The sequence below is a fragment of the Plantibacter sp. CFBP 8798 genome (assembly GCF_014841195.1).
Taxonomy (GTDB): Bacteria; Actinomycetota; Actinomycetes; order Actinomycetales; family Microbacteriaceae; genus Plantibacter; species Plantibacter auratus.
On sequence record NZ_JACYTS010000001.1, the window covers coordinates 1,009,702 to 1,121,755 of the forward strand.

The following is a 112,054-nucleotide window of genomic DNA, read 5'->3' on the forward strand; positions in this document are numbered from 1 at the left end:
GTGTGCAATATCGATGTCGGCGGATGCGGCGAGCTCTCAGCGAGGGCTGCCAGCTTCCTCCCACGCCAGGGCATGGGAACGGAGCTATGGTTGAACGATGACCGGTGAGAATCTGATGGCAACCCCTCCGACACTGCTGCCGGACGACAGCGCCACCGATGCCGAGTTCCACGCGGCCGTCGGTTCGATCGAGGCGCTGGCGGACCTCCTCGCGGCCCACCCCCGCTCCTCGCTCGGCTGGGCACTCCTCGCCGACGCGGTCCACGACCCCCAGTCGCCGATCCCCGGCTACGCGGCCGCTCGGGTCGGGTACCACCGCGGCCTGGACTCGCTCCGTGCCGCGGGCTGGCGCGGTCAGGGCCCGATCCCGTGGTCGCACGCGCCGAACCGCGGGGTGCTGCGCTCGCTCTACGCGCTCCGCCGCTCCGCGAAGGCGATCGGCGAGACCGAAGAGGTCGAGCGTCTCGACACCTTCCTGCGTGAGGCCGACCCCACCGCGTCCGAGGAGATCGAGTACCTCGTCGCGGCGGCGGCCCCGCCGACCTCCGCGATCGTCATCCTCGGCTCCGACTAGCCCTTCCACGGCTCCTGAGCCTGTCGAGGGGCAGGCCGCGTCCCCGGTCCCTGAGCCCCATCCCCGGTCCCTGAGCCTGTCGAAGGGTCGAACCGACGCCCTACAGGCCGAGCGACTCCAGGTAGGCCGCGGTGTCCTGCCAGCCGTGCACGGCCACCGACGGCACCCCGAGCGCGAGGACCGGGTAGTCGTTGCCGCCCTCGTCGAGACGGTCGCCGACGAAGACCATCTCCTCCAGGGGGATGCCCGTGTGCTCGGCGAGCCGTGTCATGCCGAACGCCTTGTCGACGCCCGCCATGGTGATGTCGACGGAGGTCGAGCCGCCGGAGCGGACCTCGAGGTCGGGAAGCAGCGCCTGCACGGCGGCGCGCAGCGACTCCTTCTTCGCGCCGTCGGGGTCCCAGGCGGTCTTCTCGGCGACCGGCGCGGCCTGCCCGAGGGCGGAGAAGGTGATCTGCGAGCCGCGGTCCTCGAGGATCGGGCCCCAGGTCTCGTCGGCCCAGAGACCGAGTCGCTTGGCCTCGGTCTCGAGCGCGCCCATGGCGCGGGCCTTCTGATCGTCGGTGAGGTCGTGCTTGTAGACGGTGACCCACGCGGTGCCGTCGAAGCGGTCGTACCGGGTGCCGCAGGTGGGCATGAGGTGCAGTCGGCCGAGGGCCTCGGGCGACGCCGCTCCGAGCCGGTCGAGCACCTGGTTCTGGAACTGCACGATCTGGCCGCCCGAGATGATGCACACCGAGGTGCGTTCGAGGAGCGCGACGAACAGTTCGGCCATGCGAGGGTCGAGCGCGGACTTCGACGGGGCGAGGGTGTCGTCGAGATCGAAGGCGACGAGGCGCGGCAGGGAGGTCATGGGTTCCGTTCGGTCGGTCGAGAGGACGGTCGTCGAGGGCGATCGGCAGGCAGGACGGCCGCCCGAGGCCTGAACATCCCCTCATGGTATCGAGCGCAGCCTGGGACTCGGTGCCCGTGAGCCTCCTCCGGTACGATGGAGGGGTGCGTGCACGAGACGCCCGCCCGCAGAGGGTGGGCGTCCGGCCTGTCAGGGCGAGGTTCCCCAGCGGATCCGCCGGGCACACGAGAATCCGGAAGGGGCGGCATCCAGATGCCAGCAATCGTGATCGTCGGCGCCCAGTGGGGCGACGAAGGCAAGGGGAAGGCCACCGACCTGCTCGGTGACCGCATCGACTACGTCGTGAAGTTCAACGGCGGCAACAACGCGGGGCACACGGTCGTCATCGGTGACGAGAAGTACGCGCTCCACCTCTTGCCGTCCGGCATCCTGACGAGCGGCGTCGTCCCCGTCATCTCCAACGGTGTCGTCATCGACATCGAGGTGCTGTTCCACGAGCTCGAGGCACTTCAGGCCCGCGGCATCGACGTCTCGCGCCTCCTCGTGAGCGCCAACGCGCACGTCATCACCCAGTACCACCGCACCATCGACAAGGTGACGGAGCGCTTCCTCGGCAAGCGCCAGATCGGCACCACCGGCCGTGGCATCGGCCCGGCCTACGCCGACAAGATCAACCGCGTCGGTATCCGCATCCAGGACCTCTTCGACGAGAACATCCTGCGCCAGAAGGTCGAGGGCGCCCTCGACCAGAAGAACCACCTGCTGGTCAAGGTCTTCAACCGCCGCGCCATCACGGTCGACGAGATCGTGGCCGACCTCCTCGCCTACGCCGAGCGACTCCGCCCGATGGTGGCCGACACCGCGCTCGTGCTGAACGAGGCGCTCGACGATGGCAAGATCGTCCTCTTCGAGGGTGGCCAAGCCACGATGCTCGACGTCGACCACGGCACCTACCCCTTCGTCACCTCCTCCAACGCGACCTCGGGTGGTGCGGCCACCGGCTCCGGTGTCGCCCCGAACCGTCTCGACCGCGTCATCGGCATCGTCAAGGCCTACACGACCCGCGTCGGCGCCGGCCCGTTCCCGACCGAGCTGTTCGACGAGTCCGGCGACTACCTCCGCTCGAAGGGCTTCGAGTTCGGCACGACGACCGGCCGCCCGCGTCGCGTCGGCTGGTACGACGCCCCGATCGCCCGGTACGCGGCGCGCATCAACGGTGTCACCGACTTCGTCCTGACGAAGCTCGACATCCTCGACGACCTCGCCACCATCCCGGTGTGCGTCGCCTACGAGGTCGACGGCGTCCGGGTCGACGAGGTGCCGGTCTCGCAGACCGACTTCCACCACGCCGTCCCGATCTACGAGGAGTTCCCCGGCTGGCAGGAGGACATCACCGGTGTCCGCCGCTTCGAGGACCTGCCGAAGAACGCCCAGGACTACGTGCTGGCGCTCGAGGCGATGAGCGGTTCGCGCATCTCCGCGATCGGCGTGGGTCCCGGCCGCGACGCGATCGTCGTGCGTCACGACCTCGTCGACTGACCCGAGCAGCGAACGACGAGGGTCGAACGCGCCATGGTGGACGAATCCAGTCAGCCGTCCCTGCCCGGGCTGCCACCGGTCGAGGAGCTCACGAGCGGTGAGGTCAGGCCTCGCCCGGCGGTGCGTGCCCAGCGCGACGCCGGTGCGCTCGACCCACGGGTCCGGCGCGCTCTGGCGACCCTCGACGACGACCCCGACCTCTCGTTGGTCACCCTCGCGAACGCGCTCGGCATCACCCGCGCGACGCTCATCCGGATCGTGCGTGAGGCGATCGGCATGACCCCGAAGGAGTACGCGGCCGGCGTCCGCGCCCGCCGCATCTCCTGAGCGGGCGCCGATGTCAGACGGCGCAGGTGGGAGACTGTGGGGGTGAGCGACGACAACCCCTACCTCCTGCTCGGTTCCTACACCTCGGAGGCCGACGGCACCGGTGCCGGCATCAGCCTGCTGCGCCAGGACGAGGCGGGCACCCTCCGCCTCGTGCAGTCGTCGGAGGCGCAGTCGCCGTCCTTCCTCACCCTGCACCCGACGCTGCCGATCGTCTACGCGGCGAGCGAGTCGACCGGCGCCGTCGAAGCGTTCAAACGCTCGGGTGAGTTCGGGCTCGCGCCGTTCGGCAAACCCATCGAAGCCGGCGACTCGGTGTGCCACGTCGCGACGGTCACCGGTGCCGACGTCCTCATCGCGAGTTGCTACGGCGACGGTCGGGTCGTCACGGTGCCGCTCGCGGAGAACGCGGCGTTCGCAGGCGACCCGCGTCTCGGCGAGGCGTCCGTCGACCCCTGGGCGTCGCCCACCGCGCTCGCGGCGGAGTCCGCGGACGCCGGCGAGGACGCGCTCACGCTCCTCGCGCTGGAGGCCGCTGTCGGCGAGGCGCTGCCGTCCCGACCGTCGCGGGCGCACGCCTCAGCGCTCCTCCCGGACGGCCGCATCGCGACCACCGACCTCGGCCACGACACGGTCCGCATCTGGCAGCTCCGTGGGTCGCGGTTGGTGCTCGACCACACCGTCGTGTTCCCGCGCGGCACGGGTCCGCGACACCTCGTCGTCCACCCGAGCGGCCACCTCCACGTCATCACCGAGTACTCGGTCGAGGTCTTCACGCTCGGTGTCGACGGCACCGACGGGCATTGGCACATCCTCGCGGCGACCGTCGCCACCTCGGAGGGCGTGTCCGAGGGGGACACGGGTGCTGAGATCAGTCTCGCCGCCTCGCGCGAGCAGCTGCACGTCGGCGTCCGCGGGAGCGACCGCATCGCCACGTTGCGGGTCACCGGCGACGGTTCGCGGGTCGAGGCCGTGGCCGACGTCGAGTGTGGCGGGACGATGCCGCGCCACCACCGGGAGTCGGGTCGCTTCCTGCACGTCGCGAACCAGCTGTCGAACTCCATCGCGAGCTTCCGGCTCGACGAGCGCACGGGGGTCCCGACGACGCTCCTCGGGACGCTCGACGCCGGTTCGCCCACCTGCCTCATCCTCGCCTGACCGCGAGACCGGTCCTCGCGCGACGCCCGTCACCGGATACGGTGGAACGGTGACCGCACGACGCCCTGAGCCCCGCCCCATCGACGGCCGGACCATCCGCCTCGAACCGCTGGACCGCGCGCACTATCCGGAGCTGTTCACGGCGATCGCGCACCCGGAGGTCTTCGCCGGCGGCTACGGCGGCGGGCCGGCGGGATTGCCGACGACGCAGGCCGAATTCGACGCCTTCGCCGACGGCTACTTCACGACCGGCGTGCGCAACACCTACGTCATCCGGCTCGTCGGCGGTGAGCACGACGGACTCCTCGTCGGCACGTCCACGCTCGGTGACTTCGACGAGCCGGGGGAGGCCGCCCACCTCGGCTGGACGGCGTACGACCCGCGCGTCTGGGGCACCGCCGTCAACGCCGAGACGAAGCTGCTGCTCCTCGGGCTCGCCTTCGACGCGGGCTTCGGCCGGGTGAAGATCCAGGCCGACGAGCGCAATGAACGCTCACGGACCGCGATCCTGCGCCTCGGGGCCACGTTCGAGGGGCTCATCCGCCGCGACAAGCAGCGGGCCGACGGCACGTGGCGGACCACCGCGCTGTTCTCCGTGCTCGCCGAGGAGTGGCCGGAGGTCCGGTCCGGTCTCGAGGAGCGCCTCGCCAGGAGCCCCGGCCCCGTCGCCCTCCGCGGCTGACGCCCCGCCCGGTCCCTGAGCTTGTCGAAGGGCGGTCCCTCAGCCCCCCCGGCCCGGTCCCTGAGCTTGTCGAAGGGCACTGTTCACCTGCGCGACACCGGCAGGCCCCGATCGCGCTACGTCGCGACCCTAGCTTGTCCTCCAGACGACGGACGCGGTATCCGACGGCCCGACAGCACGGGCGGCCGCCGACGTCACTGGAGGAACCGTGAACACCAGGCGTATGACCGCCCTCGCCATCGTTGCGCTCGCAGCGACCGCGCTCACCGCATGCTCCGCCGGAGCGGACACCGGAGCCGGCTCCGACGTCGACGCCAAGCAGGCGACCTCCGCCGAGGACTTCGGCGGGATGGACGCGCTCGTCGAGGCGGCGAAGGCCGAGGGCCAGCTGAACGTCATCGCCCTTCCCGACACCTGGGCGAACTACGGGAAGATCATCTCCGCGTTCGAGGACAAGTACGACATCACGGTCAACTCGGCCGACCCCGACGTCTCGAGCGCCGAGGAGATCACGGCCGCGAAGAACCAGCAGGGCCAGGACACCGCTCCCGACGTCTTCGACCTCGGCTCCGCCGTCGCCCTCGACAACCTCGACCAGTTCGCGCCGTACCAGGTCGCCAACTGGGACGACATCCCGGAGGGCTCGAAGGAGAAGACCGGCCTGTGGGTCTACGACTACACCGGCCTCGTCTCCATCGGTTACGACGCGGACGCCGTCCCGGCACCGAAGTCGCTCGACGACCTCCTCGGCTCCGAGTTCGCGGGCAAGGTCGCGCTGAACGGCGACCCGACCCAGGCCGGTGCCGCCGCAGCCGGCGTCTACCTTGCCGCCCTGCAGTCCGGTGGTTCGGCCGACGACATCCAGCCCGGTGTCGACTTCTTCCAGAAGCTCAACCAGGCGGGCAACTTCCTGCCCCTCGACCCGACCCCCGCGACCATCGCCTCGGGTGAGACCCCCGTCGTGATCGACTGGAGCTACAACAACCTCGCCGCGGCGACCGAGAACGAGGGCCAGCGCAACTGGAAGACCACCGTCCTCCCGGGTTCGGCCGTCGGCAGCTACTACAACCAGGCCATCAACGTGGACGCCCCGCACCCCGCGGCCGCGCGACTCTGGCAGGAGTTCATCTTCAGCCCCGAGGCGCAGAACCTGTACCTCGCCGCCGGCGCGTACCCGTCGACCCTCGCCGCGATGGTCGAGGCCGACACCGTCGACCAGAAGGCCCTCGACGCCGTGGGCGAGATGCCCGCCGACCTCGTGCAGTTCACGCCCGAGCAGACCGAGCAGGCCACCTCGCTGCTCGCCGAGAAGTGGGCGGCAGCGATCTCCTGATGAGTGCCTCCGCCACCCGGCGGAGTGAGGCGGGGTCGGCACACGCCGGCCCCGCCGTCTCGCTCCCGCCGACCGACGCATCGGACGCCTCGGCCGAACCCGCCGCGGCGCGCCCCCGCCGCCGTCCGCGCTGGGCGCTCCTCGGCCTGACGCCGTTCGCGCTGTACACTCTGCTCTTCCTCGCGGTCCCGACGTTCCTCGCCCTCGCCACCGGCTTCTTCGACGGCGACGGCGCGTTCACGCTCGACAACCTCACGGCGCTCGGCGAGCCGGCGGTCCTCGGGGCCTTCGCCAGCTCGTTCTGGGTCTCCGCCGTCACCGCGGTCGCCGGAGCCGTCATCGGAGCCCTCGTCTGCTACGCGCTCCTCGCGGTCCGACCCGACGGGCTCATCCGTACCTTCGTCGACGCGGCCTCGAGCGTCCTCGCCCAGTTCGGTGGTGTCATGCTCGCCTTCGCCTTCATCGCGACCATCGGCATCCAGGGCCTCGTGACCGTGTTCCTCAAGGACCGCCTCGGGGTCGACCTCTTCGCCGACGGCGTCTGGCTCTACCAGGTCCCGGGCCTCCTCCTGCCGTACCTGTACTTCCAGGTGCCGCTCATGGTCATCACCTTCGTGCCCGCGATGGAGGGCTTGAAGCGCACCTGGTCCGAGGCGAACGCGACCCTCGGCGGCACGCGCTTCACCTACTGGACCCGCATCGCGATGCCGATCCTCGCCCCCTCCTTCCTCGGGTCGCTCCTGCTGCTGTTCGCGAACGCGTTCTCGAGCTATGCGACCGCCGCCGCGCTCATCAGCCAGGGTGCGCAGATCGTGCCGCTGCAGATCCGCGGAGCGCTCATCAGCGAGACCGTCCTCGGCCGCGAGAACCTCGCCGGTTCGCTCGCGATCGGCATGATCGTCGTGATGGTCGTCATGATGACGGCCTACTCCGCCCTGCAGGCGCGGACGGAACGGTGGCAGCGATGAGCGCCGTCCGCGACTCGGCCACGCCGTCGAAGCTCACGAGCCGGATCATCCTCGTCGTCGTCGCGGGGGTGTTCGCCGTCCCGATCCTGTCGATGGTCGAGTTCACCCTGCGCGCCGGGATCGACGGCGGCCACGACCTCGGGCACTGGGCCGCGATCCTTGACCCGGAGAACTCGCGGAAGTACCGGGTGCTCTTCCAGGGCATCGGCAACTCCGTCGTGCTCGCCGCGGTGACGGTCCTGATCGTCGTGGTGCTCCTGCTGCCGACGATGATCCTCGTCAAGCTCCGCTTCCCGAAGCTGCAGCGCGTCCTCGAGTTCGTCTGCATCATCCCGATCACCGTCCCGGCCATCGTGCTCGTCGTCGGACTCGCACCGGTCTACTCCGTCGTGGCCAGGCTCCTCGGCAGTGCGCCGTGGACGCTCGCGTTCGCCTACGGGATCACGGTGCTGCCGTACGCCTATCGGGCGATCGCCGCGAACCTGCAGTCGGTCGACGTCGGCACTCTCGCCGAGGCCGCGCGCACGCTCGGCGCCGGCTGGGGGACCGTCCTCGTCCGCGTCCTGCTGCCCAACCTGCGTCGTGGCGTGCTGACAGCGTCGGTCATCTCGGTGGCCGTCGTCCTCGGTGAGTACACGATCGCCTCGCTCCTCGGACGCAACACGCTGCAGACCTCGCTCGTGCAGGTGTCGAAGAGCGACCCCTTCGTCGCGGTGGCCTTCGCTCTGCTGGCGCTCGCCTTCGCATTCGTCCTGCTGTTCATCATCGGCCGCGTCGGATCGATCCGACGCATCAGGGAGACACCATGACCACCATCGACCAGTCGGCACCGGCAGCGACGCCCGGAGACGGACGCCCGGCCGGTGCAGCGGTGCGGTTCGATCGCGTCGTGAAGGACTACGGCTCGGGTGCCCGCGCCCTCGACGGCGTGAGCCTCGACCTCGCGCCCGGCGAGTTCGTCGCGCTGCTGGGGCCGTCGGGGTGCGGGAAGACGACCGCGCTCCGCAGCCTGGCGGGACTCGAGGACATCACCTCGGGGAGCGTGCTCATCGACGGCGTCGACGTCGTGTCCGTGCCCACCAACCGGCGCGACCTCGGCATGGTGTTCCAGTCCTACTCGCTGTTCCCACACCTCACGGTGCTCGAGAACGTCGAGTTCGGCCTGCGCATGCGGAAGGTGCCCGCGGCCGAGCGACGGACGCGTGCCGCCGAGAGCCTCGACCTCGTCGGCCTCGGCCACCTCGCCGCCCGCTACGCCCACCAGCTCTCGGGCGGGCAGCAGCAGCGCGTCGCCCTCGCCCGGGCGTTGGTCACGCGGCCTCGGGTCCTCCTCCTCGACGAGCCGCTCAGCGCCCTCGACGCCAAGGTGCGCGTCCAGCTGCGCGACGAGATCCGTCGGATCCAGTCGGAGCTGCAGATCACGACCCTCTTCGTGACCCATGACCAGGAGGAGGCGCTCGCCGTCGCCGACCGGGTCGCCGTCATGCGCGCCGGTGTCATCGAGCAGATCGGCACGCCGGAGGAGCTCTACTCGCGGCCGTCGTCGCCGTTCGTCGCGGAGTTCATCGGCCTGAGCAACCGGATCGCTGGTGTGCTCGTGCCCGGTGGCGTCGAGGTGCTCGGGCAGGTGCTGCCGGTGATCGGCGAGCAGCGGGGGGACGGGGCCGTCGTCGCGCTCGTCCGGCCGGAGGACGTCGTGTTCACCGACGCGACGGCGCCCGCGGTCGGGTCCGCTGCGGTCGTGCTCACGTCCAGCTTCCTCGGGCCGGTGCGTCGCACGACCGTCGAGCTGCCGGACGGCACGCTGGTCGCGGTGCAGCACGGTGCGACGGAACGACTGGAGGCGGGGGAGTCCGTCCGCGTCCGCTTCGCCGGTCGTCCCGTCCCGGTGCAGGCGGCCTGAGCACCGGTTCCCGAGCCCACCACCGGTCCCTTGAGCCCACCACCGGTCCCTGAGCTTGTCGAAGGGCTACGCCTTCGCGTTCTGCCGTGGCACGACGACCTGCTTGATGATCAGCAGGATCGACGCCGTCACGGGGATGGAGACGAGGGCGCCGAGCAGCCCGATGAGCGAACCGCCGACCATCGCGCCGATGACGACGAGGGCGCCGGGTACCGCGACCGCCTTGTTCATGACCCGCGGCGTCAGCACGTACGACTCGATCTGCATGTAGACCAGGTAGTAGACGATGACGATGAGTGCCGTCGTCGGTGAGTCGAACAGCCCGACGGTCGCGACGACGACGGTCGCGATGATCGAGCCGACGAGCGGGATGAGCGTCACGAAGAAGATGACGACGGCGAGGATCCCGGCGTACGGCACCCCGACGATGAGCATCATGATGAGCCCGAGGACGGCGTTGATCCCGGCCAGCACCACCATGCCGCTCACGTATCCGCCGATCGAGGCGGTGATCTGGTCGGTGATCGACACGACGCGCGGCCGGGAGCGACGGGGCACCAAGGAGTAGAAGGCGTTCTTCATCGCCTGCATGGACGCGAGGAAGTAGAGCGCGAGGACGAGGGCGATGAAGCCGCCGAAGAAGCCGTTCGCGATGCCGACGCCGAGGTTGAGGGCGCCGCCGGCCAGGACGACCCACGTCTTCGGGTCGGCGGCCACCCCGTAGAGCCAGTCGAGCGCGCCCTGGAGGTCGACGCCCGGACCGAGGTAGTCGCTCAGGGACCGGAACCACTCCTGGTCCTGGATGCCGGTCAGGAAGGTCGGGGCGTTGCTCACGAGCTCGACGGCCTGCCGGGTGACGACGGGGATGACGAGGGCCAGGAGGAGCGCGAGCAGGACGGCGAAGACGGCGAAGACGATCGCGATCGCGAACGGGCGCTTGATGCCGCGTGCCTCGAGCCGCACGACGACCGGGTCGAGGCCGAGCGCGATGAAGAGGCCGACCGCGATGGAGACGAGGATGGTCGACAGTGAGCCGAGGGTGAGGGCGAGCAGGATGGCCGCCAGGGCCCCGAGCGCTCCGACGAAGCCGATCGCGAAGGGGCGCTGGAGCGTCGTCCTGACGGTGGTCGTCACCTCGGCCGGGCGATGGGCGCGGAACCGGACCCGCTGCTGACGTGCCGCCGGGCGCAGCGGCTGGTGGCGATGGGGTGCACTCGTCATGCCGCAAGCGTATTGCCCACCGCCCGTTTGCCCGACAGCTGTCGTGGTACCGGAGGATGAGACCGGGCCCCGGAGGATCACCCGGCTGCGGGATGTGCCGGGTGCTCGGGTTCAGGACGATGGGAACATGTCATCGATCACCCGCTCGCACGCCGTCCACACCCGGGTCACCGCACCGCTGCGGGCGGTCCCGCTGACGGAGGCGATGCCGAGTCGGCGCGACGAGGCCGCGGAGCAGGGAGTGGTCGCCGAGCGCGTCAGTGCTACGGCGCACGTCGCCGCGGGCGCTGCCGGGGTCGACCTCACCGCCTCGGTCGAGCCGGCGCAGGCGCCCGCGGCCCCAGCCGACGGGACCGACGCCGGAACAGGCCTCCGGTTCCTCGGCGCGGGCTGGGCGGCCGACGCGGCGGTCTTCGCCCAGTACCGCCGCCGCGGCAACTGACCGCGAGGTCCACGCCGGGTCCACCTCGCGGATGACCCGCATGGCTGAGCTTGCATCGCCCGGCCGACGCGAAGGGCGACACCCGCCGCCGACGATGGGAGCATGAACACTTCGATCCTCTCCGCTCGCGGACTCACGAAACAGTACGGGCCGACCGTCGCCCTCGCCGGCGTCGACCTCGACATCCTCCCCGGTGAGTCGGTCGCCATCATGGGTGCCTCCGGCTCCGGCAAGACCACGCTCATGCATGCGCTCGCCGGGATCGTCACCCCCGACACCGGCTCGATCGCCTTCAACACTCCGACGGGCGTCGTCCGCGTCGACCAGCTCGACGAACGGCACCGCTCGCAGCTGCGGCGCGAGTCCTTCGGCTTCGTCTTCCAGCAGGGCCTGCTCATCCCCGAGCTGACCGCCGTCGAGAACGTCGCGATCGCGCTGATGCTCGGCGGGACACCGCGCATCGCCGCTGAAACGAGCGCGGCGGCGTGGCTCGCCGCCCTCGGACTGGCCGGCATGGAGACCCGACGGATCGGCGAACTGAGCGGTGGTCAGGCGCAGCGCGTCGCGATCGCCCGCGCCCAGGTGACCGGCGCCCCCATCGTCTTCGCCGACGAGCCGACCGGCGCGCTCGACTCCCGGACCTCGGCCGACGTCATGGGAGCCCTGCTCCACGCGACGACCGGGCAGGGACGCACGCTCGTCCTCGTGACGCACGACGAGACGGTCGCCGCGCGGTGCTCGCGGACCATCCGCCTGGCCGACGGTCGGATCGTCGGGCAGCCGGGCGGCGTCGGCGCGCCGACCCCGCCGCAGCAGTTCGCGACCGGGCAGGCACCCGTGCCGCAGCAGGTGCAGCAGCCGTACGCGCCGCAGCAGCTCCCGTACCAGCAGCAGCCCGCCGGGCAGCCGTTCCCGCAGCAGCCGTACGCCCAGCCCGCTGCGCAGCCGTACCCGCCGCAGGCCCACCCGGGTCAGGCGACCGGCGTCGTCCCGAACGGAGCCCGACCGTGACCGCCGCAGTCGGGGTCGCACCGACCCGGATCCCGGTCCCCGCAGGCAGCGGTCGCAGTCCCGTCGTCCGTCTCACCTGGATGCTCGCCCGCCCGGGCGCGCAGAGCCCTGCGACGATCGTGCTCCCGGCGGTCGCATTCGCCGTGACCACGGCACTCGTGCTCACCGTGCTGGGTGGCACCCTGATGTTCTGGCGGTGGACCGGCGAGACGGCCTTCATCTACCAGGTGCTCAGCGTGCTGGCGCTGGCCCTGCTGCTCGTCCCGCTCGGCTCGCTCGGCGGGGCGGCCGCGCGGCTCTCCGCCCGGCGCCGCGACGACCGACTCGCCACCCTCCGACTCCTCGGCGCGACACCCGGCACGGTCACGGCGATGACCGTCCTCGAGTCGGCCGGGGTCGCCCTCCTCGGTGCGTTCGCCGGGATCCTGCTGTATCTCGGCATGCTGCCGCTCGTCGGGCTCATCCCGTTCGGCGGTTCCCCGATCGGGGTCGAGGGCGTCTGGGTCGGTGTCCCGATCATCGCCGCGGTGGTCCTCGGTGTCGTGCTGCTCGCAGCAGCGAGTGCCGCGATCGGTCTCCGCGCGGTGAACGTGAGCCCGCTCGGCGTCCGCACGAAGCAGCAGGCGCCGACCGTGCACTGGCTGCGCATCGTCGTCGGGGTCGTCGTCGTGATCGTCGCCTACGGCATGCTCTCCGTCGTGACGGGGTTGCAGGAGGTCGCCGTCATGATCGCCGTCCTGGGTGTGGGGTTCGCCGCCGGCGTCGGGGTGCTCGGGTTGATCGGCCCCTGGGTCGTCGGGGTGATCGGCCGTGGGTCGGCCAAGCGTGCCAAGACACCGGAGCGGCTCCTCGCTGCCCGAACGATCCTGGAGTCGCCGAAGGCGGCGTGGCGTCAGGTCAGTGGCGTGGCGATGACGAGCTTCGTCGCCGTCGTCGCCGGGACCGGGGTGGCGCTCATGGACGCCGCCGGAGGTTCCGACCTCGACCGCGAGAGCGCCATCCTCATCGACGACATCCGCACCGGCGTGATCATCACGCTCGTCGCGTCGTTCCTCATGGTCGCGTGCTCCGTCGGGGTGAACCAGGCGTCGGCGGTCCTCGACCGGCGAGACCTGTACGTCAGCCTCGACCGCCTGGGGGTGCCGCGGGACGTCATGGAACGGGCTCGCGGTCGCGCGGTCATGCTGCCCCTGCGGGTGGTCGCGCTGGGCTCGGCCGGACTGGGCGTCCTGCTCGTCCTGCCGATGGCCGGCATCAGTGTCATCCTCGCCCCGCTGTCGGTCCTCGTCATCGTCGGGTGCTTCGCCGGTGGCATCGGGCTCGTGTGGGCGGCCCTTCGCGCGACCCGTCCGGTCGTCTCCGGGGTGCTCCGAGCGCCCGAGCGCGTCTGACCGCCCGGCCCGCACGACGAGAGCGCCCGTTCCGTCCCCTGCATGACGCGGGGAGGACGGAACGGGCGCTCTCGGGGAGGTCGGGTCAGCCCGTGACGACCGCGATCTCGTTCGGGACGCCGGGCAGTTCACCCGTCGTGATGTCGCCCGACGCGAGATCCACAGCGTGGATCGACTTCGTCGCCGGGTCGGTCACGTAGGCGACACCGTCCTGGACGACGAGCGCCGGGTGGGCGTCCTGCCACTCGGCCGGCGGCTCCCAGGCGTCGATGACCTCGATGGTGTCGGTGACGGCACCCGTCTGCTCGTCGAGGATGTGCAGCGAACCGTCGTTGCCGAGCACGATGACCTCGTCGCTCGGCCCTCGGGCGACGTCGCGCCAGGTGTAGCCGACGCCCTCCGGCAGGTCGACGATCTTCGTCGTCTTCGCGACCGTGTCGGTGAACGCGAGCTGGCGGAGGTCGTAGCCCTCGGCGTCGGGGTCGCTGTTGTAGTCACCGACCGCGATGGAGGACGTCTCGCTGACGTACTGGTTGCCCGTGCGCCCGTAGGCGTCCGGCGCCTGGATCTTCGTGAAGACGCCACTGTCGTAGACGAGCACGCCGTCGCTGCAGCCGAACACGACGACCTCGTCCTTGACGGTGCCTTCACCGTGCACCGACGGGCACTGCTCGTTGCGGGCGATCTCGGTGCGCGAGTCGTCGAGCACCCGGACACCGGTCCGGGCGTCCGGGGTGCCGATCGTGGACAGCACGGTGCCGTCCTCGAGCTCGATGGCGACACCGTGGTGCGCGGCCTCCGACGGGATGGTCTCGGTCTCGGGCAGCTCGTCGGTGGCTTCGAGGAGGTCAGCGCTGTCGAAGATCGTCGTGTCGCCGGAGCCGTCGGCGAACAGGATGGTCTTGTCGGCGTGACGGACGACGTGGCCTGCGGTGTCGGCGGGGAAGACGAGGTCGGTCAGGACCGGGTCGGCCTGCTTCGAGGTGCCGTCCTCGTCCGTCCACGTCCCGGTGTCGAGGACCTGGAAGCCCTTCGTCGTGGTGACGAGCACGTGCCGCCCGTCGCCGGCGGCGTTCACCCGGTTGAACCCGTCGAGGGGGAGGTCGCCGACCACCTCGAGGGATGCGGCGTCGAGGACGAGGAGGCCGCCGTCGTAGGTCAGGGTGATCCGACGCTGCGGGTCGGCGGAGGTCGACGCACTCGGGTCGGGCGCGGAGCCGCTCGCGGTCGAGCATCCGGTGAGGAGGAGGGCCGCGGCGGTGCCGACGGCGAGGAACGGGACCCGGCCGCGCTTCAGGCGCGATGCCAGGGGACTGCGGTGGTGCTGCTGCATGGTTTCCTATCGGTTCGTGGACGCCCGCTCAGGGCGAGAGTCCGGTGGCGATGCGCTCGGTGTTCGCGCGCATCATGGTGAGGTAGGTGGGGGCGTCGCCCGACTCGGCGGTCAACGACTCGGTGAACAACGGGACGACGGCGACGTCGACGTCCGCCTCGTCGGCGAGCACCTGCACGAGCCGGTCGGGTTGCGAGGAGTCGGCGAAGATCGTCCGGACGCCGGCCTCCTCGATCGCGGTCGACAGTTCGTCGAGGTCCGAGGCGCTGGGGGCCGCGAGCGTGGTGCCGCTCGGGATGACGGCGCCGATGACCTGGAAGTCGTAGCGGGCGGCGAGGTACCCGAACACGTGATGGTTGGTGACGAGCTTCCGCTGCTCGGCCGGGATGGCGGCGAACGCCTCGGCCATCTCGGCGTCGAGCGCCTCGAGCTCGGCCGTGTACGTGGCGGCGTTCGCCTGCAGCTCGGCCGCGTCGAGCGTGGGGATCTCCTCGAGCAACGCCTCGGTGACCCCGTCCACGACCGACGTCATCTGCGTCGGGTCGGTCCAGAAGTGCGGATCGGTCGCGCCGGACGCGGTCTCGAGGACGTCGACGAGCGAGCCGGCCTCGACGATCGGCACCCCCTCGTCGGCCGCGGTCTCCAGGTGCTGGGTGAGTCCCTCCTCGAGTCCCAGGCCGTTCGACACGAGCAGCTGCGCACCGGTGATGCGCGCCGCCTGCCGCGCGGAGATTTCGAAAGAATGCGGATCGGCGTCGGGCGGCATGAGGGTCAGGACCTCGGCCTGGTCACCGACGAGTTCACCGACGACGTCGCCGAGGATGTTCGTGGTCACGACGACGAGCGGGCGGTCGTCGGCGCTCGCCGCACAGCTCGTCAGGCCGGTGCCCAGCACGAGGCCGGCCGCGAGGACGGCGGTCGTGCGCAGGAGGGCGGTCGTCCGGGGGATGGTCGCTCGCATGGTCAGCGTCCCGTCTCGGCGAGGAACGCCGGTGCCGTGTCGAAGGTGAAGGTGCGGGCGATCCGCGCGGCGTCGCCGTAGTCGATCTCGGAGACGGTGCGCGTGCCAGGGGTGTTCAGGTAGGCGCGGTTCTGATCGACTTCCAGCTGGACGCCCGTGGCGAGGTCGGCTGCACCGACGAGCGCGGCCGCGGTCCCCGTCACGGCGCCGGTGGCACCGTCGATGACGAGGAGGTCGCCGGTCGTCGTGAGGCCGACGACGTGCTGGTCGCGGTCGTCGACGGCGGTGACGAGCTGGAGCGGCGTGGGGGTCGGCAGCAGGGCCCAGCTGCGCTCGCGGGTGTCGAGCAGCCAGGCGCCGGAGGTGCCGGCGACGGCGGCGACCGTCGGACGGCCGGGACGCGCGTGGAAGGACGTCGCGCGGTCGACGGCGGCGACAGCCTGCGGATAGGGGATCGCCTCGAACGTGGGGACCGGGTCGGCGTCGCTCGAACTGCGGTCGACGACGGCGAGGACCGCGCCCTCCGCGCAGCCGATGACGACGCCGACGTTGGTCGTGATGCTGCCGGCCGGATCGGTGCACCCGGCGAGCACAGCGTCGGCAGCGGTCACGGACGCCGACGAGGGGTCGAGGAGGTCGCCGTCGATGCCGTGGAGATGCAGCTTGCCGGTCCCGTCGGTCGCGACGACCGTCTCGCCGATCGGCACAGTGATCCCGGGAGCACCGGGCGAGGTCCGGATCCGACCGGACTGCGTGATGTCGCCCGTGCCGAGTGCGGCGGTGTCGAGGAGGAGTGTCTCGCCCGAACCGGCGAACCGCACGGCGGTGGTCGTCGAACCGGCGGTGATCGTCGCTGGTCCGTCGCCCTCGATCTCGCCGACGACCCGCGCCTCGGCGCGGTAGTAGTGCTGGTGGTCCTCGTGGTCGACCGTCCACACACCGGTGTCGATGATCGTCACGGTGCCGGCGGGCTCGGACTGCGCGGCGACGAACCGGCCGTCGCCCGTGAGCGCCGAGATCGGGCCGAGCTCGGCGAGCGTCGTGCGCTCCTCGCTGAGCAGGTCGGTCAGCTCGACGGTGCCGTCGACATCGGCGGTCGCGAGGTGCAGTTGCGGCTCGGGGAGCTCGCTCGCGCCCTCGACGTAGCCGTGTCCGCGCGGTTCGTCCGAGGCCGTCGCGGTGGGTGATGCCGACCCCTGCGGCGCGCAGGCGGTCAGGGTCAGTGCGAGGGCGCCGAGAGCGAGCGCGGTGCGTGTGGCGCGGGGGAGCCGGTCGTCGGTCGGGCGGGTGCCGCCTGGTCGGATGGTCGGTCGGAGGAGTCGGTGCACGGTGCGCTTTCCAGATGGGTCGGTTCGGTGAGGTGGTCGTCGGGGTGGTCGAGGTGGCGGTCGGTGGGCCGCCGGAGCCGTCCGACGAGCGCCCGCGCGCCCCACGACACCGTGGCGAGCAGGATCGAGCAGGCGGCGATGGACGCTCCGGCCGCGGTGTCGCCGTACCAGGAGAGGAGCAGGCCGAGCAGCACGGCCAGGCCGCCGAAACCCGTGGCGAGCAGCATGATGAGCGGGATGCGACGCGCCCAGTGGGCCGCGGCGACGGCCGGCCCGAGGAGGAGCGCCACGACGAGCAGGGTGCCGACGGCGCTGTACGAGGCGACGACTGCGAGGGTCACGAGGCCGACGAGCATCGCGTGGGCGAGTCGCGGCCGGAGGCCCATGGTCTGAGCGACCCGGCGGTCGAAGGCGAGCGCGACGAACGGGCGGTGGAAGGCGACCGCGACGCCCACGGTGACGACGAGGGCGATGGCGAGGCCCACCAGGTCCGCGGGCCGGATGGCGAGGATGTCGCCGAAGAGGATCGCCGTGAGGTCGGTGGCGAACGATCTGCTCGACGACACGATGATGACCCCGAGGGCCAGCATGCCGACGAAGAGGAGACCGATCGAGGTGTCGTGGGACAGCCTGCCGCGCCGCGAGACGAGACTGACGCCGACGGTCATGACGACCGCGCTGACGGCCGCGCCGGCGACCGGCGGCAGGCCGAGGAGTGCCGCGGTGGCGACGCCGGGCAGCATGCCGTGGGCCATCGCCTCCCCGAGGAACGCGAGGCCGCGGAGGACGACCCAGGTGCCGACGACACCGCAGACGGCCGCCACCAGCAGACCGCCGATGAGGGCGCGCAGGAGGAAGGCCGCGGTGAACGGCTCGGTGATCCAGGTCATGGTCGAGCACTCTACATGAAAATGATTCTCAGTATTGATAGGGTGATGACATGCGATCCGCGACGAGCACCCCTCGCCCTCCGATGGCGGGACGGTCCGTCGTGTCCGGCATCCGACTCCACGACGTGTCGGCCGAGTACGACGGCGCGCGCGTCCTGCACGGGATCTCAGCCGAGGTCGGGGCGGCGGCCATCACCGTCGTCACCGGGGCGAACGGCGCGGGGAAGTCGACGCTGCTCGCGGTGATCGCGGGCCTCCACCGACCGACCTCGGGCGGCGTCGACGGCCTCGACGGTCGGTCGGCCGCCTACGTCCCGCAACGCAGCGCCGTGCCTGAGCGCTTCCCGGTCACGGTGCGCGACGTCGCGTCGATGGGACGCTGGCCGACGCTGCGTCGCTGGTGGGGTCGACTCGGGGCTCGGGACCGACGCATCGTCGACGAGAGCCTCGCCCGCCTCGACGTCCTGCACCTCGCCGGGCGCTCCTTCGGCGAGCTGTCGGGCGGGCAGCGCCAGCGGGTCCTCGTCGCGCAGGCGCTCGCGCGTGAGGCCGACCTCCTGCTGCTCGACGAGCCGACCGTCGGCCTCGACCGTGCTGCTGGGCTGGCGATCCGCGAGGTGCTCCGGGCGGAGGCCGACCGTGGCGCGACGGTGGTGGAGGTGACGCATGATCCGGTCGCGGTCGCGGAGGCCGACGCGCGGGTGCACCTCGAGGCGGGATGTCTCGTCGAGGATCCGCGGTGAACCGGCTGGGGATCGCCCGGCGACCCGTCTCCGGCCCCCGGCGCGTTGCTAGAGTTTTCGCATGAGCCAGGCCGAGCAGCAACCCGAACCCACGACCGGCGCCGCTGCGGCGGACGCCCAGGCGGCCACCGAGCGATTGGGCCGCCTGCGGAGCAGCATCGACAACATCGACGCGGCACTCGTCCACCTGCTGGCCGAGCGGTTCAAGTGCACGCAGGAGGTCGGTCGCCTGAAGGCCGAGCACGACATGCCTGCGAGCGACCCGGCGCGCGAACAGCGGCAGATCACCCGTCTCCGGGCGCTCGCCGAGGAGTCGCACCTCGATCCGGCCTTCGCCGAGAAGTGGTTCAACTTCGTCGTCGCCGAGGTCATCCATCACCACGAGCGTCTCGCCAACCAGCACTGATCCCGCGTGTTCCGTTCCGCCAGCGCGGTGCGCTGACGCGAGCGCGGGTCTGTGGCGTGAGCGCGGGTCTCCGGAGGGTCGCGCCCACGCGTGTGGCCCGCGGTCACGCCCGTTCGTGTGCGGTCAGGCCCGTTCGTCCGCGCTCGGCCCGATTCGCGCGCGGTCACGTCGGCGCACCGCGCTGACACCTCGGGTGAACCAGGGCAAGGGGTGACGCTTCTTCGGGCGGTGTCCAGCGTCCTGCGCCATCATGAGTCCATGACCTGGAACGCCGACTCCCTGCCCGATCAGACCGGACGCGTCGTCCTCGTCACCGGAGCGAACGCCGGCCTCGGCTTCTGGACGAGCCTCGGGCTCGCGCGAGCCGGTGCGGAAGTCATTCTCGCGTCACGGAGTGCGACCAAGACCCAGGCGGCGATGCGGGCGATGCGGGTGAAGGTGCCCGATGCCCGACTCAGCCACCTCCCCTTCGACACCTCCTCGCTCGACTCGGTGCGCGCGGCGGGCGAGCGACTCGCGGACCTCGACCGTCTCGACGCCCTCGTCGCGAACGCCGGCATGGTGCACATGCCGAAGGAGCGGCAGGAGACGTCCGACGGCATCGAGCTGGTCTTCGCGACGAACGTCGTCGGCCACGCCGCCCTGCTCGCCGAGGCCCTGCCGGTGTTGCAGCGCACGGCGGATGCGCACGATTGCGCGCCGCGCGTCGTGCTCCTCGGAAGCCTCTCCACCCTGCTCGTCCGGTTCCACGGCGACGACCTGCAGCTCCGCGACGGGTACAGCGGCTGGCAGGCGTACGCCCAGTCGAAGATCGCCCTCTCATCGCTCGGCTTCGAGCTCGACCGTCGGCTCGCGGCGTCGCACAGCACCGTCCGGGCCCTCGTCGCGCACCCCGGCTACTCGGTCAACGGACTCGACCGTCGCGTCCCCGGCGTCAACGAGCCGACCCGCGGGCGCCGTTTCTCCGACACCCTGCAGTCCGTCTACGCGCAGAGCAAACAGCGGGGTGCCGAGCCGACGCTCCGAGCGGTCACCGACGAGGCGGCCGACGGTGGTTGGTTCTACGGTCCCCGGTGGTTGACGAAGGGTGACGCCGTCCGACAGACCCCGGCAGCGATCACGACCGATCGAGACGTCGCGTCGGCGCTCTGGACCGACCTCGAGCGGCTCATCGGCACGCCCATCTTCCCGACCTCCTGAGCACAGACGTCAGCGCACCGCGCCGGCACGAGCGCGGGGGAATCGGCCCCAGCGCGGTGCGCTCGCGTGACTGCGCCTCAACCGGCGTGACTGCGGGGCATGGCGCTGAGCGCACCCCTCCGGAGGCCCGCGCTCGCGCCACAGACCCGCGCTGACGTCAGCGCACCGCGCTGGCGCAACCAGACCTCAGTCGGCGGGGGTCGCCGGCGGCTGCAGGACCCGCAACCACTCCTCGGTCTGCGCGACGTGCGCTGACGCCGCCCCGGCCGCGCCGACGGGGTCGCGCGAGAGGATCGCCTCGGTCATCGCCCGGTGGCCGCGGTTGCTGACGCGACGCAGCTCGTCGCCGGCGGGGAGGCTGAAGACGTCGTAGGCACGTGAGCGCGACCGGAAGACCTGGAGCAGGGCCGTCAACGTTGCGTTCCCGGCCGTCCGCGCGATGAGTTCGTGGAACCGGTGGTCCAGCTCGCTCGACTCGGCGGGGTCGGTCGTCCGCTCCATCGCCTCCACGAGTTCGGCGAGTTCGGCGCGCACCTCGTCGCTCGCGCGAGCAGCCGCCTGCGAAGTGGCATGGGTCTCGAGCACCCGCCGCAGCTCGTACATCTGCAGGAGACCGTCGAGGGGGAGGAGGTCGACCGTGAGCGACAGACTGCCGATGATCTCCTCGGGCCGGAGCATCGACACGTAGGTGCCCGAACCGTGCCGCGACTCGATGATCCCGAGGGCGGCCAGCATGCGGACGGCCTCACGCAGGGACCCACGGGACACGCCGAGTTCGTCGCAGAGCTCGTTCTCGGCCGGGAACCGCTGCCCCGCCACGAGCCGTCCCGACGCGATCATGTGTCGCAGGCCGTGGAACGCGGTGTCGACTGCGGACATGCGGCTCCTCCTCAGGGGTCGTCCCGCCATCGTAGCGGCCTCTCACCGGTGATCCGCGAGCCGCCGCGGACCATGAGACATCCGATGACTCCACCCTCAAAGACCAAGTCATCCGATGAATCGATCCCGAAACGACCTGAGTGATCACTTGTAACACGACAGAAACCCAAGTCATCAAACGTTGCCCCTATGGTTATCGGACAATCCACTGCATAATCGACTCGGAGGAACGTCACTGTGGACACTCGCACCATCGCACGGCCAGCGCCGCTCACGCTCGGCGACGGCCGACCGGCAACGGCCGGGTGGACGCTGGATCCGACCAAGCGTCACATCAACCACGGATCCTTCGGGGCTGTCCCGATCGTCGCGCAGGAGCATCAGCAGGCCCTCCGCCGTGAAATGGAGGCGGCGCCCCTCACCTGGTTCCCGGCCCTCCCGGCCAAGGTCGGCGCGGCCCGTGTCGGGATCGCCGACTTCCTCGGGGCCTCGGTCGACCAGCTCGCCATGGTTCCGAACGCGAGCGCCGGCGCGAGCGTCGTCTTCTCCAGCCTCCCCGTGCAGCCTGGCCTCGAGATCATCGTCACCGACCACGGCTACGGCGCCGTCACGATGGGGGCCGAGCGGCTCGCGCGTCGCTGGGGCGGCACCGTCCGGACCGCCCGCATCCCGCTCGACGCCGACGCGCAGACCGCCCACGACGCCGTCGTCGCCGAGTTCAGCGACCGCACGGCCCTCATCGTGATGGACCAGATCACCTCGCCGACCGCCAGACTCCTGCCGGTCCAGCAGATCGCCGCCACGGCCCGTGCCGCCGGCATCCCCACGCTTGTCGACGCCGCCCACGTCCCCGGCCTCTACGCCGACCCCATGCGCGACCTCGACTGCGACTTCTGGGTCGGCAACCTGCACAAGTTCGGGTGCGCCCCTCGCGGTGCCGCCGTCCTCGTCGCCCGCAGCCCGCTCGCGCAGGAGCTCTACCCGCTCATCGACTCCTGGGGTTCGCCGTACCCGTTCCCGCAGCGATTCGACACCCAGGGCACGGTCGACGTCACGAGCTACCTCGCCGCGGCGACCTCGCTCGGGTTCATCGAGGACATGTGGGGCTGGTCGGCCGCCCGGGACTACATGACCGAGCTCGCCGACTACGCCGTCGAGGTGGTCGCCGACGCCGTGACCGCCATCACCGGCGAGGACAGCCACGTCGACGTGGGCATGCCGGTCAACGCCCTCCGGCTCGTCAAGCTCCCGACCGGCCTCGCGACGACCCACGCGACCGCCGACGGTCTCCGCGACCGCGTCTCCGCCGAGCTCGGTGTCGAGGGCGCGTTCACGAGCCTCGACGGGATCGGCTACGTCCGACTCTCCACCCACGTCTACAACACCCCCGAGGACTTCGAACACTTCGCCGAGCACGCCGTCCCGGTCCTCGCGCGATGGGCCGAGGAGGAGCGCGCGGCCACGAGCTGAGCGCGGAACCGCCCGACCCGACATCACCACACCCGTATCACCGCACTGCACCGGCACCACAGCACCCACCCCCGCAGCACCCCCACCAGCACCACTCAAAGGAGAAGCGAGCATGAGGAAGTCACGCGCAACGGCAGCCATCGGCCTGTCCGTCGTCACCGGCCTCGCCCTGTCGGCCTGTGCCGGCGGCGCGAGCGACGGCACCGTCACCCTGCAGATGGTCGAGAGCCTGACCAACCCCGCCCGGACCGAGGTCTTGAAGTCGCTCATCGCGGACTTCGAGGCCGACAACCCGAAGATCAAGGTCGAGCTCATCTCGCCGCCGACCGACCAGGCGGACCAGAAGATCACCCAGATGCTGCAGTCCGGCTCCGGCGTCGACGTGCTCGAGGTCCGCGACATCACCGTCGGCCCCTTCTCCACCAACGGCTGGCTCGACGACATGAGTGGCGAGCTCGAGGACTGGAAGGGCTGGGACGACCTCACCGACAACGCGACGAAGTACGCGAAGGGCGAGGACGGCAAGGTCTACTACGTGCCCTACGGCTTCTACGGGCTGAGCCTGTTCTACCGCACCGACCTCATCAAGGAGGCCGGTTTCGACGGGCCCCCGAAGAGCTGGGACGACCTCCTCGAGCAGGCCTCCGCGATCCAGGACCCCGCGAAGAACCAGTTCGGCTACGCCTTCCGGGGCGGCACCAACGCGAACAGCAACGTCGTCGCGGCCATCGAGGCCTACGTCGCCGACGACCTCGACACCGAGAACGCGTTCAAGCTGACGAACGGCGACACGATCTTCTCCGCACCGGAGGCGCTCGACGCCGTCAACACCTACTTCGACCTCTTCAAGGAGGCCTCGCCGCCGTCGTCCGTCGCGTGGGGCTACCCCGAGATGGTCGAAGGCTTCTCGAACGGTTCGACCGCGTTCCTCCTGCAGGACCCGGAGGTCATCGCGACCGTCGAGCAGTCCGAGGCGATCACGGCCGAGCAGTGGAGCACCGCTCCGCTGTTGACCGGCCCGACCGGCAAGGCCGCGCAGCCCATGGCGACTGCGGGCTGGGGCACGGCGGCGTCGAGCGAGCACAAGGCCGAGGCCGCGAAGCTCATCGAGTTCCTCTCCGAGGACAAGCAGGCCACCACCTTCGCCCAGGAGAACAGCCTCGTCCCGATCGTCAAGAGTGCGGCGGACAGCGACTTCTACAAGACCGGCCCGTGGGCCAGCTACGTCACGATGAACGAGAACCCGGACACCTACCTGAGCGTTACGCAGCCGCGCGGCTCCTCCTGGTGGACCGAGTGGATCCAGAAGTCCGACTCGGAGATCCAGCAGGTCCTCATCGGCCAGCTCACGCCGGAGAAGCTCCTTGCGGGCTGGGACGAGTACTGGACCGAGAAGTGGAAGAGCGAGTAACCGTCCATGACGACCACCACTGACGAAGCGGGTCGCACGCAGCAGCGGGCGACCCCGACACCCCCGGCCGGTCCCTCGCGGACCGCCGGCGGGCGTCGGGGGGGGACCCTCCCGGGGCGCNTCTACTACCCGATGATCGCCGGCTCGCAGATGGCGTTCCGCAACTGGAACCTCGCCAACCTCACCGACACCTCGTGGGTGGGCTTCGCCAACTTCCTGGCCGTCTTCGCCGACCCCGCCTTCGGCAAGGTCGTCGCGAACACCGTGCTCTGGGTGGTGGCCTCGATCGTCCCGCAGTTCGTCATCGGCTTCGGCATCGCCCTGTGGCTGCGCCGGAAGTTCCGGTTCCGCGGCCTCTACCAGGCGATGATCTTCTTCCCGTGGGCCATCTCGGGCTTCCTCATCGGCATCCTGTTCCGCTGGATGTTCAACAGCGAGTTCGGCGTGATCAACGACCTGCTCCAGAAGGTGGGGCTGATCGACACCCCGATCCCGTGGCTGGCTGACCCGAACACCGCGATGTTCGCCGTCATCGTCGCGAACGTCTGGTACGGCGTCACGTTCTTCGCGATCATGATCCTCGCCGCCCTGCAGTCGGTGCCGGAGGACCTCTTCGAGGCCGCAGCGCTCGATGGCGCGGGCAAGGCGCGCATGCTCTTCCAGATCACGATCCCGTACATCCGCACGACGCTCGCCCTCACGGTGCTGCTCCGGGTCATCTGGATCTTCAACTTCCCCGACATCATCTACGGCATGACGGGCGGTGGTCCGGCGAACCAGACCCACATCCTGACGACCTGGATGATCGCGACCACCCAGCGCGGCGACTACGGCCGGGCCTCCGCGATCGGCCTCATCGTCGTCGCGATCCTGCTGGTGTTCACCGCGTTCTACCTGCTGTCCATGCGTGAGAAGAAGGTGAAGGCATGATCGACCAGGAGACCCGGACGGCGAAGGTCGTCAAGTTCCTCTTCCTCGGGCTCTGGCTCGTCATCACGGTGTTCCCGCTGTACTGGATCGTCGTCACCTCGTTCAAGAAGCCGGGCGCGATCTTCTCCTACCCGCTGACGTACTGGCCGGAGGTGTTCTCGGTCGAGAACTACCTCGGCCTGTTCAGCAAGGCGCAGTTCGGCACCTACGTCGTCAACAGCCTCATCGTGGCGACGATCGCAGCCGTCGTGGCGACCTTCATCTCGATGCTGTCGGCGTACGTGTTGGCGCGGTTCGAGTTCCGGAGCAAGGGGGCGATCCTGCTGGCGTTCCTCGCCACGCAGATGATCCCGTCGTTCATCGCGCTCGGCCCGCTCTACCTGCTAATGACGCAGCTCAAGCTCGTCGACAACCGGTTCGGGCTCATCCTCATCTACATCGCGGTGTGCATCCCGTTCTGCACCGTCATGCTCCGTGGATTCTTCGAGAACATCCCCGACGCCCTCGAGGAGGCGGCCATGATCGACGGCTGCTCGCGGTTCGGCGCGCTCTTCCGGGTGCTCGTCCCGGTGCTGAAGCCCGGGATCGTGGCGGCGTTCATCTTCAACTTCGTGAACTGTTGGAACGAGCTGTTCCTCTCGGTGACGCTCATCAACAGCGATGCGAACAAGACGATCCCGACGGCGCTCAACGGCTTCATCACGAGCTACAACATCGACTGGGGCTCCATGTCGGCGGCCGCCGTGCTGACGATCATCCCGACGATGGTGCTGTTCGCGTTCGCGAGCCGGTACATCGTGCAGGGCCTGACCGCGGGAGCGGTGAAGGGCTGAGCCCTCTCATTCGCCCAAAAATGGGCGAGCCGACGCCCGTTCGCCCATTCCTGGGCGAGCGGGCGTCGTCATGAGCAGCCGTCCGGTGAACCTGTAAGCCAGCTGATAGTTCGATCGGCTAGCGACCGACAGGTGGAAGATGAACCATGTTCGGTTCGAAGCAGACGACGAGGTCACTCCGCTACGCCCGCTACGGCGGGCCCGACGTACTCGAGTTCATCGAGTCCGAGATGCCGCATCCCAGATGGGGCGAGGTCGTGGTCGACGTCCTCGCGAGCGGCATCAACCACATCGAGGCGTTCGTCCGCGAGGGGCACCTCGCCGAGACGGTGCCGATCGAGCTGCCGACGGGGCAGGGGAGCGACTTCGCCGGATTGGTCCGCGAGGTCGGAACCGGGGTCGAGGGCTGGAAACGGGGCGACGAGGTGATCGGTCACGCCGTCCGCGGCGCGCACGCCACCCAGGTCGTCGTCCCGGCGTCATCCCTCGTCCGCAAGCCGAAGCGCGTGAGCTGGGAGGAGGCCGGCGGGCTCTACCTCGCTGGACTGACGGCGCTCGACACGCTCGACGGGCTGCACCTCAAGCAGGGCGACACCCTCGTCATCTCGGCGGCGGCCGGTGGCGTCGGGAACATCGAGGCGCAGTTGGCGAAGTTCGCGGGGGTCCGGGTCATCGGCACGTGTGGTGAGCGCAATCACGACTTCCTCCGTGAACAGGGCGTCAAGCCGGTCGTCTACGGCGAGGGCATGGCGGATCGGATCCGCAAGCTCGCGCCAGAGGGCGTGACGGCGTTCATCGACAACTTCGGTCAGAACGGCCAAGAGCTCGCCTTCGAACTCGGCGTCCCGCCGGAGAAGTACCGGCCGAGCGAGGATCGGAAGGCCATCGAGCTCGCCGCACTCGAGCCGGACGAGGAGTTCGCCGCGCACGCCACGAAGCAGCTGCAACGTCTCGCGGAGTACGCCGCCGACCACGCGTTGAAGGTCGTCGTCTCGGCGTTCTACCCGTTCGACCTGATCATCGACGCGTTCGAGGATCTTGAGCGGCTGCACGCGCGGGGCAAGATCATCGTCGGTATGCGTCCGGCGAACCCGGAGCGCATCGTCAAGCAGCGGGACCTGCACGACGCCCGACCCTGACGACGGTCAGCGCGGTGCGCTGGCCCGAGACGTCGGGTTCCGGCGCCAGCGCGGTGCGCTGACCCGAGATGCTCGGTCCCGGCGCGGGCGCGGGTCCAGGGCGTGAGCGCGACCCTCCGGAGACCCGCGCTCGCGCGTGTGGGGCGCGCTCGCGTCAGCGCACCGCGCTGGCGATCGGGCAGGGAGGGCGGGGCTAGTTGAAGATGAAGCCGAGGACGGTCGCGCCGCCTCCACCGAGGACGAGTGCGACGACGAGGACCCAGGCGATGAGTCGCTGACGACGCTTGCGCTGCTCGCCCCATTCGGCCAGCTCCCGGTCTTCGCTGCTGCTCATCACCCCAGCCTACCGGCGAGGTTCTCGCCGGGCATCAGGCGACGGCCGGGACGAGCGCCTTCACCGAGGTGGTCCTCGCACGGGCGATCGCGAACGTCGTCGCGGCGAGCGATCCGAAAAGCCAGAGGACGAGGCCGACGACGCCGGCCGCTGCTCCCGCGTCGCCGATCGCGATCGCCTGCAGGCCACCGAGCGCCGGTGCGATCGGCAGGAAGGTGAGGATCTGGTCGAGCACCTGGGGAACCGTCGCGATGATCCCGGTCGCCAGGCCGATGATGGCGACGATCATCGAGATGAACCGTCCCGCACCGCCGAAGAGGGCGTTCAGTGCTTGGTTGGCGGCGGCGAACACGAGGCCCGCGAGCACGGCGACCCCGGCGAAGGCGAGCCAGCCACCCGCGTCGAGATCGAGCAGCGGTGCGGTGATGACGGCGACGAGCAGGCCCTGCAGCATTCCGATCGCCCCCGCCGGCACGAAGGCACCGAGTGCGAGCCGCAACGAGGACCGCGTGGACCCGAACGCTCGCGAGGGGACCGGCCGCAGCACGAGGAAGCTCGCGAGCGCACCCAGCCAGAGGGCGAGGACGGCGTAGAAGGGAGCGCTGTTCGTGCCGAAGGACACCGTCGCCGAATCGCCGGCCGAGACCGGGTCGGCGACGACGTCCGCGAGCGTCTGCCGGTCGGAGCTCGTGTAGGTCGGCAGGCTGTCGACCGCGCTCTGCAGCCCGGACGCGAGCGAGGTGATCCCGCCGGACAGGGTCCCGGCCCCCGACGCGAGCTGGTTCGACGCGTCGGCGAGCTGGGTCGTGCCGGCGGGCGCCTGGCCTGCACCGTCGGGGAGGGCGGATGCACCCGTCTGCAACTGCGCCGTCCCGGAGGCGGCCTTGGAAGCGCCGTCGGCAAGGCCTGCTGCGCCCGCCGCGATCTGTGCCGCCGCGGTGTTGATCTTCGCGATGCCGTCGACGAGCGCGGGCATCTGGCCGGAGAACTGCTTGGTCTTCGTCGCCAGGGAGGTGGTGCCGGGGTATCCGGTCGAGATGTCGCCGTCGGTGAGGGCGGTGGCGGTGCCGAAGGTCGTGAGGATGTCCTTGCACAGCGTCGGGTCGATCGCCGTCAGCGCTGCCGCCTTCACCGGGTCCAGGCAGCGAGCCGCCACGGACGTGGCCGCAGCCTTCGTCGCGTCGGCGACGCGGGAGGTTCCGATCGCCGCCTCGGCGAGCCCGTTGGCTCCGCCGACCAGCCCCGGGTTCTCCGCGCTCCCGTCACCCTGCGTCCCGGCGTACAGCGTCGCGGCTCCGCTCGCGAGCGGGGCCGCCCCGTCGCTCAGCTGCGTCGCACCGGAGGATAGCTGCGTCGCGCCGTCGGCCAGCGCATCCACCCCGTCACTCAGCTGCGTCGCACCCGACGACAACTGCGTCGCGCCCGCGGCCAGCTGCGTGGTGCCGTTCGCGAGTTGCTGTGCACCCTGCGCGAGCGAGAGTCCGCCCGTCGAGAGCTGCTTCGCACCGTCGGCGGCCTCACCGAGCTGGTCGTGGAGGGTGTTGAACCCGACGTAGACGTTCTCGAGGTAGGTGGTGGTGAGCTGTCGACCGAGGAGCGAGGCCGCGGTCTGCGTGATCGTCTGGGAGATGGCGTCGTCGACGAGCTTGCTGCGGTCGCTCGTCGTGACGTCGAGGCGGGCGCGCTCGGCGTCGGCGGCGTCGCCGGAGAACGAGGTCGCCGCCTTCGAGAAGTTCTCGGGGATCGTCACGACGGCCGTGTACGAACCGTCGGCGAGGCCCGCCTTCGCGTCGGACGCGTCGGTGATCACCCAGGCGTAGTTGGTCTTCTGGTCGCCGTCGACGAGGCCCGCGGAGAGCTGGCGTCCGAGCGGCACGGTCTGGCCGTTGACGGTCACCGGCTTGTCGTCGTTCACGATGGCGGCGGTCACCTGACCGAGTCGTTCCGCCGGGTTCCACAGCGCCCAGACGAGTCCGCCGGCGATGACGAGCGGCACAAGGATGAGGCCGATGATCGAGACGACCGTGATGCCCTTGCCGGAGCGGGCCCGTTCGAGGCGGTTCAGGATGGTGCTCATGCGTCGACCTTCGATTCAGCGATGACGGTGGGAGTTGAGGAGGAGGCGGCGCGGTCGAGGTCGAGTACCTCCGGCGCCGTGGTCGGCAGGACGTCGGCGAGCGAGGACGCGTCCGCGGTGCCGACGACGATCGTGAGCGGCCGACGCGAGCGTTCCGCGGCTCTGGTCGCCGTCAGGAGGTGCTCGTACAGTCCGCGTCTCGTGTCGTCGTCCGGCACGGTGTCGACCCCGTCGAGGACGATGACGGCCGGGCGTTCGGCCAGCGCCGAAGCGAGCGTCCCGACGGGTTCGCCGTGGTCGAGACGGACGTACGCGACGCGGGACCGGACGGCCCCGGCGCGGACCGGCAGGACCAGACCGGCGACCTTGAGTCGACCGTGGTCGGGTTCGAGGCGACCGGCCAGCGTCAGCAGGAGGGCGGTGACCGAAACCGGGCGCGCGCCCTGCACCGCGAGCACGCCACCGACCGCGACCGTCGTGTCGACGTCCTCGTACAGCGGGCCGTCCGCACCGGCCAGGGTGACCCCGGCGGCGGCGATGGCGACCTCGTCACCGTTGCGCCACTCGCGCAGCTCGAGTTCGCGCTGCAGGCCCTCGCCCTCGACGTCGAAGGACGGCAGGATGCGGTCGAGCCACTTCGGCAGGTACCAGGCGTGGTCGCCGAGGAGCGCGAGCACCGCCGGCACGAGGGTCATGCGCACGATGAACGCGTCGACGAAGACGCCGACCGCGAGCCCGAGGGCGATGGGTTTGATGTTCGTGTCGCCCTCCGGCACGAAGGCGGCGAAGACCGCGAACATGATGACGGCGGCGGCGGTGACGACCTTCGCCGAGCCGAGGAAGCCGGTCTCGACGGATCGCCTCGCGAGTCCCGAATGGACGAAGTCCTCGCGCATCCGGGAGACGAGGAAGACCTCGTAGTCCATCGCGAGTCCGAACAGGACACCCATGAGGATGATCGGCATGAAGCTGATCACCGGACCGGTCCTCGCGACGTGGAGGGCCTCGGCGAACACGCCGTGCTCGAAGACGAGGGCCACGACGCCGAACGACGCGGCGACCGACAGCAGGTAGCCGAGGGTCGCCTTGATCGGTACCCAGATGGAGCGGAAGACCATCGTCAGGAGCACGAGCGACAGGCCGACGACGATCAGACCGAAGGGGAGGAGGGCGCCGCCGAGGCGGTCGGAGATGTCGATGCCGATGGCCGTGAACCCGGTGACCTGGAGGTCGACGTCGTACTCGTCCTGGAAGTACTGGTGCAGTCCTCGGATCTCGGCGACGAGGTCCTTCGTCGCCTGGGAGTCGGGACTGCCGCTCGGGATGACCTGGATGATCCCGGTGTCGGCCGTCGCGTTGGGGGTGGCGAGCGGGACGGCGGCGACGCCGTCGAGTCCCTCGATCTCCTGCTTGAGGTCGGCCATGAGTCCGAGCGGGTCGGTACTGCCGACGATGCCGCCGGTGACGATGAGTGGCCCGTTGAAGCCCTCACCGAAGTGCTCGGAGACGAGGTCGTACGTCGTGCGGGCTCCGTCGCCCTCCGGCAGGGAACCGGCGTCGGGGAGCGCGAGTCGGAGTGACAGGGCGGGGATGGCGAGGGCGCCCAGGACGGCGACGACGGCGACGATCGTGACGATGGGGAGTCGCGTCACGCCGCGCACCCAGCCGAGGAAGAAGCGGTTGGGGTGCCCTTCGACAGGCTCAGGGACCGCGTTGTGGGGCTCAGGGACCGCGTTGTGGGGCTCAGGGACCGCGTTGTGGTGCTTAGGGGCCGCGGTACGGGGCTCAGGGACCGGGCTGTGGTGCTCAGGGACCGCGTCCTGTGGGCCGTCGACCGGCTCGGCAGCGCCCCGGGTCGCCGCGCGCTTCCTGGCCCGCTTCGCCTTGGGCCGGAGGCGTTCGCCGGCGAAGCCGAGCATGGCCGGGATGAGGGTGAGCGAGATGACGACCGCGATCGCGACGCCGACCGCCGCGGCGACACCCATCGTCGTGAGGAACGGGATGTTCGCGACCGCGAGCCCGAGGAGGGCGATGATGACCGTGAGGCCCGCGAAGATGACGGCGGAACCGGCCGTCGCGGTCGCACGGGCGGCTGATTCGGCCGGGTCGAGCCCGCTGCGCAGGCCGTCCTGGTGTCTCGAGATGATGAACAGCGCGTAGTCGATGCCGACGGCCAGGCCGAGCATGAGCGCGAGCATCGGCGTCGTGGAGGAGATCGGCCCGAAGACCGTCGCCACGAAGATGAGCGCCATCGAGATGCCGACCCCGAGCAGTGCGGTGACGAGCGGCATGCCCGCGGCGAGGAAGGAGCCGAATGTGAGGATGAGGACGACGAGCGCGACGACCACGCCGACGAGCTCGATGATGCTCAGCGTCGGCAGGCTGTTGCTGAAGAGCTGCCCGCCGAGGGACGACTCGGCACCGGCCGGGAGGGCCTTCGCGAGGCTCGCCTCCGCGTCCTCGACGTCGCTGATCGTCGCGGCGGTGATGTCGGTCTGCGCGCTGTCGAACTGGATCGAGATGAGCGCCGCCCGCTGATCCTCCGAGACCGCCCCCGTCACGTTCTCGTCGAAGGGTGAGACCGCCTGCTCGACCTGCCCGATGTCGCCCAGGGCGGTGACGGCGTCGTCGATCGCCGACCGGACCCCGGCGTCCTCGACGGTGTCGCCCTTCGGCGCGACGACGATGATCTGCGCCGAGGCGCCGGCCACCTGCGGGAAGGTGTGGTCGAGCGAGTCGAGCGCCTCCTGCGACTCCGTGCCGGGGATGGAGAAGGCGTTGTCGGTTCCCTGGTTGAAGAGCAGCGCGCCTCCACCCGCGAGGGCGAGCACGGCGATCCAGAGGATCAGCACGAGCTTGCGGGCGCCGAACGCCCAGCGGCCGAGGGTGTAGAGCAGTGAGGACACGCGTCGCTCCTAGGGAGGTCGGCGCTGCTTGCAGGCGAGCCGACGGAGAAATTCGAACAGGATCGATACATCGGTGTATCCGATACACGACTGTATTGGATACAGTGGTGTATCGGCAAGAAGTCGGTCGAGCTGTCAGTAAGGTGTCAGGATGCGCGTGCACGAAGCGGTCGAGTCCCCGAGCGACGAGGCACCCGTCGAGTCCGCGCGTCGGCAGCGGACGCGCGAGCGGCTCGTCGACGCCGCCTACGAGGTCTTCGCCGAGTTCGGCGTCCACGCGGCGTCCGTCGAGCAGATCAGTGAGCGCGCGGGCTTCACCCGTGGCGCCTTCTACTCCAACTTCGATTCGAAGGAGGAGTTGTTCTTCGCTCTCGAGTCACGAGAGAACCAGCTCCGACTCGATCGCCTGGAGGCCGGACTGCAGGCGGTCAGTCCGTCGCTCCTCGACGCAGCGGGCCGCTACACCGAGGGTTCGCTCGAGGCCCTGATCCGTGCCTTCCTCGAACTCCAGCCCGATGACCGCCGCTGGTGCCTCGTGCAGTCGGAGTTCCGGATGCTGGCGATGCGCGACGCCGACGTCGCAGCCCGCTACCTGCAGCACCAGGAGAGCGCTGGCCGCCAGCTCGCCGCGTGGCTCGACCAAGCGGCCGGACTCGCACACGTCCGGTTCACGATCCCGACGCCCGACATCGCGAACATCGTCGTCGCCCTCTACGAGTCGGCCATCCAGACGGCCGTGCTCATGGACCCGGACGGCGATGAGGGCTCACCGCGCGAGCTCGCGATGCGCACGCTCCCGGCCATCGTCCGCGCCCTGACCGAGTCGGTCACCGACTGACGTCAGGCGGACTCGCCGGATCGATCCGGCTGCAGCGCCTGGGCCAGCATGACGATGATGCCGCTCGGCCCGCGCACGTAGCTGAGCTTGTAGACGCCCTGATAATCCGCGACCCCGCGGAGCGGGTGGCAGCCGTGTCTGGCGGCGATCGCGAGCGCCTCGTCGATGTCGTCGACGGCGAACGCGACGCGGTGCATGCCGATCTCGTTCGGCAGCGTGGGTTCGGTCTCGATCGCGTCCGGGTGGAGGTACTCGAAGAGTTCGAGGCGTCCGTGACCGTCCGGCGTCTGCAACATCGCGATCCTGGCGTGGTTACCGTCGAGGCCCACGGCCGTGTCGGCCCACTCGCCGCTCACCGTGTCGCGGCCGAGTACGGTGAGGCCGAGGTCGGTGAAGAAGGCGATCGTCGCCTCGAGGTCGCGGACCGCGATCCCGACGTTCTCGAGTCTGATGTCCATGGGCTGCACGCTACCCGGCGGCGCGGGCCCGATCCAGGGTCTCCTGGAGCGGGCCCGCGTCGGAGCAGTCCGGCGGCGGCTCCGACTCAGCCGCTGAGGGCCGAGGTCGGTGGTGTCCTGGCGGCTCGGATCGCCGGGTAGAGGCCGGCGATCGCCCCGATCACCAGGGTCGCGCCGACGCCCGCGAGCAGCACCTCCGCCGGTACGGCGGTCGGCCAGTCGTTCACCGCGGCGACGACGCTCGTGACGCCGGTACCGATCGCGGCGCCCGCGACCCCGCCGAGCGCGGAGAGGAGGAGTGCCTCGGTGAGGAACTGGGACCGGATGTGGCCCCGCGTGGCCCCGAGGGCGCGACGGAGGCCGATCTCGCGTCGGCGTTCCAGGACCGAGATGACCATCGTGTTCGCCACCCCGATGCCGCCGACGAGCAGCGCGACCGAGCCGAGGCCGAGGAGGAGACCGGTGAAGGCTTGATCGGCAGCCTGCTTGGCGGCGAGGGCGTCCGACGGCCTGGAGACCTCGACCTCCTCGGGTGCAGCAGGGTTCACGGTGCGGGGGAGGAGCTCGCGGACGGCCTCGACGCGTTCGTCGGAGGACCGTTCGTAGACCGTGGTCGGTTTGCCGTCGTACCCGAAGCGTTCGGCGGCGACGGTCTCACCGATCATCACCGTGGTGTCGAGTTCCGGGGCGAGGTCGAGCGGATCCAGGATGCCCACCACCGTGAAGTACTGGTCGCCGAGCTGGATCATCGAGCCGACCGTAGCGATACCCAGCCGTTCCGCGGCTTTCGACCCCAGGACGACCGTGGGGTAGCTCGCCGTCGCCCGGTTCAGCCACTCACCGGTGGCGAGGGTACCGCCCACGACGTCCAACAGGCTCTCCGTCACCGCCGCTGCGCCGAGGCCCCCACTCGACGCCCGGTCGATGAGGCTGCTGCGGTAGACGAGGACGCCGTTCAGCACTGCGGCGGAGCCGGCCCGTTCCACACCGTCGACCAGTCCCACCTTGCCGACGGTGTTCGTGGGCAGGGTCGCTGCCTCACCGAAGAGGTTCTGGCCCGGTTGGACGGTCAGCAGGTTCGTCCCGAGAGCGGAGAGCTGCGCCTGCAGTTTGGCCTGACTGGATGAGGAGATGCCGACGACCGCGATCATCGCCGCGATGCCGATCGCGATCCCGAGGGCGGACAGGACAGCGCGCGTCGGCCGTGCCCGCAGACCCGTCGTCCCGAGCCGGAGGACGTCGCGACCGAGGAGCCGCGACCGTCGATCGTGGTCGGGGTTCATGTGCTCCTCGTTCATGCGGCCAGCCCCGAATCGTTCACGATCCGGCCGTCGCGGATCGCCACCTGGCGGGGGAGTCGCGCAGCGAGTTCGGCGTCGTGCGTGATCACGACGATGGTCGTGCCGGCCTCGTGGAGTTCGTGCAGCAGCTCGACGATGCTCGCTCCGGACACGGAGTCCAGGTTGCCGGTGGGTTCGTCGGCGAGGAGCAACGGCGGGTCACCGACCACGGCGCGTGCGATCGCGACCCGCTGGCGCTCACCGCCGGAGAGCTGGGTCGGGCGGTGGCCGAGACGGTGGCCGAGGCCGACGCGTTCGAGGGCGACGACCGCGCGACGACGGCGCTCGGCCCGGGGGACCCCGGCGTAGATGAGGCCGTCGGCGACGTTGTCGACCGTGGTCGAGCCGTCGGCGAGGTGGAACTGCTGGAAGACGAAGCCGATGCGGTACGCGCGGAGGGCCGAGAGCTTCGCGTCGGAGAGGCGTCCGACGTCCGAACCCGCGATGCGGGCGGTCCCACCGGTCGGTCGGTCGAGGGTCCCGATGAGGTTGAGCATCGTCGACTTCCCGGAGCCGCTCGGTCCGACGATGGCGACGAACTCGCCCTCCTCGACCGTGAGGTCGACACCCGCGAGGGCGAGCGTGGGTGGCTCGCCGTACTCCCGGGTGACCCCGTCGAGGTGGATGATCGGTGGTCCGGCCGGCTGCGTGAGTGCGGCTGCCGATGCCGTCGTGGTGTCCGTCATGAGACCGGCACCACGACGTCGAGACCTTCGCGGATGCCGTCGCCTGAGACCTCGACCCGACCATCGGCGAACAGACCGGTCGTGACCGGGACCTGACGGCGCTTCCCGTTCCCCTCGACGACCTCGACGCCGAACGTCGTGTCATCGATCGCGATGAGCCCTTCCACCGGGACGGAGAGGACGTTCTCACGTCGTTCCGTCGGGAAGCCGACCGTCACGGTCGCGCGCTGCAGATCGGCTGCGGCCGCCGGATCGTCGAGCGTGATGCCGACCGGGATCGTGACCTTCTTCTGTCCGTCCGCATCCGACTCGGTGGGGACGCCGACATCGGTGACCGTGCCGGTCGTCCGCTGTCCGCCGGGGAGGTTGACGTCGACCTTCGTCCCGACGACGCCGAGCCGCTGATCGGCGAGCTTCAGCGGGACGTCGATGCGCTTCACGAGGGACGAGACGGTGACGATCTTGTCCGAGGCGGTGGTGCCGACCGCGGCGTCGACCGATGCGATCCGCACGTCGCCCGTCATGAAGACGACCGATCCGAGCTCCAGGCGTCCGGTCTCCTCGACGCCGAGGGCTTTCTGCCACCGCTCGATGGCACGCACGGTCGACGCGGCGAACTCGTCGTCCGGTTCACGGTCGAAGTAGCCGAGGGCCGCGAGGCTCATCTCGAGTTGCCGGACGTCCGGTCCGTCGGTCATACCGGACTCGAACGCCCGCCAGGTCGGGAGCGGTCCGTGGAGGAGCATGACCGGGACGTTGTCGAGGGCGTAGAGGGTGCCGCCGAGCGAGACCGTGCTGCCGGGAACGGGCACCGCCGTGACGATCCCGGCTCCACCGCCGATGGTGCGCTGGTCCGCGTAGTCGAGGGTGCCGCTCGCCTGCGTCGTGCCCGCGAGGTCGCCGGCGGTGATCGGTGCGGTGCCGGTGCGGATGCTGCTGACCGGCTCTTCCTGGTTCGGCCCCTGCGTCGGTGCCAGCGTGACCGCCGCGGCGGCGCCGCCTGCAAGCAGGACGGCGCCGACGCAGACGGCCACGACGACCCCTCGTCGTCGGTTGCTCATCGGTCGGTGGAGCCGAGCGGCGCGCTCGAGTCGGACGAGAGACCGCAGGCTTCCATCACCTCTTCCGTGACGTCGGAGGGGATCTGCATGGCCTGCCCTTCCACCGGGTCGGCCATCTCGTATCCCTGTTCGCGGAAGCACTCGGCCATCTCGAGCTGCTGCTCGAAGGCGTCGGCGACCGCGGGGTTTCCTCCGGCGGGTACCGGAGGCGTCCCGAGACGGTCGATGCAGGTCGCGGAGGCGTCCTGGAAGGCATCCTGGTCTCCGTCGCCGAGGGTCACGGACGCACCGCCAGAGCCGTTCTGCTCGGGGTCGGGCATGTCGACCCCCTCATCGCGCATGCAGGAGGCGAAGGCGACCTGCCAGTCGTCGAACGATTGCACCGCCTTCGGGGTCTGGCTGCTCGAGTCGGGCGAGCCCGAGCTGCAGGCCGCCAACGATCCGATGAGGAACGGGATCGCGATGAATGCGGCGAGTCTGCCGGCCGGACGGCGGACGGAACGGGTGATGGTGATGTCGGACATCTGCTCTCCTCAGTGGGTGGGGCTGACTGGTGACGACCAGTCCACTCGGCGGCGCGTTGTCGGGGCGTCAAGGAAAACGTTGACGTTCTCTGAACGTCTCGAACGGCACGGTAGATAACCGACACTCGGGGGTTGCTCGATCAGCGTCCGTACGATCCCGGAGTCCCCACACCCTTTCGAGAGGAACATCATGCGCGTCCTGGTTGCCGAGGACGAGGTCTACCTCGCCGAGGCGGTCCGAGCCGGTCTGCGGCAGGCGGCGATCGCCGCGGACGTCGTGCACGACGGCGACGCAGCGCTCGAGGCGCTCACGATCAACGACTACGACGTCCTGCTCCTCGACCGGGACCTGCCTGGCACCCACGGCGACGAGGTGTGCCGAACGGTGGTCGCCGAGCATCCCGGTGTCCGCGTCATGATGCTGACGGCGGCACGCCGACTCGACGACACCGTGTCCGGCCTCGGCCTCGGGGCCGACGACTACCTGGTGAAGCCGTTCGAGTTCCCGGAGCTCGTGGCCAGGCTCCGCGCGCTCGCCCGGCGCACGGCGGAGTCGCGCCCTCCGGTCCTCGAGCGTGCCGGAGTGCGAGTCGACCCGTTCCGGCGGGAGGTCTTCCGCGACGGCGTGTACGTGAAGCTGGCACGCAAGGAGTTCGCGGTCCTCGAGCAGCTGCTGCTCGCCGACGGAGGGGTCGTGAGCGCCGAGACCCTCCTCGAGAAGGCCTGGGACGAGAACGTCGACCCGTTCACGAACACCATCCGCGTGACCATCTCGAACCTCCGCCGACGCCTCGGCTCACCGTGGGTGATCACGACCGTCCCGGGGGCGGGCTACCGGATCGAGGGCGACTGATGCCGCGTTCCGGCGCAGCGGGGTTGCTCAGCCGCCACCGCTTGACGGTGCGTCTGCGCTTGACGCTGACGTACGCGCTGCTGTTCACCGTCGCCGGCTCGAGCATGCTCGCGCTCATCTACGCCTTCATGCGGTACGTCCCGACGTACGCGATCACCGCGGTGCGGGCCGACGAGGCCATGGACGGCGCGACCCGTTGGCGGTCGACCGCGCCGACCGAGGTCGCCGGGGCGGCCACCTATCAGCCGGCCGAGGGGCTGACCTCGGCGAACGGTACTGCGGCCCTCGTCGTCTCGGACCAGAGCGACATCCTGAACACGCTCCTCGTCTGGTCGCTCATCGTGCTCGTCGTCCTCGCGGCGGCGAGCGCGTGGGGTGGCTGGATCCTGTCGGGCCGGCTGCTGCGCCCGCTGCACGCGATCAACGTGGCCGCGCAGCGGGCGGCGACGGGATCCTTCGACCATCGGGTCGCCCTCGCCGGCCCGCGGGACGAGATCACCGACCTCTCCGACACCTTCGACCACATGCTCGAGCGGCTCGACCGGTCGTTCCGCGCCCACCAACGGTTCGCGGCGAACGCCTCGCACGAGCTGCGCACCCCGCTCGCGACGACCCAGGCGATGCTCGACGTCGCCGCGACCAGCGACGACCTCGACGACGACACCGTCAGGGGACTCATCGCCCGGCTCCGTGAGACGAACACGCGCAGCATCCAGACCGTCGAGGCCGTGCTCGACCTCGCCGACCTCGAGCACTCGGAGCTGCGGGGTGAGAACGTGGCACTCGGAGAGCTGGCTTCCGAGGCATGCGTCGCCGCAGCCTCCGCGGCTCGAGCGCGCGGGATCGACTGCACGGCCGAGGTGCAGGACCTCGCGGTCTGGGGCGACGAGGCCATGCTGCACCAGCTGTGCGGGAACCTCCTGCAGAACGCCGTCCGGCACAACGTCGACGGTGGTTTCGTGCGGGTCTCGCTGCGCCGGTCGGGCGGTCCGGCGGGCGGCGCGGTGGTCCTCCGGGTCGAGAACTCCGGGGAGTCGATCCCGGTGGACGTGGTCGCGAGGCTCACCGAACCGTTCTACCGCGCCGGCGGCCGGGTCGCGCGGGGTCCGGAGCGGTCACGCGGGCTCGGACTCGCCATCGTGGAGAGCATCGCTGAGGTGCACGGGGCTGCGCTCGAGCTCACCGCGCGGTCGGAGGGTGGGCTGGTGGTGACCGTCACGTTCCCGCCGAGCGGCCCGGACGCCGGCACCGAGGCGTCAGCTCAGCGCGACGTGGCGACGCGCTCGCCGCGAGCCCACACGAAGAAGCCGGCCAGGGTGAACGCCCCGTAGAACAGGTACATCGAGGCCGAGACCCAGTACCCGGCGCCGAACAGGAGCGGCACGCCGACGAGGTCGACCGCGACCCAGATGAGCCAGAACTCCACCCAGCGTTTCGCCATCCCCCAGGTCGCGAGCAGGGAGCCCATGAAGATCCACGCGTCGGCCCAGACCGGCTCGTAGGAGCCGAGTGCCCGGAACACGGGGATCAGGAGCAGCGTGCCGCCGAGCAGGAGGCCGACGAGGACGAGCCGCACCCGCCAGCCGGCCCAGCGGGGCCGGATCACGGCGACCGGACCGGTCGTCGCTTCGACCCGCTCGACCCGACGCCACTGCACCCAGCCGTAGATCGACACGACGATGAACATGAGCTGGCGGCCCGCCTGCCCCAGGAGGTTGGTCGGGTTCGGCGTGTGGAAGACCGCGCCGAGGAAGACGGTCAGGAGGAGCGCGTTCCCGATGATGCCGACGGGCCAGGCCCAGGCGCGGCGACGCATGCCGCCGAGGGCGCTCGCCAGGCCGAACAGGTTGCCGACGACCTCCCGCCAGAGGACCACCTGGTCGCCGACCCTGAACGTCGCGTCGAAGAGCCAGAGGAGGATCCCCACTGCAGTGCTCCGATCGGGTCCGTGGCCAGATGATGCGCGGTCACGCGACCGACGGTCCACCGTACAACGTGCAGAGCCGCCTCCCGATCGGGAGGCGGCTCTGTGACGATCTGCGGCTCGATGGCGCTGTTCGCCGGCTAGCTCGCGGCGGGCAGTCCTCCACCGGCGGCGATGACCTGCTCGAGGAAGGCGTCGGTGGCCTCGGCCTGCTTGCGCATGACGCGCTCGGCCTCCTCGGCGCTACGTGCCTCGGCGGCCGCGACCAGCCCGGTGACGTACGCGGCGAAGATGTCCCACTGGAAGAAGTCGATCGTCGGCAGCGAGGTGTAGGTCACCCGGGTGTTCATCTGACGGGCGACCTGCTGCAGCAGCGAGTTGCCCGAACGCTCGACCATGAAGTCGGCGAAGGCGGAGGACGACCGGAGGACGTGCTTGTCACGCGCTTCGATGTCCGCGAGCACGGCGTCGCCGAGTTCGCGGAACGCCGCGACGTCCTCGTCGGTGAACTGCGGGATGCTCCACCGCGCGCTGAGCTCGTGGAAGCCGTTCAGGAGGCGCAGTGCTTCGGCGTACTGCTCGGCGGTGGGCTTCGCGACGCGGGTGTACCGCTGCGGTGCGGTCTCGACCAGTCCGATGTCGGCGAGCTTGCTGATCGCTTCGCGGATCGGGGTCCTCGAGACGCCGAGCCACTTCTCGAGCTCTTCGTCGTTGAGGCGCTCGCCGGGCTCGAGGGTGCCGTCCTCGATGGCGGTCAGGAGCTGCTCGAAGACGATGTCGCGCAGGAGCTTCCGAGGGCTCGTCTCGACGGTTTTGGGAACAGGCATGGGACTCCGATCGTCGAGCTGGGATATGACCAGTTCAGAATACCGATATCCAAGGTGTGTTGGATAGTTTTGTGCCTCATGTGTTGGTGAACATGCCGGATGCACAGGTGCAGCCGGGTGCGCCGAGCCTTGCTATCCTGGCGCGCACGGCGTACCTCGGAGCGGCAGTAAGGTGAGACCCATGTCGACGGACTCGACGGCCAGCAGGCCCCGCCATCGGCGGATCCATCTCTTCCAGACGCTCGGGGCGCTGCTGGGCGGCGTGACGCGGGTGACCGTGCCCGTCCTCGAGGATGCCGACCGAGCGGCGCTCGTCGCCGAGCTGGGCGAGGTGTCGCGAGTGATCGGCTTGCAGGACCCGGTCGCCTACGCCGAGCTCTCGTGGCCGCTCATGGACCATCTCGTCGCCCTCTGTCCGAATCGCATCTTGGTCACGACCGCTCGCGACGCACTCGCGCTGCTCTCGCCGCAACTCGAGGTCACCGCCGACACCGACTGGCTCGATTGGCCGTCACTCGCGGTGGACTTCCCGATCCTCCGGGATGCGGTCGCGGAGGGGGACGCGATCGCTGCGGAACTGGCCGTGGAACGACTGTGGGGGATGGCCGCGACGCTTCCGTGAAGCATTCCAAATGCTGATATGCTGAAGTCGTCGCTTGCGACACCACTGCCGGAGACGCCGGTCAGGACATTCGGGTTCCTGGCTTGAGCGCCCGGTGGTGAGTCGGGTGGGTGGGTTTCGGGTATCCGCCCACCCGGCGATCTGATCCTCTGGCGACGGAGCGGCCACCTCGATGCAGCTCACGCGTCGGCGCCGCGCTGGCCGCTCCTGACACAGCACAGCCCCCACACCGTCGGGCGCAGGGGCTGTGTGCAGGCGGGTCGCTCAGCCGATGACCGGACCGAACCGCTCCGGGAGGACGCTTTTGGAGACGCGGCGCAGTTCGGAGACCGGGATGGTCAGGACGTCCTGGATCTCGAGGGCGGGCTCCGTCGCGTCGCCCACGGCGGAGGCGTCGGTCACGCCGATGCGCAGCACCGGGTAGCCGCGGCCCTCGCACAGGCCCTGGAACTTGACGTCGTCCTCGCGCGGCACGGACACGATGACGCGACCGGTCGACTCGGAGAAGAGCGCGGTCGTGAGGTCGACGCCGTCGCGGCTGAGCAGCTCACCGAGGAAGACCCGGGCACCGACACCGAAGCGCATGACGCTCTCCGCGAGCGCCTGAGCGAGACCACCGTCGGAGAGGTCGTGGGCGGAGGACACGAGGCCCTCCTTGGCAGCGGCGTGCAGCAGCTCGGCCAGCGTCTTCTCGCCGGCGAGGTCGACCTTCGGCGGCAGGCCACCGAGGTGGTCGTGGATCGTCCCGGCCCAGGCGGAGCCGTCGAGCTCGAGTGACGTGGTGCCGAGGAGGTAGAGGTTGTCGCCCTCGTCCTGCCATCCGCTCGGGATGCGGCGCGCGACGTCGTCGATCACGCCGAGGACGCCGACGACGGGCGTCGGGAAGATCGGGACGTCGCCCGTCTGGTTGTAGAACGACACGTTGCCGCCGGTGACCGGCACGCCGAGCTCGAGGCAGGCGTCCGACAGGCCGGCGACCGCCTCCGAGAACTGCCACATGACCTCGGGGTTCTCCGGCGAGCCGAAGTTCAGGCAGTCGGTGACGGCGGCCGGGACGGCACCGGTGACGGCGACGTTGCGGTAGGCCTCCGCGAGCGCGAGCTGCGCGCCCTGGCGCGGGTCGAGCTGGCAGTAGCGGCCGTTCGCGTCGGTCGCGATGGCGAAGCCGAGGCCGGACTCCTCGTCGACGCGGATCATGCCGCCGTCGTCAGGGAAGGACAGCGCCGTGTTGCCCATGACGTAGTAGTCGTACTGGTTGGTGATCCAGCTCTTGTCGGCGAGGTTCGCCGAGCCGAGGAGTGAGCGGAACTGCTGCTCCAGCTCGGCAGGGGCGTCGGTGCGGGGGAGGGCCGACGCGGAGTCGGCCTGCAGGGCGTCGATCCAGGTGGGGTAGGCGACCGGGCGCTCGTAGACCGGGCCGTCGACCGCGACGGTCGAGGGGTCGACGTTGACGATCTCCTCGCCGTGCCAGTTGATGACGAGGCGACCGGTGTCGGTGACCTCGCCGAGCACGGAGGTCTCGACGTCCCACTTGTCGGTGACCGCGAGGAATGCGTCGAGCTTGCCCGGCTCGACGACGGCCATCATGCGCTCCTGCGACTCCGACATGAGGATCTCCTCGGGCGTGAGCGAGGGATCGCGCAGCAGCACGTGCGAGAGCTCGACGAACATGCCGCCGTCGCCGTTCGCTGCGAGCTCGCTCGTGGCGCAGGAGATGCCGGCGGCACCGAGGTCCTGGATGCCCTCGACGAGACTGTCGCGGTAGAGCTCCAGGCAGCACTCGATGAGCACCTTCTCGGCGAACGGGTCGCCGACCTGGACGGCCGGACGCTTCGTCGGGCCGTTCGCGTCGAAGGAGTCGGACGCGAGGATGGAGGCGCCGCCGATGCCGTCGCCACCGGTGCGGGCACCGAAGAGGACGATCTTGTTGCCGACGCCCGAGGCGTTGGCGAGGCGGAGGTCCTCGTGACGCAGGACACCGACCGACAGGGCGTTGACCAGCGGGTTGCCCTGGTACACCTTGTCGAAGTAGGTCTCGCCGCCGATGTTCGGCAGGCCCAGGCAGTTGCCGTAGGAGGAGATGCCGGCGGTGACACCGTGCACGACGCGCGCGGTGTCGGGGTGGTCGATGTCGCCGAAGCGGAGCTGGTCCATGACGGCGACCGGTCGGGCGCCCATCGAGATGATGTCGCGGACGATGCCGCCGACGCCAGTGGCCGCACCCTGGAAGGGCTCGATGTAGGAGGGGTGGTTGTGGCTCTCGACCTTGAAGGTCACGGCCCAGCCCTCGCCGACGTCGATGACGCCGGCGTTCTCGCCCATGCCGACCATGAGGTTCTTCTTCATGTCGTCGGTGACCTTCTGGCCGAACTGGCGCAGGTAGATCTTGCTGGACTTGTAGGAGCAGTGCTCGCTCCACATGACCGAGTACATGGCGAGCTCGCCGCTCGTGGGACGACGGCCGAGGATCTCGCGGATCTTCGCGTACTCGTCGGCCTTCAGGCCGAGGGCGCCGTAGGGCTGCTCGCGGTCCGGTGTCGCGACGGCGTTCTCGACGGTGTCGGCGACGGCGGAGCTGGTGGGGGTGGTGGTCGTCACGAGGGCAGGACTCCAAAGGAAGTGGTGGGATGCCGGACCCACCAATCTTAGCGGCGCGCGGCGACGAACAGATCCTCGGATGGGCGTCGGAGGTCGACGCCGATTCGTCACGGTGCGGTGCCTGATTCGCGGTCTCTTCACGAGCTTCGAGATCGACCGTGACGATCGGTGCGATGGTTGCGTCCTATCACTAACGAAGCGATCAACCGCTCGCTCGAGACGAACCAGGAAGGGCAACACCATGTCGAACACCACCAACTCCCCGAAGCCCACCGTCACGAAGGGTGTCGTCGGCGAGAACAACGCCGCCACGCAGACGAACACCCACGGCAAGACGGTCATCGACAACGGCGTGGTCGCGAAGATCGCCGGCATCGCAGCCCGCGAGGTCCGCGGCGTGCACGCCCTCGGTGGTGGCGCAGCCCGTGCCTTCGGTGCCATCCGCGACGCCATCGGCTCCTCCGACCTGTCGCAGGGCATCCGCGTCGAGGTCGGCGAGACCCAGGTCGCCGTCGACGTCGTGATCGTCGCCGACTACCCGGTCGACCTGCAGGCCGTCGCGAGCGAGGTCCGCGCCTCCATCATCCGCGCGATCGAGCAGTTCGTCGGCATGGAGGTCACCGAGGTCAACGTGACCGTCAGCGACGTCTTCATCCCGTCCGACGACGAGGACCAGAACGCCGAGGCGCGAGTCCAGTGACCGCCACCAACACCGGCATCCTGATCGGTGCCGTCCTCGCACTCAGCTGGGTGGCCTTCGGGTTCTGGGCGTTCGTGTTCGTCGCGGTCGCGATGGGGATCGGCGCCCTCGTGGCCCGCATCGTCACCGGCCAGACCGACCTGAACGCGATCGTCGACGCCGTCCGCGGGAAGCGCGTCTCGTCATGACCACCGCCGTCCTCGACCGGGGTGTCCCCTCGGTCGCCGAAGCTCCCGGCGTGCACCCGCACGGCGGGCCGGGCCGGACGCGGATCACCGCGAAGGCCCTCGAGCACGTCGCCGTGAACATCGCGGCCGAATCGCTCGGGGTCCCGGCGGGACGCGTGAAGGTCGAGCTGGCCGACGACCGGGGCGCACTCGCGCTCATCGTCACCTCGCCGATGCGTGCGATCCCGCTGGCGCGCGTCTCGGCCACCCCCGACGCGCTCCAGCGCTCCGGGGGCTCCATCGTCGAGCGCGTCTCGGCCGCCACCGGTGCCATCGCCGCTCGCGTCGAGCAGTTGTCCGGTTCGAGCGTCTCGCGCGTCTCCATCCGCGTGAGCGGACTCGAGATCGACCAGGAAGGACGCGTCTCATGACCGCCACAGCAGCCACGACCCCGGTCACCGGCCCGACGCGGGTGCTCCGGCGCCTGGCTCGCCGCGAACTGCACTCGCCGCGCTCGACCGCCGCGATCCTCCTCGCGGTCCTGCTCGTGCTCGTCGCGCTCTGGATCGCCGTGGAGACGGTGCTCGCCCTCATCGGCGTCCGCCCGCTCCTCGTCGCCCCGGGTGAGATCCCGGGAGCCGCGGCCAGCCTGCCGACGACGCAGCCCGTCATCCTCGCCGTCGCGGGCGCACTCGTGCTCCTGCTCGGGGTGGTCCTCATCGGGATCGCGCTCGGACCGGGGCGTCGTCACCGCCATCTGTTGTCGACCGGGCGCGTACTCGCGGTCGTCGATGACGAGGTCATCGCGTCGGCCCTCGCACAGCGCGCTTCGACGACGGCTGCCACGCATCCTGACGGCACCTCCGTGGCCGTCGGCCGGCGGAGCGCCGCGATCCGGATCACCCCCGCCAGCGGCATGCCCGTCGACCGGTCCGAGGTCGACCGCGCCGTCGCCGCCGACCTCGACGCGTTCGGCCTGCAGCCGTCGCTCCGGGCGACCACCTCCATCTCGTCGAACGGGAAGGTCGGACAGTGAACTCCACCAACCGCGGATTGAACCGTCTGCTCATCCTCCTCATCGGACTCGTGTTCGTCGTGATCGGGGCGGCGGCGCTCGCCGTCGTCACCGTGCCCGTCGTCGCCGACTGGTGGCGCGACAACCGTGACGCGGTGCTCGACACGATCGACGGCTGGTTCGCCTGGAACCCGTTCGCCGCTGCGCCCGGCGCGGACGCCGGACAGACGGCCCCGGTCCTCGTCCCAATCGTCGGGATCGTGCTACTCGTGATCGTCGCCGCCCTGCTCATCCCGTTCGTCCTGCGTCAGGGTCGTGGCCGTTCCGGCGTCGTGCATCGCGCGACCGTCGAGCACGGCGACATCGTGCTCGAGACGGACGTCCCGGCCAACGCGCTCGGCGATGCGCTCGACGACACCGAAGCGTTCTCATCCGTCCGCGTCTCCGCCTGGGACGTGAACCGGGCGCAGGCGCTCAAGGTCGCCGTCACCTGCCGGCGCGGCGTCTCACCCCGCACGGCGGTGGAAACCGTCAGCACGGCGGTGGAGTCGCTCGACCGCCTGCTCGGCGTCGAGCTCCCCGTCCTCGTCGAGGTCGGCGGCGGCTTCCGCGCCGCCAAGCCGAAGCGCGTCCTCCAGTGACCGTCACTGATCCGGACGTGCCGGCGCAATTGCAAGCCCCCGTCCGAATCGGCTGATCCGCAGCCGCGCGTCGCAGAATGCCAGTGTCGCGGGAAGAACCATCGGGACACATCAACGCCCCACGGCGATCCGTGGGAGAGGGAGCAACATCATGGGTAAGAAGATCCTCCTCATCATCGTCGGCCTCATCGCCTTCGGTGCCTACACGCTCGGCGCGAAGGCCGGACGCACCCGGTACCGCGAGATCAAGCACGCCGCAGAAGAGTTCTGGAACGACCCTCGCGTCGAGAAGGCGCGCAAGAAGGCCGTGAAGAACGCGAAGAAGGCCACGGCGAAGGCCCAGAAGGAAGTCCAGAAGAAGCTCCACTGAGCCCCTTCGCCCGCCCGTCCTCGGGTGGAACGCCGCCCGCTCACCCAGGTCTGGGAGAGCGGGCGGCGTTCGTGCTCACAACACCTTCGACAGGAACGCGCGCGTCCTGGCGTGCTGCGGATTGGCGAGTACCTCGCGGGGCGCTCCCGTCTCCACGACGACGCCGCCGTCCATGAACACGAGCGAGTCGGCCACCTCCCGGGCGAACCCCATCTCGTGCGTGACGACGATCATCGTCATGCCGTCCTTCGCGAGTCCCTTCATGACGTCGAGGACCTCGCCGACCAGCTCCGGGTCGAGTGCCGAGGTCGGCTCGTCGAACAGCATGAGCTTCGGGTCCATCGCGAGGGCCCGCGCGATCGCGACCCGCTGCTGCTGACCGCCTGACAGGTGGCCGGGGTACGCCGCCGCCTTGTCGCTCAGACCGACCCGGTCCAGGAGTTCCCGGCCGCGCTGCTCGGCGACCGCGCGCCGTTGGCCTTTCACCTGCATGGGTGCCTCGATGATGTTCTCGAGCGCCGTCATGTGGGGGAACAGATTGAACCGCTGGAACACCATGCCGATGTCGCGCCGCTGCTTCGCCGCCTCCTTGGGCTTCAACTCGTAGAGCTTGTCGCCCCGCTCGCGGTAGCCGATGAGGTCACCCTCGACGAGCAACCGTCCGCCGTCGACCCGCTCCAGGTGGTTGATGCAGCGCAGGAAGGTCGACTTGCCGGAGCCCGACGGCCCGACCAGGCACATCACCTCGCCGCGTCGTACCGTGAGCGAGATGTCCTTGAGGACCGTGTTCGAGCCGAAGGACTTCACCACGCCCTCCGCGCGGACCATGTCGGTCGTGTCCGTGATCGTCATCGTCGTTCTCCGCTCTCGCCGTCGGCAGGACTCTGCTTGGCGCGCGCCTCGGCCTCCTGGACCTGGATGGCCTCGGTCGTGACCGGTGCCCCCGCGTCGATCCTGGTGAGCCCGCGCGCGAACCGCTTCTCCAGGAAGTACTGACCCACCATCAGGATCGAGGTGAACAGCAGGTACCAGAGCGACGCGACGATGAGCAGCGGGATCGGGTTGAACGTCTCGGACGAGATGTCCCGCGACCTCGTGTAGAGCTCCTGCGTGAACGGGACGGCCGTCACGAGCGAGGTGGTCTTGAGCATCGAGATCACCTCGTTGCCCGTCGGCGGGATGATGATCCGCATCGACTGCGGCAGGATGACCCGCCGCATCGTCTGCGCCCAACTCATCCCGAGCGCCGTCGACGCCTCCTCCTGTCCGCGGTCCACCGACAGCAGACCGGCGCGCACGATCTCCGACATGTAGGCGGCCTCGTTGAGCGCCAGCCCGATGACGGCGATCCAGAAGGTGTTCAGCGCGGCGTCCGTCGGCAGCTGCGCGATCGGCGGGAGGAACGGCAGGCCGATGTTGAGCGTCGGATAGATCGTCGCGAGCAGGCCCCAGAAGACCAGCTGCACGTAGACCGGCGTCCCGCGGAACAGCCAGACGAAGCCCCATGCGATGGCCTTGAGCACCGGGTTCGGCGACAGTCGCATGATCGCGAGCACGACGCCGAGGACGATGGCGCCGATCATCGAGTACACCGTCAGCTGCAGTGTGATGAGCGCTGCCATGGTGATCCGCCGGTCGAAGACGTACTTGCCGACGGCCGGCCAGTCGTACGCCGGCCGCGTCGCCGCGTCGACCACGAAGGCGACGAGCAACAGCACGATGATGACGGCGAACACGTTCCGCCAGGGATGGCGGAGCTTGACGACCTTCAACGGCACCGGGGGCGCGGACGCCGTTCCGGTGGTTCTGGAGTCGCTCATGGTCAGCTCGTCGCGCCGTTGATGTCGATCTTGTCGATGGCGCCGGACTCGACGCCCCACTTGCTCAGGATCGAGCCGTAGGTGCCGTCCTCCATGAGGGACTGCAGGGCGGCCTGGAGGGCCTTGCCGAGGTCGCCACGGTCCTTCGCGATCGGCATGCCGTAGAGGAACGTGGAGTAGACGTCACCGGAGAGTTCGAGCTTCCCGTCGCTCTGCTGGACGGCGTACTGCACGACCGGGGAGTCGGCGGTCATCGCATCGGCGCGGCCGAGCGTGACCGCTGCCGTCGCCTCGTCCTGCGTGTCGTAGCCGAGGGCCTCGATCGCGGGCTTGCCGGCGTCCGTGCAGGCCTGTGACTTGGCGGGGACGTCGTCGAGGGCCTCCGTCGTGCCGTTCTGGACGGCGACCTTCAGCCCACAGGCGTTGTCGGGGTCGACGGACTTGCCCGCGAGGGTCGCCCACTGGATCCCGGCCGTGAAGTAGTCGACCATGTCGACCTGCTGCTGACGCTCCTTGGTGTCGAAGAAGGACGACAGCCCGACGTCGTACTTGCCACCGGTGATGCTCGGGATGATGTTGTCGAACTTCGCCACCTGGTAGTCGGTGGTGAGGCCGAGCTTGCCGGCCATCGCGTCGGCGAGCTCGATCTCCCAACCGATCGGGTCGCCGTTCGCGTCCTTGAACTCGTTGGGCGCGTAGGTCGCGTCGGTGCCGAGGATGAGCTTGCCGGCCTGACGGATGTCGTCGGGGAGCAGGGCCTCGGCGGCCTTGTCGACGGTCACCGCGGCAGCTGAGCCGGTGGCGTCGGGTGTGGCGACCTCGTTGTTGACGCAGCCGGTGAGCAGCAGCGCGGCGGCGGCCGTGAGTGCGGCCGGGAGCAGGTATCGGTTCTTCATGTCAGGTTCCTTGCTCGGTTGATGTGGTGGTGGAGGTGAAGACGCGGCGTCCGGCGATCCAGGTCCCGACGGTCCTGGTGTGCGCGATCTCGGTGGTGGGGCCGGCGAACGGGTCGCGATCGACGAGGACGAGGTCTGCGACGGCGCCGACCTCGATCACTCCGGTGTCGTCGCGGTGGTCGATCCGGTTGGACCCGTGCGTGTACGCGGCGATCGCCGCCCCGAGCGTCAGCGACTGTCCCGGGTTGAGCGGTTCGGGGTGGTGGTCGGGATCGTCGGCCGGCAGCGTCCGGTTGACGGCCACATGCAGGGCCTGCCACGGGTCGGGAGTCGTGACGGGCCAGTCCGATCCGGCGCAGAGCAGGGTGCCGAGTCGTGCCGCATCGCCGAACGGATACTGCCAGGAGGCGCGTTCCTCGCCGAGCAGGGGCAGGTTCAGCTCGACCATCTGGGGCTCCCACGTGGCCCAGAGCGCCTGCATGTTCATCGTGACGCCGAGTCGGGCGAACCGCGGCAGGTCGTCGGGGTGGACGATCTGCACGTGCGCGATGTGGTGCCGGTTGTCGCTCTCGCCGTTGCGCTCCCGCGCGGCCTCGAGGGCGTCGAGGCACTCGCGGACCGCCCGGTCGCCGATCGCGTGGAAGTGGACCTGGAATCCGGCGGCGTCGAGCCTCGTGACCGCCTCGACGAGGGTCGCGGGCTCCAGGAAGGAGATGCCGCGCTCGGGCGCGGTGTCGCCACAGTGGCAGGTGCGGAGGTAGGGGTCGATCATCGCGGCGGTCCGGTTCTCGGGGATGCCGTCCTGCATGATCTTGACGGTGCCCGCCGTGAATCGCCCGGTCGTCGTCCCGAGGGCTGCGGCGCGGCGTGCGATCGCGTCGCGGCGTGCGATGAGTTCGTCGATCTGCTCGAGTCCACGATCCCGGTCCCACCAGAGCGCCCCCACGACGTCGCTGGTGAGTGACCCGTCCGCCATCGCCTGCAGGTAGGCGTCGCTCGTGTCGGTGTGACTGCCGTAGTCGCCGACGATCGCATCCTGCCAGCCGGTGACGCCGAAGCCGTGGAGGGTCTGCTGGGCTGCGACGAGGGCTGCCGCGACGTCCTCGTCGGTGTCGACGGGGACGAACCGGGACACGAGCGAGCGGGCACCCTCGTGGAGCATGCCGTTCGGGGTGCCGTCCGCGTCCCGCTCGATCCGGCCGTCAGCGGGGTCCGGTGTGGTGTGGTCGATGCCGGCGAGACGGAGTGCCGCGGTGTTCACCCAGGCGCCGTGGTGGTCGCGGTTCTGGAGGAAGACGGGGCGGTCCGGCACCACCCGGTCGAGGTCCGCGGCGAGCGGGGTGCCGCCGGGGAAGGCGGCCTGTTGCCAGCCGCCGCCGACGATCCACGGGCGCTCGGGGTGGGCCTCGGCGTAGGCGGCGATCGTGGCGAGATACTCCTCGGGGGTGCGCTCGGCCGACAGGTCGCACGCGAGCTGTTCGAGTCCGGCCTCGACGGGGTGGACGTGCGCATCGACGAAGCCGGGGAGCAGCAGACCGCCTCGGAGGTCCACGATCTCGGTGTCGGGACCGATCGCCGCGCGCGCGTCGGCGTCGAGGGCGACGATCCGGCCGTCGGAGACGGCGACGGCACCGGTCTGCGGCGTGAGCAGGGCGTTCCGGAAGACGGTGCCTCCGGTGAAGACCGTGTCCGCGTTGCTCGTCATATCACCTGCTCGAAGCGTCGGTGGTGCCGTCTGGCCGGCGCGTCATCCTCGGCGCGCTAGCGGTATCGAGAGCATAACCCGGATCGAGGTGACGGATTCGTGCGTCGGATCGCGTTTCTGCAACGGATTCCTCCAGCCGTGGCGTCAGCGCACGCGAACGGGCCCGGAGCATGTGCTCCGGGCCCGGCTGATTGCAGGAGGTGTGGACGCGGCTCAGGCGACGAGCGTGCGCAGTCCTTCGATCAGGGGCGTGGTCGGACGCCCGATCAGCCGACCGAGGTCGCCGCTCGTGTCGGCGAGGAGCCCGTCACGGGTGTTGCCGTCGAGGGCGACGACGAATCCCGCGGTGCCCTCATCGAGACCGGCGGCCAGCAGGGCCGTCAGGTGGTCCTCGGGAGAGAGGTCCTGGTACGCGACCTCGCGGCCGATGACCTCGCCGATCGCCTGCGCCAGCTCGTTGTGCGACCACGCGACGTCGCCGGCGAGCTCGTAGGCCTTGCCCTCGTGGCCGTCGGTCGTGAGGACGACGGCGGCCGCCTCCGCGTAGTCGGTACGCGACGCGCTCGACACGAGACCGTCGCCGACGCTCCCGACGAACGATCCGGTCGCCTTGGCCTGGTCGACGGACTGGCCGTAGTTCTCGGTGTACCAGCCGTTGCGGAGGATGGTGAAGGGGAGGCCGGACGCGTGGATGAGCTCCTCGGTCGCCTTGTGCTCGGGGGCGAGGATCAGTGGGGAGGTGTCGGCCCGGAGCGCGCTCGTGTAGACGAGGCGGGCGACGCCGGCGCGCTTGGCGGCGTCGATGACCGCGGCGTGCTGGGCGACGCGCTGGCCGACCTCGCTGCTGGAGACGAGCAGGACCGTGTCACCGGCCTCGAGGGCGGCGTCGAGGGTGGCCGGGTCGGCGAAGTCTACCTTCGCGGTACGGACGCCCTGCGCGGCGAGATCGGCGAGCGCCTCGGTCCGGCGGCCGGTGGCGACGATGGTGGCGGGGTCGGTGCCGCGGGCGAGCAGGTGCTCGACGACGAGGTGGCCGAGCTGGCCGGTGGCTCCGGTGACGACGAGAGACATGTGAGGTCCTTTCGATGGGGTTCGCTGAGGAGGAACCCGCTTCCGATCACATTACTTCCCGATCTGCAGTACCCACTTTGAGGTAAGCTACTGTCCGACAAGTAAGGAATGAGTCATGACGAGCGTAGACACGCAGCTGGGAAGACGCCCCGGATTCACCGACGGCATCCTGCCTGCCGCCTGCCCCTCGCGCACGGTGCTCGACCACGTGACCAGCAAGTGGGGCGTCCTCGTCCTCCTGGCGCTGTCCGACGGCACCCATCGCTGGGGTGAGCTGCGACGGGTGGTCCAGGGCATCAGCGAGAAGATGCTGGCCCAGACACTCCGCACGCTCGAGGAGGACGGCCTCGTCGTCCGCGTCGCACACCCCGAGATCCCGCCCCGTGTCGAGTACAGCCTGAGCGACCGCGGTCGCGACCTCAACGAGCACCTGATGCCCTTGATGGCGTGGATCGACCACAACGCGTCGGAGATCCTCGGACGCTAGGCGGTCCGGCCGAGTGCCGCAAGGACGTCCACGAGCGTCGATGGGTCGCCGACGTTCCCCGGGACGACCACGTAGAGCTTCTCCTCGTCCTCGGGTGTCACCACGCTCCACACCGAGACCCCGGGCAGTACCTGTCCGAGGACGCGCGCCCGCCTGGCGCCGAGGCCGACCCGGGCGACCTCGGCGGAGGTGATGCCGCCCTTCGACACGACGACCTCCACCGATCCTCGGAGCGCAGCGGTCGCCGACGTCAGTGCGGTCATCACCCGCTCGCCGTGGTCGAGCGTGTTGTGCGAGGCGTCCCGTTCCCGCTCGGACGAGATCGCGGCGAACCCCGTCGCGGCGAGTCTCGCTCGAGCGGCCTCCGCCACTGCCCGTCCGGTGGCGACGGCATCCTGGAGGGCGTCGCTCGTGGGGACGATCTCGGCGGGCCCGAACGCCGCCTCGACGGGCGCGAGCTGTCGCGTCGCACCGATGGTGTGGGAGCCGCAGACGAGGAGCGCGGCGACCGGCTCCGCGACGAGCGGCGAGGGGAGGAGGCCGTCGCTCTCGACACCCGCGATGGCTGCAGCGAGGGGGGACGCGGACCGGACGACCACGTCGGCTCCGTCGGCCCAGGCCGCCGTGATGGCCTGCGCGATGATCCGGACGTCGTCTCCCGTCTCCGCGTCCGGAAGGAGCACCGTTCCGGGAGCGGCGTCACGGAGAGCTGCACGGAACTCGGCGGCGCCGTCGCGAAGACCCGCCAGACCGAAGTGGGCGGTCTCCCGCCCGGACTGCTCGCGCACGTAGTCCGGCAGGTGTCCCGAGCGGAACGGGAACACGGGGTCCTGGGCGTACTCCGTCTCGTGGGCCGGCAGTGTCTCGTCACCGATCCGGACGTAGTGGGTGCCGTCGATGGTCGTGCGCCCGCCCTCCGGGAAGGCCGGGACGAACACGATGACGCTGCGGTCCCCGGTGAAGACGGCGGTCTCGGGGAACACATGCCCGCGCAGGGTCGAGTCGCCTCGGAGGACGATGTGGATGCGTTCTCCGAGACGACGGCCGGCCTCCGCCGCCTGCTCGCGGGTGCGTTCCAGGAGCGCGACGGCCTCGTCCTCCGGGACGGCGCGGGTGTTGGTGAGCAGGTAGACCGCGTCGGCTCCGCCGAGGGCCTGCTCGATGAGGTCGGCGTCCCACTCCAGCAGGACGTCGACGCCGGAGGCCGACTGCGTGCCGGTGGGGTCGTCGTCGAGGATGAGGGTCTTCATGCGTCGGGCTCCTGGTAGGTCTCGATCACTCGGGAGTCGTCGCGTGCGCCGAGGCCGGACGCCGCAGCGGCGAGGAAGCGTTCGCGCGCTGCGTCGAGGACGGGGGTCGCGGCTCCGGCGGCGCTCGCCGCATCGGCGACGAGGCCGGTGTCCTTGACGAAGATGTCGACGCGGCTCATCACCGGGGCATCGGTGTCCTGCAGCATGCGGGGTCCGCGGTCCGACAGCATCCAGGACGCGGCTGCACCGGACTCGACGAGGGGGAGGACGGCCGCCGGGTCGAGTCCGAGCGAGGATGCGAGGGCGAGGGCTTCGGCGGCAGCGGCGATGTGCACGGCGCAGAGGTGCTGGTTGACGACCTTGATCGCCTGGCCGTCGCCGATGGCTTCGCCGACGATCCTGGCGGTGCCGAGGGCGGCGAGCGGCTCCGCTGCGGCCGCGGTGGCGGCGGGGGATCCGGATACGAACATGGTGAGCTCGCCGGTGCTGGCGCGTGCCACGCCGCCGGTGACCGGTGCGTCGACGACCGCTGCGCCCGCGGCTTCGAGACGGGCGGCCTGCTCGACGACGGAGGCGGGGCCGACGGTGCTCATGATGATCCAGGTCTGGCCGGCGGGATCGGTGTCGGCGAGGGCGAGGGTGACGAGTTCGGCGAGCTGGTCGGGCGTCGCGACCATGACCACGACGGTGTCGGCTTGCGATGCCTCGGTGATGGATCCGACCGCGCTGATGCCGGCGCCGGCCGCGCGTTCCCGTGCGGCGGGGAAGGGGTCGACGCCCGTGACCCGGTGGCCGGCCGCGGCGAGCTGGGTGGCCATCGGCAGGCCGATCGCGCCGATGCCGACGAAGGTGATGGTGTGTGCGGGCTGTGGCGTCGATGCCATGGCGTCCTCCGGTGGATTGGTTGGACCAATCGTAGCTGCCGGTGTCGACGCGGGCAAGCGCCCGGTGGTGGGCGCCCGGCTGTCCGTCGACACGGGGTACGCGGCTCCTTCCGGTCATTGAGCTTGTCGAAATGCCCCCGAGGACCCTTCGACACGTCTATGGGCCCCGTGCGCGCAGCTCAGCGATCGAGCGTGATTTCGGGGGGGGGGGGGGGGTGACCGAGGTGGCGCGGCTCGACTGCCCTTCGACAGGCTCAGGGACCGAAAGCGTGCGAGCACAGGCCAGCCCGGTCGCTGAGCTTGTCGAAGTGCCCACGAGGACCCCGTCGACAGGCTCGGGTACCGAATCGGTTCTGGGTACACCTCTCCCGGTCACTGAGCCTGTCGAAGTGCCCACGGGGAACCCTTCGACGGGCTCAGGGACCGGCGGAGGTCAGAACGGGGCGGGGTCCGGTTCCGTTCGATGGTTTTTCCCGTCGGGTGTCGTCCAGTCGAGGACGCCACCGGGTCCGTGGTCGAGGTTCCATCCGGGGAGGTGCTTCATCCGGTGGTGATGTCGGCAGAGACAGGCGAGATTCCCGACATCTGTTGCGCCGCCGTCCTCCCATGCTATGGAGTGGTCGAGGTCGCAGGCTCTGGCTCGTCGCCCGCAGCCCGGTGCCCGACAGGTGCCGTCCCGCAGGCGGACCGCGCGTTGCAGGTCGGCCGGAACCCGGTACTGGTTCCGCCCGACCGACAAGACCGCGCCGGTTTCCGGTTGGACGAGGATCCTGGTGAAGCTTGGTGCGTTCACCGCGATACGTGCAGCGGTTTCCGGATCGATCGGACCGTACCCGTCGAGCGTGGCCGGGGCGTCGCTGGCACCTGCCATGCTGAGCGCCGGGACGGTGATCTGCACGGTGGGCTTGATATGCTCCTGGACCTCGATCGGGTGGGGTAGGACCGGGCTCGACATCACGTCGTCCGGGGTCACGCCGGTGAGCGCGAGCGCCGCAAGGGCATCGGCCTGAAGCTGAGCGCACGTGCGGGTGTCCCCGGCCTGGCGCGATTCGGCGGCGGCTGCTTCGACGCGCTCGACGATGCCCTGCGCGATGGGCGCCGTGGTGAACAAGTGCACCCACGCCATGCCGTCGGCCGCGGGCTCGAACTCGACCCGGCGGTCGGCTTCGGAGCGGACCGCTCGGGCGGTGATCGATTCGGGGTGGAGGCGCTCCCGCAGGACACGAGCGCGCCTGCGAAGATTCGCGTTGGTCGTCTCCTCCGCGACCTGTAGTACCTCAGCGAGGAACACCGCCCGTCCTGCGGTCGGCACGTCACTGAGTTGGTCGATGATCGTCTGCGCGTGCCGGGCCGAGATGCGACCGGCCTCGAGCGACGCCAGCACGGCCGGAGCATCATTCACGAGGCGCTCGGCGTCGTTCGTCGCCCGCTGCACCGTCTGCTCAGGCGTTCGGGTCGCCATCGCGAGGGCTGCGCACGTGGAGCGGCGCGACAGGGCCAGTCGCTCGGCCGGCGGGAACACGGCCGGAACGACCGAGTCGGCGAGCGCGTCGGCGTAGGCCGCGGAACGGGCCAGCAACCGAGCCTCCTCGGCGTCCAGACCAGCACGCCGACGCTGGATGTCCGCGTAGTGATCCGAGAACTCCGCAAGCTGCGCGGCGTGCTCGTCGCTCGCGCGGATCGCTGTGAGGGCGGTTTCGGTCATGAAACAAGTCCATCATGAACCACTGACATTCCAGATGCTGAGTCGGCCCGGTTGTGGAAGTGTCCTCGAGTGCCCTTCGACAGGCTCAGGGAGCGGAGGAGGCATGCCGGATTCGCGGGGTTCTCCCGTGTGCCCTTCGACAAGCTCAGGGACCGGAGGAGGCATGTCGGATTCGCGGGGTTCTCCCGTGTGCCCTTCGACAGGCTCAGGGACCGGAGGAGGCATGCCGGATTCGCGGGGTTCTCCCGTGGGCCCTTCGACAGGCTCAGGGAGCGGAGGAGGCATGCCGGATTCGCGGGGTTCTCCCGTGTGCCCTTCGACAAGCTCAGGGACCGGAGAGGGTTGCTCTGGGTCCGGAAGGAATCCGCGTGCACCTCTTCCGGTCACTGAGCGTGTCGAAGTGCCGACGAGTGCCCTTCGACAGGCTCAGGGACCGAAGGGGCGTTGCCGGGTTCGGCGGGTGTTCCGTGGGCCCGTTGACAGGCTCAGGGAGCGGAGGAGGTTGCCCGGACCGGGTCGGGGCCGCGACGCATCAGCTCGCGCTGTCGTCGGTTTCGAGCTGCAACCAGTCCTCGAAATGCTGGCGCATCGCGCGTCGGGCGGCCTCGGCATCTCGAGCGGCCAGGGCGTCGACGACGGCGTAGTGCACGCTGTCGGTCCGCCGGACGCCGCGCTCGTCCGGCTGCTCCACCTCGATCGCGCGGAGTCGACGCTGCCGGATCGTCTCGCGGAGCACGTGACTGAAGCCCTCGTGCATGAGTCGGAAGATCGGGTCGTCGACGATGGCGTTCAGTCGGCTGTGGAAGTCGACGTCGGCCTCGAGCGCCGCATCGTGATCCCCGGCGAGCGTCGCGGCGATCATGCGGTCGACGTCGGCGCGCAGCACCGCGACCGCCTCGTCGGTGACGAGCCCGGCCGCCGCCTCGGCGACGGTCTCCTCCAGCATCATGCGCGAGCGGGCGAACTGATCGTCGGACAGGTAGCCCAGCTGACGGGAGATGGTGAACCAACTGCGGACGAAGTCGTCGCCCGGAGCGTCGATGGAGGTGCCCCGACCCTGGGTGCGGTGGAGGAAGCCGAGCCGTTCGAGGACTGCGAGCTGTTCGCGAAGGGCGCCGCGGCTCATCTGCAGTGCCTCGCCGAGCTCGCGTTCCGGAGGCAGGCGCCGCGCGGTGGTGCCGGGCTCCGGCGTGGCCAGTTCGACGAGCCTCGCCACGAGCGCCTCGAGCGGCTCCGCCATGCTGCCCCCTCGATTGGTCCGACCAGTGTCGATGGTAGCCGGTGGTGCGGGCCGCCCTTCGACAAGCTCAGGGACCGGATTGGGGCTCGGGGACCGGATTGGGGCTCGGGGACCGGGGTGGTAGGGATCAGGGACCGGGGTGGGGCTCAGGGACCGGGGCGGCACTCAGGGACCTGGGCGGCGCTTCGGGATCCCTCCACCGACGCAACACGCCCGCCCCGACGGATCGGGACGGGCGTGGAGGCGACGTGTGTTTGCTAGACCGCCTGGAGGGCCTGCACGGCGCTCGTGAAGAAGGCGAGACCGTCGACACCGGAGCGCATGGCGAGCGGGGTGTCGGGACCGAAGCCCGGCTCGATCGCGTGCTCGGGGTGCGGCATGAGCCCGACGACGTTGCCGGCCGGGTTCGTGAGGCCGGCGATGTCGTCGAGGGAACCGTTCGGGTTCACGCCCGCGTAGCGGAACGCGACCAGGCCCTCGCCCTCGACGCGTGCCAGGGTCTCGGCGTCGGCGATGTAGCCGCCGTCGGCGTTCTTGAGCGGGATGGTGATCTCCTGCCCCTTCGAGAACTGGTGGGTCCAGGCGGTGTCGGCGTTCTCGACCGTGAGCAGCTGGTCGCGACGGATGAACTGCTGGTGGGCGTTCCGGATGAGGCCGCCGGGCAGCAGGTGCGCCTCGACGAGCATCTGGAAGCCGTTGCAGATCCCGAGGATCGGCATGCCCTTGCCGGCGGCGTCCTTCAGCTCGGTCATGATCGGCGAGACTGCGGCGATCGCGCCGGCGCGGAGGTAGTCGCCGTAGCTGAAGCCACCCGGAAGGATGACGGCGTCGACACCCTGGAGGTCGTGGTCGCCGTGCCAGAGCGCGACGGGCTCGGCACCCGCCATGCGGACCGCGCGCTGGGCGTCGCGGTCGTCGAGCGAACCGGGGAAGGTGATGACACCGATACGGGTTGTCATGCCTCGGAGCCCTCGGGGTAGTGGATGGCCACGACGTCCTCGATCACGGCGTTCGAGAGGATGTCGTCGGCGATCTGCTGCACCGTGGCGCGCGTGGCGTCGGTGATGGGGCCGTCGACCGTGAGCTCGAAGCGCTTGCCGATGCGGACATCGGTGAACTCGCTCTTGCCGAGACGCGCGAGGGCGCCGGCGACGGCCTTGCCCTGGGGGTCCAGCAGTTCGGCTTTCGGCATGACTTCTACGACGATGGTCGGCACGGAGGTCTCTTTCGTTGCGACGCGGCGGGGATGCGAACAGTCTAGCGCCGAGCGCACGACGCCCGTCCGACGAGGTGCGTCGGACGGGCGTCGTGGTCAGCGGGTCATTCCGGGAGGGCGGCGTCCGCTTCGTTCGCGTCGCCGGCGATGCCGCGGGCGAGCGTCTTGTTGCGGAAGAAGTCCGGTCGGAGCTTCGCCTGGATGAGCATGATGACGATGCCCGCCACGATGATGATCATGCCGAGGATGAACACGAGTCCGACACCGCCGATGTTCGACCCGCTGCCGTAGTCGGGGTCGGCGCTCTCGATGATCGTGGTGAAGAAGAGCACGCCCAGGATGAGACCGCCGACGAGCGGGGAGAAGAACTGGAAGAAGAAGTTCCGTGCGCTCGAGAACCACTGCTTCCGGAAGTACCAGACGCACGCGAACGCCGTCAGGCCGTAGTAGAAGCAGATCATCATGCCGAGGGTCGTGATCGTGTCCCAGAGCACGTCCTCGGAGATGAAGCGCATGACCGCGTAGAACACCGACGCGACGACACTCGAGACGATCGTCGCGTAGCCGGGCGTGAAGAACTTCGGGTGCACCTTCGAGAACTTCGGCGACAGCGCGCCGTAGTGCCCCATCGCGAGCAGGGTCCGCGCGGGGGAGACGAACGTCGACTGCAGCGAGGCGGCCGAGGACGACAGCACCGCGATCGACACGAGGATCGCGAGCGGACCGAGGATGGGCCCCGCGAGCGAGAAGAACACGTTGCCCTGGATGTCCTCGTTGCCGAGCCCGAACTCGCCGTCGCCGACGCCCGCGTAGTTGATGAGCGCGACCGACAGGAACAGGTAAAGGACGACGATGATGACGACCGTGGCCGTGGCGGCCTTGCCTGGCGTCGAGCTCGACCCCTTCGTCTCCTCGCTCATCGTCAGCGTGACGTCCCAACCCCAGAAGATGAAGATGGAGAGCGAGAGGCCGGCGGCGAATGCGCTGAACGACCCGACGGCGAACGGGTTGAACCAGTCGAGCGAGATCGGGAGGGCGTCGAACGCGTCCCCGCCCGCGACGTGCGCGAAGGCGACGATGCCGAACAGCACCATCACGAGCAACTGGAAGCCCACGAGCACGTACTGCAGCTTCTGCGTCGTCTGCATGTCGCGATAGGAGATGAGCGTCGCCCCGAGCATGAACGCCAGACAGGTGATGACGTTGATGAACGGGTTCGACGTGAGGCCGGCGATGTCGGGGTTCTGGAAGATCTGCGACAGCATCAGGTAGAAGAAGTCGACCGCGATGCCCGCGAGGTTCGAGAGCACGACGATGGTCGCGGCGATGAGGCCCCAACCGGCCATCCAACCGACCCACGGGCCGAACGCGCGCGTCGCCCAGGTGAACGAGGTGCCGGAGTCCGGCATGCGGCTGTTGAGCTCCCGGTAGCCGAAGGCGACGAGCAGCATCGGGATGAAGCCGACGAGGAAGATGGCCGGCACGTGGGTGCCGACCTCCGCGACGGTCGGACCGAGGGCACCGGTCAGCGTGTACGCCGGGGCGATGCACGAGATGCCGATGACGATCGCGCCGACGAGGCCGACGGTGCCGGCGCCGAGGCCCTTCTTGGAGAGGGCGCCCGTCGCGGTCGTCTCGGGGTGGGCGACGTCGCGCGGCGGGGTGGTTTCGGGAGGAGTCATGTCGGGTCTCCGAGGGTCAGCACGGAGTCGCGGGGCACGACCACCATGGGTACGGGGAGCTCACGCAGCATCTTCGCTGCCGTGGAGCCGAGGAAGAGGTGCTTGGGGGTGGCGAGTCGGCTGGAACCGACGAGCACGATCTCCGCGGGCTTCCACTCGAGGTGCGAGACGGCGTCCTCGATGCGGGTGCCCGAGGCGATCTCGGTGGTCACGTCGATGTCCTTCGGCAGGTGCTCGGTCGCGTAGGCGAGGACTTCCGCCGCGTGAGACTCGGCCCGGGCGGTCGCCTCGGGGTGCTCGGCGCCCTCCGGCTGGTCGAGTGCGACGAGCGAGACCAGGCGGAGCGGGATGACCGCGTTCTTGGCGACGACGATGGCCGCGTCGAGCAGCTGGTGCGCGCCGGCCCGGGTGCCGATCGCGCAGGTGATCCGGCTGACCGTGCCGCCGGTGGGCTGCGCGTCGAGGAGGTCGCGGCTGCCGACCGGAGCGAGGGCGACCGGGACGACCGCCGAGTGCAGGAGCGTGTTCGCGACGCTGCCGAGCGTGAACCGGCCGAGGAGTCCGCCGCGCGCCGCACCGATGATGATGAGCCCGCCCTCGAGGATGCGGGAGGCCTCCAAGAGGCCCTCCGCGAACGACTCGTCGTACACGAGGTGCGTCTTGGCCGTGATGTCGGCTGGGACCGCGTCGAGCGCCTCGGCGAGCCAGCGTTCGGCCGTCTCACGGAGGAACCGTTCGTAGCCGGGATCGGCCGGGGTGATCGTCGGGCGCTCCTCGTTCGCGAGCACGAGGACGATGTCGAGCCGGGCTCCGGTTGTCCGAGCGATCCGGATGCCGAGCGCGAGCGCGTCGCGTCCCGCCGGCGTATCGGTGTAGCCAACGATGTATCTCATCTGGTGTTCGCTTTCGATCGGGTGCGAGCGTGTGATGGCGGTTCCTGCCCTTCGACAAGCTCAGGAACCGCCGGTTAAGGAACCGGGACCAGGATGCACGGCGGTGTGCGGGTGTTTCGTTGGTGCAGGGTATCGACGGGGGTGGCCCTTCGACAAGCTCAGGGACCGGAAGTGATGCTCAGGGACCGGAAGTGGTGCTCAGGGACCGGAGGCGGTGGGCGGGGAGCGGAGCGCCCTTCGACACGCGGTTCCTGAGCTTGTCGAAGGGCAGGGACCGAGGCCCTTCGACAGGCTCAGGAACCGGGAGACGCTTACGCCTGGTGGCGGGCGATGATCGCCTCCGCGGTGTCGGCGCCCTTGCGGATCGCGCCGTCGACGTGCTGGTAGCCCTCGGCGGCGAGGTCGCTCGTCGACCAGTAGATCGGGCCCACCGGCGTCGACTGCATGGCGCCGTAGCGCGACAGCCCGCCGAGGTCGAAGCTCGCCGCGTACGCGCCTCGCGTCCACTCCTCGCTGCCCCAGTCGCTCTCGTAGTAGACGACGGGGGAGAGGGCCTGCTCGCCGTAGTAGTGGGACAGCGAGGTGAGGATCCGCTCGCGGCGCTCCTCGGCGCTCAGCTTGAAGACCTCGTCGGCGCGCTCATCCGAGACGAACCCGACGAGCGTGCCGCGCGGGTCCTCGTGGTTCGTGTTGTCGTAGGCCTCGTGGACGAGCTCGTACGGGCTGAACGCGGTCGCCGACAGGCCGTCTTCGCGCCAGAACGGCGTCTCGTACACGGCGTGGACCTTGATGACGAGCCCGAGCGACATGTGCTGGTGCATCTGGTGGCTGAGGCGCGGCAGCGGCGGCTGGAAGTCGATGCGGGAGTAGAGGTTCGGCGGGACGGCGACGATCGCGTACCGCGCGTTGACCGTCACGCTGTCCGCCTCGGCCGAGACGCCGGCGTCGGACCACTCGAGGCGACGCACGGGCGAGGACAGGTGGACATCGTCGCCGAGGGCCTCGGCGAGCTTGATCGGGACCTGCTGCAGGCCGCCGACGACGCGCTTGTCGAGGATGAAGTCGGCCTCGACGAGGTGGGTGAAGCTGCCGGCGGACGCCGCCATGAGCAGCGCCTGCAGGAGCGAGAAGGAGTGGGAGGGCTTCGTGAGCATCGCGGCGGCGATGAAGAGGGCGATGTTGTCGCGTGCCTCGACGTCGTCCGTCTGCTCGGCGAGCCAGGCGCTCCACGAGATGCGGTCGTACTCCTTCGCCCGGGCGTGCGCCCACGGCTCGGTGACGCCGACCTCCTCCACGAGCTCGTCGAGCAGGGTGATGAGTCGCTCCATCTCGGCCGCGGTCGACTCGGCGACGGGGAAGATGTCGCCAGTGAAGCGGGTGCGCACGCCCTCGGCATTGACGTAGACGCTGTCGCCCTCGCGGTAGCGGGAGTAGGTGTCGAGCCCGAGCTCCTCGAGCGTGGCGAGCAGCGCGGTCTGGTCGGGGGAGACCCACTGGCCGCCCAGCTCGAGCATGGCTCCGTCGATGTGGTTCGTCCAGAGGCGACCACCGACGCGGTCGCGCGCCTCGAGGACGGCGACGGACAGGCCCGCCGCGCGGAGCTTGGTGGCGGCCGTGAGCCCGGAGGCCCCGGCGCCGATGATGACGACGTCGCGTTCGATAGCGCTCATGAGGTGTCTTCCTGTTCGTGGCCCTTCGACAAGCTCAGGGACCGGGGTGGTGCTCGGGTGACCGGGTGGTGCTCGGGGCCGGGTGGTGCTCGGGACTGGGGTGATGCGCTGGTGTCGGGTGGTGCTCGGGACCGGCGCCGATAGTCGAGTATGGCGGATCCGGCGGTCGGATGGAACCGAGGATGGCGAGGTCGCCGGTCGGATCGGCGATCGGCGACGGTTTCCGTTGTGCCGACGGAGGCGGGTCAGCCGATGGGCGTCATGGTGTACTTCGTGTACAGGTACTCGTGGATGCCCTCGAGCCCGCCTTCGCGACCGATACCCGACTGCTTGATGCCACCGAACGGTGCAGCGGCGTTCGAGATGACGCCGACGTTGAGGCCCATCATGCCGGTCTGCAGGCGGCCGATCATGCGCTGTCCGCGGGCGAGGTCGGTGGTGAACACGTAGGAGACGAGCCCGTACTCGGTGTCGTTCGCGAGCCGCACGGCCTCGTCCTCGTCGTCGAACGGCACGATCGCGAGGACCGGGCCGAAGATCTCCTCGCGGAGGATGTCGGACCCCGGCACGACCCCGGTGACGACCGTCGGCTGGAAGAAGGTGCCCGGTCCGTCGACGGCCTCGCCGCCGGTGAGGACCTCGGCGCCGCGCTCGACGGCGTCGCCCACGAGGGTCTTCGCCTTCGTGACCGCGCGGTCGTCGATGAGCGGGCCGATCGTCACGCCGTCCTCGGTGCCACGACCGATGCGGAACGCGTTGACCTTGTCCGTGACGCGCTTCGCGAACTCGTCCGCGACGTCGCGGTGGACGATGAAGCGGTTCGCAGCGGTGCACGCCTGTCCGATGTTGCGGAACTTGGCGGCCATCGCGCCCTCCACGGCCTTGTCGAGGTCGGCATCCTCGAACACGACGAACGGGGCGTTGCCGCCGAGCTCCATCGAGGTGCGGAGGACGTTCTTCGCGGACTGCTCGATGAGCTTCTGACCGACGGCCGTCGAACCCGTGAAGCTCAGCTTGCGGAGCCGCGGGTCGGCGATGATCGGGCCGGACACCGCGGAGGAGCTGGAGGTGGTGATGACGTTCACGACGCCGGCGGGGAGCCCGGCGTCCTCGAGCAGCTTCACGAAGTACAGGGTCGTGAGCGGCGTGAGCTCGGCGGGCTTGACGACGACCGTGCAGCCGGCGGCGAGCGCCGGGGCGATCTTGCGGGTCGCCATCGCGAGGGGGAAGTTCCACGGGGTGATGAGGAAGCACGGGCCGACGGGGTGCTGCGAGACGGTCATCATGCCGGTGCCCTCGGGGTTCGACCCGTAGCGTCCGGAGATGCGGACGGCCTCCTCGGAGAACCAGCGGAGGAACTCACCACCGTAGGTGACCTCGCCGTTCGCCTCGGCGAGCGGCTTGCCCATCTCGAGCGTCATGAGGAGGGCGAACTCCTCGCGACGCTCCTGGAGGAGGTCGAAGGCCTTCCGGAGGATGTTGGAGCGGGTGCGGGGAGCGGTCGCCGCCCACTCGTCCTGTGCTGCGACCGCGGCGTCGAGGGCCGCCGTGCCGTCGGCGACCGAGGCGTCCGCGATCGTCTTGATGACGTCGCCTGTGGACGGGTCGCTCACGTCGAGCGTCCCGCCGTCCGTTGCGTCGCGCCAGACGCCTCCGATGAACAGGCCGTTCGGGACCTTGGCGAGCAGATCGGTTTCACGTGCGTCGGTCATGGGTGGAGCTCCTTGGTGGTGTCGGTGCCGTCGGTCACAGTGTTTCAGCGTGCATGCCCCTCGACAAGCTCGGGGACGACTACATCGGTCCCTGAGCTTGTCGAAGGGCGTGGCGTCAGTTCGCGGCGAGCGCCTCGAGGACGACGTCGAGTCCCTCGTCGAGCAGCTCGAGGGGGATGGTCAGCGGCGGGAGGAAGCGGACCACGTTGCCGTAGGTGCCGCAGGTGAGGACGATGACGCCGGCCTGGTGGGCGGCCTTGGCGACGCGTGCCGTGAGGGCGGCGTCGGGCTCGCCGGTCGCTGGGTCGACGAACTCGACCGCCATCATGGCGCCGCGCCCGCGGATGTCGCCGATGCGGGGGTCGGAGGCCTGCGCCGCGGTGAAGCGGTCGACGATGCGGGTTTCGATCGCCCGGGCCGAGGCTGCGAGGTCCTCCTCCTCGTACGCTTCGATCGCCGCAAGGGCAGCGACACAGGCGAGTGGGTTGCCGCCGTAGGTGCCGCCGAGGCCGCCGGCGTGCGGGGCGTCCATGATGTCCGCGCGTCCGGTGACGGCGGAGAGCGGCAGGCCGCCCGCGATGCCCTTGGCGGTGATGATGAGGTCGGGCACGATGTCGAAGTGCTCGGACGCGAACATCGCACCCGTACGGGCGAAGCCGGTCTGCACCTCGTCGGCGATGAAGACGACGTCGTTCGCGCGGGCCCAGTCGAGCAGTGTCGGCAGGAAGCCGTCCGCCGGGACGATGAAGCCGCCCTCGCCCTGGATGGGTTCGATGATGATCGCCGCGAGGTTGTCTGCGCCGATCTGCTTCTCGATCTGGGTGATCGCGCGTTGTGCCGCTTCGGGGCCGGTCAGTCCTCCGTCGCGGAAGGGATAGGACAACGGAGCGCGGTACACCTCGGAGGCGAAGGGGCCGAAACCGCTCTTGTAGGGCATGGACTTGGCGGTCAGGGCCATCGTCAGGTTCGTGCGGCCGTGGTACGCGTGGTCGAAGGCGACGACCGCCTGCTTCTTCGTGTGGCTGCGGGCGATCTTCACCGCGTTCTCGACCGCTTCGGCGCCCGAGTTGAACAGTGCCGTCCGCTTGGCGTTGTCGCCCGGGGTGAGGCGGTTGAGCGCCTCGGCGACCTCGACGTAGGAGTCGTAGGGGGTGATGGTGAAGCAGGTGTGGGTGAACTCCTGCAGCTGCCGGGTGACGGCCTCGACGACGCGCGGGTTGCTGTTGCCCACGCCGGTCACGGCGATGCCGGATCCGAGGTCGATCAGGGAGTTGCCGTCGACGTCGACGAGAACGCCACCGCCCGCGCCGGCCGCGAACACCGGCATCGTCGTGCCGACGCCGGACGCGACCGCGGCGTGCTTCCGGGCCATGAGTTCCTCGGAGATCGGTCCGGGGATGGCGGTGACCAGGCGACGTTCCTGAGGGAGCGAGGGTCCGCCGAGGATGGAGGGCGCGGGGGCTGCGGTGCTGCTCGTCATCGGTACTCCTTCGGCTGCCGCGTCCGGCGGGGGCGCCGAGGTCGTCCGCGAGCAGTGCACCCAGGCTAGGCAGCGGTCCGCGTCGAGGCAGTCGACAGTCTGTCCATTCGAAGTGCATTGGTTGGACGATCCGGCATCCGTGCGTAGACTCACGCCATGGCACCGACGCTGCAGGACCTCCTCGACCACCGTGCGCTCGGCCTGAAGCTCGTGGTGGCCGGGACCGAGGGCGCGCTCGACCGGCAGGTCGCCTGGGTCTCCGGATCCGACCTCCCGGACCCCACGCCGTTCCTCCTCGCCGACCAGGTGCTGCTCACGACGGGCACGCAGTTCGGGACCGCGGTGTCGACGACGCAGGTCGAGGCGTACGTCGCCCGCCTCGCCGACGCCGGTGTCGCCGGACTGGGGTTCGGCACCGAGGTGATCGCGGCAGGGACGCCGCCGGAACTCGCCGAGGCCTGCGCGGCGCACGGGATGCCGCTCATCGAGGTCCCGTACCGTACGCCGTTCATCGCCGTCATCCGGTACGCGGCCGACCTCCTCACCGAGGCGGCGCGGGCGAGGGACGCCTGGGCCCTCGGAGCCCAGCGCGCCATCGCGTTCGCCGCACTCCGACCCGACGCGACGGCCGCCGTCGTCACCGAACTCGCGCGGTCCCTCGGTGCCTGGGTCGTGCTCTTCGACGCGCATGCGACGCCGGTGGCGATCGCGGGCGACGGGCCCACCGCCGGTCCCGAGACCGAGCGCCTGCTGGAGCGGGTGGCCGGCGAGGCCACCATGCTCCTGAGCCGCGGACAGCGGTCGGGGGCGACGCTCGCGAACCGCAGCCGGACGGTGTCGCTGCAGACCCTCGGCCGGCGCGGGGACCTTCGGGGCGTGCTCGCCATCGCGGGGACCGACGGCCCGTTGGACGCCGCGGCCCAGAGCGTCGTGACCTCCGTCGTCGCCATCGCCGGGCTCACCCTCGAGCAGGGCGGCGCGCTCGGACGGGCGGGGCGCTCGCTGCGCACCGGTGTCTGGCAGCTGCTCCGCGCCGGACAGACCACTGCGGCGCGCGAGGTCGCCGAACAGCTCGGTACCCCGTTGCCGACCGGAGCGGTTCGTGTCGGCGTCTGCTCCGGGCCGACCGAAGGGCGCGAGGCGCTCCTCACCGAGCTGGAACGGGCCGAGACGCTCAGCCCGGGCTCGCTCTTCGTCGCCGAGCAGGACGGACGGCCCGTCCTCCTCCTCGCGGCGGCCGAGGGGGACTCCGAGACGGACGTCGATCGGGCGGTCGAGGCGGTGATCGCGGCGGCCCCCGCTCGGCGGCTCGGCCTCTCCCGAGCCGTCGCGCTCGCCGAACTGACGACGGGGATCGAGCAGGCGGCCTCCGCACACGAGCACGCCGTCTCCGCCGGCGAGGCCGTCGTGCGGTTCGGGGCGCTCGCCGCGGCGGGGATGGCCGGGTTGCTCGACCCCGTCCGCGCCGCTGCCGTGGCCGAGGAACTGCTCGAGCCCGTGCTCCGCGTCGACCGCGAGGAGGGCTCCGACCTCGTGCCGAGCCTCCGCGGCTGGCTCGAGGCGAACGGTCAGTGGGAGCCCGCCGCGCGGCGACTCGGGATCCATCGACACACGCTCCGCAACCGCATCACCCGGGTCGAACAGGTGCTCGGGCGACCCCTCGACACCTTCGCCGCTCGTGCCGAACTCTGGCTTGCGCTGGTCAGCCTGCCGGACGGTGATGCGTTGCGGTCCCGCGCGGCCGTTCTGTAGCCTCGACCGCACGGCGCGCGTGTGCTCCGTGGAACCATGAAGGGGGCAGCGCGCATGAGGATCCGAACGGTGATCGCTCGCGTGCCGGTCACGCTCGCCCTGGTGCTGGTCGTCCTCGTGGCGGGCGTCGTCGGGCGTGGCCTCTGGGAGTCGACCACGGCGCAACCGTGGTGGGAGGCGGTCGCCTACGGCTTACCCGCCTTCGAGGCGGGACGCTGGTGGACTCCTGTCACCGGGACGTTCCTCGTCGTGGAGCCCTGGGCTTACGTGTTCGCGGTGATCGGGTTCGCCTGGGTCGGCCTGCTCGAGTGGTGGCGGGGATCGAAGGTGGCGCTCATCACCTTCGCCGCCGGTCAGCTCGTCGCCGTCCTCGCCACCGCCGGGTTCCTCTGGGCCGCCAGTCAGCTGCCCTGGCCCTGGGCGACGAGCCTCGCCGGGATGCTCGACGTCGGTCCGTCCGGCGGGACGATGGCCTGCTTCGCCGCCTGTGTGTCGCTCTTCGCCTCGCCCTGGCGGCAGCGGGGCTGGATCATCGTCGCGTCCTACGCCGCGATCGGGGTCCTCTTCATCGGCTCGCTCGCGGACCTCGAGCATGCTTTCGCGGTGCTCTTCGTCCTCGCGGTGAACCGTTCCTTCCGCATCCAGCGGGCCAGCGTCCGCGAGCGCCGACTACTCGCGTTCACGACGAGCGTGGCCCTCGGTGTCGTCCAGATCGTCGCCCTGCTCGTGCCGACCAACGGTCCGTTCGGTCCGACCGCCCCGGCGGAGGGGCCGTGGCTGGACGTCGCGCTCGACACGGTCGTGATCATCCTGGTCGCCAACGGCCTGCGGCTCGGTCGCCGCTGGGCATGGGTGCTGAGCGTCGTCTGGGCGATCCTCAACGTCCTGGTCGCGGTCCTGTACCTGGCGCTGTCGCCACTGGATCCCGCCGACCTCCCGATCGACTGGGGCGACACCGACGTGTTCCTGGCGACGTCGGTGCTCTGGCTCGCCTTCCTCGTCTACCTCGTCGCGACCCGCAGCGCGTTCTCGTCCCACCGACGCCGGCAGCTCGGCGTCGGGCGGAAGCAGCAGCAGGACCTGCCCTCGGCGGACGACGCCCGCGCGCTCATCCGGACCGAGGGCGGCGGCTCGCTCTCCTGGATGGCCACATGGGACGGCATGGAGTACTTCCGCACCTCGGTGGGCCTCGTGCCCTACCAGAAGCACGCCGGCGTCGCGATCGTGCTCGCCGACCCGCTCGGCCCGCCGGAGCACCTCCAGGCCAGCGTCGAGGAGTTCGTCCAGGCGGCCGAGCGTGACTCCCTCATCCCGTGCTTCTTCAGTTCCAGCCAGGGGACGAAGGACGCGATGCCCGAGGGATGGCGCGACCTCATCATCGCCGACGACACGATCGTCGACCTCCCGGGTCTCGCGTTCACCGGCAAGGCCTGGTCGAACATCCGCACGGCGCTCAACAAGGCGGAGCGCGAGGGGATGGTCTTCCGGATGAGCACCTACGCCGCCGAGACCTGGGGCGTCCGACAGCAGATCCGCGCCATCTCCGAGGGCTGGGTCGGCGACAAGGGTCTGCCCGAGATGCGGTTCACGCTCGGGACCCTGCAGGAGGCCGACGACCCGGAGGTCCGTCTGGCACTCGCGATCTCACCGGACGGCGACGTCGACGGATTCCTCAGCTGGCTCCCGGTCTTCGGCCCCGACAGCGAGCACCGCGGGTGGACGCTCGACCTCATGCGGCGACGCGAGGAGGGCTTCGGTTCGGTCATGGAGTTCCTCATCGCCTCCTCGGCCAAGGTCTTCGCGGAGGAGGGTGCTCAGATCCTCTCGCTCTCGGGTGCGCCGCTCGCGCACCGGGTGGAGGACGACGAGGGCCGCATCGCGCACCTGCTGGGTCAGCTCAGCGGCATCCTGGAGCCCGTGTACGGCTTCTCGTCCCTCCACCGGTTCAAGCAGAAGTTCAACCCGCGATCGGAGCCGATCTACCTCCTGTATCGCGACGAGGGCGACCTCACGCGGATCGCCGCGGCGCTCACCCGCGCGTTCCTGCCGGACGCGACGCTCCGGCAGTTCGCCGGTGCCGGCATCGACATGCTCAAGCGCGACTGAGCGGAGGCCGACCCTCAGGCGGTGTCGCCGCCCGGGAGGCCGGCGGCGCCGAGGTGCGTCGCGCCGCGGGACCGCGCACGCTGCTCGGCGAGGGCGGCGGCGAACTCCGTCTCCCAGTCGGAAGCGACCTCGATGCCGAGGCGCTCGGCCTCCTCGATGGTCAGCTCCTTCGGGAAGCCGTTCGTGTCGGACAGCCGGAACACGTCGTGTCCCGTCATGACCCGCCCGGTGTACCCCTGGACCATCTGGAGCCCTGCGCCCAGCGTGCGTCGGAACGACTGCTCCTCCTTGACGAGGACGGCGACGACCTCGTCGCGGGCGGCGGCCACCTCCGGGTAGTCGTCGGCGTACAGTCCGGCGATGACGGGCACGATCTCGCCGAAGAAGTTCTCGTGGAGGTCGAGCGAGAGCGCCAGCCGGATCGCGCGTCGGAGCAGACGCCGCATGACGTAGCCCTGCTCCTTGTTCGACGGACGCACGCCGTCCACTGCCAGGAAGGTCGCACCCCGCAGGTGGTCGGCGATGATGCGCATCGCGGCGGTCTCGTCCTCGTAGCGTTTCCCGGTGAGCTCCTGGAGCCGCTCGACGATGGGCCACAGGAGCGAGATGCGGAAGACGTCGTCGGAGTCGATCGACGCGGCGGCGATGCGTTCGAGGCCGCCGCCGAAGTCCACGTTGCGCCGAGCGAGTTCCTCGAACGAGCCGTCCTCGCGTCGGCGGTATTGCATGAAGACCTGGTTGCCGATCTCCATGAACCGTCCGCCGTCGCTCGCGGGATGCGCGAGGCCGTAGGACGGATCCTGGTACTCGGGGCCGAAGTCGTAGAACACCTCGCTGTCGGGGCCGCACGGGTCGCCGATCGGGGTGCCCTCGAGTGACCCGCCGCGGGACCACCAGTTCTCGCCGCCGTCGTAGAAGAAGATCCGTTCTCCCGGCCGAACCCCGCGGGCGTCGCCGTCGGCCTGGGAGCCGATCTCCGCGATCCCGTTGGAGACCCCGCGCTCGGCGAACACGGACGCCCAGATCGCCGCGGCCTCGTCGTCGCGGGGGATGCCGTTCGCGGGATCGCCGATGAAGCAGGTGACGGAGATCCGCTCCGGATCCAGCCCGACGATGTCGACCAGGAAGGTGAAGAACTGCCGGATCTGCGTCTCCTTGAAGTAGTCGCCGAGCGACCAGTTGCCGAGCATCTCGAAGAAGGTGGTGTGCCGGTTGTCGCCGACGTCCTCGATGTCCTGTGCCCGGACGCACGGCTGGCTGTCGGTCAGCCGCCGTCCGTCGGGGTGATCCTCACCGAGGAGGTACGGCAGGAGCGCCTGCATGCCGCTGCCGTTGAACAGGGTGCTCGTGTCTCCCCGCGGGACGAGCGGTGCCCGCTTGATCAGCGCGTGGCCGTTTCGTTCGAGGAAGTCGAGGTAGGCGTTGCGGATCTCGTGGGCGTCCATGCCGACACGATTCCAGCTTTCCGGCCCGAGGGGAAGCCGGTGGGCGCGGCGACCCGACTCAGTCCGCGTCGTGGAGTGATCGCAGGGCGGTCACCACGTCGTCGTGCCAGCGGCGGGCCGCGGGGAGCACGCCGCCGAAGATGGGGGTGTCGTGCGTCGCGCCCAGGTACATCGTCCCGCTCGCGTCGACGCCGTCGGCCCGGAGCGCTGCAAGGTAGGCCGCGCCGTCGCCGCGGAGCGGGTCGTACTCGGCCGTGAGGATCACGGCGCGGGGGAGGTCCGCGTGCGACCGGGCGAGGAGGGGCGACGCGTGCGGCTCCTTCGCCTGACGTCGATCCAGGAGGTAGGTCTTCGCGACGGAACGCAGCTCCTTGATCGCGAAGATCCTCGGGATGCCCATCTCCCGCACGGGACGGAGGTCGATGTGGCCACCGGTCAGGTCCGTGACCGGCACCTCGAGCAGCTGGAGTCGGATGGGCAGCCGGCCGCGTTCGCGGTTCACGAGCGTGAGCGCCGCCGCGATGCTGCCGCCGGCGGACACCCCGGCGACGGCGATCCGCCGCGCGTCGATCCCGAGCGTCGCGGCCTCGGCGAACAACCATTCGAGCGCCGCGTGGGCCTGCTCCAGCTGCGTCGGGTACCGGTGTTCGGGAGCGAGCGCGTAGTCGACGGCGGCGATGACCACGCCGGCGTCGGCCGCCCGACGACGGAACCCCGCGTCGGTCGTCGGGTAGTCGATCCCGCCGATACGGAACGCCCCACCGAAGAAGGACAGGACCGCTGGCACCGCCTGGTCGCCGTCGGCCGTCGGCGGGTGGTAGAGCCGGATCCGGACGTCGGGGAAGCCGGCGACCGGGATCGTGTGCTCCTCGATGCGCAGCTCCGGGCCCGGGACGCCGACGGTCGCGAGCTCCTTCTTGTCCCAGTTCCGCGCCGCCTTGCGGTGCTGTGCGCGCGTCTTCTTGCGGCGGGGTGCGGCGGTGGTTGCCTTCGCCGTCGGGCTCGAGGGCTTCGCCTTCGGTCCGGCGGCCTTCGGGGAGGTCGCCGTCGGGTCTGCCGCGGGAGCGGGCTTCGGGCGCGCGACGGTGGTCGTCTTCGGCCGCAGGAAGAAGGCCTTCGCCTGCTCGAGTGCGGTCGAGATGAGGTAGGCGCGGTGCGTCCGCGCTCGTTCGACGAAGATCGGGTCGAGGGGCAAACGACTCACCTGCCTTGCTGCTCGGATGGGCGGATTCCAGCAGTCTAGGCGGGCTCGGCAGACGACGACCGTGGCTTGCCTGATCGATCCTTCCGCGCGGCTTCACCTCCTGTTCACCGGGAGGCCCGGCCCTGTTCGGGTGCCGCTCGTAGCGTGATCACACGTACGGCACACAGCAGTGCCCGCGTCGGTCACTCGCGGTTCCGCTCCACCGGAGCCACGCGCGGAGCGGGCGGGTGCATCGGTCCTTCTGAAAGGTACGTCCCAGCACATGAAGCTCTCCCTCACCCGCGTCGCTGCGCTCGGCGCCGCCGCCCTCCTCTCGATCGGCCTGGCCGCCTGCTCGAGCGCCAGCGCCAGCGACACCGGTTCCGCCGCGGCCGGGACCTTCGCGGTCGACGACCAGACCCTCGTCTTCGGCGTCGTCCCCGACTCGGTCGACACGCAGACCAACTACCAGCCGCTCATGGACTACATCGCCCAGGAGACCGGCAAGAAGGTCGAGTACCACGAGTCGACCGACTACGCGGCCCTCATCGAGGCGGCCGTGGCCGGCAAGATCGACGTCGCCTCCTTCTCCGGCTTCACCTACGTGACCGCGCTCAACAACGGGGCCAAGATCACGCCGATCTCCTCGATCATCACTGTCAAGGGGCAGGAGCCGGGTTACTACTCCGAGGCGATCGTCCCGAAGGACTCGTCGATCACGAAGATCGAGGAGTTCAAGGGCAAGAAGGTCTGCTTCGTCGACCCGTCCTCGACGTCCGGGTACCTCTTCCCGAGCTACAACCTGCTCGAGGCCGGCATCGACCCCGAGAAGGACATCACCCCGGTCTTCGCCGGCAAGCACGACGTCTCGGTGACGAAGACCGCCGAGGGCGTCGAGTGCGAGGCGGGCTTCGCCGAGGACTCCGAGGTCGAGAAGAACGACGGCGTGAAGGTCATCGACCGCACGATGGTCCCCGGTGCGCCGATCGTCGAGTCCGACTCGCTGCCCGCCGACGTGAAGGAGAAGCTCGAGAAGGCCCTGTCCGAGGTCACGATCGACCAGATCATCGACTCCGGCGTGAAGAGTGCCGACAGCGACGCCTTCCGCGCGACCTTCTACGGCACCTCGCCGGTCGACGACGCGTACTACGACACCATCCGCGACATCTGCAAGAAGACCAACGCCAAGCAGTGCCAGGCCTGATCTGAGTGCCAGTCCCGCCCTTCGACAAGCGTTTCCTGAGCTTGTCGAAGGGCGGGACCGGCCGTCGATGATCCGCAATCCACGAGAGGCAGCAGCCATGAGCGTCACCGAGCAGCAGGCGCATCGCACCGCACCCGACGGAGCGGAACCGCTCGTGCTTCTCCGCGGGGTCACGAAGCGCTTCGACCGGACGGTCGCCCTGCAGCGCGTCGACCTCGACATCCGTCGTGGTGAGATCGTCGTCCTGCTCGGTCTGTCGGGCTCCGGCAAGTCGACGCTCCTCCGTCACCTGGACGGTCTCGAGCGGCCCACCGCCGGGTCCGTCTCGGTCCTCGGCGACGAGGTGCCGGCCCTCGGGCAGCGCGCCCTGCGCCGGCTCCGCGCCCGCGTCGGGTTCGTCTTCCAGCAGTTCGAGCTGGTCCCGTCGCTCACCGTCCTCGAGAACGTCCTGACCGGTTCGCTGGCGGGCGTCCGCGGACCGCGTCTCGGCATCTTCGGCTACGGCCGCACCCTGAAACTCAAGGCCCTCGGCCACCTCGACCGCGTCGGACTCCTCGAGCGCGCCTACCAGCGCGCCGACACCCTCTCCGGCGGACAGCAGCAGCGTGTCGCCATCGCCAGAGCGCTCATGCAGGACCCCGAGATCCTCCTCGCCGACGAGCCCGTCGCCTCCCTCGACCCGGAGTCGAGCGAGCAGGTGATGGCCCTCATCCGCGAGATCGCGATCGACCGCGGGCTCACCGTCGTGTGCAGCCTGCACCAGGTCGACCTCGCGCTCTCCTGGGGCGACCGCATCGTCGGCCTCCGCCACGGCGAGGTGGTCCTCGACACCACGACCGACGGCCTGTCGAAGACCGAGGTGATGGAGATCTACGGCCGGGTCGCGACGAGCACCCGTGAGCTGCAGGCGATCGCGGTTGAGTTGGAGACCGATGAGCTGCTCGGCGACCCCGACGACGACCTCCGCGGCCTACTCGGCGTCGAGGAGCGCGTGGGCGAGGACGAACTGCCCGACGACCCGGAGTGGGAGTTCGACGCCGACGTCGACGGCCGCGAGCCCGACGAGCTCCGTCGACCCGGCAGGACCCGCTGATGGTCGTCACCGCGCCCGCGAAGACGGCACCGCCCGCCGGCCGCCCGCCAGGACTCTCCGGACCCGTCCCGGTCGGTCGGCTCCGCCCGCAGACGATCGCCGCCGTGCTCACGCTCGTCGCGCTGCTCGCGTTCTCGGTCTACTCGCTCCTCGAGGTCGGGATCTCGATCCCGAACATGGTGGCGAGCTGGGGCAACGCGGTCAACTTCTTCAACCGGGTGGGCACGATCACGTTCCCGCCGCCCGGGGAACTGCTGTCGCTCACCGCCCTGACCCTGGGGATCGTGATCTCCGGCACCGTCCTCGCTGCGGTGCTCTCGATCCCGGTCGCGTACCTCGCAGCCGCCAACACGACCCCGGGACCGGCCTGGCGCGCGGTCGGTCGGTTCGTCGGCGTGCTCAGCCGTGCCGTGCCGGACGTCGTCATCGCGATGATCCTCGTGCTCATGTTCTCGCTCGGCTCGCTGCCCGGCATCATCGCGATCGGGCTGCACTCCGTCGGCATGATCTCGAAGCTCTTCGCGGACGCGATCGAGCAGGTCGACGAAGGGCCGCGACTCGCGATCCGGGCGGCCGGCGGCTCGAAGCTGCAGGAGTTCACCTCGGGTGTCCTGCCGCAGGTCCTGCCGTCCTGGGTGGCAACGGTCCTCCACCGCGGCGACATCAACCTGCGCGGTTCGGTCCTGCTCGGCTACGTCGGCGTCCTCGGCCTCGGCCGTGAACTGTCGCTCGCGTTCAAATCGCTCGACTACTCGCTCGGCATCGGACTCGCGATCGTCATCTTCGCGCTGTGCGTCGTCATGGAGATCGTGTCGAGCACCGTGCGGACCGTGATGCTCGGGGTGCAGCCGACCGGACGCGGACTCGGTGACCGCGTCGTGCGTCGGGTGGCCGCGGGCCGGGAGGCACGTCGCGTGGCGAGCGGGAGCAGCCTGACGGTCGCCACTCCGAGCGCCGAATCCCGGATCGCCGCTGCAGCGAAGCGCCCCTGGACGCCGGCCCGCGTCCGCGACACCGTCGGTGCCTGGCTCGCCGTGGCGGTCGTGGTCTGGGGCGTCGTCGTGTCCGACATCCAATGGGGCGACCTCGTGACGTTCTGGGCGAAGGCCCCCGACGTCCTCGTCCGACTCTGGCCGCCGTCGTTCGGCATGCGCACGACGGAGCAGATGGTCGAGGCGATGTTCGAGACCGTCGCGATCGCCTTCGCGGCGACCCTCATCGCCCTCGTCTGCTCGATCGTCATCGGGTCCCTCGCCGCTCGGAACGTCGCCCCGAACCGCGGTGTCCGCACCGGCGCCCGGTTCGCGCTCGTCGGCATCCGCGGCATCCCGGAGCTCATCCTCGCGATCCTCCTCATCGTCGTCACCGGGCTCGGTGCCCAGGCGGGGACGCTCGCGCTCGGCATCTGCGGGATCGGCCTCCTCGGCAAGCTCATCGCGGACTCCTTCGAGGAGGTCGCGCCCGGACCGGAACGCGCGCTGACCGCCGTCGGTGCGACGCGACCGCAGGTCTACGCCGCCGCGACGCTCCCGCAGGGTGCCCGCGCACTGGTCGGGCACACCTTCTACACGCTCGACACGAACATCCGCGCCGCGACCATGCTCGGCATCGTCGGCGGAGGCGGCATCGGCTACTACCTGATCCAGGCGGACCAGGGCGGGAACTACGACCAGGTCACGGCCATCGTGCTGATGATCCTCGCGGTCGTCCTCGTCGTCGAGGGCATCGCCATGTGGATGCGGAGGGTGTTCTCGTGAACGGACGACGGATGAGCGGCGGGATGTCGGCAGCGCGGGTCGGCCTCGGTGTCGGCTCGCTCGGTGCCTCGGCCGATCGCGCGGACGTCGTGATCGTCGGAGCCGGCATCGTCGGACTGTCCGCGGCGCTCGCCGCCGTGGACGCCGGTGCCGAGGTCGTGGTCGTGGAACGCTCCGCCGAAGCCCAGGGTGCGTCGGTCCGCAACTTCGGCCATCTGGCCGCGACGCCGCAGGCCGGGCTCGCCGCTCGCCTCGCCGCGCGTTCGGCCGAGATCTGGCAGCGACTCGAGCAGGACGCGGGGCTGTGGGTCCGGCGCTCGGGCACGCACGTGGTCGCCCGGCACCTCGACGAGCTGCGCGTCCTCGAGGACTTCGCGGCGTCCCGTGCCCAGGCGGGAGCTGCGGCCGACGTCCGCCTGTACGACGCGGCCGAGTTCCTGCAGCAGGTGCCGGTCAGTGCCGACGACGTGGTGGGCGGCGCCTGGCTGCCGCGCGACCTCCAGGTGAACCCGCGCCAGGCGCTGGGCGCCGTCACGGCGTACCTGGAACGCCGCGGTGTCGAGTTCCGACGCCGGACGACCGTGACCGGACTGCGCTCCGGCTTCGTCGACACCAGCCGCGGCGTCATCGCCGCAGGCCTCACCGTGGTCGCGGTGAACCACGACATCGACACGCTCCTCCCCGAGCTGGCCGAACGGGCGGTCGTCCGTCGATGCGCGCTCGACATGGTCCGGGTGCGCGCCGAGCTCCCGATGCCGATGCCGGCGCCGCTCCTGACCGGGTGGTCGCTCCTGCGCTACGCGGGATTCGCCGACTCGCCCGCCATCCCGGCCCTCCGGGAGCGCCTGCAGCAGGACCACCCCGGGCTCGCCTCGCTCGACGTCAACCTCATGGCGACCCAGTTGCCGGACGGCTCGATCATCCTCGGCGACACCCACAGCCGCGGCGAGGCGGTCTCCCCGTTCCAGTCCGAGCACGCCTTCGACGAACTCCTGCGGGCCGGCAGCACGCTGTTCGGGACCAGGCTCGACGTCCTCGAACGCTGGCAGGGCGTCTACGCCACCGCTCCGGAGGAGTTGCTCATCGACGAACCGACCCCGGGCGTCCGCGTGGTCGCCGCGACCACGGGCATCGGGATGACCACCGGACCCGCGCTCGGCGAGCTGGCCGTCGCCGAGCACCTCGGCCCGACCTTCTCGCCGGCGCAGCCGACCAGCATCCGTGCCGCATCAGCCCACCTTCAGAAAGGCCTCTCGTGACCAGCATCGATCGACCCCAGCAGGACAGCACCGCGGCGCCCGACCTCGGCGACGACGTGGAGACCGACCTCGACGAGCTGGAGGACGGGCTCGACGACGCGCACGAGGACGACCTCCTGCTCGAACTGGTGGTCCTCGACCTCGCCGGGACGACGGTCTCGGATGACGGTGTCGTCGAGGACGCCTTCCGCGTCGCCGCCGAGACGATCGGCATCGACACCGAGGACGCGCTCGACGCGGCCATCGAGCTCGTCCGCGACACGATGGGTCAGTCGAAGCTCGACGTGTTCCTCATGCTGACCGACGGCGACGAGGCTCGAGCCGCTTCCGGCAACGCCGCCTTCGAAGAGGCCTACGAGCGCCTCGTCGGCGAGGGGCGCGTCGAGGCGATCCCCGGAGCCGAGGACACGGTTCGGCGGCTCCGCGAGCTCGGCGTGGGGGTCGTGTTCACCACCGGGTTCGCCCCGGCCACGCGCGACGCACTCCTCGCGAGCCTCGGGTGGTCCGAGCTCGCCGACGACGCCCTGTCACCCGCCGACGCCGGCCGAGGGCGTCCAGCACCGGATCTGCCGCTGACGGCGCTCCTCCGGTTCGGCGCGAGCGCCGTCGACACCGTCGTCGTCGTCGGCGACACGGCCAGCGACATGCTGTCCGGGGTGAACGCCGGCGCGGGGCTCGTCGTCGGGGTGCTCACCGGAGCACACGACGAGGAGACGCTGCTCGCGGCGGGCGCCGACGAGATCATCACGAGCATCGCCGAGCTGCCTGCGCTCCTCGGTCTCGACTGAACGACCGACCGGGGGAACCATGCACACGACGCTCACCGCGCACGCGGGCAACGACGTCTTCATCAGACCGTCGCCGATCGCGATGGTCTGGCAGGGGCCTGGGCACCCGCACCAGGCGATGGCGGTGCCCGGGGTGACGCTCGGGCCGGGGGACGTCCTCGTCGAGGTGGAACTGGCGACCGTGTGCGGCTCCGACGTGCACACCGTCCTCGGGCACCGTGACGCCGCCACACCGCTCGTCCTCGGGCACGAACAGGTGGGACGCGTCGTGGCGGTCGGGGGACCGGTCACGGCGGTGGACGGGACCGTCCTCGTCGCGGGGATGCGGGTCGTGTGGTCGGTCGTCGTGAGCTGCGGCGTCTGCGACCGCTGCTCCGCCGGCCTGGAGCAGAAGTGCCGCCGGCTCGCGAAGTACGGTCACGACCGGGTGCACCGCGGGTGGGAGTTGAGCGGTGGGTTCGCGACCCACGTCGAACTCCTCGAGGGCACGGCCATCGTCATCGTGGGGGAGACGCCGCCCGCCGCCGTCTTCGCGCCGGCGTCCTGCGCGACGGCCACCGCGATCGCCGCACTGGATGCGGCCGGGCACGACCTGCCCGGCACAGCGGTGCTCGTGACCGGCGCCGGGATGCTCGGGCTGACGGTCGCGGCCATCGCGACCGACGCCGGCGCGCGCGTCGTCGTGAGCGATCCGGACCCAGCCCGCCGGCTGCTCGCCGGTCGTTTCGGTGCCATCGCGACGGTCGACCCCACGATCGGCGACGCCGAGCACCTCGACGCCGCCCACCTCGCGGCGGGCGTCGAGGGCTTCCCGGTGGCCATCGAGATGTCCGGCGACGCCCGTGCCGTGGACGCCGCCATCGCGTCGCTGTCGATCGGTGGAACGGCTGTCCTCGTCGGCAGTGTGTCGCCCGGTGCGCCGCTCGGCATCGACGCCGAACGCATCGTCCGACGCCTCCTCACGGTGCGCGGAGCACACAACTACCGACCGCGGGATCTGTCGCGCGCGGTCGACTTCCTCACCGGTGCGTGGCGTCGATATCCGTTCGCCGAACTCGTCGGTCCGGAGTTCCCCCTGCAGGACGTCGACGACGCGCTCGTCGCAGCTGCATCGGGCGCGTTCCCGCGCGTCGGGGTCCGACCCTGAACGGACGACGGGGTGTGCTTCGTCCAGGCGCGGATCGTCCGACGAGCCCGGCGGGGTTCGGCCGACGGCTCGGCGACGGCACCCAGGACGGCGTGACCCCTTCGAGCGCCCCCATTCCGGGGGTCACGACGGCCGATCCACCGCGGATTTCCGCCGATCTCGACTCGTGAATCCTGCCGCATGACCCACCTTGTGGGGTATCCTCGGGCCATGACGGTCACGACTCGCCACCCCGGGGTGGTCCGTGTCGGTGGTCGCCTCATGGTCGTGGATCCCTTCGCGGAACGAGGCGGGCTCACCGAGGGTCAGCAGCGCGGCCACCAGCTGCGGCGGAGGATCACCCTCCTGCTCGGTGCCTTCCTCCTGCTCACGGGCTTCGTCATCGGTGCGACGGTGGGCGTGCTCGTCGAGTGGTCGATCGTCCACGACGAACGCTCGTCCGTGTCGCTCCCCGGCTTCGACCCGGAGTGGTCGCCCGGACTCGACGTCGTCGGCGCCCTGCTCGGTGCGATCCTCGTCGCCGTCTTCCTGCTCGTGTCGGCCGAACGACGCAACCGTCGTCGTCGCCTGGACGGCGGGCACCAGCCGTCGCGGTGGATCGACCCGCTCAATGATCACCTCATCGGGCTGAGCGACGACCTCCCGTGGACCTCGCTGTGGACGCTGACGCGCATGTACGCCACCGCGGAGCGCCTGCAGCGCGAGCTCGTAGAACGCAGCGGCACCCGCAGCGAGGTGGGCAGTGACGATTCCTGCGATCTCGTCGAGGCGCGGCTCGCGGCCGACGATGCACGCGACGCACTCGAGAAGACGGCCACGCTCATGGGCGTCATCGTGCCGGAAGGGCCGCTGCCCGATGCGCAGGCCATCCTGGCCGACAGCGCTCGGCTCCGCGCCCGTCGGAAGACGAGCTGACCGGCACCTCGGTCAGCGACCGGTGCCGGTGAGGCGCTCGAGGAGTTCGCGGTAGCGAGCGGCCGTCTGCGTGACGATCTCGGCAGGCAGCGTCGGTGGTGTGGGTGTCGAGGCGTCGTCCTGGTCCCAGTTGTGGGCCAGCCAGTTGCGGACGATCTGCTTGTCGAAGCTCGCCATCCGTGCGGTGGGGTCGTCGCTCGTCAGGTAGACGTCGCGGTCCCAGTACCGGCTGGAGTCGGAGGTGAGCACTTCGTCGCCGAGCGTGATGACACCGGTCGAGGGGTTGCGGCCGAACTCGAACTTCGTGTCGGCGAGGATGACCCCGTGGCGTTCCGCCGTCAGTGATGCCGTCTCGTAGATGCCGAGTGACAGGTCCTTCAGTGCGACCGCGTCGTCCTCGCCGATGAGTTCGATCATGCGGGAGAACGAGATGTTCTCGTCGTGCTCGCCGAGCGGCGCCTTGTACGCGGGGGTGAACAACGGCTCGGGCAGGCGATCGCCGTCGCGGAGGCCGTCGGGCAGCGGGATGCCGCAGACGGTGCGGTTCGCGACGTACTCCTTCCAGCCGGAGCCGGTGAGGTAGCCGCGGACGACGCACTCGACGGGGAACATGTCGAGCTTCCGGACGAGCATCGCCCGGCCGGCGAACTCGGCCGGGATGCTGGACACCGCGACACCCGCGGCGTCGAGCTCATGATCGGGCACGAGGTGGTTCGGCACGTCGCGGAGCTGGTCGAACCACCAGAGGCTCAGGCTGGTGAGCAGATCGCCCTTGCCGGGGATGCCCGGCTCGAGCACGTGGTCGAACGCGCTCACCCGGTCGCTCGCGACGACGAGCAAGAGGTCGTCGGGCCCGGCGGCCGGCTCGTACAGGTCGCGGACCTTGCCCGAGTAGACGTGGTTCCAGGCGTTGGTCTCCGAGGGTGCGCTCACTCGTTCATTATCGTGCATCGGCGGTGGCCGGGTCGGTCGCCGGGGCTTGCGACCTCGGGGCGGTACGCGTATATTCCACGTGGAATAGTTCGCGTGGAGTGATGGGAGGGTCATGGGCAAGATCAAGCCGCTCGGCCTGCTCGCCGTCGCCGCGCTCGGCTACCTGGCCGAGCGCCCCATGCACCCCTACGAGATGTACCAACTCGCGCTCCACCGCCAGGAGGACCGGGTCGTCAAGGTGAGCCCCGGCTCGCTCTACCGCGCCGTCTACGGACTCGAGGCCGACGGCCTCGTGCTCGCCTCCGGGACCGACCGCGAGGGGGCCCGGCCCGAGCGCACCACCTTCGAGATCACCGACCTCGGCCGGCACCTGCTGGGGGAGCGGTTGCGCGAGCTGCTCAGCACCCCCAGGAACGAGTACCCGGAGCTCGGGCTCGCGCTGTCCGAGGCGCACGAGCTGGGCGCCGAGGAGGTGCGGATGCTGCTCGAGACCCGTATCCTCCGGCAACAGGCCGAGCTCGCCGACCTCGATCGCCGCATGACGTGGGCGCACGAGCGCGGCATCCCGCGCGTGTACTGGATCAACGTCCCCTACTCGGCCGCCATGCTGCGCGCCGAGATCGCCCACCTCGAATCGCTCCTCGCCGAGATCGCCGACGGTGCACTCGCCTGGCACGTGCCGGGGACCCGTGCGCCACTCCACGAGCAGGCGGCGACCCCGCCCGTGTCCGCTCAGCCGACACCCTCCACCTGAACCTCCGGGACGACCGACCAGTCCGGCCGGCGGTCCCGCTCATCCTCGCGTCCCGAACGCGAACCCGTCCTCCGTGCAGAAAGGGACATCATGTCCACCACCCCCACCACGCCTCCTCAGGGTGTCTCCGGTCCGACACCCGGGGCCGTGCGCCCCTGGCCGGCGCTCTGGTCCCTGGTCATCGGCTTCTTTATGATCCTCATCGACACGACCATCGTGTCGGTGGCGAACCCCGCGATCATGCGCGGGCTCGACACCGACATCAACAACGTCATCTGGGTGACGAGCGCCTACCTGCTCGCCTATGCCGTGCCGCTGCTCATCACCGGCCGCCTCGGCGACCGCTTCGGCCCGAAGAACCTCTACCTCATCGGCCTCGTCGTCTTCACACTCGCGTCACTCTGGTGCGGCCTGTCGGGCTCCATCGAGATGCTCATCGTCGCCCGCGTCGTGCAGGGCCTCGGTGCGGCACTCATGACGCCGCAGACGATGGCCGTCATCACCCGCATCTTCCCGCCGGACCGCCGTGGTGCGGCCATGGGTCTCTGGGGAGCGACCGCTGGTGTCGCGACGCTCGTCGGCCCGATCCTGGGCGGCGTGCTCGTCGACGGCTTCGGTTGGGAGTGGATCTTCTTCATCAACGTGCCCGTCGGTGTCATCGGCTTCATCATGGTCTGGCGGAACGTCCCCGCGCTCGCCACGCATCCGCACAAGTTCGACGTGCTCGGGGTCGTCCTGAGCGGGCTCGGGATGTTCCTCCTCGTGTTCGGCATCCAGGAGGGCCAGAGCTACGACTGGGGCACGATCACCGGTCCGATCACCGTGTGGAGTCTCATCATCGCCGGTGTCGTCGTCCTCGGCCTGTTCGTCCTGTGGCAGGCCGTCATGAAGGGTGAGCCGCTGCTCCCGCTGGCGCTGTTCCGCGACCGCAACTTCTCGGTCGGCAACCTCGCGATCTCGACGATCGGGTTCACGATCACGAGCATGTCGCTGCCGCTCGTCTTCTTCTACCAGACCGTCCGCGGCTTGACCCCGACGCAGTCCGCGCTCATGCTCGTGCCGATGGCAGTGCTCTCCGCCGGGCTCGCGCCCGTGGTCGGGCGGGCGATCGACCGCGTGAACCCGAAGTGGTTCGCCCTCGCGGGGCTCCTCCTGCTGGCCCTCGCACTCGGCTGGTACTCGATCCTCCTCACGCCCGAGCAGCCGATCCTCATGCTGCTCCTCCCGAGTGCCGTCCTCGGCCTCGCCAACGGCTTCATGTGGGGCCCGGTCTCCAACCTCACCACCCGGGGCCTCCCGCAGCACCAGGCCGGCGCCGGCTCAGGCGTGTTCAACACGACGCGTCAGATCGGAGCCGTCCTCGGCAGCGCGGCCATCGCCGCGCTCATCCAGGGGCGCCTCGCGGCCGAGCTGCCCGCTGCACCCGGTGGGGCGGCCGGCGGCGTGAGCGAGGTGACGGGTGGCGAGCTGCCAGAGTTCCTGCACGCCGGGTTCACCACCGCCATGGCCCAGTCGTTGCTCCTTCCGGCAGGCCTCGCGCTCGTGGGCGCGGTCGTGGTCCTGTTCTTCCAGAAGCCGAAGGCGGCCGCCTGGTCGACCCCGGAGACCCAGCACGGACAGGCCGCCGCGGTCGCCACGGCTGCCGCCACCGCCCGGGCCGAAGCCGAGTAGCGGCTCAACCGACACGGCGGCACGGGACGGTCACGGGCCGAGGAGGTCCGTGACCGTCCTGGTGTCGCCGTTCCAGAACCGGAGCCCGGTGACGAGCCCGGACGGGAGGTCGCCGAGCGACCGGAGCCCGTCGAGTGCCGCCGCGGTCTGTTCGCCGGCGACGCGTCGGGAGAGTGTGACGTGGGGTGTCCAGGCGTCAGGCCGGGTGTGCTCGAACGAACCGGTGACGCCGCCGGCCACACGTCCGTGCAGCTCCAGCAGCTCGTGCGTGGGGATCACCGTGAGCGCGAGGACGGCGCCCGAGCGACGCGGGAACAACAGCGGAGCCCCGAGCCGGACGGCGAACGGCGCGAAGGCCGGCCGCCCGGTGAGCTCGAGGTCCTCGCCGGCCGACAGCGTGACGTGCGGACGGTTGCTCGCACCGCGATGCGTGGCGAGACTACTGATACCGAGGTCGAGGAGCGCTTGCCAGCGGTCGCGGACGGCGGCCTCGAGGGCCTCGTCGAACGTCAGATCGACGCTGCGCACCGGTCAGCCGATCGGGAAGAAGCCGTGGACGGCGGCGGCGAAGGATCGCGGCTGCTCCACCCAGGGGTAGTGTCCGCACCCGTCGAGCACGATGGCCTGGCCGAGCGGGAACCGCTTCGCGAGGTCGACGACGGGCGCGAGTCCCGTCAGGCCGTCCTCAGAGCCTGCGACCACGAGGACGGGAGCCGTCACGGTGCGCAGGGCGTCGCGGATGTCCTCGACCTCGTCGATCGTGGGCGTGTGCACGAACGCGTCCTGCGCGGCCGGGTGCCAGGCGCCCAGACGCTCGTGTTCGCGGGCGGTGTCGTCCCACTCGCCCCAGGCGATGGGCGCCACCGCCGGGAACAAGCGGTTCCCCGACGCGGAGTCCGGCGCCGCGAGCAGCGCGGGCAGCGCCTCGAGGAAGCCGGGGTACCAGTCCTCCGCCGCGTGCCGGGCGATGATCTCCGCGCTGTCGTCGTCCGTGTCGACGAGCCAGGTGGCGGGTGGCGTGATGAGGCACAGGCGGTCGAGCCGGTGCGGGTAGCGTGCGGCGTAGCTCACGGCGACGCGGGTACCGGCGGAGTGCCCGAGGAGTTCGAGACGGTCGACGTCCAACCAGCGACGCACGGCCTCGACGTCCTCGGCGAGTTCCGGCCAGCTCGCCGCAGCGGTCGACGATCCGCTCTCGGACCGTCCGACCCCGCGCTGGTGCAGCACGATGAGGCGACGCCTGGTGCTCAGGCCGCCGAGATCACCGAGGTAGACCGGGTGACGCGCCGGACCGCCGGCGAGGACGACGAGCGGCGGCAGGGCGTCGTCGCCGATCACGTCCACGTGCAGTCTGGTGCCGTCGTGACTCTCGACGACTGCCGACGACCCGGTTCCCGCTGCTGCGCTCATCCGGGCCGCGATCAGGAGACGCGTGCGGCGATGTCGGTGCGGTACTGACCGCCCTCGAGTTCGATGAGCGACAGCGCCTCGTACGCACGTCCGCGTGCCTCCGGGAAGGTGGATCCGAGCGCCACGACGTTGAGGACGCGGCCGCCGGTGGCGACCAGGCCACCGTCGACGTCCGCCGTCGCGGCGTGGACGAGGTGGACCCCCTCGACGGCGACGGCGGCGTCGAGGCCGGTGATGCTCCGGCCGGTGACGGGCGTCTCGGGGTAGTTCTGGCTCGCGAGCACCACGGTCACCGCGCTCGCATCGGCGAACGCGGGTCGCGGCTGCTCGCCGAGCGTTCCGGTGGCCGAGCCGAGCAGGAGCGCCGACAGCGGGGTGACGAGCCGGGGGAGGACGACCTGCGTCTCCGGGTCGCCGAAGCGCGCGTTGAACTCGATAACGCGGATCCCGCGTTCGGTGAGGATGAGTCCGGCGTAGAGGAGGCCCTGGAACGGGTTGCCCTCCGACGCCAGCTGTCGCACGACGGGGACGGCGACGGTCTCCAGGACCTCGTCGACGAAGGCCGTCTCGCTGCCGAAGCGGTTGTCGAGCCAGGGCAGCGGGGAGTAGGCGCCCATGCCGCCCGTGTTCGGGCCGGCGTCGCCGTCGAGCAGTCGCTTGTAGTCCTGTGCGGGGGAGAGCGGGAGCACCGTCTCGCCGTCGGTGATGAAGAAGAGGGAGACCTCCTGGCCGTCGAGGAACTCCTCGACGAGGACGCCGCCGTAGCCGAGCCAGTTGGTGGCGTGCTGGATGGCCGCATCGCGGTCGTGGGTGACGAGGACGCCCTTGCCCGCCGCGAGGCCGTCGGCCTTGACGACGTACGGGGCACCGAAGTCGTCGAGCGCGGCGATCGCTGCGTCGAGGTCCTCGGCGCGGACCGCGCGACCGGTGGGCACGCCGGCTTCGTCCATGATCCGCTTCGCGAAGGACTTCGAGCCCTCGAGCGCGGCCGCCGAGCGGTTGGGGCCGAAGACCGGGATGCCGGCGGCGCGCAGCTTGTCGGCCACGCCGGCGACGAGCGGGGCCTCAGGCCCGATGACGACGAGGTCGACCGCTTCGTCCCGGGCGAAGTCGCGCACGATCGAGGGGTTCTCCTGGTCGATGCCGACCACGGTCACGTCGCCCGCGATGCCCGCGTTGCCGGGGGCGGCGATGATGTGGTGCCCGGCCTCTTCGGAGAGGAGAGCCTTGATGATGGCGTGCTCGCGAGCACCGGAACCGAGGACGAGGATCTTCACCCGTCTAGCTTAAGGCGCAATGGCCTAGCCTCGAATGCATGGCCAGACCCAGGATCACGGACGCCGTCGGTCGCGCTGCCCTGGAGCAGGCACTCGGGGACGCACCGGCGTCGCGCACGGACACGGCGACCGCGGTCCGCTACCTGTTGGAGCTCCTCGTCGAGCGGGCACCCGGCAACACCGTCGAAGTGCGGGTGCCGCCGTTCGGTGCGGTTCAGTGCATCGAGGGCCCCCGCCACACCCGCGGCACGCCACCGAACGTGATCGAGATGGACGCGCCGACCTGGCTCGCCCTCGCTTCCGGCCGCATCGACTGGACCACGGCGTTGGCCGGCGGCACGGTGCACGCGTCCGGCCAGCGGGCGGACCTCACGGGCCTCGTGCCACTGCTGCTGCCGCGCTGACCGGCGCTCCACCACCTCCGCTCCGAGGCGGCTTCAGGCGCGGTCCGGGTACATTGGTGCGGTGACCTCCAACATCGATCCCTCGGCGAACGCCGGTCCCGACGACGCACAGCCGCTCGACGCTCCGGCGGAGACGACGCTCGATGCGACGATCGTCATCCCCACCTACAACGGTGAGATGTACCTCGAACAGATCCTCTCCGCGATCGAGGGGCAGGACTACGACGGCACGTACGAGACCCTCGTCATCGATTCCGGCTCCACCGACCGCACGCTCGACATCGTCGCCGCCCACCCGGACGTCCGGCTGCACGTCATCCCGAACAGCGAGTTCGGCCACGGCCGGACCCGCCAGCTCGCCGCCCGGCTCGCCCGCGGCAAGTACGTCGCGTACCTCACGCACGATGCGATCCCGGGCGACTCCCGCTGGTTGCACGAGCTGACCACGCCCTTGGACCCGGACGGCATGGACGTCGTCGCGGTCATGGGCAAGCAGATCGCGCGGCCGACCTGCTTCCCGTTGCTGAAGTACGAGATCCACGACGTCTTCCGCAACTTCGGACCGGACTTCGGGACGACGGTGTTCGCGAACGACGGCTTCGCCGACGGGAACGGCGGGCTGCTCGACGCCCTCGCGTTCTACTCCGACGTCAACTCGGCCACGCGCCGCGAGCTCCTGCTCGGCGACATCCCGTACCGCGACCTCCCGTACTCCGAGGACATGGCGTTCGGTGCCGACATCATCGCGGCCGGCCTGCGGAAGGCCTACGCACCGCGGGGCTGGGTCATCCACTCCAACGACCTCACCCTCGACGAGTACCGCAAACGCATCTTCGACGAGACGACGGCTCTCCGACGGATCGGCAAGCCCGTCGCGCGGCTCCGTCGGTCCCGGCAGATCGGCTACACCGTCGTCGGCGCGATCCGCGACGCGAAGCGGATCGTCCGCGACAAGGAGTACGGCTGGAAGCGCCGGGCGTACTGGTTCGTCATGAACCCCGTGTACCACGCGGCGAAGTGGAGCAGCTACTACGTGGCCTCCCGCGTCGACCTGAACGACGAGGCCGCCATGCGAGCCGGATCGCTGGAGCACAGCCGCAAGTAGTCGCCGGACAGCGTTCCGCTCAGACGCGCTGCTCGCTGCTCCCAGCGAACCGGGGTGGTGCATCACCACCTCGTGCGCTGTGATGGAGGCATGAGCACGAATCGACTGTTGGTCCTGGGCGGGACGGAGTTCGTCGGGCGAGCGGTCGTCGACGAGGCCATCGCCGCCGGCTGGGAGGTCACCGTCTTCCATCGCGGTACGAACCGGTCCTCGCCGTCGGACGCGGTCACCGTGCTGCACGGCGACCGGACTCTGCCCGGCGGACTCGACGCGCTCAGGGTCGGGTCGTGGGACGTCGCGGTGGACACCTGGTCGTGGGCTCCGGTCGCCGTCCGCGACGCGGCCGCGCTGCTGGCGGACCGGGTCGGGACCTATGTGTACGTCTCCAGTCGTTCGGTCTACGCCGATCCGCTTCCCGCCGGTGCCGACGAGGACGCGCCGGTCGTCGACGGGTCGGCTCACGACGAGGGCTTCGCGGACTACGCCCGTGCCAAACGCGGCGGTGAGCTGGCCGCCGCACAGGCGTTCGGCGACCGTGCGGTCCTGGCGCGAGCCGGCCTCATCCTCGGCCCGCACGAGAACATCGGCCGACTGCCCTGGTGGCTGGCGCGGATCGCCGCCGGCGGTGAGGTGCTCGCCCCTGGTGCCGCTTCCGACCCCATCCAGTACATCGACGCGCGGGATCTCGCGGCCTTCCTCCTCGCCGCCGGTTCGACGGGCGCGAGTGGTGCGTTCAACGTCGTCAGCGAGCCGCGGGCGACGACGCTGGGGGAGCTGCTCGACGCCTGCGTCGCCGCGACCGGGTCAGGCGCGACCCTCCGCTGGGTGGATCAGGAGCGGGTGCTCGCGGCCGGGATCCAGCCCTGGACCCAACTGCCCGTCTGGCTCCCCACCGGACCGGACGCCGACGCGATGCATCACGGTGACGTCTCGCGCGCGATGGCGGCCGGGCTCCGTCGTCGTCCGCTCGCCGAGACCGTCGCCGACACCTGGAGTTGGCTGCTGGCACTCGGCGGCGTCGCGCCGCAGCGTCCGGACCGGCCCGCCGTCGGACTGGACCGCGCCGTCGAGCGGGCCCTGCTCGCCGGGAGCTGAGCGGTCGTCAGCGGAGCTCGCGGAGGAGGGCGAGCCGACTGCGTGTCCTGACGGCGTCGCGGGCGAATCCCTCCGGTCCGAGGGCGGTATCGGTCATGAAGGTCTCCCGGTCGGTGGTGGCCACGACGTGGAGTTCGACGCCGAGATCGCACAGGGCGTCGACGAGGTGGACGAACCGGGCGCGTGCCTCCCGGGTGAGGGCATGGGACTCGGGCAGGCCGTCGAGGACCCACCGGTCGTAGTCCGCCGCCCAGGCGAGGTAGTCGCCGACCGAGGTCGGACGCTCGATGAGTTCGGCGCTGGCGAACCAGACGAGGCCGTCGCGCGCGGCGGCTGCCTGGAACGTGTGGCCACTGATCGTCAGCGCCGTCGCCTCGCCTGGCCCCGGACGGTGGAGGCCGAGTGTCGCGAGCCGGGCGTCCGCGGACTCGCCGGCGATGGACCAGCTGCCACGGGCGAAGCCGTCGCCGTGCCTGACCGGGGAGCTGCGACGGTGGTCGATCGAGCCGGCGAGTTCGAGCACCTGCATGTTCGCCTCGATCAGGGCGATGCCGGGCTCGAAGGTGTGGTGGTACCCCGGGTCCGGCAGCAGATCCTGCGGCGCGGAGTTCGAGCTCGTCAACAGGGTCACCGGTCGGGCGAAGAGCGCGTCGAGCAGCCGGATCATGAGCGCGCCGTCGCCGGGATCGTGCACCTGGAACTCGTCGAAGAGCACGACGTCCACCTCGTCGAGCAGTTCGTCGACGGCTTGCTCGACCGCGTTCGTCACCGCTCCGGCCGCCGCGCGGGACCCGGCGCCCGGCTCGCCCGTCGCCCGAGCGGCGTCGGCGGCCTCCGTGCGGACCCGGTGGATCGCGGCGTGCAGCGCGCGGAAGAAGGAGTGGAAGTGGACACGACGCCTCCGATGCGTCGGGAGCGCTTCGAAGAACGCGTCGAGGAGCCAGGTCTTGCCCCGCCCGGCCGCACCCCACAGGTACAGGTGCGCGGGTCGGTCCTCGCCGATCCGGAGTGACGCCAGACGCCTCGCCACCTCCAGCTGCTCCGGCTCGAGCGTGAACCCGGCGTCGTCGGCGGCGGATTCGACCGCCGCGAGCAGGGTGTCGTCGGGAGGGATCGGAGCGGGATCGGTCGTCTCGGTCCCCGTCGTGTCCACCGCTCGATCGTACCCGTCGGCACGTCGACCGCGGCCGTTCACCATCGGTTCACGATGCCCAGGATCGTGGGGGAGAATGGAGGCATGACAGACGCCACCGGGCAGCCAGCACCGGAAGCTCAGCACCCATCCGAACCGACCGGTCCGACGCCCTCGACCGAGCCCGACACCGAGGTCGCGACCGTGTACTCCTCCGGTTCGGTCTCGGTGCGCCGGTCGCCGCGCTACTGGCGGTTCCTCGTCATCGGCGCCGTCGTCGGTGTCATCGCCGCCCTCATCCTCACCTTCGCGTTCCCGGGGAGCGCCGACTACTCGCTCACCCAGGTGTTCGGCTTCCTCCTGCTCGTGTGCGTCGTCGTCTTCGGCGCGATCGCCCTCGTCGTCGGTCTCCTCATCGACCGCTCCATGGCGCGACGGACGCGGATCGTCGCAGCGGATAGAGTTGACGTGCATCCAGCCGGGACCCCCGCGGCCGACGCGGAACCGAACGGTTCCGTCAGTGCCGAGCCAGGTGAGTCCGGCCCCCCGAATCCACCCATCGCAGAAGGTTCAGGACGGTCATGACCTCATCCACCAGCTACCGGGAGGCCGGTGTCGACACGGCAGCCGGTGACCGCGCCGTCGAGCTCATGAAGGCCGCCGTCGCGAAGACGCACGGTCCGGAGGTCTTCGGCGGCTTCGGCGGGTTCGCCGGCCTGTTCGACGCCTCGGCGCTGACGGCCTTCCGTCGGCCCCTGCTGGCGACGTCGACCGACGGCGTCGGCACGAAGGTCGCGATCGCCCAGGCCATCGACAAGCACGACACCATCGGCCAGGACCTCGTCGGCATGGTCGTCGACGACATCGTCGTGGTCGGTGCGAAGCCGCTCTTCATGACCGACTACATCGCCTGCGGCAAGGTCCACCCGGAGCGCATCGCCTCCATCGTCGCGGGCATCGCCCGGGCCTGCTCCGACACCGGGACGGCGCTCATCGGCGGCGAGACCGCGGAGCACCCCGGACTCCTCGGGGTCGACGACTACGACGTCGCCGGGGCCTGCACCGGCGCGGTCGAGGCGGACGCCATCCTCGGCGAGCACCGTGTCGAGGACGGCGACGTCGTCCTCGCACTCGCGTCCTCGGGCCTGCACTCGAACGGCTTCTCCCTCGTGCGACACATCCTCGCCCAGGCGGGCGTCGGCTACGCCGACCACAGCGACGACCTCGGCACGACGTTCGGCGAGGCGCTCCTCGAGCCGACGCGGCTCTACACCCTGCCCCTCCTGCGGCTGCTCGACGCCCCGGCCTTCGCGGGTGGCGTCCACTCGCTCAGCCACGTCACCGGAGGTGGGATCGCCGCCAACCTCGCGCGCGTCCTGCCCAAGGGGTCCTGGGCCGAGGTCGACCGCTCCACCTGGAGCCCCTCGCCGGTGTTCCGGACGCTGAGCGCGCTGGCCGGATCCTCGCTCGAGTCGAGCGAGGGCACCTGGAACCTGGGCGTCGGGTTCTTCGCCGTGGTCTCGCCGGCGGTCGCCGCCGGTGTCACGGCCGCGCTCGAGGCCGACGGGATCGCGACCTGGCAGGTCGGCACCGTGCACCTCGGCGACGACGCCGCAGACCTCAGCGCGTTCGAACAGGGTGCCAAGGGGGTCGACGGCGGTGCCGTCCGCCTCGTGGGCGCCTACCGCGACTAGTCGCACCGCTCCGGCCCACCTTCCTCCGTTCCGCCACTCGCCCAGCACGAACCCCAAGGAGTCCCCACGCATGTGCGGCATCGTCGGCATCGTCTCAACCGAGCCTGCCAACCAGCAGGTCTACGACAGCCTCCTGCTCCTCCAGCACCGCGGTCAGGACTCCACCGGCATCGCCACCGCCGACGGCAGCACCTTCCACATGGTCAAGGCCAAGGGCCAGGTGCGCGAAGCCTTCCGCACCCGCGACATGCGCTCCCTCCTCGGCAACATGGGCCTCGGCCACGTGCGCTACGCGACGAAGGGCGACGCCGCCAACGAGAGCGAGGCGCAGCCGTTCTACGTGAACGCGCCCTACGGCATCACCCTCATCCACAACGGCAACCTGACGAACACCCGCGAGCTCAGCAAGGACCTGTTCCACGTCGACCGTCGCCACGTGAACTCCACGAGCGACACCGAGCTGCTGCTCAACGTCCTCGCGACGGAGCTGCAGGGACAGATCAGCGGTCTCGACCTCGATCCCGACCAGGTGTTCAACGCCGTCGAGAACGTGCACGAGCGGGTCGAAGGCTCCTACGCGACGATCGCCCTCATCGCCGGTCACGGCCTGCTCGCCTTCCGCGACCCGTTCGGTATCCGTCCGCTCATCCTCGGCAAGCGCCAGACGGGCCTGGTCGGCAACGACTGGGTGGTCGCCTCGGAGTCGCTCGTCCTCGAGGCCGGCGGCTACGAGATCGTCCGTGAGATCGCCCCGGGCGAGGCCGTCTTCATCACCGCGTCAGGTGAGCTGTACTCGCGGCAGTGCGCGAAGAACCCGCGGCTCGTTCCGTGCTCCTTCGAGTATGTGTATCTCGCTCGCCCCGACTCCGTCATGAACGGCATCTCGGTCTACGAGGCCCGACTGCGTCTCGGCAACCGGCTCGCCGACACCATCGCCGAGTACACGCCGATGGGTGACATCGACGTCGTCATGCCGATCCCGGACTCCTCCCGCCCAGCGGCCATGCAGGTCGCCCAGAAGCTCGGCATCGAGTACCGCGAGGGCTTCTACAAGAACCGGTACGTGGGGCGCACCTTCATCATGCCGGGCCAGGCGCAGCGCAAGAAGAGCGTCCGTCAGAAACTCAACGCGATGGGCTCGGAGTTCAAGGGCAAGAACATCCTCATCGTCGACGACTCGATCGTCCGCGGCACGACGTCGAAGGAGATCGTCGACATGGCGCGTCTCGCCGGAGCGAACAAGGTGACCTTCACCTCCGCCGCACCGCCGGTCCGCTACCCCCACGTGTACGGCATCAACATGCCGTCCCGCCAGGAGCTCGTCGCACACGGCAAGAAGATCCCCGACATCGCCCGCGAGCTGGGCGCCGACAACCTCATCTACCAGGAGGTCGCCGACATGAAGGCCGCCATCCTCGAGGGCTCCGGCATCAGCGACCTCGAGATGAGCTGCTTCACCGGCGAGTACATCACCGGGACCGTCTCCGAGGAGTACCTCGAGTGGGTGGAGCGCTCGCAGCTCTCCTGAGTCCCACCTGAACGAAGAAGCGCGCGAGCCCCGAGGGGATCGCGCGCTTCGTCGTTCAGGAACCGGCTGCTACTCCGGCGTACCGGGCTGCTCGAGTGGCGCCGGCGTGGCCGCGGGGGCCGCCTTCGGCTTCGTCGTGCGCGGCTTCGCCGGTGCCTTCGCGGTGGCCGGCTTCGCTGCGGCGCCCGTCGTCTTCGTCGTCGGTGCCTTCGTGGTGGCGGCCTTCGGCGTCGTGGTCTTGGCTGCTGCGGCCTTGGGCGTCGTCGAACCGGTGGTGGCGCGCGTCGAACTCGTCTTGCGGACGGTGCTGCCCGCGGCCGTCGCCGTCGTGGTCGTCTTGGCGGCGGGCTTGCGGGCCGTCGTCGAACGCGTCGTCGTCGACCGGCCGGTCGAGGTGCGCGGCGCGCTCACGGCCGCAGCCGGGGCCGTGGCCGACACGGTCTCGTCGCGTCGGGTCGTGTCGGCGGCTCCGGTCTCGTCGTTCGCGAGGCGCGCCTCGGTCTCGTCGGCGGCGGCTGCGACGGTCTCGGCGTCGCCGGTGGAGGTCGACTCGAGGACGATCGACTCGGCCGGTTCAGCGGAGGTGTTCCCCGGTGTGGCTGCGGCCTCGGGTGCGCGGTCGGTGCCGGAGAAGACCGCGGCGAACTGCTCGGTCGGGGTGGGCTCGGCGGCGCGCACCCAGTCCGAGGTGGGCTCCGCTGCAGGCGCCTCAGGGGTCGGAGCCTCGGTCGACGGTGCCCGGTAGGCGCCGTACTGCTGCGTCGCCTGGGAGCCCTGCTGGGTCTGCGGCGTGCCGTATCCGCCCGTCTGGCCACCCGCGTACTGCGAGGTGTCGTAGGCGGTGGTCTGTCCGTACTGTGCGGGGTCGTACACGGGCGCCTGGCCGGTCTGGCCCGCCTGGTACGGGTGCTGCTCGTAACCGCTCTGGCCGGCGTAGGGTGCCTGCGTGGCGTTCGGCTGCGAGGCGGCCTCACGAGCGGCGGCGCGCTGCCGCTGCCGCTCCACGAGGCGCGCGACCTCGGCGTCGATGGCGTCCTCGGTGATGTGCTTGGGCGGACCGTAGGCGTCGAGTCCGACGAAGACCAGGGCGATGCCCATCACGAAGATCGGCCAGATCGGCCAGAAGTATCCCCAGGCGCCGGTGAGGAGCCAGATGACGATCAGGAGGACGGAGACCGCACCCCAGACGGCGAGAAACTGCTTGAAATCGTGCTGCGCCTTCAGGCGCTTCTTGGCGGCAACGCGGAGCTCGTCGGTGTTCATCCGTCCAGGCTAGTCTCCGCCCAGCGAGAACTCCATTTGCCAACAGTCGTCTGAGAGATCACCCAGCCGCGAGGTGCTGGAGCGAGGGCGAACCGCCGATGCGGGGGCGCGCCGGAACGGTGCGAAGGGCGCGCCTACGCGCCCTTCGCCTCACCGTCGGCGTACTTCTCGGCGTATTCAGCCCACTTGGCGATCTCGTCGTCGTAGCTCTCGTCGACGCCCGTGCCCGGGTGGTCGACGGAGTGCCCCGTGAGCTCGCGCTCGAGCGCGTTGTAGTTCACGTCCGGGCTGAACGACTTGAGCTCACGAGCGATCTTCGTGTGCTTTGCCTTTTGACGGCCACGACCCATGCGAGACCCCCTCATGATTTTCTGACCGGCCGCGCTTGCGGGGCGTCCGGGGCTTTCGCCTACCAGGGAACGATAAAGACTAGCGTTGAGCTTACCATGCCGCCCGTGGACGGGGCGCTCGTACGGAGACGGTCTGCCGGGCACCGATGCCGACACCGCGACGGAACGGGGCTGGGCCAGGACGTCGAGTGGTGGGACGATGGACCCATGACCGGAACCCTGCACATCACCGGAGATGCGGACGCCGACCGCCTGTTGTCGACCGACCCGCTCGCCCTGCTCGTCGGCATGCTGCTCGATCAGCAGGTGCCGATGGAGACCGCGTTCGCCGGCCCGCTGAAGATCAGTGACCGACTCGGTTCCTTCGACGCGGCCACCATCGCGCGGGAAGAACCCGAGGCGTTCGCCTCCCTCTTCAAGACGAGTCCCGCCGTGCACCGGTTCCCGGGTTCCATGGCCGGCCGGGTGCAGGGGCTCTGCGCCGCGATCGTCGACGACTGGGACGGCGACGCTGAGGCGATCTGGACGCGCGACGCGCCCGACGGCCCGGAGATCCTGAAGCGCCTGCTCGCCCTCCCGGGGTTCGGTGAGCAGAAGGCGAAGATCTTCCTCGCGCTCCTCGGCAAGCAGTACGGGCTCGACGCGGCCGACTGGCGGGAAGCGTCGGCGCCCTACGGCGAGGACGGCAGCCTCCGGTCCGTCGCCGACATCGTCGACCCGGAGTCGCTCGCGCAGGTGCGGGCGGCGAAGCAGGCGGCCAAGGCTGCCGCGAAGCGTACGAAGGGGGAGTGACGACATGAGCGACGAGCAACGGTCCACCGCGATCGTGGTCGGTGTCACGCCGGGGCAGCCCGACTCCGTCCTCGTCGAGGCGGCGTCGTTCGCGCAGGCCTTCGCCTGCCGGCTCGTCCTCGCCCACGTCGATGCGAGCCGGTTCGTCGTGGTCGAGAACGTCGACGGCACCGTCACGTCGCTGCCGTTCGACGCCGATCTGCACGACTTCGAACCGGAGCCCGCCGATCCCGGCCTGGAGGCGACGGCGCATCGTCTCCTCGACGAGACCGGCGTCGCGTGGGAGCTGACCCAGCTCGCCGGGGACCCGGCGCGTGCCCTCGGCCGACTCGCCGATTCGGTGTCCGCGCGGGCGATCATCGTCGGGACCCGGGAGCGTGGCCTCCGGAAGGGCATCCTCGAGTTCTTCAACGGTTCCGTCGCCGCGACGCTGGCCCATCGGCAGGCGCGTCCGGTGATCGTGGTCCCACTCGCGCCGAGTGCCACCGACGAACCGCTCTGGGACGCCTCCGCCGGCGACCTGCGGTGACGGCCGCTCCGACGGGGACACGGGCTCCGCACCTCCAACCCGCCACGATCGCGATGGTCGCGCTCGGTGGTGCGATCGGGACGGCTGCCCGCGAGGCGATCTCCCTCGCGATCCCGCCCATCGGTGGTGTCCCCGTGGCCATCCTCGGCATCAACGTCGTCGGCGCCTTCCTGCTCGGTCTCCTCCTCGAGTCGCTCCTCCGACGCGGGCCCGACGCCGGCCGTCGACGCGATCTCCGCCTCTTCCTCGGCACCGGCGTCCTCGGCGGCTTCACGACGTACAGCGCGCTCGCGGCCGACAGCAGTGTCCTCCTCATCGAGGGGAGCGCCCTCGTGGGGGTGCTGTACGCGGTGGGGAGCGTCGTGCTGGGCGCCCTGGCGAGCTGGGGTGGCATCGTCCTCGCCCGACGGATCGGCGGTGGCCGCTCGTGACGCCCTGGCTCTTCCTCGCGATCGCGGCGGCCGGCGGTGTGGGCGCCGCGGCCCGCTTCGTCGTCGACGGCATCGTCCGTTCCCGTGTGGGCGGCGCCTACCCGTGGGGCACGATCGTGATCAACGTCAGCGGGTCGCTGCTGCTGGGCTTCGTCACTGCGCTGGCCCTCGGCGGGGTCGTCGACGAGGCGTGGCGGCTCGTCCTCGGAGGCGGGCTGCTCGGTGGGTACACGACGTTCAGCACCGCGAGTGTCGAGACCGTCCGGCTGCTCCACGACGGACGTTCGCGGGCCGGACTGGCGAACGCGTTGGGCATGCTCGTCGCGTCGGTCGTCGCGGCCCTGGTCGGCTACGGGCTCGGTTCGCTCCTCGCCTAGCCGCTCGTTCGCCCGAAGATGGGCGAACGAACGCGGCGGCTATGCCTCGAAGCGGCGGTTGTGCCGGAGGTTCAGCACGATCGGGATCCCGAGGGCGACAATGAGCACCAGGATGCTCCAGAAGCCGATCTCCGACCACAGCAGAAAGACCCCGAAGACCCCGAGTCCGCCCGACAGGCCGCGCAGGATGATCGTGAACTGCGGGAGTCGCTGCGGGCGGCCCTGCCACATCGGCAGCGGCGAGTCGGGGTTCGCGGCGATGAGGCGGACCATCGACAGCGTCCCGAAGACGGCCGCGAGGAACAGCAGCGAGAGACCCCAGGTGAACATGTCCCCAGTCTGTCAGTCTGCGACACGTCCCTCACGCCGTCGCCGGAGCGCGTGGCCGATCAGGAGCGGGGCTGCCCCGTGTTGCGGTCGATGTGCGGCTTCCGCTCGACCGGCTTCTTGACGCGGACGATCTCGCCACGTCGTTCCTGGCCGGGCAGCGGCCGTGACCGACGTCCGTAGATGAGCTCCGAGGAGTCGAGCAGCCACGGCACGAGGGCGACGGTCACGCCGTGGACGAGCATGATCTGGTTGCGGATCCGCGACGCCCGCCGGTTGTGGAGGAGGCTCTCCCACCAGTGCCCGACGATGTACTGCGGCATGTAGACGGTGACGACCTCGGCGCCGTGCTCAGCACGGTGCGCCTTGATGTACTTCGCGAGCGGCATCGCGAACTCGCGGTACGGCGACTCGAGGATGACGAGCGGCACGTGGATGTTCTGTTCGATCCACTGTTGCTCGAGCAGCTTCGTGGCCTCCGGATCGATCGACATGTGGACCGCTTCGAGGCTGTCGTGCTTGGCGGCGATCGCGTAGTCCAGCGCCTTGAGGATCGGCTTCTGCATCTTGCCGACGAGGACGATCGCGTGGTCGCCGGTCGCGCCGAAGGTCGTGGTCGGGTCGACCTCGACCTCCTTCTCGACGTCGCGGTAGTAGCGGTTCACGCCGAGCATGAGGACGAAGAGGATCGGCATGAGCACGAAGACGAGCCAGGCGCCATGGGTGAACTTGGTGATCGTCACGACGATGAGGACGCTCGCCGTGAGCAGGGCGCCGAACGCGTTGATCGCGAGTCCGCGGTAGACGGAGCCGCGGTTGTCGCAGCCCTCCCGCAGCATTCGCAGCCAGTGCTTCACCATGCCCGTCTGGCCGAGCGTGAACGACACGAACACCCCGATGATGTACAGCTGGATGAGCTGGGTGAGGTTCGCCTGGTACACCACGAGGATCGCGCATGCGGCGAGACCCAGGATGATCATGCCGTTCGAGAACACGAGGCGGTCGCCACGGGTGTTGAGCGACTTCGGCGCGTAGGAGTCGCGCGCGAGGACGGCGCCGAGCAGCGGGAAGCCGTTGAACGCCGTGTTGGCCGCGAGGAGCAGGACGCACGCGGTCGCCGCCTGGATGAGGAAGAACGGGATGCTGTTCGCACCGAACACCGCGGTCGCGACCTGTGCCATGAGGCTCGGCTGCGGGGTCGTCGCGCAGTCCGCGAACCCTTCGAGGTGACAGGCGTTCTCGGCGTAGTGCACGCGGGAGATGAGGGCGAGCGCGGTGAGCCCGACGAACAGCACGATCGCGGTGCCGCCCATGAGGACCAGCGTCTTCTGGGCGTTCTTGATCTGCGGGCGACGGAACGCCGGGACGCCGTTCGAGACGGCTTCGACACCGGTGAGCGCTGAACAACCGGAGGAGAAGGCGCGCAGGAGGAGCAGGATGAACGCTGCCTGGGTGAGGCTCTCGCCCTGCACGGTGAACGCGGCGCTCGACGCGACGGGGGCGTCGCCCATGAACGTGCGGGCGAGTCCCGCGACGATCATGACGAGCACGCTCGCGATGAAGAAGTAGGTGGGGATCGCGAAGGCCTTGCTCGACTCCCGGACGCCGCGGAGGTTCACGGCCATGAGGACGAGCACGAACCCGACGGCCAGCTCGACGCGCCAGGGGTTCAGCCCAGGGATCGCGGAGATGATGTTGTCGACGCCCGAGGCCACCGACACGGCGACCGTGAGGACGTAGTCGACGAGCAGCGCGGAGGCGACCACGAGGCCGGCCTTCTCGCCGAGGTTCCGGTGGGCGACCTCGTAGTCGCCACCACCCGACGGGTACGCCTTGATGAGCTGTCGGTAGCTCGCGACCACCACGACGAGGAGGATCACGACGCACGCGGCGACCCACGGCGCGAAGCTCAGGAAGGCGAGCCCGCCGAGCGTCAGGATCATGAGGAGTTCCTGCGGCGCGTACGCCACACTCGACAACGCGTCGCTCGCGAAGATCGGCAGTGCGAGGCGTTTGGGGAGGAGCTGGCCCTCCAGGTTGTCGGTCGGCAGCGGGTCCCCGATCAACCAGCGTTTTGCCGATCGTGGTTCTGTCCCGGGCTCTCGACCCTCAGTTGTCACGAGCGGCGATATTACTCCTTCGGGAACCGGAGTCAAGCGGGGATGAGCTGGATGGACAGGCATCGTCACCCGACCGTGACGCAGTGTTCATCGAGCGGGGGAGTGGCGGACCCGGATGGTCGACCAATATCCTGATCGACGGCTGTTGCCTGGCTGTGAGCCTGAACAGTCGCTCGTGATCGACACCCACCTCAAGGACCCTCATCGTGACCGCTCGCCGTCGTCTCCTCCCGCTCGCCCTCGCCGCTCTCGCCGCGGCCCTGACGCTCTCCGGTTGCAGTGTCGTGGAGGGCATCCTCCCGAAGCCCGCCGAGACCCGGGACGCGCAGTCCGGCGAGATCGTCGGTGGAGGCACCACGGACGTCTTCACCCTCTCGGTCGGCGACTGCCTGAACGACGAGTCGTCGTCCGACGAGGTCACGGAGGTGCCGACCGTACCCTGTTCCGAGCCGCACCAGTACGAGGTGTACGGCGAGGTCACGCTGACCGGCGACGAGTGGCCCGGCGAGGAGGCCGTCACACAGCAGGCCGACGACGGTTGCTACGCGCAGTTCCAGGCGTTCGTCGGGATCGTCTACGAGGACTCCAGCCTCGAGTTCAACTACTACACGCCGACCGAGGCCAGCTGGAACGGGGTGGACGACCGGCTCGTCACCTGCGTGATCTACGACTCCGCGGCGACCACCGGCTCGCTGGCCGGCGCGGCACGCTAGGCCGATCGCACACGCCGTACCGACGGAACCGCCCGACTCCCGTGAGGTGTCGGGCGGTTCCGTGTCTCGGCCTGCGTGTCGGGGCGCTCAGCCCTGCAGTCGGTCGCGCAGGCGGTCGCGGACGGCGACGAGGTCGGCACGCAGGGCCGACACGGTGTCGTCGTCGAGCGCGCCTCCACGGGCGACGTGCTCGCGGAGTTCGGCTCGGACCGCCTGCCGGAACTCGTTGATCGACACGTCGGTCTCGTGGAGGGCCAGGCGACCCTGCACCTTCTGGTCGGCGCTCTCCTCTGCGGTCGACGTCCAGCTCGGACCGGGCTTCGCGGACTGCTTCGCCTCGCGCGCGGCGGAGGCGAGATCGGCCCGGAGGCTCTTCATGGCCGCCGTGACCCCGCTACGGACCTCGTCGGCGATGCGACGGACGGAATCGGTGAGCTGATCCTCGATGCCGTCGAGCTCACCCGCCCGTGCCGCGAGCTCGGCCCGGCCCGCCTCGGTGATCTCGTAGACGGTCTTCCGGCCGTCACTCGTCTTCGTGACGAGTCCCTCCTCCTCGAGCTTCGCGAGGCGCGGGTAGATGGTGCCGGCGCTCGGGCTGTAGGTGCCGCCGCTGCGGTCGGTCAGCGCCTGGATGAGTTCGTAGCCGTGCTTCGGCGACTCGTCGAGCAGGCTCAGGAGGTACAGCCGCAGGCTGCCGTGGGCGAAGACGGGGCTCATGCGCCTGCCTCGCTCCCTGCGGTGGTGGCCGCGCCCGCCGGCTCGGCAGCCGGGCGGCGGAGGACGGTCACGGCACCGCCGACGGTGTTCACGCGCACCTCGGCGAACTGTCCGGACAGGGCGCCGGTGTGCGAGTTGTACCCGCCACCGCGCAGCCCCTTGAGGACGACGCCGTCGATCGCCAGGCGGCCGCCGACCGAGTTCGCCGTGTAGCGCGCGGCGAGCTCCTCGTCGAGGCGGACCGTGATCGCGCCGCTCACGGTGTTCAGGTCGAGCTGCTCGCACGCACCGTGGATGTCGAGGAGCAGGTCGGAGGAGACGCCGTCGATCGAGGCGCGCGTGATGTCGCCGGAGACGGTGACGTCGCCCGAGACCGTGTGCGCCTGGATGCGACCCGTGTGGTTCTGGACCGTGAGCTCGCCGCTCACGGAGTTGAGGTCGAGTCGCCCGGTCATCCGGTCGGCCACGAGGTCGCCGGACACCGTGTTGAGCTTGGCGTCTGCGGTGAGGCCTGCGACCAGTCCACTGGCGCTGACGACACCGAACGTCAGGGCGATGTCGCGGGGGACGAGGACACTGACCTGGGCCGTGGCGCGATTGGCGCCGAAGTTCGAGAACACTTCGAGGAAGTTGTCCCAGCGCAGCTGCGGGTGGTCGATCTCGGCGACGTCGCCGTCGATGGTGATCTTGAGGTCCTTGCCGGTGACGGCCCCCACCTCGATGCGGGCGCCGGGCTCGTCGTGTCCGATGATGTCGACCTGGCCGCCGATGAGGCCGACCTTGAGTCGTCTCACGAGTTCGAGGTCGATGATGCGGCTCTCGCCGGGAGCGATGATCCACTTCTCCTGTGCCATGGTGCGGTTCCTTCCGAGTGATCGCGATATATCGCGTTGAACTGGAATTCACGATATATCGCGTCTCGGTGCATGGCAACCCCGGGAACCTCCGGGATCACCCTGAGTCGACCCTGGGATCGGCGGCCGCTCAGTACCAGGGAGCGATGGCCAGGTCGTCCGGTACGGACCCCTCGTCGCTCGGCGGTCCGTCGCCGTCGAGGCAACTCGACCCGGCCGGGACCTCCGAGCGCGCCGACCACGGGTCGTCGGCCTCCGCGTGGAAGGGCACGTACCCGACGAGCTTCGAGGACGGAGGCCTCACCTCGGCCTCGAGCGCAGCGGTGAAGTCGTCGAACTCCTTCGTGGCGTACACCGTCGCGCCCTCCAGCCCGGACGACCGATCCAGCTCGCAGGAGACGGCCACCGGTCGCCAACCTGCCTCGCGCAGCTGGGCCAACATGGCCGTGGCGGCAGGCCAGGCGGGCCCGCTCACTCCTGGTTCCGCGGTGACGTCCGTCGGCCAGAGGTCGTCGACCGTGATCGCCCCGCGTTGCACACTGACGTTGGCCGAGGTGTCCGGAACCCGTGGCCCGGTGACGCTGCCGTCCGCGAAGAGCGGATCATCGGCCAACGCGGTGAGCCGGGCGTCGTCGGTCTCGTCCGCCACGACGGGGGTCGACGACAGGCCGCATCCCGTGCAACAGAGCGCCGCGACGAGGATGGTCAACGACACGGTCGCGAGGCGACGATGGATCTGCTGCATGACGGCCCCTTCCGCGGCGCCCGGGTGGACGCGTCACCCTCACCGTAACCGACGCCCCGTCGTGCGCCAGGTCCGACGCCCACCGGGCTATGGGGAGTGCTGCCCATCGTCTTGGGGAGCCGGCTGGGACAGGGTGGAGGCATCGGATCAGGCGCATCACCGGGATCGGCCGGGCAGCGCGAACAGCACCGGAGAGCGGGGAACCATGAGCGGCACGATGCAGGTGGACGATGCGGGCCTGGCGGCGGTCGTCCAAGCGGTCGCCGGGGCGGCGTCGAGCGCGACGGGGATCTTCTCCACGTGCCTCGACACGTCGTTCCTCGACGAGCAGGTGGCCACGAGCGCCGCCGCCTTCGAACTGACGTGGCGGACCGAGATGACGGAGGCGGGCAAGACGCTCGACGACTTCGCGCGGTGGATGCAGAACGTCGCGGACACGATGGCCGGTACGGATGCGGCGCTCGCCGAGGACGCCTCATGACCGCGCCGTCGCCGCCGGCCCGGACATGCACGGCTGCTCGGCCCGACCGCCGTGATGCGGCCGAGCGGGCCGAGACCGGCGCGCGGGTCGCGTCGCTGGCCGCGGAACTCCGAGGTGCCGGCGTCCCCGCCGGCGTCACCGAGCAGGTCGCGAGTGTGGTCCGCACGGCCGGTCTCGACGCCGTCATCGGCCTCGGCGCCGGCATGCTGACGGACGAGCAGGCGGGGGCGGTGTTGCTCGACGCCCTCCTCGACGCGCGTCGCCGAGGAGCCGACAGCGCGGAGACGGCCGCCGAACTGCGCGCGGTCGCCAAGCTGCAGACCGTCGTCCTGCGGCTCCTCTCCGGCCTCGCCGCGACCAGGAGCACCACCGGAAACAAGGACCGACCATGAACCTCTCCGAACTCCGCACCAAGAGCTCAGCCGAGATCGACGTGCTCGCCACCTTCATCGGCTCGTTGAGCGGCGACCCGTTGAGCTTCATCACGTCGATCGGTTCGTTCGTCGATCGCGCGGTCGGGCTCATCCCCAGATCCTCGACGTTCGCGGACACCCCGCCGCCGGGTGACCCGGCCACCATCGACGGGCTCGCGGAGCAGTACGAGAACGCGGCGCTCGCCGCGGAGGCGATCCAGACCACGCTCTCCACCGTCACCGGGTCGAGCCTGCCGGACGCCCTCGTCGGGGTGACGGGCGCGAGTGCGACGCAGGTCCTGGCGTCCGTCGACACCCTCGTCGGCACCGAGATCGAGGGGCTCCGATCCGGGGCCAGCGGCCTCCGAGACTACGCGGACGCCATCACCTCGGCGCGCACCGCCCACCAGCCGGGTGCCGACAGCATCCGCGACGGCCACCGGACCATCGGGAACATCTCCGTGAACCCGTGGGCGATGACGAACCCGATCACCGGAGCAGGAGAGGTCGCCGGGGTGATCTCGGACCTCATCCGCGGAGCTGGTCAGATCCTCGACGGCGTATCCGTCTGCCACGAAGCCTACGAGGACGCATGGGCGGCCGGTGAGGCGCTGCAGCGGGCCCTGTCGGACTCCGAGGGCTACGCCGTGCTCGCCGGCGTCGAGGTGCCCGTGGGCCAGACGAGGCTGGACGTCCTCGTCTCGCGGACGCAGTTCCCGAACGGCGACCCCGACGGTTCGGTCCTCTCCGAGACGGAGTGGGCCAACTACGTCCAGAACTGGAACGCGATGAGCGACGACGAACGGGAGCGCATCCTCGCGGCGATGGAGGAGTCCGGCGACCCCGCCGTCAGCGCCCTCCTCATGAGTGCGATCGCCACCGGCGCCGGCAGTTCCTCCGTGCTCGCCCTCGCCGACGCGATCAAGAACGCTCCCCCCGGCGAACGCCAGCGCATGATCGACGAGCTCACGAACCTCGGCGTCGGCGACAACGGGGACGCCACGGTGAACGGCGAGACCTTCGACCAGTACAACAACAAGACCTGCGGGTCGACGACGCTCATCACCCTCGCCGCCCAGTCGGACCCGTTCCTCGCCTACTGGCTGCAGACCGGCGAGTTCCTCGACGGCCATGTGCCCGACTACCTCCGGGGTCTCGACCTCGCCGATGCGGCCGGTCTGGACACGGAGGATCGGATGACGTTCCTGCAGCAGGCCGTCCAGGACCGCGCGAACGACCTGTTCCCCGGCCCCATCGACTACCCGAACGTCGCGGGCACGGCACCCGGCGGCGCGGTCGCCGAATCCGACCGCACCGGTACCGACTACCACATCGACTGGACCAACGCCCTGGGTGGTGACTCGGGCCGAGGGGCGGCGCTCACCGAGGCCGCGGCGGCAGCGAACGACGGGACGCCCGTCCCGCTCCTCGTCGGCCCGAGCGACAACACCATCCCGCAGCATTACGTGCTCATCATCGGCTTCCACGACGGCGACTACGAGATCTACGATCCGTCGACCGGCGAGACGAACTCCGTGGACGAGGACATCATGCTGAACGGCTCGGATGAGCCAGTCACCGGCTTCGCGAACTGGAACCAGATCTACGCGGTCGTGAACCCGAGCTGACCCTTCGACAAGCTCAGGGAGCACGTGGGGTTGCTCAGGGACCGGAGGCCCGGGGCGGCTCGGGGGCCGGAGGAGCGGCTCCGGGACCTCGTGGGGTTGCTCGGGCACTGCAGGCCGGGGCGGCTCGGGGGCCGGGGCGGTGGAGAGCGACGTCCGCTCACCGCCAGCGGTACTCGAGCTCCGGGCGCCCCGGGGTGCCGTAGCGCGGCGACCGCTCGACGGCGCCCGTCTCGGCGAGGTACTCGAGGTAACGCCTGGCCGTCACCCGTGACAGGGACCCGGCGGCTGCCGCTTCGCTCGCGGAGAGCGGCCCGGTGGCCTGCCGGAGGAGGTCCGAGACCAGACGCAGGGTGTCCTCCGAGAGTCCCTTCGCCAACTGTGGGCGGGAGGACGGCGCTCGCAGCGTGGCGAGGGTGAGGTCCACCTCGTGTTGGCTCGTGACCGAGCCCTCCGCCGACATCGTGTGCCGGAAGGAGCGATACGCCTCCAGCTTGTCGGCGAACGCGGGGAACGCGAACGGTTTGATGAGGTACTGGACGATGCCCGCCGAGACCGCCGCTCGGACGATCCGGAGATCACGGGCCGCGGTGATGGCGATGACGTCGACGTCGATACCCGCCGTCCGGATGCGTCGGCAGAGCTCGAGACCGTGCGCGTCCGGCAGGTTGAGGTCGAGCAGGACGAGGTCGATCCGGTCGTCGGGGGAGCGGTGGGCCGCAGCTGCCCGCAGCGCCTGCATCGCGGTGGCCGCATCGCCCGCCACGGCGGCGAGTTCGAAGCCCTCGACGCGGCGCAGGTAGGACGCGTGGGCCTGCTGGGTGATCGGTTCGTCCTCGACGACCAGGACCCGGATGCGCTCGCTCATGTGCCTGCCTCGTCCCGGACGCCGACCGCGGCCGGCAGCGTCACGACGAACGCCGAGGAGGGCTCGCGGACGACCTCGACCGTGCCGCCGAGCCGTGTCACCGCCTGCTGGACCAGCGCGAGACCGAACCCCCGGCCGTGTCGGCCGGGCTCCTTCGTCGACCAGCCGCGTACGAACGCGAGGTCGAGCGCCTCCGGGGGCAGGCCCGGTCCGCTGTCGGTCACCTGGATCACGAGCTCCGTCGTCTCGGCGTCGTCGGACCGCCCGGCGCCGAGGTCGTCCGGCAGCCCCTGCCCGAGGTAGACCTCCACCCAGGGGCGATCGCCGGACGCCGCGTCGATCGCGTTGTCGATGAGGTTGCCGAGGATGGTGACGATCACGGCCGGGTCGACGCGCACGCGTCCGAGCGCGGGGTCGCTCTCGAGGTGCAGCTCGACCCCCTGCTCGGCCGCCTGCGCCGTCTTGCCGAGCAGCAGCGCCGAGATCACCGGCTCCTGTTCCGCCGCGAGCACGCGGTCGGTCAACCGCTGACTCGCTCCGAGTCCCTGCGCCGCGAGGTCGAGCGCCTCCTCCCGCCGGTCGAGCTCGATGAGCGAGACGATCGTGTGCAGCCGGTTCGCGAACTCGTGGGTCTGCGAGCGCAGGGCGTCGCTCATCGTGCGCATCGACGCCAGCTCGCCGCTCAGGTGTTCGATCTCGGTGTGGTCGCGCAGCGTCATCACCCACCCACGCGGGTGCGGGCCTGCCGTCTCGCCCGGACCGACCGCCGACTCCTGGTTCACGACGAGCACGTGGTCGCGTGTGAGGTGGATCTCGTCCACGGCCTGGCGTCCGCTCGCGAGGAGCTCGCGCAGGCCGGCGTCGATCGGCAGCTCGTCGACCGGCGCCGCTCCCGGGGAACGCTCGCCGAGGGGCAGCCCGAGCAGTTCGGACGCCTGGTCGTTGACGAGCACGAGACGGCGGTGGCGGTCCACGAGGACGAGCCCCTCCCGCACCGAGTGGAGCACCGACTCGTAGTAGTCGAACATCCTGGCGAGGTCCTCCGGTCCGCGCGACCCGGTGACCCGTGCGAGGTAGCGGCGGAGCGTCCAGGAGCCGATCGCGCCGATGACGAGCACGAGCAGAGCCGTTCCGAGCAACCATGGCACCCGGGTCTCGAAGGTCTCGGACACGTTGCTGACCGTGACGCCTGCGGCGACGAGGGCGACGACCTCGCCGGCGTCGTCACGGATGGGTGCGACGGCGCGGACGGAGGGGCCGAGCGTGCCCGTGTACGTCTCGGTGAAGGTCCGTCCCTCGAGCGCCGGTCCGATCGTGCCGATGAACGGCTTGCCGATCTGGTCGCGCTCGCGGTGCGTGTACCGGGTGCGATCCGGAGCCATGATCGTCACGAAGTCGACACCGGTGTCGCGCATGAGCGCCTCGGCGTAGGGCTGGAGTGCGTCCGACGGGCGATCCGAGCCGAGCTGCGCGACGACGTAGGGGTTGTCCGCGACGCCGTTCGCGACGTCGAGGCACTTCGCGACCGCGCGGTCCTCGGTCTCGGTGCGGGCCTGGAACCACAGCAGGACTCCGGCGACGAGCGTCATCGCGACGACCGCGACGAGCTGTACGAGGAAGAGCCGCGAGGCGATGCTCCTGGACCGACCGGCCATCGCGTCACCTCCGTCTGCTCCGTCGCGTCGACCCCTCAAGTATCGGGGGTGACGACGGCCACAGGCGTCGCCGACCGCGACCAGTACGACCACAAGCGGTCACTACGACCACAACCCGGTCGATCCGCCGGCGTGGTCGCAGCATGGGTCGATCGACCACCCGCTGCCGCACTGACGCGGCCGACGAAACGGATCCGGAATGGCAATGACGCTCTCCTCCCTCAAACGGCTGGACAAGACCCACTACCTCTACCTCGCGGTGATCCTCGCGGTGCTCGCCGGCATCGTCGTCGGCCTCGCCGCCCCCGAGTTCGCGAAGGGGCTCAAACCCGTCGGTGACGCGTTCGTCGCCCTGATCAAGATGATGATCGCCCCGGTCATCTTCTGCACCATCGTGATCGGCGTCGGGTCGATCGCGAAGGCCGCGACCGTCGGCAAGGTCGGCGGGCTCGCGCTGCTGTACTTCATCGTGATGTCGACCTTCGCCCTCGCGATCGGCCTCGTCGTCGGCAACCTCATCCAGCCGGGCGCCGGCTTGAACCTCGCCGAGACGAGCTACCAGGTGGAGGGGGAGGCCAAGAGCACGACCGAGTTCATCCTCGGCATCATCCCCACGACGCTCGTGTCCTCGCTGACCGGCGGCAACATCCTGCAGGTCCTCTTCGTCGCCCTGCTCGTCGGCTTCGGCCTGCAGAAGATGGGGACGACGGGTGAACCGATCCTGCGCGGCATCAAGCTCATCCAGGCGCTCGTGTTCCGGGTGCTCGCGATGATCATGTGGATCGCGCCCATCGGTGCCTTCGGTGCGATCGCCGCCGTGACCGGGTCCGCCGGTGCGAGCGCGCTCGTCGGGCTCGCCACGCTCATGATCGCGTTCTACATCACCTGCGCGTTGTTCATCGTCGTCGTGCTCGGCGGGGTCTTGCGCCTCGCTACGGGCTTCAACATCTTCAAGCTCATGAAGTACCTCGGCCGCGAGTACCTCCTCATCGTCGGCACCTCCTCCTCCGAGGCCGCGCTGCCGCGACTCATCGCGAAGATGGAGCACCTCGGTGTCTCCAAGCCGGTCGTCGGCATCACCGTCCCGACGGGCTACTCCTTCAACCTCGACGGCACCGCGATCTACCTCACCATGGCGTCGATCTTCATCGCCGACGTCATGGGCGTCCCGATGAACCTCGGGGAGCAGATCTCGCTCCTCGTGTTCATGATCATCGCGTCGAAGGGCGCCGCGGGCGTCACCGGCGCCGGTCTCGCGACCCTGGCCGGCGGCCTGCAGGCCAACCGACCCGACCTCGTCGACGGGGTCGGCCTCATCGTCGGCATCGACCGCTTCATGTCGGAGGCGCGTGCGCTCACGAACTTCACCGGCAACGCGGTCGCAACGATCATCATCGGCACGTGGGTGAAGGAGGTCGACCGGGTGCAGGTCGGCGAGGTCCTCTCCGGTCGCTCGCGGTTCGACGAGGCGACGATGAGCGTCGACGACCACACGGGCGCGGTGGCGGTGGCGAAGCTCTGAGGGATCGGCCCTTCGACAGACTCAGGGACCGGACATCCGGTCCCTGAGTCTGTCGCTCCCGGACCCTGAGCCTGTCGAAGGGCGCTTCAGTTGGCCGGGGAGTCGACGATCGGCTTCGACGGCGGGGTGTCGCCCTCGAGCACAGCCTCGTCCACGGCGGTGGTCGAGTGCTCCGTCCGCGGAACGATCCGGAACAACGGGATCGTGTAGCCGCAGATCGGGCCGATGAGCACGGCGAAGACCACCGTTCCGATGCCGACGTTCCCGCCGAGCAGCCATCCGATGCCGAGGACCACGAGCTCCACGCCCGTGCGCCCGACCCAGATCGGCCACCCGGTGACGCGGTGGATGCCGGTCATGAGGCCGTCTCGCGGGCCGGGGCCGAAGTTGCCGCCGATGTAGAGGCCCGAGGCGACGCCGAGGAGGAGCAGTCCGCCGGCGAACAGCAGGATGCGCGCCCACAGGTCGAGGTCCGCGGGGATGAACGCCAGCCCGATGTCGGCCGAGGGCCCCACGAGGAGGACGTTCAGGACGGTGCCGACACCCGGCCGCTGCTTGAGCGGGATCCAGGCGAGGAGCACGAGCCCGCCGACGATGATCGTGATGAGTCCGAAGCTCAGGCCGGTCCGCAGGTTGAGTCCCTGGGTGAGGACGTCCCACGGGGCGACGCCGACCGCGCCGCGCACGATCATCGCGATGGCGATGCCGTACAGGAAGAGGCCGATGAGGAGTTGGAGCACACGACGGGTCATGGTGGACAATCCAATTGCACGATTGGCTTTGGCGCTAGAGGCCAATCTGGGTATCGTGGTTCAATGGCTTCCATCACCCTGAGTGCCCGATCGCTTGCCGCCCTGCTCGGGCAGTGGAAGACCGCTGCGCCCGCATACCGCGGTCTCGCCGACCGCATCCGACTCCTCGTCCTCGACGGACGCATCCCGGTCGGCACCCGTCTGCCGGCCGAGCGGGAACTGGCCGATCGGCTCGCACTGAGCCGCACCACGGTCACCGCGGCGTACCGCGAACTGCGCGAGGCCGGCTACCTCCGCAGCATCCGCGGTTCGGGCAGTGTCACCCTCCTACCGTCGGCGCCCACTGCGCTGGCTCCCGTGCCACAGGGCGGGTTCCTCGACTTCAGCAAGGCGGCCGTCCCGCCGTGCCCCGAGATCATCGACGCCGTGGCCACCGCCGCCGCAGAACTGCCGCGGTACATGCACGACTTCGACTACGACCTCGTCGGCATGCCCGAGCTGCGGCAGGCCATCGCCGACCGCTACACCGCGCGCGGGCTGCCCACCGACCCCGACGAGATCATGGTGACCGTGGGGGCCCAACACGCGATCGCCCTCATCGCGCGCACCCTGCTCAGCCGAGGTGACCGCGTCCTCGTCGAGATGCCGAGCTATCCCCACGCCTATGAGGCGCTCCGGGCGGCCGGGGCCAGGCTCGGCGCCGCGACCGTCTCCTCGGAGACCGGCTGGGACGTCCGCGAACTCGAGCAGTGGTTCGAGCGCACGAGCCCCGCGATGGCGTACCTCATGCCGGACTTCCACAACCCGACCGGGGCGTCGATGCCGCTCGAGACCCGCCGACGGGTCGCCGCAGCTGCCGAGCGGCACGGGACGGTGCTCGTGATCGACGAGACCACGGCCGAGCTCGACATCGACCGGCCGACGGACGAGGGCCTCGACGGCACCCCGTTCGCCGCACTCCAGGGCGCGCCGGCGTCGATCATCACGATCGGCTCGGTGGGCAAGACGATCTGGGGAGGCCTCCGCATCGGGTGGATCCGGGCCGAGCGCGGCACGATCAGGAAGCTCGTCTCGGCACGCTCGCTGGGCGACCTCGGCACGCCGATCCTCGACCAGCTGACCGTCCAGCAGTTGATGCCGGCGATGGACGGCATCGTCGCCCGGCGCGGTGTCGCGCTCGGCGAGACCCGCGACCGGCTCGTCGACCTCCTGGCCGACCGCCTTCCCGAGTGGACCGTGCCGCGGGTCGACGGTGGGATCGCCACCTGGGTGAACCTCGGCGAGGCCGCGT

At 70.2% G+C, this 112,054-nt stretch carries 109 protein-coding genes and 1 pseudogene (1 of these 110 cut by a window edge); 59 read left to right on the plus strand and 51 right to left on the minus strand.

Annotated elements, in window-relative coordinates; genetic code table 11:
- The first annotated feature begins 97 nt into the window (after positions 1–97).
- Entirely contained in the window at positions 98–574 is a 477-nt protein-coding gene (locus IFU30_RS04815; RefSeq protein ID WP_064295552.1) for a DUF3151 domain-containing protein, read from the plus strand.
- 100 nt (positions 575–674) lie between these two features.
- Here IFU30_RS04815 and IFU30_RS04820 read toward each other — a convergent pair whose 3' ends face one another.
- Positions 675–1,427: an HAD-IIB family hydrolase gene (locus IFU30_RS04820; protein WP_064295553.1), complete on the minus strand. Its 753-nt coding sequence runs from the start codon at positions 1,425–1,427 to the stop codon at positions 675–677.
- Positions 1,428–1,679: 252 nt separating this feature from the next.
- Between IFU30_RS04820 and IFU30_RS04825 the strand changes: the two genes are divergently transcribed.
- From IFU30_RS04825 to IFU30_RS04860, 8 genes are all read left to right on the plus strand, one after another.
- Positions 1,680–2,966 (plus strand): adenylosuccinate synthase, encoded by a 1,287-nt coding sequence (locus tag IFU30_RS04825; RefSeq protein WP_064295554.1) that lies wholly within the window; start codon positions 1,680–1,682, stop codon positions 2,964–2,966.
- 33 nt (positions 2,967–2,999) lie between these two features.
- The gene (locus IFU30_RS04830; RefSeq protein ID WP_079705009.1) at positions 3,000–3,293 is read left to right on the plus strand and encodes a winged helix-turn-helix transcriptional regulator; all 294 of its coding nucleotides are present in this window, start codon (positions 3,000–3,002) and stop codon (positions 3,291–3,293) included.
- A gap of 42 nt (positions 3,294–3,335) precedes the next feature.
- A complete protein-coding gene (locus IFU30_RS04835; protein WP_192004491.1) occupies positions 3,336–4,451 on the plus strand; it encodes a beta-propeller fold lactonase family protein in 1,116 nt (371 codons plus the stop codon).
- Positions 4,452–4,500: 49 nt separating this feature from the next.
- Positions 4,501–5,133 (plus strand): GNAT family N-acetyltransferase, encoded by a 633-nt coding sequence (locus tag IFU30_RS04840; RefSeq protein ID WP_079705011.1) that lies wholly within the window; start codon positions 4,501–4,503, stop codon positions 5,131–5,133.
- 223 nt (positions 5,134–5,356) lie between these two features.
- Positions 5,357–6,466 carry an ABC transporter substrate-binding protein gene (locus IFU30_RS04845; protein ID WP_079705012.1) on the plus strand — a complete coding sequence of 370 codons (1,110 nt, stop codon included), beginning with the start codon at positions 5,357–5,359 and terminating at the stop codon, positions 6,464–6,466.
- Positions 6,466–7,434 (plus strand): ABC transporter permease, encoded by a 969-nt coding sequence (locus tag IFU30_RS04850; RefSeq protein WP_249404635.1) that lies wholly within the window; start codon positions 6,466–6,468, stop codon positions 7,432–7,434. The genes IFU30_RS04845 and IFU30_RS04850 overlap by 1 nt, the downstream gene beginning before the upstream one ends.
- A complete protein-coding gene (locus tag IFU30_RS04855) occupies positions 7,431–8,243 on the plus strand; it encodes an ABC transporter permease subunit (protein ID WP_192004492.1) in 813 nt (270 codons plus the stop codon). Before IFU30_RS04850 ends, IFU30_RS04855 begins: the two co-directional genes overlap by 4 nt.
- Positions 8,240–9,337, plus strand: coding sequence for an ABC transporter ATP-binding protein (locus IFU30_RS04860; RefSeq protein WP_192004493.1), 1,098 nt, complete (start codon positions 8,240–8,242; stop codon positions 9,335–9,337). Before IFU30_RS04855 ends, IFU30_RS04860 begins: the two co-directional genes overlap by 4 nt.
- Positions 9,338–9,403: 66 nt before the next feature.
- Here the strand turns inward: IFU30_RS04860 and IFU30_RS04865 are convergent, their stop codons facing one another.
- Complete coding sequence (locus IFU30_RS04865; RefSeq protein WP_192004494.1) at positions 9,404–10,558, minus strand: AI-2E family transporter; 1,155 nt, start codon at positions 10,556–10,558, stop codon at positions 9,404–9,406.
- A gap of 127 nt (positions 10,559–10,685) precedes the next feature.
- Between IFU30_RS04865 and IFU30_RS04870 the strand changes: the two genes are divergently transcribed.
- The 3 genes and pseudogenes from IFU30_RS04870 to IFU30_RS04880 all read left to right on the plus strand — a co-directional run bounded on the left by IFU30_RS04870 (position 10,686) and on the right by IFU30_RS04880 (position 13,402).
- Positions 10,686–11,000, plus strand: a complete 315-nt coding sequence (locus IFU30_RS04870; RefSeq protein WP_192004495.1) for a hypothetical protein — start codon at positions 10,686–10,688, stop codon at positions 10,998–11,000.
- Between the two features lie 102 nt (positions 11,001–11,102).
- Positions 11,103–11,780 (plus strand): annotated as a pseudogene (locus IFU30_RS04875) (ABC transporter ATP-binding protein); the annotation flags it as partial.
- A gap of 227 nt (positions 11,781–12,007) precedes the next feature.
- A complete protein-coding gene (locus IFU30_RS04880) occupies positions 12,008–13,402 on the plus strand; it encodes an FtsX-like permease family protein (protein WP_342450802.1) in 1,395 nt (464 codons plus the stop codon).
- An 85-nt stretch (positions 13,403–13,487) separates the two neighbouring features.
- On the opposite strand, the gene aztD is transcribed toward IFU30_RS04880, so the two are convergent.
- The 4 genes from aztD to aztB are packed head-to-tail and all read right to left on the minus strand — an operon-like array spanning position 13,488 to position 17,914.
- Complete coding sequence (aztD, locus tag IFU30_RS04885) at positions 13,488–14,735, minus strand: zinc metallochaperone AztD (RefSeq protein WP_192004497.1); 1,248 nt, start codon at positions 14,733–14,735, stop codon at positions 13,488–13,490.
- 28 nt (positions 14,736–14,763) lie between these two features.
- Complete coding sequence (gene aztC, locus IFU30_RS04890) at positions 14,764–15,696, minus strand: zinc ABC transporter substrate-binding protein AztC (RefSeq protein WP_192004498.1); 933 nt, start codon at positions 15,694–15,696, stop codon at positions 14,764–14,766.
- Between the two features lie 2 nt (positions 15,697–15,698).
- Positions 15,699–17,024, minus strand: a complete 1,326-nt coding sequence (locus IFU30_RS04895) for a hypothetical protein (RefSeq protein WP_342450803.1) — start codon at positions 17,022–17,024, stop codon at positions 15,699–15,701.
- Complete coding sequence (gene aztB / locus IFU30_RS04900; protein ID WP_192004499.1) at positions 16,916–17,914, minus strand: zinc ABC transporter permease AztB; 999 nt, start codon at positions 17,912–17,914, stop codon at positions 16,916–16,918. Before aztB ends, IFU30_RS04895 begins: the two co-directional genes overlap by 109 nt.
- Before the next feature lie 50 nt (positions 17,915–17,964).
- Here aztB and aztA point away from each other — a divergent pair, with 50 nt between their 5' ends.
- The 3 genes from aztA (at position 17,965) to IFU30_RS04915 (ending at position 20,263) form a co-directional block, all read left to right on the plus strand.
- Positions 17,965–18,657, plus strand: coding sequence for a zinc ABC transporter ATP-binding protein AztA (gene aztA / locus IFU30_RS04905; RefSeq protein WP_197977380.1), 693 nt, complete (start codon positions 17,965–17,967; stop codon positions 18,655–18,657).
- Positions 18,658–18,718: 61 nt separating this feature from the next.
- Positions 18,719–19,063, plus strand: coding sequence for a chorismate mutase (locus IFU30_RS04910; RefSeq protein ID WP_064296108.1), 345 nt, complete (start codon positions 18,719–18,721; stop codon positions 19,061–19,063).
- 258 nt (positions 19,064–19,321) lie between these two features.
- The gene (locus IFU30_RS04915; RefSeq protein ID WP_192004500.1) at positions 19,322–20,263 is read left to right on the plus strand and encodes an SDR family NAD(P)-dependent oxidoreductase; all 942 of its coding nucleotides are present in this window, start codon (positions 19,322–19,324) and stop codon (positions 20,261–20,263) included.
- A 186-nt stretch (positions 20,264–20,449) separates the two neighbouring features.
- Here IFU30_RS04915 and IFU30_RS04920 read toward each other — a convergent pair whose 3' ends face one another.
- A complete protein-coding gene (locus IFU30_RS04920; RefSeq protein ID WP_079705021.1) occupies positions 20,450–21,142 on the minus strand; it encodes a FadR/GntR family transcriptional regulator in 693 nt (230 codons plus the stop codon).
- 237 nt (positions 21,143–21,379) lie between these two features.
- Here IFU30_RS04920 and IFU30_RS04925 point away from each other — a divergent pair, with 237 nt between their 5' ends.
- The 5 genes from IFU30_RS04925 (at position 21,380) to IFU30_RS04945 (ending at position 26,925) form a co-directional block, all read left to right on the plus strand.
- Positions 21,380–22,612: an aminotransferase class V-fold PLP-dependent enzyme gene (locus tag IFU30_RS04925; RefSeq protein ID WP_192004501.1), complete on the plus strand. Its 1,233-nt coding sequence runs from the start codon at positions 21,380–21,382 to the stop codon at positions 22,610–22,612.
- Between the two features lie 112 nt (positions 22,613–22,724).
- Positions 22,725–24,023: an ABC transporter substrate-binding protein gene (locus IFU30_RS04930; RefSeq protein WP_192004502.1), complete on the plus strand. Its 1,299-nt coding sequence runs from the start codon at positions 22,725–22,727 to the stop codon at positions 24,021–24,023.
- A 150-nt stretch (positions 24,024–24,173) separates the two neighbouring features.
- Positions 24,174–24,953, plus strand: a complete 780-nt coding sequence (locus tag IFU30_RS04935) for a carbohydrate ABC transporter permease (RefSeq protein WP_249404707.1) — start codon at positions 24,174–24,176, stop codon at positions 24,951–24,953.
- A complete protein-coding gene (locus IFU30_RS04940; RefSeq protein ID WP_192004504.1) occupies positions 24,950–25,786 on the plus strand; it encodes a carbohydrate ABC transporter permease in 837 nt (278 codons plus the stop codon). Before IFU30_RS04935 ends, IFU30_RS04940 begins: the two co-directional genes overlap by 4 nt.
- Positions 25,787–25,932: 146 nt before the next feature.
- Positions 25,933–26,925, plus strand: a complete 993-nt coding sequence (locus IFU30_RS04945; protein WP_192004505.1) for an NADP-dependent oxidoreductase — start codon at positions 25,933–25,935, stop codon at positions 26,923–26,925.
- A 193-nt stretch (positions 26,926–27,118) separates the two neighbouring features.
- Here IFU30_RS04945 and IFU30_RS04950 read toward each other — a convergent pair whose 3' ends face one another.
- From IFU30_RS04950 to IFU30_RS04960, 3 genes are read right to left on the minus strand one after another with little or no spacing between them, the layout of a single operon-like run.
- Positions 27,119–27,259: a hypothetical protein gene (locus IFU30_RS04950; protein WP_162852291.1), complete on the minus strand. Its 141-nt coding sequence runs from the start codon at positions 27,257–27,259 to the stop codon at positions 27,119–27,121.
- Between the two features lie 34 nt (positions 27,260–27,293).
- Positions 27,294–29,336 (minus strand): YhgE/Pip domain-containing protein, encoded by a 2,043-nt coding sequence (locus tag IFU30_RS04955; protein WP_192004506.1) that lies wholly within the window; start codon positions 29,334–29,336, stop codon positions 27,294–27,296.
- On the minus strand, positions 29,333–32,242 hold the full coding sequence (locus IFU30_RS04960) for an MMPL family transporter (protein ID WP_192004507.1): 2,910 nt from the start codon (positions 32,240–32,242) through the stop codon (positions 29,333–29,335). Before IFU30_RS04960 ends, IFU30_RS04955 begins: the two co-directional genes overlap by 4 nt.
- Before the next feature lie 151 nt (positions 32,243–32,393).
- On the opposite strand from IFU30_RS04960, the gene IFU30_RS04965 reads away from it, so the two are divergent.
- Positions 32,394–33,080 carry a TetR/AcrR family transcriptional regulator gene (locus IFU30_RS04965; protein WP_124768631.1) on the plus strand — a complete coding sequence of 229 codons (687 nt, stop codon included), beginning with the start codon at positions 32,394–32,396 and terminating at the stop codon, positions 33,078–33,080.
- 2 nt (positions 33,081–33,082) lie between these two features.
- On the opposite strand, the gene IFU30_RS04970 is transcribed toward IFU30_RS04965, so the two are convergent.
- The 5 genes from IFU30_RS04970 to IFU30_RS04990 form a co-directional block, all read right to left on the minus strand.
- Positions 33,083–33,538: a VOC family protein gene (locus IFU30_RS04970; protein WP_192004508.1), complete on the minus strand. Its 456-nt coding sequence runs from the start codon at positions 33,536–33,538 to the stop codon at positions 33,083–33,085.
- A gap of 86 nt (positions 33,539–33,624) precedes the next feature.
- Positions 33,625–34,836 carry an ABC transporter permease gene (locus IFU30_RS04975; protein ID WP_244631726.1) on the minus strand — a complete coding sequence of 404 codons (1,212 nt, stop codon included), beginning with the start codon at positions 34,834–34,836 and terminating at the stop codon, positions 33,625–33,627.
- A complete protein-coding gene (locus IFU30_RS04980) occupies positions 34,833–35,564 on the minus strand; it encodes an ABC transporter ATP-binding protein (RefSeq protein ID WP_192004509.1) in 732 nt (243 codons plus the stop codon). Before IFU30_RS04980 ends, IFU30_RS04975 begins: the two co-directional genes overlap by 4 nt.
- Positions 35,561–36,625: a peptidoglycan-binding protein gene (locus IFU30_RS04985; protein WP_192004510.1), complete on the minus strand. Its 1,065-nt coding sequence runs from the start codon at positions 36,623–36,625 to the stop codon at positions 35,561–35,563. Before IFU30_RS04985 ends, IFU30_RS04980 begins: the two co-directional genes overlap by 4 nt.
- The gene (locus IFU30_RS04990; RefSeq protein WP_137242347.1) at positions 36,622–37,149 is read right to left on the minus strand and encodes a hypothetical protein; all 528 of its coding nucleotides are present in this window, start codon (positions 37,147–37,149) and stop codon (positions 36,622–36,624) included. The genes IFU30_RS04985 and IFU30_RS04990 overlap by 4 nt, the downstream gene beginning before the upstream one ends.
- A gap of 190 nt (positions 37,150–37,339) precedes the next feature.
- On the opposite strand from IFU30_RS04990, the gene IFU30_RS04995 reads away from it, so the two are divergent.
- Together IFU30_RS04995 and IFU30_RS05000 are read left to right on the plus strand one after the other, a co-directional pair.
- Entirely contained in the window at positions 37,340–38,002 is a 663-nt protein-coding gene (locus IFU30_RS04995; protein WP_192004511.1) for a response regulator transcription factor, read from the plus strand.
- Entirely contained in the window at positions 38,002–39,333 is a 1,332-nt protein-coding gene (locus IFU30_RS05000) for a sensor histidine kinase (RefSeq protein WP_192004512.1), read from the plus strand. The genes IFU30_RS04995 and IFU30_RS05000 overlap by 1 nt, the downstream gene beginning before the upstream one ends.
- Here the strand turns inward: IFU30_RS05000 and pnuC are convergent.
- Both pnuC and IFU30_RS05010 read right to left on the minus strand, forming a co-directional pair.
- Entirely contained in the window at positions 39,264–39,929 is a 666-nt protein-coding gene (pnuC, locus tag IFU30_RS05005) for a nicotinamide riboside transporter PnuC (protein ID WP_079705035.1), read from the minus strand. The genes IFU30_RS05000 and pnuC overlap by 70 nt on opposite strands.
- 137 nt (positions 39,930–40,066) lie before the next feature.
- The gene (locus tag IFU30_RS05010; protein ID WP_124768636.1) at positions 40,067–40,753 is read right to left on the minus strand and encodes a GntR family transcriptional regulator; all 687 of its coding nucleotides are present in this window, start codon (positions 40,751–40,753) and stop codon (positions 40,067–40,069) included.
- Between the two features lie 181 nt (positions 40,754–40,934).
- Here IFU30_RS05010 and IFU30_RS05015 point away from each other — a divergent pair, with 181 nt between their 5' ends.
- Entirely contained in the window at positions 40,935–41,375 is a 441-nt protein-coding gene (locus tag IFU30_RS05015) for an FCD domain-containing protein (protein ID WP_192004513.1), read from the plus strand.
- Between the two features lie 264 nt (positions 41,376–41,639).
- Here IFU30_RS05015 and purL read toward each other — a convergent pair whose 3' ends face one another.
- Positions 41,640–43,973 (minus strand): phosphoribosylformylglycinamidine synthase subunit PurL, encoded by a 2,334-nt coding sequence (gene purL / locus IFU30_RS05020; protein ID WP_192004514.1) that lies wholly within the window; start codon positions 43,971–43,973, stop codon positions 41,640–41,642.
- Positions 43,974–44,214: 241 nt separating this feature from the next.
- Here purL and IFU30_RS05025 point away from each other — a divergent pair, with 241 nt between their 5' ends.
- The 6 genes from IFU30_RS05025 (at position 44,215) to IFU30_RS05050 (ending at position 46,866) form a co-directional block, all read left to right on the plus strand.
- Positions 44,215–44,673 carry an Asp23/Gls24 family envelope stress response protein gene (locus IFU30_RS05025; protein WP_079001390.1) on the plus strand — a complete coding sequence of 153 codons (459 nt, stop codon included), beginning with the start codon at positions 44,215–44,217 and terminating at the stop codon, positions 44,671–44,673.
- Positions 44,670–44,861 (plus strand): DUF2273 domain-containing protein, encoded by a 192-nt coding sequence (locus IFU30_RS05030; protein ID WP_056008790.1) that lies wholly within the window; start codon positions 44,670–44,672, stop codon positions 44,859–44,861. Before IFU30_RS05025 ends, IFU30_RS05030 begins: the two co-directional genes overlap by 4 nt.
- Positions 44,858–45,271 carry a hypothetical protein gene (locus IFU30_RS05035; protein ID WP_079705038.1) on the plus strand — a complete coding sequence of 138 codons (414 nt, stop codon included), beginning with the start codon at positions 44,858–44,860 and terminating at the stop codon, positions 45,269–45,271. Before IFU30_RS05030 ends, IFU30_RS05035 begins: the two co-directional genes overlap by 4 nt.
- Positions 45,268–45,876, plus strand: coding sequence for a DUF6286 domain-containing protein (locus IFU30_RS05040; protein ID WP_079705039.1), 609 nt, complete (start codon positions 45,268–45,270; stop codon positions 45,874–45,876). The genes IFU30_RS05035 and IFU30_RS05040 overlap by 4 nt, the downstream gene beginning before the upstream one ends.
- Positions 45,873–46,496, plus strand: a complete 624-nt coding sequence (locus tag IFU30_RS05045) for a hypothetical protein (RefSeq protein ID WP_192004515.1) — start codon at positions 45,873–45,875, stop codon at positions 46,494–46,496. The genes IFU30_RS05040 and IFU30_RS05045 overlap by 4 nt, the downstream gene beginning before the upstream one ends.
- A 151-nt stretch (positions 46,497–46,647) precedes the next feature.
- A complete protein-coding gene (locus IFU30_RS05050; protein ID WP_064294172.1) occupies positions 46,648–46,866 on the plus strand; it encodes a hypothetical protein in 219 nt (72 codons plus the stop codon).
- Positions 46,867–46,941: 75 nt separating this feature from the next.
- Here the strand turns inward: IFU30_RS05050 and IFU30_RS05055 are convergent, their stop codons facing one another.
- The 5 genes from IFU30_RS05055 to IFU30_RS05075 all read right to left on the minus strand — a co-directional run bounded on the left by IFU30_RS05055 (position 46,942) and on the right by IFU30_RS05075 (position 52,358).
- Positions 46,942–47,718, minus strand: a complete 777-nt coding sequence (locus IFU30_RS05055; protein ID WP_274598595.1) for an amino acid ABC transporter ATP-binding protein — start codon at positions 47,716–47,718, stop codon at positions 46,942–46,944.
- Positions 47,715–48,686: an amino acid ABC transporter permease gene (locus IFU30_RS05060; RefSeq protein WP_079705041.1), complete on the minus strand. Its 972-nt coding sequence runs from the start codon at positions 48,684–48,686 to the stop codon at positions 47,715–47,717. The genes IFU30_RS05055 and IFU30_RS05060 overlap by 4 nt, the downstream gene beginning before the upstream one ends.
- 2 nt (positions 48,687–48,688) lie before the next feature.
- Positions 48,689–49,582 carry an ABC transporter substrate-binding protein gene (locus IFU30_RS05065; protein ID WP_192004516.1) on the minus strand — a complete coding sequence of 298 codons (894 nt, stop codon included), beginning with the start codon at positions 49,580–49,582 and terminating at the stop codon, positions 48,689–48,691.
- 1 nt (position 49,583) lies between these two features.
- Complete coding sequence (locus tag IFU30_RS05070) at positions 49,584–51,287, minus strand: amidohydrolase (protein WP_192004517.1); 1,704 nt, start codon at positions 51,285–51,287, stop codon at positions 49,584–49,586.
- Between the two features lie 213 nt (positions 51,288–51,500).
- The gene (locus tag IFU30_RS05075; RefSeq protein WP_191940475.1) at positions 51,501–52,358 is read right to left on the minus strand and encodes an SDR family oxidoreductase; all 858 of its coding nucleotides are present in this window, start codon (positions 52,356–52,358) and stop codon (positions 51,501–51,503) included.
- A 115-nt stretch (positions 52,359–52,473) separates the two neighbouring features.
- On the opposite strand from IFU30_RS05075, the gene IFU30_RS05080 reads away from it, so the two are divergent.
- Positions 52,474–52,845: a winged helix-turn-helix transcriptional regulator gene (locus tag IFU30_RS05080; protein WP_064294176.1), complete on the plus strand. Its 372-nt coding sequence runs from the start codon at positions 52,474–52,476 to the stop codon at positions 52,843–52,845.
- Here the strand turns inward: IFU30_RS05080 and IFU30_RS05085 are convergent.
- The 3 genes from IFU30_RS05085 to IFU30_RS05095 form a co-directional block, all read right to left on the minus strand.
- Positions 52,842–54,095 carry a four-carbon acid sugar kinase family protein gene (locus tag IFU30_RS05085; protein ID WP_192004518.1) on the minus strand — a complete coding sequence of 418 codons (1,254 nt, stop codon included), beginning with the start codon at positions 54,093–54,095 and terminating at the stop codon, positions 52,842–52,844. The two genes, IFU30_RS05080 and IFU30_RS05085, sit on opposite strands and share 4 nt — an antisense overlap.
- A complete protein-coding gene (locus IFU30_RS05090; RefSeq protein WP_192004519.1) occupies positions 54,092–54,979 on the minus strand; it encodes an NAD(P)-dependent oxidoreductase in 888 nt (295 codons plus the stop codon). The genes IFU30_RS05085 and IFU30_RS05090 overlap by 4 nt, the downstream gene beginning before the upstream one ends.
- Positions 54,980–55,412: 433 nt before the next feature.
- Entirely contained in the window at positions 55,413–56,684 is a 1,272-nt protein-coding gene (locus IFU30_RS05095; protein ID WP_192004520.1) for an HNH endonuclease signature motif containing protein, read from the minus strand.
- Between the two features lie 69 nt (positions 56,685–56,753).
- On the opposite strand from IFU30_RS05095, the gene IFU30_RS05100 reads away from it, so the two are divergent.
- Positions 56,754–57,074, plus strand: a complete 321-nt coding sequence (locus IFU30_RS05100; protein WP_192004521.1) for a hypothetical protein — start codon at positions 56,754–56,756, stop codon at positions 57,072–57,074.
- A 142-nt stretch (positions 57,075–57,216) separates the two neighbouring features.
- On the opposite strand, the gene IFU30_RS05105 is transcribed toward IFU30_RS05100, so the two are convergent.
- The 8 genes from IFU30_RS05105 to gabT all read right to left on the minus strand — a co-directional run bounded on the left by IFU30_RS05105 (position 57,217) and on the right by gabT (position 66,577).
- Positions 57,217–57,924, minus strand: a complete 708-nt coding sequence (locus IFU30_RS05105) for a FadR/GntR family transcriptional regulator (protein WP_192004522.1) — start codon at positions 57,922–57,924, stop codon at positions 57,217–57,219.
- 257 nt (positions 57,925–58,181) lie between these two features.
- A complete protein-coding gene (gene purQ, locus IFU30_RS05110; protein WP_064294181.1) occupies positions 58,182–58,883 on the minus strand; it encodes a phosphoribosylformylglycinamidine synthase subunit PurQ in 702 nt (233 codons plus the stop codon).
- Positions 58,880–59,140, minus strand: coding sequence for a phosphoribosylformylglycinamidine synthase subunit PurS (purS, locus tag IFU30_RS05115; protein ID WP_064294182.1), 261 nt, complete (start codon positions 59,138–59,140; stop codon positions 58,880–58,882). The genes purQ and purS overlap by 4 nt, the downstream gene beginning before the upstream one ends.
- Positions 59,141–59,244: 104 nt before the next feature.
- Positions 59,245–60,822: an APC family permease gene (locus tag IFU30_RS05120; protein WP_079705048.1), complete on the minus strand. Its 1,578-nt coding sequence runs from the start codon at positions 60,820–60,822 to the stop codon at positions 59,245–59,247.
- Entirely contained in the window at positions 60,819–61,715 is an 897-nt protein-coding gene (locus IFU30_RS05125; RefSeq protein WP_086474644.1) for a universal stress protein, read from the minus strand. Before IFU30_RS05125 ends, IFU30_RS05120 begins: the two co-directional genes overlap by 4 nt.
- 311 nt (positions 61,716–62,026) lie before the next feature.
- On the minus strand, positions 62,027–63,385 hold the full coding sequence (locus IFU30_RS05130) for a flavin monoamine oxidase family protein (RefSeq protein ID WP_192004523.1): 1,359 nt from the start codon (positions 63,383–63,385) through the stop codon (positions 62,027–62,029).
- Positions 63,386–63,630: 245 nt separating this feature from the next.
- Positions 63,631–65,097 carry an NAD-dependent succinate-semialdehyde dehydrogenase gene (locus IFU30_RS05135; RefSeq protein ID WP_192004524.1) on the minus strand — a complete coding sequence of 489 codons (1,467 nt, stop codon included), beginning with the start codon at positions 65,095–65,097 and terminating at the stop codon, positions 63,631–63,633.
- 115 nt (positions 65,098–65,212) lie between these two features.
- Positions 65,213–66,577 (minus strand): 4-aminobutyrate--2-oxoglutarate transaminase, encoded by a 1,365-nt coding sequence (gene gabT, locus IFU30_RS05140; RefSeq protein WP_192004525.1) that lies wholly within the window; start codon positions 66,575–66,577, stop codon positions 65,213–65,215.
- 156 nt (positions 66,578–66,733) lie between these two features.
- Between gabT and IFU30_RS05145 the strand changes: the two genes are divergently transcribed.
- Together IFU30_RS05145 and IFU30_RS05150 are read left to right on the plus strand one after the other, a co-directional pair.
- On the plus strand, positions 66,734–68,329 hold the full coding sequence (locus IFU30_RS05145; RefSeq protein WP_192004526.1) for a PucR family transcriptional regulator: 1,596 nt from the start codon (positions 66,734–66,736) through the stop codon (positions 68,327–68,329).
- Between the two features lie 54 nt (positions 68,330–68,383).
- Positions 68,384–70,435, plus strand: a complete 2,052-nt coding sequence (locus IFU30_RS05150; protein WP_249404636.1) for a bifunctional lysylphosphatidylglycerol flippase/synthetase MprF — start codon at positions 68,384–68,386, stop codon at positions 70,433–70,435.
- 14 nt (positions 70,436–70,449) lie between these two features.
- Here IFU30_RS05150 and IFU30_RS05155 read toward each other — a convergent pair whose 3' ends face one another.
- A complete protein-coding gene (locus IFU30_RS05155; RefSeq protein ID WP_192004528.1) occupies positions 70,450–71,880 on the minus strand; it encodes an alanine--tRNA ligase-related protein in 1,431 nt (476 codons plus the stop codon).
- A gap of 58 nt (positions 71,881–71,938) precedes the next feature.
- Complete coding sequence (locus IFU30_RS05160; protein WP_342450804.1) at positions 71,939–73,084, minus strand: alpha/beta hydrolase; 1,146 nt, start codon at positions 73,082–73,084, stop codon at positions 71,939–71,941.
- A gap of 262 nt (positions 73,085–73,346) precedes the next feature.
- Here IFU30_RS05160 and IFU30_RS05165 point away from each other — a divergent pair, with 262 nt between their 5' ends.
- From IFU30_RS05165 to IFU30_RS05195, 7 genes are all read left to right on the plus strand, one after another.
- Positions 73,347–74,267, plus strand: coding sequence for a phosphate/phosphite/phosphonate ABC transporter substrate-binding protein (locus IFU30_RS05165; RefSeq protein WP_192004529.1), 921 nt, complete (start codon positions 73,347–73,349; stop codon positions 74,265–74,267).
- 97 nt (positions 74,268–74,364) lie between these two features.
- On the plus strand, positions 74,365–75,360 hold the full coding sequence (phnC, locus tag IFU30_RS05170; protein WP_192004530.1) for a phosphonate ABC transporter ATP-binding protein: 996 nt from the start codon (positions 74,365–74,367) through the stop codon (positions 75,358–75,360).
- Entirely contained in the window at positions 75,360–77,117 is a 1,758-nt protein-coding gene (phnE, locus tag IFU30_RS05175) for a phosphonate ABC transporter, permease protein PhnE (protein ID WP_192004531.1), read from the plus strand. Before phnC ends, phnE begins: the two co-directional genes overlap by 1 nt.
- The gene (locus IFU30_RS05180) at positions 77,114–78,376 is read left to right on the plus strand and encodes a TIGR03364 family FAD-dependent oxidoreductase (RefSeq protein WP_342450805.1); all 1,263 of its coding nucleotides are present in this window, start codon (positions 77,114–77,116) and stop codon (positions 78,374–78,376) included. Before phnE ends, IFU30_RS05180 begins: the two co-directional genes overlap by 4 nt.
- Complete coding sequence (locus IFU30_RS05185) at positions 78,373–79,164, plus strand: HAD family hydrolase (protein WP_342450806.1); 792 nt, start codon at positions 78,373–78,375, stop codon at positions 79,162–79,164. Before IFU30_RS05180 ends, IFU30_RS05185 begins: the two co-directional genes overlap by 4 nt.
- Before the next feature lie 19 nt (positions 79,165–79,183).
- Positions 79,184–80,311: a zinc-binding dehydrogenase gene (locus IFU30_RS05190; RefSeq protein WP_192004532.1), complete on the plus strand. Its 1,128-nt coding sequence runs from the start codon at positions 79,184–79,186 to the stop codon at positions 80,309–80,311.
- Between the two features lie 210 nt (positions 80,312–80,521).
- The gene (locus IFU30_RS05195) at positions 80,522–81,226 is read left to right on the plus strand and encodes a hypothetical protein (protein WP_192004533.1); all 705 of its coding nucleotides are present in this window, start codon (positions 80,522–80,524) and stop codon (positions 81,224–81,226) included.
- A gap of 12 nt (positions 81,227–81,238) precedes the next feature.
- Here the strand turns inward: IFU30_RS05195 and IFU30_RS05200 are convergent, their stop codons facing one another.
- Positions 81,239–82,177 (minus strand): phosphoribosylaminoimidazolesuccinocarboxamide synthase, encoded by a 939-nt coding sequence (locus IFU30_RS05200; protein ID WP_192004534.1) that lies wholly within the window; start codon positions 82,175–82,177, stop codon positions 81,239–81,241.
- Between the two features lie 94 nt (positions 82,178–82,271).
- Between IFU30_RS05200 and IFU30_RS05205 the strand changes: the two genes are divergently transcribed.
- Together IFU30_RS05205 and IFU30_RS05210 are read left to right on the plus strand one after the other, a co-directional pair.
- Positions 82,272–82,913 (plus strand): PadR family transcriptional regulator, encoded by a 642-nt coding sequence (locus tag IFU30_RS05205; RefSeq protein WP_192004535.1) that lies wholly within the window; start codon positions 82,272–82,274, stop codon positions 82,911–82,913.
- A 90-nt stretch (positions 82,914–83,003) separates the two neighbouring features.
- A complete protein-coding gene (locus IFU30_RS05210; protein WP_192004536.1) occupies positions 83,004–84,584 on the plus strand; it encodes a DHA2 family efflux MFS transporter permease subunit in 1,581 nt (526 codons plus the stop codon).
- 30 nt (positions 84,585–84,614) lie between these two features.
- Here IFU30_RS05210 and IFU30_RS05215 read toward each other — a convergent pair whose 3' ends face one another.
- Genes IFU30_RS05215 through purD form a run of 3 tightly spaced genes read right to left on the minus strand, consistent with a single transcriptional unit; the run spans position 84,615 to position 87,271 of the window.
- Positions 84,615–85,112, minus strand: a complete 498-nt coding sequence (locus IFU30_RS05215; protein WP_192004537.1) for a 2'-5' RNA ligase family protein — start codon at positions 85,110–85,112, stop codon at positions 84,615–84,617.
- A gap of 3 nt (positions 85,113–85,115) precedes the next feature.
- On the minus strand, positions 85,116–85,994 hold the full coding sequence (locus IFU30_RS05220; protein WP_079705067.1) for an alpha/beta fold hydrolase: 879 nt from the start codon (positions 85,992–85,994) through the stop codon (positions 85,116–85,118).
- A gap of 11 nt (positions 85,995–86,005) precedes the next feature.
- The gene (gene purD, locus IFU30_RS05225; protein WP_192004538.1) at positions 86,006–87,271 is read right to left on the minus strand and encodes a phosphoribosylamine--glycine ligase; all 1,266 of its coding nucleotides are present in this window, start codon (positions 87,269–87,271) and stop codon (positions 86,006–86,008) included.
- A 38-nt stretch (positions 87,272–87,309) separates the two neighbouring features.
- Between purD and IFU30_RS05230 the strand changes: the two genes are divergently transcribed.
- From IFU30_RS05230 to IFU30_RS05240, 3 genes are all read left to right on the plus strand, one after another.
- Positions 87,310–87,675 (plus strand): sterol carrier family protein, encoded by a 366-nt coding sequence (locus IFU30_RS05230; RefSeq protein WP_192004539.1) that lies wholly within the window; start codon positions 87,310–87,312, stop codon positions 87,673–87,675.
- A 61-nt stretch (positions 87,676–87,736) separates the two neighbouring features.
- The gene (locus IFU30_RS05235) at positions 87,737–88,780 is read left to right on the plus strand and encodes a glycosyltransferase family 2 protein (RefSeq protein ID WP_274499387.1); all 1,044 of its coding nucleotides are present in this window, start codon (positions 87,737–87,739) and stop codon (positions 88,778–88,780) included.
- A 90-nt stretch (positions 88,781–88,870) separates the two neighbouring features.
- A complete protein-coding gene (locus tag IFU30_RS05240; protein ID WP_192004540.1) occupies positions 88,871–89,875 on the plus strand; it encodes an NAD-dependent epimerase/dehydratase family protein in 1,005 nt (334 codons plus the stop codon).
- Positions 89,876–89,882: 7 nt separating this feature from the next.
- On the opposite strand, the gene zapE is transcribed toward IFU30_RS05240, so the two are convergent.
- Positions 89,883–91,028, minus strand: coding sequence for an AFG1/ZapE family ATPase (gene zapE / locus IFU30_RS05245; RefSeq protein ID WP_192004541.1), 1,146 nt, complete (start codon positions 91,026–91,028; stop codon positions 89,883–89,885).
- Positions 91,029–91,112: 84 nt separating this feature from the next.
- Here zapE and IFU30_RS05250 point away from each other — a divergent pair, with 84 nt between their 5' ends.
- From IFU30_RS05250 to purF, 3 genes are all read left to right on the plus strand, one after another.
- Positions 91,113–91,592: a hypothetical protein gene (locus IFU30_RS05250; RefSeq protein ID WP_192004542.1), complete on the plus strand. Its 480-nt coding sequence runs from the start codon at positions 91,113–91,115 to the stop codon at positions 91,590–91,592.
- Positions 91,589–92,701 (plus strand): phosphoribosylformylglycinamidine cyclo-ligase, encoded by a 1,113-nt coding sequence (gene purM / locus IFU30_RS05255; protein WP_192004543.1) that lies wholly within the window; start codon positions 91,589–91,591, stop codon positions 92,699–92,701. The genes IFU30_RS05250 and purM overlap by 4 nt, the downstream gene beginning before the upstream one ends.
- A gap of 70 nt (positions 92,702–92,771) precedes the next feature.
- Positions 92,772–94,229: an amidophosphoribosyltransferase gene (gene purF / locus IFU30_RS05260; protein ID WP_079705073.1), complete on the plus strand. Its 1,458-nt coding sequence runs from the start codon at positions 92,772–92,774 to the stop codon at positions 94,227–94,229.
- A gap of 69 nt (positions 94,230–94,298) precedes the next feature.
- Here purF and IFU30_RS05265 read toward each other — a convergent pair whose 3' ends face one another.
- Both IFU30_RS05265 and IFU30_RS05270 read right to left on the minus strand, forming a co-directional pair.
- Positions 94,299–95,492 carry a 2TM domain-containing protein gene (locus IFU30_RS05265; protein ID WP_192004544.1) on the minus strand — a complete coding sequence of 398 codons (1,194 nt, stop codon included), beginning with the start codon at positions 95,490–95,492 and terminating at the stop codon, positions 94,299–94,301.
- A 134-nt stretch (positions 95,493–95,626) separates the two neighbouring features.
- The gene (locus tag IFU30_RS05270) at positions 95,627–95,842 is read right to left on the minus strand and encodes a DUF3073 domain-containing protein (protein ID WP_064294210.1); all 216 of its coding nucleotides are present in this window, start codon (positions 95,840–95,842) and stop codon (positions 95,627–95,629) included.
- A 207-nt stretch (positions 95,843–96,049) separates the two neighbouring features.
- On the opposite strand from IFU30_RS05270, the gene IFU30_RS05275 reads away from it, so the two are divergent.
- The 4 genes from IFU30_RS05275 to crcB are packed head-to-tail and all read left to right on the plus strand — an operon-like array spanning position 96,050 to position 97,971.
- Entirely contained in the window at positions 96,050–96,634 is a 585-nt protein-coding gene (locus IFU30_RS05275) for an HhH-GPD-type base excision DNA repair protein (protein WP_124768670.1), read from the plus strand.
- 4 nt (positions 96,635–96,638) lie between these two features.
- Positions 96,639–97,163 carry a universal stress protein gene (locus tag IFU30_RS05280; protein ID WP_192004545.1) on the plus strand — a complete coding sequence of 175 codons (525 nt, stop codon included), beginning with the start codon at positions 96,639–96,641 and terminating at the stop codon, positions 97,161–97,163.
- A gap of 53 nt (positions 97,164–97,216) precedes the next feature.
- Positions 97,217–97,594 carry a fluoride efflux transporter FluC gene (locus tag IFU30_RS05285; protein WP_192004791.1) on the plus strand — a complete coding sequence of 126 codons (378 nt, stop codon included), beginning with the start codon at positions 97,217–97,219 and terminating at the stop codon, positions 97,592–97,594.
- Positions 97,591–97,971 (plus strand): fluoride efflux transporter CrcB, encoded by a 381-nt coding sequence (gene crcB / locus IFU30_RS05290; RefSeq protein WP_192004546.1) that lies wholly within the window; start codon positions 97,591–97,593, stop codon positions 97,969–97,971. The genes IFU30_RS05285 and crcB overlap by 4 nt, the downstream gene beginning before the upstream one ends.
- 39 nt (positions 97,972–98,010) lie before the next feature.
- Here crcB and IFU30_RS05295 read toward each other — a convergent pair whose 3' ends face one another.
- Positions 98,011–98,301 carry a hypothetical protein gene (locus IFU30_RS05295; RefSeq protein WP_192004547.1) on the minus strand — a complete coding sequence of 97 codons (291 nt, stop codon included), beginning with the start codon at positions 98,299–98,301 and terminating at the stop codon, positions 98,011–98,013.
- A 59-nt stretch (positions 98,302–98,360) separates the two neighbouring features.
- On the minus strand, positions 98,361–100,364 hold the full coding sequence (locus IFU30_RS05300) for an APC family permease (RefSeq protein WP_249404638.1): 2,004 nt from the start codon (positions 100,362–100,364) through the stop codon (positions 98,361–98,363).
- A 260-nt stretch (positions 100,365–100,624) separates the two neighbouring features.
- Between IFU30_RS05300 and IFU30_RS05305 the strand changes: the two genes are divergently transcribed.
- Positions 100,625–101,131, plus strand: a complete 507-nt coding sequence (locus IFU30_RS05305) for a septum formation family protein (RefSeq protein WP_229940073.1) — start codon at positions 100,625–100,627, stop codon at positions 101,129–101,131.
- An 87-nt stretch (positions 101,132–101,218) separates the two neighbouring features.
- Here the strand turns inward: IFU30_RS05305 and IFU30_RS05310 are convergent, their stop codons facing one another.
- From IFU30_RS05310 to IFU30_RS05320, 3 genes are all read right to left on the minus strand, one after another.
- Entirely contained in the window at positions 101,219–101,848 is a 630-nt protein-coding gene (locus IFU30_RS05310; protein WP_192004548.1) for a PadR family transcriptional regulator, read from the minus strand.
- Complete coding sequence (locus IFU30_RS05315; RefSeq protein ID WP_192004549.1) at positions 101,845–102,702, minus strand: DUF4097 family beta strand repeat-containing protein; 858 nt, start codon at positions 102,700–102,702, stop codon at positions 101,845–101,847. Before IFU30_RS05315 ends, IFU30_RS05310 begins: the two co-directional genes overlap by 4 nt.
- A gap of 130 nt (positions 102,703–102,832) precedes the next feature.
- A complete protein-coding gene (locus IFU30_RS05320; RefSeq protein WP_137242312.1) occupies positions 102,833–103,447 on the minus strand; it encodes a hypothetical protein in 615 nt (204 codons plus the stop codon).
- 205 nt (positions 103,448–103,652) lie between these two features.
- Here IFU30_RS05320 and IFU30_RS05325 point away from each other — a divergent pair, with 205 nt between their 5' ends.
- From IFU30_RS05325 to IFU30_RS05335, 3 genes are read left to right on the plus strand one after another with little or no spacing between them, the layout of a single operon-like run.
- Positions 103,653–103,928 carry a hypothetical protein gene (locus IFU30_RS05325; RefSeq protein WP_124768679.1) on the plus strand — a complete coding sequence of 92 codons (276 nt, stop codon included), beginning with the start codon at positions 103,653–103,655 and terminating at the stop codon, positions 103,926–103,928.
- Complete coding sequence (locus tag IFU30_RS05330; protein ID WP_192004550.1) at positions 103,925–104,320, plus strand: hypothetical protein; 396 nt, start codon at positions 103,925–103,927, stop codon at positions 104,318–104,320. Before IFU30_RS05325 ends, IFU30_RS05330 begins: the two co-directional genes overlap by 4 nt.
- The gene (locus IFU30_RS05335; RefSeq protein ID WP_192004551.1) at positions 104,317–105,969 is read left to right on the plus strand and encodes a hypothetical protein; all 1,653 of its coding nucleotides are present in this window, start codon (positions 104,317–104,319) and stop codon (positions 105,967–105,969) included. Before IFU30_RS05330 ends, IFU30_RS05335 begins: the two co-directional genes overlap by 4 nt.
- Positions 105,970–106,126: 157 nt before the next feature.
- Here IFU30_RS05335 and IFU30_RS05340 read toward each other — a convergent pair whose 3' ends face one another.
- Entirely contained in the window at positions 106,127–106,834 is a 708-nt protein-coding gene (locus tag IFU30_RS05340; RefSeq protein WP_192004552.1) for a response regulator, read from the minus strand.
- Positions 106,831–108,489: an ATP-binding protein gene (locus IFU30_RS05345; protein ID WP_192004553.1), complete on the minus strand. Its 1,659-nt coding sequence runs from the start codon at positions 108,487–108,489 to the stop codon at positions 106,831–106,833. Before IFU30_RS05345 ends, IFU30_RS05340 begins: the two co-directional genes overlap by 4 nt.
- Before the next feature lie 199 nt (positions 108,490–108,688).
- On the opposite strand from IFU30_RS05345, the gene IFU30_RS05350 reads away from it, so the two are divergent.
- On the plus strand, positions 108,689–110,011 hold the full coding sequence (locus tag IFU30_RS05350; protein ID WP_192004554.1) for a cation:dicarboxylate symporter family transporter: 1,323 nt from the start codon (positions 108,689–108,691) through the stop codon (positions 110,009–110,011).
- 86 nt (positions 110,012–110,097) lie between these two features.
- Here IFU30_RS05350 and yczE read toward each other — a convergent pair whose 3' ends face one another.
- The gene (gene yczE / locus IFU30_RS05355; protein WP_192004555.1) at positions 110,098–110,763 is read right to left on the minus strand and encodes a membrane protein YczE; all 666 of its coding nucleotides are present in this window, start codon (positions 110,761–110,763) and stop codon (positions 110,098–110,100) included.
- A 63-nt stretch (positions 110,764–110,826) separates the two neighbouring features.
- Between yczE and yczR the strand changes: the two genes are divergently transcribed.
- On the plus strand, positions 110,827–112,054 hold the 5' portion of the coding sequence (gene yczR, locus IFU30_RS05360; protein ID WP_159877738.1) for a MocR-like transcription factor YczR. The gene runs 215 nt beyond the window's last position; the window shows 1,228 of its 1,443 coding nt (coding positions 1–1,228); it begins with the start codon at positions 110,827–110,829; its stop codon lies beyond the right edge, outside the window.

Coding starts and splice junctions, on each gene's coding strand:
- IFU30_RS04950 (WP_162852291.1), bottom strand. CDS start 27,259: ATGAGCAGCAGCGAAGACCGGGAGCTGGCCGAATGGGGCGAGCAGCGC.
- IFU30_RS05335 (WP_192004551.1), top strand. CDS start 104,317: ATGAACCTCTCCGAACTCCGCACCAAGAGCTCAGCCGAGATCGACGTG.
- IFU30_RS05125 (WP_086474644.1), bottom strand. CDS start 61,715: ATGAGATACATCGTTGGCTACACCGATACGCCGGCGGGACGCGACGCG.
- IFU30_RS05165 (WP_192004529.1), top strand. CDS start 73,347: ATGAAGCTCTCCCTCACCCGCGTCGCTGCGCTCGGCGCCGCCGCCCTC.
- IFU30_RS05325 (WP_124768679.1), top strand. CDS start 103,653: ATGAGCGGCACGATGCAGGTGGACGATGCGGGCCTGGCGGCGGTCGTC.
- IFU30_RS05200 (WP_192004534.1), bottom strand. CDS start 82,177: ATGCACGATAATGAACGAGTGAGCGCACCCTCGGAGACCAACGCCTGG.
- IFU30_RS05315 (WP_192004549.1), bottom strand. CDS start 102,702: ATGGCACAGGAGAAGTGGATCATCGCTCCCGGCGAGAGCCGCATCATC.
- IFU30_RS04820 (WP_064295553.1), bottom strand. CDS start 1,427: ATGACCTCCCTGCCGCGCCTCGTCGCCTTCGATCTCGACGACACCCTC.
- IFU30_RS05155 (WP_192004528.1), bottom strand. CDS start 71,880: ATGGACGCCCACGAGATCCGCAACGCCTACCTCGACTTCCTCGAACGA.
- IFU30_RS05055 (WP_274598595.1), bottom strand. CDS start 47,718: ATGACGATCACGGACACGACCGACATGGTCCGCGCGGAGGGCGTGGTG.
- IFU30_RS05050 (WP_064294172.1), top strand. CDS start 46,648: ATGGGTAAGAAGATCCTCCTCATCATCGTCGGCCTCATCGCCTTCGGT.
- IFU30_RS05275 (WP_124768670.1), top strand. CDS start 96,050: ATGACCGGAACCCTGCACATCACCGGAGATGCGGACGCCGACCGCCTG.
- IFU30_RS04860 (WP_192004493.1), top strand. CDS start 8,240: ATGACCACCATCGACCAGTCGGCACCGGCAGCGACGCCCGGAGACGGA.
- IFU30_RS04955 (WP_192004506.1), bottom strand. CDS start 29,336: ATGAGCACCATCCTGAACCGCCTCGAACGGGCCCGCTCCGGCAAGGGC.
- IFU30_RS05060 (WP_079705041.1), bottom strand. CDS start 48,686: ATGAGCGACTCCAGAACCACCGGAACGGCGTCCGCGCCCCCGGTGCCG.
- IFU30_RS05105 (WP_192004522.1), bottom strand. CDS start 57,924: ATGGCGGAGCCGCTCGAGGCGCTCGTGGCGAGGCTCGTCGAACTGGCC.
- purQ (WP_064294181.1), bottom strand. CDS start 58,883: ATGACAACCCGTATCGGTGTCATCACCTTCCCCGGTTCGCTCGACGAC.
- yczE (WP_192004555.1), bottom strand. CDS start 110,763: ATGACCCGTCGTGTGCTCCAACTCCTCATCGGCCTCTTCCTGTACGGC.
- IFU30_RS04855 (WP_192004492.1), top strand. CDS start 7,431: ATGAGCGCCGTCCGCGACTCGGCCACGCCGTCGAAGCTCACGAGCCGG.
- IFU30_RS05190 (WP_192004532.1), top strand. CDS start 79,184: ATGCACACGACGCTCACCGCGCACGCGGGCAACGACGTCTTCATCAGA.
- IFU30_RS05145 (WP_192004526.1), top strand. CDS start 66,734: ATGGCACCGACGCTGCAGGACCTCCTCGACCACCGTGCGCTCGGCCTG.
- IFU30_RS05270 (WP_064294210.1), bottom strand. CDS start 95,842: ATGGGTCGTGGCCGTCAAAAGGCAAAGCACACGAAGATCGCTCGTGAG.
- IFU30_RS05340 (WP_192004552.1), bottom strand. CDS start 106,834: ATGAGCGAGCGCATCCGGGTCCTGGTCGTCGAGGACGAACCGATCACC.
- IFU30_RS05310 (WP_192004548.1), bottom strand. CDS start 101,848: ATGAGCCCCGTCTTCGCCCACGGCAGCCTGCGGCTGTACCTCCTGAGC.
- IFU30_RS05015 (WP_192004513.1), top strand. CDS start 40,935: ATGTCGACGGACTCGACGGCCAGCAGGCCCCGCCATCGGCGGATCCAT.
- IFU30_RS05285 (WP_192004791.1), top strand. CDS start 97,217: ATGGTCGCGCTCGGTGGTGCGATCGGGACGGCTGCCCGCGAGGCGATC.
- IFU30_RS05240 (WP_192004540.1), top strand. CDS start 88,871: ATGAGCACGAATCGACTGTTGGTCCTGGGCGGGACGGAGTTCGTCGGG.
- IFU30_RS04850 (WP_249404635.1), top strand. CDS start 6,466: ATGAGTGCCTCCGCCACCCGGCGGAGTGAGGCGGGGTCGGCACACGCC.
- purM (WP_192004543.1), top strand. CDS start 91,589: ATGACCTCATCCACCAGCTACCGGGAGGCCGGTGTCGACACGGCAGCC.
- IFU30_RS05135 (WP_192004524.1), bottom strand. CDS start 65,097: ATGACCGACGCACGTGAAACCGATCTGCTCGCCAAGGTCCCGAACGGC.
- IFU30_RS05010 (WP_124768636.1), bottom strand. CDS start 40,753: ATGCCTGTTCCCAAAACCGTCGAGACGAGCCCTCGGAAGCTCCTGCGC.
- IFU30_RS05295 (WP_192004547.1), bottom strand. CDS start 98,301: ATGTTCACCTGGGGTCTCTCGCTGCTGTTCCTCGCGGCCGTCTTCGGG.
- aztD (WP_192004497.1), bottom strand. CDS start 14,735: ATGCAGCAGCACCACCGCAGTCCCCTGGCATCGCGCCTGAAGCGCGGC.
- IFU30_RS05095 (WP_192004520.1), bottom strand. CDS start 56,684: ATGACCGAAACCGCCCTCACAGCGATCCGCGCGAGCGACGAGCACGCC.
- purF (WP_079705073.1), top strand. CDS start 92,772: ATGTGCGGCATCGTCGGCATCGTCTCAACCGAGCCTGCCAACCAGCAG.
- IFU30_RS05080 (WP_064294176.1), top strand. CDS start 52,474: ATGACGAGCGTAGACACGCAGCTGGGAAGACGCCCCGGATTCACCGAC.
- IFU30_RS04980 (WP_192004509.1), bottom strand. CDS start 35,564: ATGACGGACACCACGACGGCATCGGCAGCCGCACTCACGCAGCCGGCC.
- IFU30_RS05090 (WP_192004519.1), bottom strand. CDS start 54,979: ATGGCATCGACGCCACAGCCCGCACACACCATCACCTTCGTCGGCATC.
- IFU30_RS05320 (WP_137242312.1), bottom strand. CDS start 103,447: ATGCAGCAGATCCATCGTCGCCTCGCGACCGTGTCGTTGACCATCCTC.
- IFU30_RS05350 (WP_192004554.1), top strand. CDS start 108,689: ATGGCAATGACGCTCTCCTCCCTCAAACGGCTGGACAAGACCCACTAC.
- IFU30_RS04930 (WP_192004502.1), top strand. CDS start 22,725: ATGAGGAAGTCACGCGCAACGGCAGCCATCGGCCTGTCCGTCGTCACC.
- IFU30_RS04845 (WP_079705012.1), top strand. CDS start 5,357: ATGACCGCCCTCGCCATCGTTGCGCTCGCAGCGACCGCGCTCACCGCA.
- phnC (WP_192004530.1), top strand. CDS start 74,365: ATGAGCGTCACCGAGCAGCAGGCGCATCGCACCGCACCCGACGGAGCG.
- IFU30_RS05205 (WP_192004535.1), top strand. CDS start 82,272: ATGGGCAAGATCAAGCCGCTCGGCCTGCTCGCCGTCGCCGCGCTCGGC.
- IFU30_RS05120 (WP_079705048.1), bottom strand. CDS start 60,822: ATGACTCCTCCCGAAACCACCCCGCCGCGCGACGTCGCCCACCCCGAG.
- IFU30_RS05250 (WP_192004542.1), top strand. CDS start 91,113: ATGACAGACGCCACCGGGCAGCCAGCACCGGAAGCTCAGCACCCATCC.
- IFU30_RS04975 (WP_244631726.1), bottom strand. CDS start 34,836: ATGAACGAGGAGCACATGAACCCCGACCACGATCGACGGTCGCGGCTC.
- IFU30_RS05040 (WP_079705039.1), top strand. CDS start 45,268: ATGACCGCCACAGCAGCCACGACCCCGGTCACCGGCCCGACGCGGGTG.
- IFU30_RS04910 (WP_064296108.1), top strand. CDS start 18,719: ATGAGCCAGGCCGAGCAGCAACCCGAACCCACGACCGGCGCCGCTGCG.
- IFU30_RS05230 (WP_192004539.1), top strand. CDS start 87,310: ATGGCCAGACCCAGGATCACGGACGCCGTCGGTCGCGCTGCCCTGGAG.
- IFU30_RS05000 (WP_192004512.1), top strand. CDS start 38,002: ATGCCGCGTTCCGGCGCAGCGGGGTTGCTCAGCCGCCACCGCTTGACG.
- IFU30_RS04870 (WP_192004495.1), top strand. CDS start 10,686: ATGTCATCGATCACCCGCTCGCACGCCGTCCACACCCGGGTCACCGCA.
- IFU30_RS05345 (WP_192004553.1), bottom strand. CDS start 108,489: ATGGCCGGTCGGTCCAGGAGCATCGCCTCGCGGCTCTTCCTCGTACAG.
- IFU30_RS04990 (WP_137242347.1), bottom strand. CDS start 37,149: ATGTCCGACATCACCATCACCCGTTCCGTCCGCCGTCCGGCCGGCAGA.
- IFU30_RS04920 (WP_079705021.1), bottom strand. CDS start 21,142: ATGTCCGCAGTCGACACCGCGTTCCACGGCCTGCGACACATGATCGCG.
- IFU30_RS04915 (WP_192004500.1), top strand. CDS start 19,322: ATGACCTGGAACGCCGACTCCCTGCCCGATCAGACCGGACGCGTCGTC.
- gabT (WP_192004525.1), bottom strand. CDS start 66,577: ATGACGAGCAGCACCGCAGCCCCCGCGCCCTCCATCCTCGGCGGACCC.
- aztA (WP_197977380.1), top strand. CDS start 17,965: ATGCGATCCGCGACGAGCACCCCTCGCCCTCCGATGGCGGGACGGTCC.
- IFU30_RS04935 (WP_249404707.1), top strand. CDS start 24,174: ATGGCGTTCCGCAACTGGAACCTCGCCAACCTCACCGACACCTCGTGG.
- IFU30_RS05220 (WP_079705067.1), bottom strand. CDS start 85,994: ATGAGCGCAGCAGCGGGAACCGGGTCGTCGGCAGTCGTCGAGAGTCAC.
- IFU30_RS05280 (WP_192004545.1), top strand. CDS start 96,639: ATGAGCGACGAGCAACGGTCCACCGCGATCGTGGTCGGTGTCACGCCG.
- IFU30_RS04965 (WP_124768631.1), top strand. CDS start 32,394: ATGCGCGTGCACGAAGCGGTCGAGTCCCCGAGCGACGAGGCACCCGTC.
- IFU30_RS04865 (WP_192004494.1), bottom strand. CDS start 10,558: ATGACGAGTGCACCCCATCGCCACCAGCCGCTGCGCCCGGCGGCACGT.
- IFU30_RS05210 (WP_192004536.1), top strand. CDS start 83,004: ATGTCCACCACCCCCACCACGCCTCCTCAGGGTGTCTCCGGTCCGACA.
- IFU30_RS04825 (WP_064295554.1), top strand. CDS start 1,680: ATGCCAGCAATCGTGATCGTCGGCGCCCAGTGGGGCGACGAAGGCAAG.
- phnE (WP_192004531.1), top strand. CDS start 75,360: ATGGTCGTCACCGCGCCCGCGAAGACGGCACCGCCCGCCGGCCGCCCG.
- IFU30_RS05065 (WP_192004516.1), bottom strand. CDS start 49,582: ATGAAGAACCGATACCTGCTCCCGGCCGCACTCACGGCCGCCGCCGCG.
- IFU30_RS05025 (WP_079001390.1), top strand. CDS start 44,215: ATGTCGAACACCACCAACTCCCCGAAGCCCACCGTCACGAAGGGTGTC.
- IFU30_RS04985 (WP_192004510.1), bottom strand. CDS start 36,625: ATGAGCAACCGACGACGAGGGGTCGTCGTGGCCGTCTGCGTCGGCGCC.
- IFU30_RS04830 (WP_079705009.1), top strand. CDS start 3,000: ATGGTGGACGAATCCAGTCAGCCGTCCCTGCCCGGGCTGCCACCGGTC.
- IFU30_RS05075 (WP_191940475.1), bottom strand. CDS start 52,358: ATGTCTCTCGTCGTCACCGGAGCCACCGGCCAGCTCGGCCACCTCGTC.
- IFU30_RS04995 (WP_192004511.1), top strand. CDS start 37,340: ATGCGCGTCCTGGTTGCCGAGGACGAGGTCTACCTCGCCGAGGCGGTC.
- IFU30_RS04945 (WP_192004505.1), top strand. CDS start 25,933: ATGTTCGGTTCGAAGCAGACGACGAGGTCACTCCGCTACGCCCGCTAC.
- IFU30_RS05035 (WP_079705038.1), top strand. CDS start 44,858: ATGACCACCGCCGTCCTCGACCGGGGTGTCCCCTCGGTCGCCGAAGCT.
- IFU30_RS04970 (WP_192004508.1), bottom strand. CDS start 33,538: ATGGACATCAGACTCGAGAACGTCGGGATCGCGGTCCGCGACCTCGAG.
- aztB (WP_192004499.1), bottom strand. CDS start 17,914: ATGACCTGGATCACCGAGCCGTTCACCGCGGCCTTCCTCCTGCGCGCC.
- IFU30_RS05195 (WP_192004533.1), top strand. CDS start 80,522: ATGACGGTCACGACTCGCCACCCCGGGGTGGTCCGTGTCGGTGGTCGC.
- IFU30_RS05330 (WP_192004550.1), top strand. CDS start 103,925: ATGACCGCGCCGTCGCCGCCGGCCCGGACATGCACGGCTGCTCGGCCC.
- IFU30_RS05085 (WP_192004518.1), bottom strand. CDS start 54,095: ATGAAGACCCTCATCCTCGACGACGACCCCACCGGCACGCAGTCGGCC.
- IFU30_RS05130 (WP_192004523.1), bottom strand. CDS start 63,385: ATGAGCGCTATCGAACGCGACGTCGTCATCATCGGCGCCGGGGCCTCC.
- IFU30_RS04815 (WP_064295552.1), top strand. CDS start 98: ATGACCGGTGAGAATCTGATGGCAACCCCTCCGACACTGCTGCCGGAC.
- aztC (WP_192004498.1), bottom strand. CDS start 15,696: ATGCGAGCGACCATCCCCCGGACGACCGCCCTCCTGCGCACGACCGCC.
- IFU30_RS05150 (WP_249404636.1), top strand. CDS start 68,384: ATGAGGATCCGAACGGTGATCGCTCGCGTGCCGGTCACGCTCGCCCTG.
- IFU30_RS05265 (WP_192004544.1), bottom strand. CDS start 95,492: ATGAACACCGACGAGCTCCGCGTTGCCGCCAAGAAGCGCCTGAAGGCG.
- IFU30_RS04940 (WP_192004504.1), top strand. CDS start 24,950: ATGATCGACCAGGAGACCCGGACGGCGAAGGTCGTCAAGTTCCTCTTC.
- IFU30_RS05070 (WP_192004517.1), bottom strand. CDS start 51,287: ATGACGAGCAACGCGGACACGGTCTTCACCGGAGGCACCGTCTTCCGG.